Below are 112804 nucleotides of genomic sequence, written 5' to 3'. Positions count from 1 at the left end.
CTTTGGAAAGCAAGATATATAGCATCTATACTAGAAAATGGTCTTCAGGAGGCAATTTCTATATATAAATCGATCACAGAGAAAAAGCCCAAATTCTGGAGCAAATCAGACGGTCGGATCTTCTGCCAGACCGCCCTCTGGCATGGGCTCGGCGTAATGACTGCGCCGCATTTCCTGAATCTTCTGGGTCAGCAGCGTCAGTCCCGAGTAGGGCTGTTATCGACGGATTGAGATCGATGAGTATCTAGAACAATACAGGAACAGATTCAACGAGAAGCTGTGTGAGTACGGAGAAAGACTGTGGAGTTTCCGGACCTTAGTGCGGACATTTGGGTGTTGCAAAATCATGGTGTAAAATAGCTATCTAACTGATATTATGGCGTTATGAAAAAAGAAATGGAGGACATAAAAGAGGACATCCAACCGGTCGCGGATCGGGACGAAAGCGTCACTCAAATGGAGCCTCTGCTCATCTCGGAAGGGTCGCCCCACAGAGGTGTCCTGACCGATCTGGCAGTTGATCTTGCTGGCAAAGCCGCGGGCTTCCGCAGCAGCCTGGCTCCCGGCATCCGCGCGGCGCTCGCTGATCTCGTGCGATCGATGAACTGCTATTACAGCAATCTCATCGAAGGTCACGATACGCATCCTATCGATATCGAACGCGCTTTGAAAAATGATTACAGCGCGGATCGGCACAAGCGCGATCTTCAGATCGAAGCCATAGCGCACATTTCAGTGCAGCAGTGGCTCGATGCGGGCAACCTAAGCGGCCGTTCGGCTACGTCTGACGGCTTGCGTGAAATTCATCGGCGCTTCTGCGAACTGCTTCCGGATGACATGCTCTGGGTCGAGGAGCCCGATACACATGAGCGGATGCGGGTCGTTCCGGGTGAACTTCGGCGACGCGATGTCAAGGTGGGCCAGCATATCGCAATTAGCCCTGGCGCTATTTCTCGCTTCCTGACGCAGTTTGAAAACGCTTATGGCAAAGTTGGCAAGACGGATGCCATCCTAGCGTCAGCAGCAGCGCATCACCGGCTATTGTGGATTCATCCGTTTCTCGACGGCAACGGTCGCGTGACGCGATTGATGTCTCATTGCATGTTGCTGGATGCGCTCGATACCGGTGGTATTTGGTCGGCCTCGCGAGGCCTCGCGCGCAATGTGGAAGCTTACAAGGCGCACTTGGCTGCATGCGATCTCCGACGACGCAATGATCTCGACGGTCGCGGTAATCTGAGTGAAGAGACGCTGGCTGAATTCACGCGCTTCTTCCTCGAAATATGTCTCGACCAAGTGAAATTTATGGAAGGGCTTGTGCAGCCGGACCGGCTACGCACGCGCATACTGCTTTGGGCTGAAGAGGAAACCCGTCTCGACAATCTGCCCGCCAAGGCAGGGGCCGTTCTCGAGGCGGTACTCTATCGTGGTGAATTGCCGCGCGGCGACGTTGCCAGCGTTCTCAACCTTACCCCCCGGCATGCGCGCCGCATTGTGTCGACCCTCCTTGATCGCGGTGTACTCGCTTCCAAGGGCGCGCGCGATCCGCTCACGCTTGCCTTTCCGGCTAAGCTCGCCTCCCGCTGGATGCCTGGGCTATTCCCTGAGCAGATTGCCAACGTCGGACAGTAATAACCTTCTAGGGGTACTATGCCAAAGCAAGCTCGTCTCAGCGTGCATGGTGAGGGCGGCGTCGAAGTCTACGTGCCACGCAGGATGTTTTGGCAGTCTCTGGCTCTTGCAACCAACTGTTCAGCCAACACGGCGATGATAGCGTTATCCAGCCCTTCTTCCTTCGCTCTCACGCATACAGCGGTCACGTCGTCGGGAAGCTGCTCGGCCATCGAGGAAAGGCCGGCGATGACTTTATCGGCGTCGAAGCGGGTTTCGCGTGCGAACTTCTGCCAGCCGCGCAAGCTGATTTGGCTGAGCTTATACTCGCCGCCTATCTTCATCGCGAGCTTTATTTTCTGCGGCTCGATCTCGTCATAAGGAAGGATGCTGGCGATATCGTAGAGCGGTGCTAGCCGCACGGTAGGACCGCTGGCCAGCAGCAGTGAGTAGTTCTTTGCATGTGCATCCGTGCCCGCAATGAGCCAATTGAAACCAAGCGCATCGACAAATGTGTCGATGTCATCGACGCTATCCGTGGAGTAGGTGCGCAAGAGATCAACGATATCAGCGGGCGCCGGTCCACCTTCGTTTTGATATTTCTTGGTCGGCATGATGCCACGTGCCTGGCAGATATCTTCCTGATGGATGCGGATGATACTGTTTCCGCTGAACTGCCGGTCATAGCGTTCGATGACGATAGCAACTTCGTTTTCGAACCGCATGACCTTGGTTTCGGCAACGGGCAAGCCGAGACTGCGCGCGAGCCGGAGGCAGATATGCTCGTTCTCGGCATGGCCATCAAAGTGGCCGGTCGGCGGCTTCAGGATGTGGGTTGTCGGAATGCGTCCAGAAGGAATTCCCCACCGGTCCTCTTGCAGAAGGAGCGCGGTTTTCGGTTGAGCTCCGGCAAGGCTGAATTGCCCTGTATCACGCGGCAACCGCCATGCGGCATGATCCTCTCTCAACGCTTGCAAACGTTTGGCAATCGCGGCTTCGTCGAGCCATTCAACTTTGTCGTCCGTACCGCTTTGCAGTATCTCCAAACGATCGGGGGTAACGAACTGGACCGCGCCCGCGCAGTCCTCGCCGACATGGGAGATGAGGGCGAACACGTTGCGAGCCGAGACTTGGAATTTCTTGGCCCAACGATCAAGTACGCGCTCGTTGTCTGGCAGAAGTCCCCAAAGAAAAGCCTGGACAGCAGAAGGGCCATGTTCTTCAGCGGCGAGTGGCATGGAGAGCGAGAGGGGATACGCATCCTGCGCGTTGCGCCAGTAATTGTTGTAGACGAAGGTTAGTCGGCCTCGAGCATCGTTGTGGACGCGGCCAATTTCCTTCCCGTCCAAAAGAGCAACGAGTTCATTTGTCATGTTTTGCTCTTTTTGGCTTTTGCCACGATTGCATTAATGTCGACGGCAGGCTTTTCCGAACCGCGGCTTTTGGTTTGTTCGCTGCTGGCGTCTAGGCGAATGTCCAGGGCATCGAGGGCGCGGAGCACGAGGCCGAGTTCGGCACGCGCGTGACCGTGCTCGACTTCGATCACCCACTGACGGCTCACGCCGATGCGTTTGGCAAAGGTCGACTGATTGAGTTTCAGCCGCTTTCGTTTGTCGCGAATGACTGCACCGAGGTCGGCGGATGTGCGTATGAGCATGGACACTCCCAATGTCTACGTTCGCTAACATTAGCATATGTCAGCGTTCGACGACATAGAAAAAATGTTTACGAACGGCGACAATTCAAAATGTTGTCGTTCGCTTACATATTTTCAGGAAGTGGCTCGCAAGAGACTGATTTTATGTAGAAATTAGGGAGGTCGGCCCCTGTGGGTGACGATCTTTCTCTGAAGATGTTCAGTGTACAAGGCCCAAGAGCATCTTCTCTTGGCTCGCCGTTATGTCGAGCAAAAACTGCTTACCGCCATATTTGTCGTAGTAGCTGAAGGAGCACTTGTACGGTCCGGCAGCCGGACGGTCTGCTGTCGCGTAAGGCTGAGCGTCACTCAACCTGCCAAAGAATGTGCTCGATGCGCCTGCGGCAAGCTCCGGGTACTGCTTCGTCTGGCTCTTCGGATCGTAAAAATTAAATGTGAAGACCATACGGGAGTCGCCTTCCAGTTTGCCCGTACAAACAAAGTTGCTGATTAAAGTGGTGAGAGCGTGCCCCCGGTTGATCAGCAAGACCCGTAGAAGCGGCTCGTACTTCGTAACTTCGTCGACCCGTTTATCGGCGCTGCGATCGTCAAGACCAACATTGACGATGTCGGGATTGAGTAAATAGCCAAAGATGTTGGCGCCATCGAGCCTCAACCATCCCCGAACCGTCTCTGCGATAGGCGTATACAGCGCGGCGACAAGCGCGATAACGGCGGTTGGAAGGGCAACATAATCGCGCAGACCGAGCAGTTGCTGCCCGACGCTTTTCGGCTTCAGATCAGCTTGGCAATAGTGACACCTGATTGCGGAATCGGGAATGTCTTGAGCGCATTTGGGGCATTTCTTCAAAGGCCTCCTCCCTCTTGACGCAGAGCAGCGCAAGTATCTTGGGCCTTAGTCGAGCGCCTATCGGAGCCTATGGGACCACAAACGGATCTCGATCATCTCAGCCCCACAGCCGCCAGCGCTGGTGTTTCTTTGGCAAACATTTCAAGTGGCATCGGTCAGTCTAAGCTCGCAGCTTCGACAAGACCGTCCCGAAGAACGCTCGCAATACAGTTGTAACTCCAGTCATTCTGATGGAGCCAATTGCCGTCGAAATTGCTGATCATTTGGTCGAAGGGAATGCCTCGTTCAACATGCCAGTAGCGCATGATTTCAAATCGTCGAAATAAGGCGACACCCGAGTCCTTCGCGATAGACGCAATAATATCCAGCATCTGCTTCGTATCAGCCGTTGGTGTTGCCTGCGGATCGAGTAACGCGGGCGCGAACTGAAGATCCATCAGCACGACGTCGGTACCGATAGTCGAGAGATCGTTGAGACCCTTAACAATCGCGGCACGAACGTCGTCCAGCACATAGTGCTTCCACGCTGCATTAGTGCCCACTTGCCAGATCACGAGAGCGGGCTTGTTAGCCAGAACGTCCCTATCAAAACGTGCGACCTCATCCGCGGCCTCCTCGCCGCCGGTGCCGCGATTCAGGACGTGTATCGTTGGGGTAGGAAATCGATCCGCGAGGGCGACCTCTAGCCGTTTCGGATACGACGCATCGGGGCTGCCGGCGCCGTCGCCTTCGGTAGAGGAAGAACCGATTGCAACAATCGTCACAGCATCTTGACCGCGCAACGCCCTGGCAAAATTCGGCAGCGAACGCCCCAGTGCGACCAGATTGCTCGGTGTTTCACAGGTGAGCATGGCCATCGCCTCCGGGCTGCCTATTGGAGGGCCATATTGAGCAGATTGGCCAGTCGCGCCGCACCGAGCGCTGCTTGGTTGCGCGCGATGGTCCGGGCGTTGGTCTCGTAGTCTCTGGTTAGCTCCACCGCAGTCTTATCCGTACGAATGGGCGCCGCATACGCGTTCTGTTTTGCGAGTTCAAAGCTCTCCTGAGCCCAGACGTCAGGATCGAGGATCTTGGCCTCTGCGTCGTCCGGAGTGATACTGGAGATACCGCCGTGGGTCGCATCATAGATCGCACCGAACACGGATGAGTAACCTCCAAAAATGCGGTCCCAATACGCATGCAGTGCGATGGTCTCTCCCGTCGCAGGGATGACATGCTCTTCATTGCCGCCCCTGTCGCCAGTTGCGCCAGAGATCTGGGCCGTGTAGCGCGCAACGGCATGGAGCGGCTGATGGAGATCGCCAACGAGGTGCAGCATCCAGACAAGATCGTAGGATCGCAGATCATCCGTCGCACCTGACGTGGACGGCAGTACGTCGATCATCTTCTTGAGCTGTGTCACCGCGTCGACCGGCGGCGGCGGGGGCATGCGCGTGCCGTCGGGAGAGAAAAGAATATCCTTGAAGTGCCAGTAGTCGTGCTTCGAAAAGTCGGTGTATCCGACATTCTGCCCGGCATCGGCATCCGTGACATTGCCGTTGGTGTAGTTCGGCTTTTCCTTGATGTCGTCCGCCCAAGTTGCGGCATGCACGAATGCGTAAGTTTTCTCCATGCCCGCAGGCGCGCCCGCGGTCCACTGCCCATAGTCGGAATTGAGCTTGAGGAGGGTATCCACCCGGTCTTTCACGGCTGGTGTGAGCTTGCTGTAGGCAATATAGGCAATTTGCATGTGGCCTTCGTCCCACCAGGCGTGAGCAGGACCACAGAATGTCATCAAAGAAATAACCCCAGCGATAATGGCTCGCATCGCAACAATTCCCAAAATGGTCAAATCAATGGTCGCATGTTAGCGAACTCGACTTGAGAGTGCAATTTTTGCGCGCTACACTTTGTTCATGGTTCATCGCTGGATGTCATAATTCCTTTATTTTGTGGATCGGAGGGCACCCATGTCGGCCGACGGCAAACCTGATCGGCTTTATACGAGTGACGATCTCCTCCAGGGATATGAGCGAGATGAGCCGTCATCATGGGAAGTGCGCTTCTGGCATGCGGTCGAAATCATCCTTGAGACGCATGGCGATTCCATCGACACGTGGATTGGCGCGAACAACGTAAAGGCACCGAAGGAACTTTTGCCCGAATACAAGCACGCCGTCGAGCAAGCAGCGAAGGTTCGCGTCATCACTGCCGCCCAAGGGTTCAGAAGTCTGCCGAAGAAGGAACGCGAAGCGGCCCATGCAACGGCGAAGAGGCTGCGGCCATATGATGTTTATCGAGCGTTCAAAGTCTTGTCGCCCAACATTTGGGATTTGGAATGTCCCGCGTGCAAATCGAAATCGTTCCTTGCTGGAGTGCAATACAATGAAGAAATGGCAGACGACCAGGGTGACGCGGGGTTTCCGGATGAGGCGGTAGACGTCTACTACATCGCCGAAGATTCCATTGCCCCTCTTGCCTTCTTCACCTTGATGGCCGGGAGGCCATCGAAGCGGCCGACATCGAAGTCGAGCATATAGAGACTGAGATCCGCCAACGTGACTATGAGCCAGACTATGGGAACGACTAGGTAACGATGGCTGCCGTTAAAGGTGACATCGTCGCTGGACCAGAGTGAGATGACGCGAACGCCGTTGAAAGTCTTAGGACAGTTCAATCGAACCGTCATGGTTCGCAATATATAGTACCCACACCCTCCATAGACCGTCGGGCTGTGTTTCATGATCTTCATCATCGACATAATGAGCGAGCCCGAAAGCGGCGGTGAGTCCCACGTAATCGAGCGCCGGACGCATTCAGGGGCGACCGTCGAAGAGGCACTTCAAACCGCGCGAAGAAACCTTCGCGGACCTGCGGGCGCCTATAGCTTTGCCATGAGGACTTATAAGTATGGCAAGGAAGTCGGCAGATGGCGGGCATCAGACATCGTGCCTTTGAGTTAGGTCAGACTCGCGGTTTGAGCGGCCGGGCTTACGCGCAGGGAATAGCCGGCATTCTGCATTCATGGCAATTGACGCGAGCAAGCCGGTGCCCAGCTATGGCCTATGGCCGACCTCCTGGGCTTCCGGCTCTAGAAGGATATTGGCGGCGGCGTCGAGGTTTACTTGGCCGTTGCGGCGAACATGTCTAATGCTCGACATCTCGTTTGAGCCGCAAGCGGTCGCCGTTAATCTCGGCTTGACCTGCTGCTATGAGCCTCGCAACCACCTGATCAGCGACAATCTTCGTGCCGAACCGCCAGCCACCTCGCGAACGCCGAACAAAGTCGCCGAGCTGCAACAAACGTAGATAAGGAGCGTCATTGATAGCGACATTCCGGGTGCGTGAAAGATCATTCATTTCGACCATCGAAAAAATAACATGGCGGACAGCTCCATGCCGATAGCTGCTGAGCGTCATAACTTCAATGTTTAAGCGCACTGCATGACAACTTGCGTACACGAAGAAAGTTTTGATGACGAGGTCTTGCGCAAAACGCAACCGATGTGCCATCCATGACGCTTCAAGCGAGCGGCATTCGCGGGCTCATAGTTGGCGCTGTGAAGTGGTGCGGCAGATCCAAGCGGAAGCTTGGCAGAGCACTGCGTTACACTGCGCTCGACGCTCGAGCGAGTGACGGCTCCTTCAAAATCTCGCGGAGACGAAGCGCAAGATCTGCCTTGCGATATGGCTTGGTGAGAACGACGGATCCTTCGCGGTGGCTCCCGTGCTTGACAAGGGTCTCGAGCGCGTAACCCGAGGTCAGCAGCACCGGTAGTCCCGGCCGCATCTGCTGCGCGAGTTCGGCAAGGTTCCAGCCACTGATCCCGCCCGGCATCACGATATCGGTGAACAGGACGTCGACGCGAATACCGGTTCGGAGCTTTTCCAGCGCATCTCTGCCATCGACGGCGGCCAGGACCGAATATCCGAGGCTCTGCAATCTCGTAACTGCGTAGGATCGAACGAACGGGTCGTCTTCTACAACCAGTACCGTTTCAGTTCCCTTCGGAAGCGAGGTCTCTTCCGTCAGGATCGGCTCGGATGTCTTTGGCGCTTTCGACGATGCCTGCGGCAGGTACATCCGAACGGTGGTTCCAAGTCCGGGCTCGCTATAGATGGAAATGTGGCCGCTCGACTGCTTTACGAACCCGTAGACCATACTGAGACCCAATCCGCTGCCCTTACCTACCTCCTTGGTCGTAAAGAACGGCTCGAACACTCGCTCGATCACATTCTTTGGCATGCCCTCGCCGTCATCGGTGATGGCAACCAGGATATACTCGCCCGGAAGCACTTCCGGATGAAGGGACCTATAGTGATCGTCCAGCGACGCGTTACCCGTCGTGATCGTGAGACGTCCGCCGGCGGCCATCGCATCCTGTGCGTTGACAGCGAGATTCAAGACTGCAGATTCGAGTTGGGCAGGATCTGCATAGGCAAGCGCGACACCAGGATCGAAACTGGTGTTGATTTCAATGTCTTCACGCAATGTCCGCCGCAGCATCTTTTGCACGCCATCGAGCAGCTTGTTGCAATCGATCTCGACGGGGCAAAGGATTTGCCGGCGGCTGAAAGCGAGCAGCCGCTGCGTCAGTTCTGCGCCGCGGTCGCCGGCTCGGCCGATGTCTTCGGCGAGCTGCAGCAAATCCAGCCGTGACTTGAGCTGTTCGCTGAGAAATTCAGCGTTGCCGACGATGACGGTCAGGAGATTGTTGAAATCATGGGCGATCCCACCCGAGAGCTGCCCGACCATTTCCATCTTCTGCGCCTGCACCAACTGTTCTTCGGTGCGCTTGCGCTCGGTTAGATCGTGGATGATGCCGACGAAGATCGATCTGCCGTCTTGTTTAGCTTCGCCGACCGACAAATCCATCGGGAACGTCGAGCCATCCTTGCGCCGGCCAACCACCTCACGACCGATGCCAATGATCTTCTTCTGACCGGTGCCGTGAAAGTTGTCCAGATAACGATCATGCTCGTCACGATAGGGGGCGGGCATCAGTATTTTGACGTTCTGCCCGAACACTTCTTCGGCCGAATAGCCGAAGAGCTTCTCGCATGCCGGGTTGAACATTTGAACGAGCCCGTCTGCATCGATCCAGATCACGCCGTCGACGGCGGTCTGGACCACTGTATTGATGCGCATTCCCGCGTCGCGAATGGCCTGCTCGGCGCGGCGTCGCTCGCTGATGTCACGCGTGATCTTCGCGTATCCGAGCAGCAGCCCTTGCTCGTTCTTGATGGCATCGATCACAACACTCGCCCAGAACTTGCTGCCGTCCTTGCGAACGCGCCAGGCCTCGGCCTCATACCTGCCTTCCCGTCGTACCTTTTCCAGATTGCGCTCGGGCTCGCCGTTCAGACGTTCGTCCTCGATGTAAAACTCGCGAACGTGCCTGCCGAGAATTTCCGCAGTGGTAAACCCCTTGATTCGCTCGGCACCGCTGTTCCAGCTCGTCACCCGTCCCTCGATATCGAGCGTGTAAATCGCGTAATCCGTGACGCCCTCGACCAACAAGCGGAAGCTCCGCTCGCTGTCATGAACGGACTGCTCGGCCCGCGCGCGCTCGGTCAGATCGTGAATGATGCCGACAAAGATCGATTCACCGTCCTGCTTTGCCTCGCCAACGGAAAGATTCATCGGAAACGTCGACCCGTCCTTGCGCTGGCCGACCACCTCCCGGCCAATCCCGATGATTTTTCGTTCGCCGCTATCCAGGAAGTTCTTGATGTAGCTGTCGTGTTCAACACGGTACGATGACGGCATCAGCAGCTTGACGTTTTCATGCATGACTTCGTCGACGCTGTATTGGAATAGCCTTTCGCAGGCGGGATTGAACATGATGATGCGCCCCCGGGCATCGATCAGAATGACCCCGTCCACGGCGGTATCCACGACCGCCCTGAGCCGCGCAGCGCTCTCGCGCAGCGCTTGCTCGGCCCTTTCACGTTCGGTAAGATCGTGGATGATACCGACGAAAATTGATCCATCGTCCTCCTTGGCTTCGCCGACCGACAGGTCCATCGGAAACGTCGATCCGTCCTTGCGTTGGCCGAGCACCTCACGGCCAATTCCGATGATCTTGCGCTTGCCGGTTCTGGCAAAATTATCGAGGTACCGATCATGCTCCTCACGATAGTGCCCCGGCATGAGCATCTTGACGTTCTGCCCGACGACCTCATCAGACCGGTACTTGAACAGCTTCTCGCAGGCCGGGTTGAACATCAGCACCGTGCCTCCCGCGTCAATCAGGATCACGCCGTCGACGGCCGTCTCGACGACGGCGCGCAGCCACCGTGCGTTGGTCCCCTCGGGAATTGGGGCGTCGGTTTGAAAGTCCTTAGCCAAAGGCTTCGGTCCTGCGGCCGCCCGACTCCAGCAGACAGGCGGTGATGACGGCAAAGAGCTCGGTTGGCCCGAAGGGCTTGCGCAGACAGCGTGTGGCCCCAAGTTCGAGTGCCATGCGCAGAAAGTCCGGAGCCGGTGTTCGTTGCTCAGCGAAGACATAACCGGAAATGGCAATCAGCGGGACAGTTGGCGCGCGCTGCCGGAACAGCCGGATCGATTCAAAGCCGCGCATTTGCGGCATGAAGATATCGACGATCATCAAATCAATCGTCGGATCATCGAGAGCATCGAGGCCAGTTTCTGCGCCGTAAGCGACAATGACCTCAAAATCCCGCCTCTCAAGCCAAGCGCGGATGCCTGTACAAATCAGAGGATCATCATCGACAACGAGAATGCGTGGCATGACCGTAACCTCCTGCCCAACCACCTCCTCGACCGGCACCATCGTCAGGCTCTCGACGAGATGATGCACTTTCGAAGAAGTGATTCGGCACACGTCACTTTACACCAACACGCATCGTGTATTCCATAATGAAACTCAAGGTAGAGTATCGTCTGTACGGTAACGTGCTTAGTCTGTGGAATTGCTCAGGATTTCTTGGGCCACGCGGGCTACGAGGTGGAACGAAGCGCTCGATAGTCGAGCAGATTGGAACAGTAAGCGAGCAACATCCTCGCCCGCGTCACCCGGCTCCCTCGTTCCGTTCGGGATCGAGAAATCACCGTCAGCTTGGCCATGTCTTCGTCGCTCAAGGCCAATTCAACCGCCTGTCGCCATCTACCCATCGCAACATTCCTCGTTTCGACCAGCCCAAACGAAGCATCCGCCAACATATTCATCGTTCCATGAAGGCTGGTTTCATGGAATCGGTCGTCTAGATTCACAGAGGGGGCGGTGCTCTGGCAGCACCACGTGATGCATAAAACGGGACTATGCGTCACGGCCTCAGCCCGGCAAAATGCCGGAGGACGATCAGCCAGCCTCGGAGGATGAATGCGAAAGACCCTGCTTGATCCCGATGTCGCCGACAGAGCACCGTCAGATCCGGGTGCCCTTACCCCGTACGACCATGTGCACGCCATCACCTATTTGCGCATGTTGGATGCGGATGCCGAAGGCGCCGACTGGCGGGAGGTGACGCAAATCGTGTTGCACATCGATCCCGAGCGCGAGCCAGCCCGCGCCCGGCAAGCCTACGAAAGTCACCTCGCCCGCGCCAGATGGATGACCGAGATTGGGTACAAGCTGCTGTTAGGGTACGGCTGGCCACCATCGAATTGAGCCACAGCGCCCCCTAAACGGCGGTGCGCCCGAGGCGCATCGCCAATAGGCTGATCAAAGCCCGAAGTCACTCAGCGACGATCATCTGGCAGCACTGTCTCTCATCCGAGAGATCCTTGCGCAGAGCTACTTGGATGCCCTGCGGCCCTCCGGCCACGGGTAGATGCCGGCATGTTGGGGGGTAACGTCGATGACGTAGTCGGGCGGGTTGAAGGCGAAGAAGCCCGCCTTCTTGATCTGCACATCGAGATCGTCGACCGTACGGCCGGTATAGTCGAATATGAAGGTGAGAACCTTGAGCCCTGCTAGATTCTCGCGCATTGCGGTGTCGGACTTCTGAAGAAAATGTTTCGTGCCGCGAATGACGAAGACATGGCCGACCGAGATAACGGCCCTAATGACTTTCGCAGCGCGCCGTTCGTCGAGGCGCACGGCGTCGAATTGTTTCCGAAGGGTCGGGTCCTGGGTGTTGGCGAACTGCTCTTGTAACGCGTCGGACGCGCCGCCCGTGTAGTCGGACGCCCGATAGGCCATGTCATGGGCGGCGAGCCGTTTGGCTATTGTGACGTCGGCAACCGCACGAGCGCGCGTGACACCGGGCGGGCAATCGACGGCCACGGAGTTCACCTCGGCTTTGATCATTTTCTCGTCGAGTGCCTCAGCGGCCCGCCGCTGCTCGGGCGTCGGGTCTTTGACCAGGCTGTTGGCGATGATGCGGTCGTACCAGGGCTGAGTCTCCGCAGGCTCCTCGACGAAAGCGCCGACAAAATGCGCTTCGGCATGCATGGCGATCGTGGTTTCCGCAGCTAGAAATTCATACGGCTGCATCTGGCAGTGATTTTCGCCGAACAGCACGACGTCGGGCTGGCGTTCGTCGTAGATGGTCTTGAGCTGGGCGACGAGTTTTTCGAACTGCACCGGCGTCAAGCCGGAAACCGGGGACTGCGCCAGAGCGGTCGACGCAATCGGGGCCCACAGCCATACAGCAAGTATGAATGGCCCCACCACTCGGCAAAAATTGCAACGGAATGACCGATACTGTTGCAAACAACGCAGTAATTCTTGAATCTGGCAGAAAGATTGCGTAAAAAGCAGCATCCTATTCTGCCAAACATGAACTAACCCGCTGAAGACTCGGAGCGTTCCCGTGCTGAAACAGAATCGGTCATTCTGTTTCAGCCGAGGTAGTGATGCATGAGCAGCTTTGTTTTGGCGGCAGCCTTTTCGGTCCATCCGGCAACCGCAAATATCTGAACGCCGCCGAGCGGCGGCGCTTCTTCGAGTCGGCGGAGGGGCTTCCTCCGGCTGCGCGTTTGTTCTGCCTCGTTCTCGCCTTCAGCGGTGGCCGCGTCTCCGAGGTGCTCGCGCTGACACCGGCCGCGATCGACATCGAAAGTGGAGTCGCTGGCATTCAGACCCTGAAACGCCGTAAGCGTGGCGTCGTGCGACAAGTGCCGCTTCCGCCCGACTTGCTCGGCGACCTTGATCGCTTCTTCGGCCTGGCCGAGATGCAGCGCGATCCCGACCTGTCATGCATGCGTTTCTGGACGTTTAGCCGCACCACCGCGTGGAGGCTCGTCAAGGCGGTGATGGCAACGGCTGGGATCGTTGGCATGCCCGCAATGCCCAAAGGGTTGCGGCATGGCTTCGGTGTGAACGCCTTTCAGTCCAACGTGCCGCCGCATCTCGTGCAGCGTTGGCTCGGCCATGCCTCGCTCCGCACCACCGCGATCTATGCCGATGTGATCGGCTCCGAAGAACGCGCCTTCGCGGCCAGGATGTGGTCGTCGGCGTCGGGAGATGGTGCGAGCCAGATGCGAGCGTGCCCGACAGCGCCGCCGTTCGCGTCGCATCGGTCATCGTCTCGTAAACCTCATAGTCATCGCAACGAATGAATGCCGCGGAGCTTCGCGTACGCGTTCAGCATCATGCAGAATCCCCATTCTGCATACGCTAGCAACCGGATATTAATTTCTATTAACCAAAGTCGATGTCGACACGCAAATTCATCAAGTCTTAAGTATACGATGGTAAAAAGAAGATATTTTATACAACTGTACTTTCTCGTGAAATTGCCATGAAAGACTTTATCGGGGGCAGCAACGACCATAGTGAGAATGAACTCCAACGCCTTTCGGAGTTCATGCGCACGGCCGCCTATCTCGACAAACGCCAACAACAGATCCTTCAGTCCCAACAGGCGATCATCGGCCTCCAGCGCAGCATACGCAATGTGACGATCGATATCGCGCATTTGCTCGTCGCAGCGCCGTCCGCCGGCAATCAGGCGATGCTGGAACGGAGTCTCGGCGAGCTCAACGGCCTCGCGAACGCCGTCGCTCAAAACGCCGCCGCCGTTCCAGCCGGCGGCGATAGCGGAGCGAGCCGAGGCGCAGGCGTCGATCTGAACGGAATGAAAGCCGCGATTGAGACGCACGCAAATTCGCCGGGCGGAAACGCGTTGAAGGACATGGATGACAAAATTCGAAACAAAGCCGCGGAGATAAAAGAGCTCTCCGCCGCCGACCCCGCGGCGGTTCCGGGCACCGATCAAGCCGCGCCCGGTGACGCCAAACCGGCCGGCGATACGCCCGCCAGCAATCTCGATCGGGTCAACAAGCTGGCGCAGGCGGAGAGTCGCACCCAAGACAATCCGGCGGCGTCCGCGTCCCCCGACCCATCTCCGCTCCCGAATAAACCCGGATCGCGGTCGAACGTAGCAGCGCTGAAGCTTGACCATGCGGAGGTTGCAGCCAAGTCGGACGCGGCTGGCCAACATCGGGCGCAAGGCGTAGAGCCGACGGCGCAACTCGCGCCGACGCCCGCAAAAGTGGAGCCGACCGCCGCGGCCGCTGTCCGCAAACCGCCAAGTCCGGGCAGCATGTAAACGACCAGAGGAAAGCGGGCACGGCTTCCATCATCACGTCCTGGAAGTTGGAGCCTGGTCCGGCATTCCTAGGCGCGCCCTCGAAATGAAAGTTCATTTCAAAGTCGGAAGCAGAAATTCTGGTTTGACCAAGCGGGGGTGAACCCAACCTCGTTGCGGCTGTTGGGCAGATACTCTCGCCTCCCCACCGATTTCGGTCGTTCCCGAAATCACGGCATAACCCCGTATGACTGCGCATCCGTAAATTGCTGCCTCGCCCAGTATGCGAGCATACCCATGGACTCGTGACTGATCCACGACCCTTGCTTGGCCGAGCACCCGCGCATAACCGCCGACCATTGCTTGGTCCCAGATGCGTGCATCTTCGGACACACGCGCATTCCCGAGCACGGCCGCACCCATGGAAACCCAGCAATTGCCCTCATGCGATAGATTTTGGTCGTGTTGAAGGTAGCCGCCGAGATCGCCAATTCTGACATTCGGAATATCGCGAAGAGCGCGAATACGTCGAAGTCGAAGGCCGAAATAAAATATTTGGTCGTCTTCTACAAATTCATACTTTTTTGTTCTCATTCATTTGCCGAAACCAGAATTGCGAAAGTTCCTCGAACTTAATCCTTCTCCGTGGAGGTATCATTATACGGCCTCCTAATCGCAGTTTCAAGCCGATAATCGTCCGGCATGAAACTATCCATGTTCTCGGCAAATAATAGGAAAGGGGTCGAAGGCCCGGTCTGCCGTGTGATTCCGATAGCTCGACGCTGAAGTTCGAAGAGTAATTCGTATTGTCGAAGCCAGTTATTATCGAGCTCATCAGGTTTGCCGCGGATCGTCGTAAAGCTTGCATTCCAAATTAAACATTGCAGCTGGGTGAACCATGGAATCTCAGGTGCTTCTCCATCGAAATTAAACTCCTGATCAAAGTTGTTTTTTGTGACCTTCTGCTCGATCATCTTTTTTACGATATCGCGCCGATCGGCATCTGATATTTCTGGCTTCATCGTTTTGAACGTCTTGTGTTGTTCTGCCGGAATCACAACGACGCGCGCCGCGATCGGATTCTGACTGTCGTACGTTGATGTCACCGTGCCCACGAACCATCCGTAGCTTTCAAAATTCAGCAGTGCATAGGATCGCAAGCCTAGGCCTTTGTTCGGGTCGGTCTCCGCGACTGCATGCCCAAACAAATAGGTGATGGCCTCCACGACGATTCCAAATCCTCTAACGATCCAGTTCTTGCCACCGCGGCGATGCCAGTTTTCAAATCGCAAAATTCCTTCATCTAATAAATTTTCAACGTGCAGATGAGTTCGTACTATCTCCCCGTCGTTTGCACTTAGCCGGTAGCAAAAATAATCGCCATCCAAACCCGTTACGAGCGAGTAATGTCGATTAGTGATGCCGAAAAGATGCTGGAGGGCTACCCGAGTTATCTCTGAGGGAGGTATTGGCCGATCGAGTTGTGCAGCGATCACACGTGGACTTCCGCGGGTCGTCAGGTCGATTTTGGGGAGAGGAACATCCGCTTCATCGGCCCCGGATAAAGCGTCACGAACTCTACCGAGTAGATCGCGAGACGCCTTCGCTTTCTCCAGGAATGGGATCAGGTGCTTCTCATCATATGTAAGCATAAGCGCACAATGGGGCCCGTTCTTTGGAGGATGTTTCGCGTAACGAGTTTTCGAAGAGGGCGTTAGCGCGTGACCATTATTTTGAAAGAAACTCTCGATGTCGTTGGCCATGCTCCTTCGTAGATCATCGTTCTCGGCCACCAGGTCATGCGCATGCGAACAGCGTCTATAGCGCTCCGAATCCGGCGGGCCAGATTTGACTTTCTGCATCGATGTTTGTCCTGATGACGGGGTCGGAATGGACCGAGTGCGGAAGACCAATGTCGCGACAATAGGTTGCAGCAATATTTCAGGCAATCGCATGAGACGGCGAAATTTTCAGGGAAACGTGAAATTTGCATGTTCGCGCCCATCACATTGGCGATGCCTGTTGGGGCATGAAAATTACGGTAGGAGTATTTGCATCTTTATTCAGTTAACCAATTGATCTTTATATTGTTTTTTCAGCTTTGCAGGGTTAGCGTTGGTCAGGTTTGGTTCGATTCTGATCGGTTCTGAAACGGAGGAAGCTCATGACAAAATCTTCTTGGGGTTGGTTGCTGGCTTTGACTTTGGCCGCAACGTTCATCGCTGCGGTGGCGCCACTGGATCGTGATTGGCGGGTTGAGGAAGTCATTCGGCAAACCGACTTGGCGACGACGAAGGTGCGAAACTGGATCGAGAACATAGAAATCGCGATGACGGATGTGCGAAACGGAATCGAAAATATGGCCTTCATGAAGGCCAGGGTGCACAGTTGGATCGGGAATATGGCATTCACATTCCTGATCCTTTACGCGCTTTTCGGTCTTGGAGAGGTGGCGAGGCATTTCCCAAGCGCTTGGAGGCGCCTTGTCGCAAGATGGCGAAACCGCGAGTTTGGCCAAATGCCCAAGAGCGCGTACGGGATGTTGGTCGCGATTGGCCCTCTCTATATTGCTATTGAGGTGTTTCGCGACACGACTCGCTCGCTTTGATTGAGCAGAGCCAAGCATGATGGTTGAAACGGCCGTGGCAATTACCCGGCCGTTTCTCTTCATAACGATGCCAGCACCTTCGATGCTCGGTCTTCTGACAAGAATTCGGCGTGACGACTGGTCCCTTCAGGAAACGGACGGCAAGGCCCACGATACGTAGAAAATCGAGCAGGTTCTGCTGAATTCTTCAGACTCGCTTCCTCCATCTCACACCACGCCCAACTCCGTCCTTTTGTGGACTTTTCGCACCGTTCGTCGGCTAAGGCTGCAAGCGCTAAAGCGCTCGTCCTCTTCGTTTCCGTCGCAAGCGATGCAGCCGCCTCCTTCGTCGCAACGGCCTCCGCCAGAAGGCCGCGATTGGCGCGGTCGAAAAACGATGGAGGAATTCATGCATATCCTGACAATCAACGAACTGATGCGCCTGACGCGTACCGAGCTTTGCGGACTCCTGGCGCAGATCACAGTCGAGCTGTCGCTTCTTTCCAAAGGCTCACCCGAGCACGATGCGGCGCTGACGACCTTGCGCAACATCCGCTGGGCGCTAGCGCGTTGCGACCTCTCGCCCTGACACGGCGAAACCGGCTACGCTTCCGAGGAAGCGGAGCCGCTGGCTCGCGGACAGCCCTGCGCGGGAGCGCTCTTGGCGGCTCGGATCACGAGCTTGCCCGAGATCATGATGCCGGGCGGAATCACGATGTTCATGCCATCGCTGTCCTTGTGCTTCCAAGCCGCGTCGATCTGGGTCCAGTTGGCGTTATCGCCGTCGCCATCGACGACAAGAACGAGGTGGATGGGACGTTTTCGAAAGAAGACGCTACCCAACATCAAGGGATAGAACACGTCAGCTAGGATGGCTGACGCCCGTTGCGAGCGATCGGGAGAGGCACCGGGCGTTAAGCCAAGGCGCAGCCGCCGGCGGTCGCGCCGCGCGAAGGTCTCTCGGTCCTGCGCGGAATTGGCAAGGTGGACGGACGCGAATGCTCGATATAGGTGATACCGCGATCGAGTTGTTCAACAGTGAACTGCCGACAAATGAGCCACATCAAATAAAGCGAGTCCTTGCCGGCGATCTCGTCGGCCTCCCGCTCGGAGAAGAGAGGCAGGTCCCGCTTATCCGATTTGAAGATCTTGACCTTTACGGCAAAAGACGGATTTGAGGAACGTAGTATGACCTCTTCGCCATCGGCAATGTCGTGCTTGCCTATCATGAACGAGGAGTTGGTAGAGTTGATCCGTAAGTTGTGGTGATACGGCTCAATCATCGTGAATTCTTTCATCCTGGCCTCCTTAAAGTAGTTCCGGAAAGATGGTGTCGGTTGTGACTTTCCGAAATCTAAGCGTGTAAGGGAGGATAAGGAAGGACATTTTAAAGGCGGCCTCCTTGGTGATTCGGGCGCCTTTTGACTTCAGTTTCTCGGCCACATAGTAGGCATTTGGGATTTCGGCGTCGTTCATGAGCTCGAACGTAATGTCTCGGACGGCATTGAGATCGAATCCCTCCGGCAAGACGTGATCCTCGATCGCTCGAAGAAGTGCCTTATTGTACTGGTCGGGGCGCGCCGCGTTACGCCCTTGCGGCGAAATCTTGAGATGGCGAACTTGCCTTTCGTGGGTCGATTCCACGAGTCCGAGCTGCGTGAGAAAATCAACAAGTTCGCCGACGCGCGTAGGAGACACAATTTCCGGTTTTCCGTTAGGGCCAGCCTCGCGAGTCCAAAACAAGCGTTGCTTCTTGAGTGCGCCATACGCCTGACTGAACGTTTGACCACCCGGCACCGCGGCGCACTGAACCAAGATGGCGTGAAGTTTGCGGTAAATGGAACGGGCCGGGCTGAGCGCATTGAGCTCGTCGGGGACCGTCGGTTCGTACGGATAGATTACGTTCTCGTCGCCGATCTTACCAACCGTAACCGGAGGAGTTAGCATTTCATCCGCACCTGAGACATTGCGTATCGCCTCCATGAAGCACCGCGCAACGGTCATTCCGCGCTTGCGACGGTCGATCCGCTTGTCTGTGTTGTGCAGCCTCGAAACATCGAGTCGGGAAAGGACTGCTTCGGAAAGCAAACCCATATCGGAACCGCTTACCGCAGGTGCTCCATCGCTCGATGCGAAAATCCCGTAGACATGATTTTCGTAGTTGGAGAGAACGTTGACTTGCCGACCGGCGTGGCATGTGTCGAGGACGAAGTAGATCTTGCGAAAACCCGCGTTGACGAACTCCTCAACCAAATGTCGAAACGTGTGCCGTTTGTCTCGAAGGCGCGCGCCTTCGAGACTCAGGATAATGTCATCGCGATCGAAGATGTAGGCGTGACCATAGTAATAGAAGAATAGCTCATCGTCCGGCGTTGGATTGAGCCCGTCAAGACTCTTGAAGAGAGTTCCGCGCGTCGCAGGCAGCGCGCGATCCTCGTAAGGCCCTTCTTTGGATTCGCTGCTGATACGACTGCGAAACAACAGAGGAGATGACTGGTCTTTCCATCCAAATCCGAATTTTCCCAACGGGCCATCTCTGCCGATAGCGAGCGACCAGCGAGCGGTTAGGCGCTTGAGAGCTTCGGGACGAATCTGCATGCCGCCATCGGCGAGCCGTTCGTTCGAGCACAAAATCATGCCAAAACGCATGAGGGATCAACTGCGCTTGTTTGCTGCGCCTGCCTTGTCCAAGGCAGCAGCAATCTCGGTACGCAGCGTTACCATGTCTTCGTCCGACAGCGGCAGATTTCGTTCGATACGAACTTCGCCCTTCTCGGTTTTGAGTGAGAAGGCGACGCGTGGAATGTTCGGGGCCGGCTTATCTCCGATCTTACCCTGCTTCGGTAGCAAGGCCTGGACCAAGATATTGATGGTCTGCACGATCTTCACGGCCATCGCCGACGTATTCACGATCTGATCGAAATGCTGCACAACCCACGTTACGAGCGACAAGTCGCCCAGTTGGTTGTCTTTCGCGACGGTCTCGTTCTTTGTTGTTTTCGTCGGAAGACTGTCCACTTCTTTCTGTATTTGGTCGTAGAGAAGATGAATGTCGATATCGTTTGGAACGCCATGGGGGCTGGCAACTGAAATTTCGAGATTCATGTCTTGCATCCTTGCTCGCGCAACAAGCGAAAATTAAATGCCCGCAAGACTCGGGGAGACCTTTGCGGAATCACCAGTGATTGTATTGGGATACAATCACCACCAAATTGTCACAATTAGATGACGCCACGGGCGGATCGGAAGAGCGTGAAGCCGCTCTCACGATCCGCCTGGTCTAGTCCTTGCGAAGGTGCTTCTCGTGATCTCTGCGGAAGCCTGAGCAAAGGCCGCCGTTTCAAAGACAAAGCCGCAAATCGAGCAACGAGTTCACAGCTAGGCAACGCAAATGACAAGCGGCGCGCAAAATGATTCCCGTCATCAATTTGTATTCCACCGGTGATTGTATGAGAGCGCTTATCAAATAATCGGAGAAATTTGCTATGCGCTTAGATTTGGCGACAATCTGCACGTTTGGCGTTCCGAAGCTCAGGGCCAGCGTTCTTGTTACTGTCTCGCTTCTAGTATGCGATCCGCTATTAGCGTTTGCTCAGTCAACGAGCGGCGGGCAGGGCGACATCACTCTTAACGCGCAGACGGTATCGCTTTCCGATTTGCCGACTGCAGCATTCAATCGCCCTCCAGCAGATACCCAGATCGGCACATGGCTTGCGTCGCAGCCCGCGCTAATTTTGGATGGGGGAACGCTGGTCATCGGGCAACCCGGCTCGGCACCGGACGTGACATTGAGGCTCAAGCGCATCGAACTTCGAAACGGCGCAAAGATCATCACCAACGGCTCTCAGCTTGAGATTGATGCACTGCAAATCGTTTCGGAGAGAGGACAAATTCTTTCCTTCACCACTCCGGATATGCAGACCGCACCGGCGGTAACCGGAATAACTGGAAGAGCGGGAAATAGCGCGGGCCGAGTTCTTCTCGACGGAGGCCTCGTGGGCAACGGTGTCCTGACGGTCAATTTGTTTGGCCAAAACGGACAACCGGGTGGCGTTGGTCGTCCTGGACCGGCCGGCGCGCCCGGCGCTCCGGGAGACCATGCGGCTGATCATTTGTTTGACTGTGCTCATGGTGGTGGAGCTGGAGGCCGCGGTGAACCCGGCCGAGACGGAGAACAAGGAGCACGTGGCGGTCGAGGCGGAAATGGTGGAACGTTAGTTCTGAAGGGCCGTTTGGCCGTCCAAGTTGACCAAGTTGGATTTACTGCGCTCGAAGGAACGGGCGGCGACGGTGGTCCCGGCGGTCCAGGCGGTGCGGGAGGCCCAGGTGGGTCGGGCGGCGGTGGGTCCACCTACTGCTCTGGTGGGCCAGCCGGGCCGGCCGGCCCGAGTGGAAACTATGGACAGCGCGGCCCTAACGGTGATCCTGGTACACGTGGCCAGCTAATCGCGACAGTCGGATAATTTTGGTTTGCTGTATCGCAGACGGGAAGCCGAGAGGCCGAGTTCCTCTCGGCAAGGAGCCGAGGCGCGGGCGTCGATCTGAATGGAATGAAAGCTGCGATTGATTCCCGCGCGAATTCACCAGGCGGGAACGCATCGAAGGACGCGGGTGACAAAAGAGGAAACAATACCACGAAGATAAAAGAACTCTCCGCCCCTGACCCCGCGGCGGTTTCAGGCACCGATCAAGCCGCGCCCGGTGACGCCAAACCGGCCGGCGATACGCCCGCCAGCAATCTCGATCGGGTCAACAAGCTGGCGCAGGCGGAGAGTCGCACCCAAAACGATCAAGCGGCGTCCGCGTCCTCCGACCCGTCTCCGCTCCCGAATAAGCCCGGCTCGCGGTCGAATGTGGCAGCGCTGAAGCTCGACCATGCGGAGGTTGTGGCCAAGTCGGACGCGGCTGACCAACATCGGGCGCAAGGCGTAGAGCCGACGGCGCAACCCGCGCCGACGCCCGCAAAAGCGGAGCCGACTGCCGCCGCCGCCGTCCACAAACCGCCAAGTCCGGGTGGCATGTAACGACCAGAGGAAAGCTGAGCGCTCCGAAGCCGTGGTTCACGCTGATGAAGGCGTCTCGGAGCAGGCTATGATCGTACGCCGCGAATTCAGGACGCGCGCGCCTTTCCCATTATCAATTGGCCTGGCTCTTCGCGGCGCTGTAGGCGTCAAGGTTTGAAAAATACTCGTCGGTTGTTTGCAAGAGCTGGCATTCGTGCGTCGATCTATAGAAGGTGAGCGCCGCGCACCAATCGGCTAGCCCGCACATCGCTTCACATTGCTCAAAGGATTGGGCCGTCCGGCTCTGCTGTGGTTGTTTCGGAAAGCCTTTGTTGCGGTATCGATCGAAATGAACCCTGTTTCGTGAAGAGATCGGTACTGGTGCATCGCCTTTCAAGGCCGTTATCGAGCGAGCGTCGAGCAACAACTCACGGAATTCCGATTTCGGGTAACAACTCTTATTCCACTTGTCGTAACTGTAGGCGATGCAGTTCGAATCGGCACGGCAGGCAGCCTCACAGTCGGACAATTCGATTTTTCGGATGACTGCAATATCACCGCCATACATGTCCACATTGTTGTAAGGCCTGAACCTGACCGGGAGGGCGGCTTGTCTCTCGGCTGCAGGTGGTGATGCCGAATCCGTTACGCCTCGCGTGGATAGACGCCCGTCGGGGTCGGGGTTGGCCGCTTCGGTCGTTGCAGGGTTGGCAGTCAACGCCGACGGTACGGCAATCGTCGCACAATCTCTCTTTATTTGTTCGTCCAAGTCGGATCGATTGGGAAATACTACGTTTTTAAGCGTGCCCACGCACACGTTGTAGACTCGTTGCGGCGAGGCATCTTTTCCCAACGGCTCCTCACCGTTGAATTTGTTGACGAGTATATCGAACTCGCCCAGTTTTAGATTTGTGTATGTTTTAATGGTATTGGTAACGGGGCATCTGGCTTTGAACGAAGACATGCTTTCGCGGAGCGAGTCGGAAAATTGCCTGATGCGGTCATCGAGTTTGGTGAAGGTAAAGAACGTGTCGATGGGGGCAAGAATGGCCTTGAGTTCCTTGACACAGACAGCTTCCGCTTCCACCGTCCGGCTGGCGAATGTCGGATCGCAATCGCGCATCAACTGCATCAGTTTTTCATTGTCCTCCGGTATACCGTTCTTCGCCATGTCCTGCAGTTGCGGGAGGGGAATAGCGTTGAAAGCCGCCTGCATTCGTGCGGTACACTCCTCGGCGCGAATTTTCTCTGCCTGAGCCTGATTGACTTTATTCGCAACAGCCGCTTCTTCCCTTAACTTCTGCGTCTGAGCATCGTTTAATTCTTTTGCGACCGCTGCCTCCGCCGCCGTTTTCGTCGCCTGTGACTCGGCAATCGTCGTCTGAAAAATGATGTGCTGGTGCCACTCCTGCCAGGCGGCAAAACCGAGCACCGCCACAACGACCACCTTCACGACCAAGGATGCCGTAGCTCCGGCTCGAACAGGAGCCGACGCTGTTCTATCGAAGATGGCGGCAACATCGTCTCGGATCGAAAAAAGCGTACCGCGTGCATAATTGCCAATAGCTAGAAGGGAGCTTGTGACGTTGGACAAGACGCCCTGGCCGGCGAGTGCCGCCGGCTGCTGTGGAGTGCCGACTGCCCGCGCAATCAAAATCTGGCTGATTTCCGCGTCGGTATAACCGGCCTTGCGGAGCTTCGCGCGCTCGGCGTCGAGGGGGCTTGCTGCGGGTTTGTCCTCTTGATCCGGCGTTTCCATGCTCTTGCCCCGACCCGATCCGCAAATCTCGCGCTCACCCCGATGTATAAATCCGAGATAGGAAGGGCTATGATTTGCACCTTCCGACCCTCATCTCCTTAAGGTTCTTCGCCGCATACGTGTTGCCCTGATCGGCGGCAAGCTTGCGAAGGCGCATGGCTTCGCAAGCATCTTTTCGTAATCCCGCATCGCCTCGCTCATAAAAATCAGCGAGGTTCGATTGGCCGGCGGCATTTCCCTGATCCGCAGCGAGGCGGTACAGTCTCGCGGCTTGGCGCAGATCTTTCGGCAAGACATTTCCGTTCTCGTACATATAGGCAAGCTGCACTTGGGCCTCTGCATACCCCTGATCGGCGGCCAGCTTATAGAAGCGCGCCGCCTCCTGCGGATCGGACGGCAGGCCACCACGGCCGGCTTCGTACATCTTCCCCAAGTCGAGTTGCGCTTCTGCATCGCCCCGGTCCGCCGCGAGCTTGTACCGGCGCGCCGCCTCAATGTCCGGATCGGGAGGAGGACTGGCGGTTATAGGAGGCAGGGGTAGTACCGCTGCCGGTGTCGAGGCCGTCAGGCGCAGTGGCGAGGCCGGTGGCGGTGCCTCGGCCTTTACGGCGGGTGTGGAAAGACGCCAGTCCGCCGCGATCTCCTCCATCAGCGGATGCGTGATTCCGGCCTTGCGAAGCTCGGCAAAATCATCCGCGATCACCTGCTCCCATACCCGGCTACTTCTAATCTTTTCGCCTTTGTGGGCTGAATAAATCGCCCTTGCTTCGGCGGTTCGCCCCAGCATCATAAGGGCATGGGCGCGGTTGGTTTCTGGCACAAGATCGTTCGGTTTCAGCTCAATAGAGCGGTTGGCGGCGGCGATTGCCTCGGCATATTTGCGGGCAAACAGCGCGTGCCATGAGAGGTTCGCCAGTGCGCCGGCGGTTGCGTCACCGGCTTTGCCCTTGTCCTTTATTTCCCGCGCTTCTTCGGCGGCGACGTTTTTTTGCGAAAGCTCGAAAGCCTCGTCGTAACGACCAGCCTTGTGCTCTTCATTGATGTTAGCGATCAATCGAAGTGAAGCGATCAGCCGGCGGAAGTCCTGGTATTTTTTAGCCGCGATCTCACCGTCCGATTCAGCGAATTTGACCGAAAGCCCCCGGCATACGGTGTTGCTTTCTTCCATGACGCTTTGCCGCGCGCGGCTGTCGCCTGTGGGAATGGCTTTCGTCGCGCCAAACGTCGCACCCGCGACACATGAACACGCAAGAAGGTCAGCGTAACTCTGCCTTCGATCCGTACATTGCTTTATGTCTGTCGCGACATCCTGGCTCGCCCAAACATTTTTCGTTTTTTCGTCGGGAGCTTTGGAAAGATCGTGCGGTGAACCAAGGGCGACGTTCGTGATCTCTTCGAGCTTGTAAGCAAGATCGGCACCGCTACATACTGGAATGCTGTCGCCCACCATCCCATCCGAGCCTGCATCGCCGAGTTGCAAGGCCGTGAAGGTCCTTACTCCCATTAAGCAAGATGCAGATATCGACGCATCCATATCAGCAACCTTGTTGGGTGACCCCAGCGAATCCTCCATCAGTATCTTCTTGATACCTTTGTATCCCTCAACTGCATCATCAAAAGCCGGCGGTTTCGCTGCGGCCACATCTGGGCTACAATCCTTATTGTACAGCTCAATCATACGGGCCGTCCTTGACCCGGCTTTCACGGTGGATCCGTCCGCACTAAAGTCGCTTGGATACATATTCTGCGCCAACTGTTCCATGCGGGTTTTGCAGGCGCGAGCGACAGCTTCGTCGGCTTCGGCTTTCTGACGGCGTAGCGCTTCCCGGGCTGTGGCCTCTTTGATTTTCGCTTCGGAGGCCGCCGCTTCCGCCGTCGCGGTTTGCAGCACGGGTGCGTTCCGGGCGGTCTCTTGTTTGATTTGTACTTCTTGCGCCGCGATTTCCGGCGCACTGACGATGTGCTGCTTCCACTCCTGCCAGGCGGCATAGCCGAGCACGGCGATCACTATCGACTTCACGACCAAAGAAGCCGAAGCTACGGCGCGAACGGGCGTCGGTGCCGTGCTATCGAAGATGGCGGCAATATCACTCCGGATCGAAAACAGCGTCCCCCGCGCATAGCCTCCGACGGCAACCATCGAGCTTATGACATTGGACAGGACACCTTGGCCGCCGGCATTCGGCTGGCTCTGGCCGGTCACGCGGGCGATCAGAATCTGGCTGACTTCGGCTTCGGTGTAGCCCTCGTTGCGAAGACGCGTGCGCTCGGCTTCGAGCGGAGTTGACGCGCTCTTTTCCTCGACCTCCGGAGGTGCCATTCCCCAGCCTCCTGCCTGCACCGTTGCCTCAAGCTCGATTACTAGTCGCGTTTCAGGTCGCGCTCAAGTAGCATGGAACCTAACATTCGCGATAACACGCCATCGATATGCCTTCATGAATCTGTCATTTTTGTCGAGGCAATGACGCCTATGATGGACCGACGCCCGTTCGCTCGAATAGGAAAGATCGACAGGATCGGTCTGGCCCTGATGGCGGTGCTCGTCGCTCTCGGAATTCTGGCGGCTTTCGCAGCGCTGCGTTTCGGGTGGTTTCGGAGCCCGTGGGAATTGATCGTTTGGTTCGGTGTCAGCACGGCCTTCATCGCCGTCGGCCTTGGCGCTTCCAGCCAGCCTCTATCACGAAACACCGGCGTCTACGGCGCGGCCAAACCGGCTTCGGAGTCCGAAGCCAAGGCCGCCGCGCGCGGCGACAAGCAGTCGGCATCGCTGCATGACCAGAGTTTTCCGGATTGAGATCAGCCATGGCAGGCGGTGACGACGACGCGAAGGGTATTGTCCTCGGGCGGCATTACGACGACACGGCACAACGTGCTGGCGACAAAATCGCTTACGGGGGCGAACGGCATCTTCTGATGTTCGGGCCGAACGGAACGGGCAAAGGAACCCGGTTTCTCATACCCAACCTTCTCAGCATCGAAGATCGATCGGTGATCGTCATCGATCCCAAGGGCGAGTTGGCTGCCGTCACCGCTGACTACCGTCGCACGATCGGCGATGTGATCCTGCTTAATCCCTTCAATGTTCTCGGTCTCGGTTCGGCAGGCTTCAACCCGCTCGCTGCCCTCGATCCGAAATCCCCGACCTTCTACGACGACGCAGCGGCGCTCGGCGAAGCCCTTATCAAGCTCGAAGGCAAGGATCCGCATTGGACGGAATCCGCGCAAGGGTTGATCGTCGCTCTCATCATGTGGGAGAAGCTGAAAAAGGGCGACGCCGCCAATCTTGAAAATGTCCGCGCGCTGTTGACCGCGCCTGACCGCTTCGAGCGCTATACCGAAGACGGCAAGCTCATGGAGCGGTTGGTCGAAGGCCTCCGCTACACGGCGACACAGATGGTTGCGGATGGCGGCTATGAAATCGCCAGCCTTGTCGGACGCTTCTCGGGCCGCGATACCAACGAAATGGCGAGCGTTCGATCAACTGCCGATACCCAGACGCGTTGGCTACTCTCAAAGCCGATGCGCGACGACCTCCGAAAGAACGGGGTGGACTTTCGCGGTTTGAAGGACAAGCCGACGACGGTTTACGTCATTCTGCCTGCCGAACGGATGCGGACCCATAGCACCTGGCTGCGTCTTGTGGTCGTATCGGCGTTACGCTCACTCTACCGGGCGGGCGGTTTGCGGACGCTGCTCATGATTGACGAGATGCCGGCGCTCGGCCATCTCGGCCCGCTTGAAGATGCCTTCGGCCTCGTGCGCGGCTACAAGGTGCAGATAGCGGGAATTTGCCAGGATCTTGCTCAGCTCAAGGCGCTCTATAAGGAACGCTGGGAGTCGTTTCTTGCCAATGCCGGTGTCGTGCAAGGATTCGCGCCGAACGATCTGACGACGGCGGATTGGATGTCGCGCCGGGCCGGGCAGACAACACTGATCGCGGCAAACACCAGCGAAAGTCTGACTCCCGAAACCGGCCGCAAGAGCGAAAGCATGAGCTGGAATCAAGTCGGCCGAGCACTCTACCTGCCGCACCAACTGATGGGATTCACGGAAGGTACGGGCCTCTTCTTCCTCGCAGGCATGGAGAACACCACCCGCTTCTTCGCCCCGCCATACTGGAAGATTGACCAATGTGCGAAGCGCGCTAAGCATAATCCCTATTACGAAGTGTAGAAACCAAGTGGAAGACGCCGTGGTCGCTACCGCTCTCGTCCGCTTCGATCACGGTCAATCTCGGCGTCGCGTTCAATCTCTTGCGGCACCTCTCGATCAAGGTTGCTGAACAGTTGCGCGCGCCGCGTAACGTGCTCATTCTCGGTTTGCCGTGTTGAATGGTCTTGCACCAAGGGCTGCTTGTCAGGGACGGGCGGTGGTCTCTCTATCTCCTTCGACAAACCTCCCGATGATCCTCCAAACAGGTCGGCCAAACCGTCGGCGAGGGCCCCGACCGCGTTGCCTGCCATATCTGCGACGCCTTCCGCAAAGCGCGCAATGCCGGCTACCGCGCTGTCCAATTCGTGCCCGTGTTCGGTAGCGGCCTCATGCTCGTTCCCGCGTTCAAGCTGACGCTCAAAGCTTAGGCTCTCGCGGATAATCGCTTCAAGAGGCCTGTCGCCAACGGCACGCTTAAGCCCTTCAATGACAAAGGAGGCTTCATACTCAGTGCGATCGTCGGTCTGCATGGCCGTTTCGGGTGTTAGATTCGGAAACGCGCGTTCAAGCACGGCGAGATCACGGGCAACGTACAGCTCGTTGCGTTCTTCGGCGCCGACGTCCAGCTTGGCCCAGTCGAGTGCAAATCCGGCTTCCGCCGCCAGTTCGCGGGTAAACTCGCGAAGCGTCCGGCTATTGCCTTCGTAGAATCCGTGCGCATAGTCGAGATCGCTGTACAGTTCGGCGATGCGCGCCGCAGCGGTGTCCTGGGCCAGTCCCTTGATGGCTTCCGGACCGCCGAATTGTTCGAGTGTCGTTGCGATCTTGTCCTCCACGTCCTGGCTCACATAGGGAACGTCATAGGCAACCGGACGACCTTCGAGTGCGCGATGCTTGACCCATGTTTCCGCCGTATCATCGCGCATTACGCCCGGTTGATGGTGCGGCAAATCCTGAAAGATATAGGCGTGAACAGCCTTCAAATGGTTAGCGTCGAAGTCGCCTTTAATAGGATCGATGCGGAGTTCTCTGATGCGATTGGCAACAAGATCAGCCTCGCGCTCCTCCCGGGCTTTCTGTTGAGCAAGCTCCGCAGCTTCGTCCCTCATTGTTTGTGGTGAGCCAGGATCGCGGCGGTCAATTCTTCGCCGCTGATCTCGCCATCGATATAGCGCTGGTTCATTTCGTCGAAAAAAGAAGACACGACAAAACCCTCAAGGCGAACGCTGCCACGCGCGTAGTCAACCGACACTTTTCGCCGCGCACGTTCTTCGGCGCTTATTCGGTCCGTTGTGTTTGGCTCGCTGTCTTTCATTGTTCCTCCTGATTCAAAGCCTCTCGATTGAAGAAGATGTTAGCACAAATCGCATAGATTTGGAACGGTAGGGTGATGACCTATGACAATGTTGGACCGCCGCCGCCCCATTTCTGAAAATATTCAGCCCAGGTGATCTTGCCTTCCGTTGCAGCGATAAGATCGACAAGCTGTGCCTGGCTCATACCACCATGCCCGACAGGACGGTGGGGCATCATCCGTTGGGCGAAAGTTTCGTCGTTCGCTGCTTTGAACCTGACGACACAGAAGGCGCGGGATAGAATTCTGCTCGTTGCGAGGCTGCGAGCAGCGAGGCGAAAACTTCCGGATAGCGACGTCTTGCCCGACTTCTTCCGGGGCTGACTTGAGTTCGGCTCCGGCGATGCCCCTGCGCCGGGCCTGTTACCCCCGCGTTCGCTCTCGCCCGCGATCATGCTCGATGATCGCGTCATGTTCGGATTCTGGTGGCACTTCGCGCGACAATTGCCGGAACAGGTCTTGCCGCCGCTTCGACGCTTCCTGTTCTTCGAGACGCGATGCCGATATTGTTGGCTTCGGCGCTGGCTTCTCGCCAAGGAGCGCGTTGAACAGGGTGTCGCCAACCCGGACCGGCGACGGCTTCATGCGCGGCCCTCGCGGCGAGGCCGGCGCTTTTGCCTTTCCTGCGGCAAAGGGCTCTGGCCGACGGCCAGCCTCACGGGATGGCGCGGGCCGTTGGCGTTCGGCCTGTGCAACCCGTCCGCGCTGAACCTGCTTGGCATCGGCAACGCCCGGAAGATCCCTTGTATTGAGATCGGCAAAACGCTGACGGATATCGGCGACCTTCACGCCTTCGATACGGCGGGCGAGGCTGTGGATGCCGCCCAAAGGGTCGATCGCAACAAAGTCCCGGCGATCGCCGCGCGCCAGTATCCAGCCTCGTTCTTCAAGCGCGGCTTTGAACTCCGAACCGTTGCGGGTGGTTTTCCAAATTCCCGTCATCAGCTCTTTGGCCTGGTCGTTGCTGATGCCGGTGCGGTCGGCCTGGAGCATTTCGGAGTGGCTGGGGGTGCGCTCGGGCCGCGCCTTGCCGTCCCGTTCGACATGCACGCCCTGAACCCGCTCATGCCCAAATTCCCGCTCAAGGCTGCGAGCAACTTCCTCATGCTTGCGGTAATTATGGCTGTCACTGATCGCGGCCATGCGTTCGAGGTCGATGCGCGACCAGACGATATGGCAGTGCTCGCGGCCTTCCTTTTCATGGACGACGACGACCCGTGGCTGGCCGATAAGTCCCAGAGCCTTCTCCAGCTTGTCGATCGCGTACATGCGCTGTTCGTCGGTCAGGCGCTCGTCGGCACGGGTGTTGATCGAGCCGTGGTAAAAGGGCTTGGTCGAGCGCGTGCCGGCGGCGGTCGCCTCTATCTCCTTCAGTGCGCCGGCGAGGTCATCGGCGGCCGTGCCCCGGATTTCTTTCAGTGTGGCGCGTTCATTGGTATCGGTACGGGTCAGGTGGGCGGCCAGCCGGGCCGCCCCGGCGCAGGATGTGCCCTTAATAATCACGGCCCAGCGCCTTCATGAGCGCATCCCGCAGCTCCATCACATGCTCACGCATGGAGGTCAGCTCGGCCAGCGCTGGGGTCCGGCCGGACTGGTTAAAGGCATGGGCCAACTGGTTAAGGTTGGAGCCGACCTTGCCGAGATGGCCCAAGAGGCGGGCCAGCTCCTTGCGCTCGATCGGAGGCCGCCGCACCGCGCGCGGGCCTGCGCTACCGAGGGCAAGCACACGAAGGTATGCGCCGATGCTGAGACCGGCCTTGGTTGCTGAAGCGTCGATATCGGCACGCTCCTTGGCGGTACAGCGTACTGAGATAAAACTGGTCTTGGGGTCCTCAGCAGCCTTTCGGCCTCGCCGCGAGGCTGCCTGTCTGCTACCACCATGTCCCACCATTTCTCTCGCCACGCCGTACGACTCCTGCGTCGGTGTGCATGTGCGGAAGGAACGCTTCCGCCTAGGGATGCAACGGGGCTACGCCCCTTGCCAAGCTAACCACCGAGCATACGGTGGTGTGATGTGACGTGGAATGCCGGAGGCAATTTCCGTGTAACATCACATGGCTTGCACACGTCCCTAACTGCCACATTCACGTAACAACCTACCAGATTTTGGTTGCAGCATCGCGAAGACAGACACACAAATGAATGCAGAATTCAGCCCGAGATGAATCCTCTCAGCCTTGGCGATTGCATACCTCAGTGTGCAACATTGGCATGACAAGCTTGCGTCACCGGACCATGACCGCCAGCACTCGGTGAAGCTCACTGCGGATGCCCCAGGAAGGTGACTACGTAGCGCGGTGCAGCCAAGCGACCTGTCGCCTGGCGGCTCAATCGGCGGTCAATCTGGGAGGCCGGCAGCGGCTGAATACCCCTGTGTTCAAATCGGGCCGGTAGGCTCGCCGAGATGGCACCGGCGGGTCCGGCTTCGCCATCTCACGCAGCCTCGGCGGAAGCGTCCACCTCGGGGGTCTTTGCAGAAAATCCGCCGCCCGCTGCGCATGGCAGCGAGCGGCGGCAGGTGGTCAATACTCGTCGGGCAACAGGAAAGTGGTGACGCTCCGGTCGGCCTCGGTGATGATCCAAAGCGTATTGTCGCCGAAGCCCCTGCACGGCTTCGCAGGATCGATCGGATGGCCGAGAGGATGCGGTCGCCGTCCTTCACGGCTTCATCGTTGGCCTGCCAGTCCGTGCCGCAAACGCAGCCCCAATCGCCAATCGAATGACGCTTGAGGCATTCGAGGCGCTGCGCGTTGGTGGTCATTTCCAGAGCGCCAGGGGTGGCGACGATCTGGCCGAGCTCGAAGCTCGGACGGCACGGAACGTAAATGGTCTTCATGGCTGAAATCTCCTTTGGTGATGAAAGAAAAGGGGCCGCCTCTTGCGAGGCGGCCCCGGAGGATCAGGCGGCTTCACCGGACTCTTCGGTCTCGGCCTTCGGCTTGCGGATGACGATGTCGGCGCCGTTGAGCGGGAGGTAGTCGAGCTTCATGCTGAAGCCCTCGCCGTCGTCGTGGGGCCAGATCGCTCCGATCGGTTGCCAGAAATTGCGCTTGCCGTTCTTGGTTACGGCGTAGACGCGGTGGCTCGGAGGGGTGGTGTTCTTGGTCATGGGATCTTCCTTTCGTCTTCAGTTTTGAAGCCATGCACCTTGCGCGGCTTCGATGGGGCACCGTGGCCCGCGCGAAACAGCGGCGCGTTCAAAGGTTGCCGCAGGCACCCCCGAAGGGGGCGCGGAGTTGGCAGGGAGCCGCAGGCGACCGAAACGAGCGGCCTTGAACGTGACGCGCGCGCGGGCATAAGCCCCATCAATTCGAAGCCGCCGGTGCTGGCTACCAAGTCGAAAGGATCGTCGAGGAAATGAGCGGCAACGCCCCCTGGCTCCTGCCGCGTCTTATGACTTGACCAACAAGGGCGAGCGGCTGGCTCCGTAAATGGAGCGCGGGACAACATTCGAAGCAAGGCGTGCAAAGCGAGGCGATACGGAAGCGATCATCCGGCTCAACGGCGCGGAGGGATGTTCGCAAACAAGGCCGGTTCGACCGAGAGGCCAGCCGCCGCACGCTGGCCGAGCGAGCGGCGACCGTCCTTCGCCTCAAGCTGCTGGCGGCACATCGGCTACCGGGCCGGTGCGCAGCAATTCCGGCAACCAGCCGGTTCCGCCGAGACGCCGCTCGGCGGCTTCGGCCATCGCCAGCTTCTTCATGTCCATCAAGTTGGCGGCGGCTTCAACCGAGACGCCTTCGCGCACGGCCTCGACGATGCGCTCCTTGGAGACGCGGCCAAAGTAGCTCTCAACGGTCGGCGTCCATGTGGCTGTCATGTCGAGACCGAGCGTCTCGGCGAGGCGCTCGGCATGCGTCGAGGCTGCTGTCTCCGTCCGGTGCTTTGGCAGGTGCATCGCGTTCAGCGTCAGCGAGGCGCAATGAGCCAGAAGCTCCAATTGCTCCGCCTGATCCAGCCGCGCCACGAATCCCCAAAGCTCGGCGGTGTCGTCCGGCATGCGCCGCTCCCATGCCGCATGCCGTTCGGCAATGACGGCCATCGCCGGACATTCGTCGATGCGGGGAGCATGGGACGCCAGCGAAGCCGAGCGCGGCGTGATCTCAAGGCACGACACCCTGTCGCTCCGCGAGAAAAACGCGGCGGCAGCAAGCGCATGCACAACAGCGGTCAGCGCCGTGGCCGGATGCAAGGCCAAGGCGTTGCGTAAGGCCACGGTGCGGTAAGCGGTCAGCTCGGCGACAAGCTTTTCCGAAAGCGGCTTGCGCGGATCGGTCGTTCCGCCTTCGCCGTCCGGCTCGGCGTTGTTCTTTGATGGCTTGGCCTTCCAGTCCTCGGCGCGGACGAAGCCGCGCTCGATGCGCGGTTCGCCGCGATGGTCGAGGCACACGAACGCGCCAGCGATGGCGATATCGTCAGGCTGATACTGTTCGGCTCCGGTCAGCGCGTCGATTTCGGCTTCAAGCTCTTGCAGCTCGGCAGCATTGTCATCGGAACCGTCATCCTCGTCAGAGAGCGCGTTGTGGCGTTGCTCAAGTTCGCCAAGCCTCGCCTGATCCTCATCGCTGAGCGGCGCGGCTTCGGGATAGACGCGGCGCATACCGGCAGTCATCTCGTGGTTAAACTCCGACTCCATGATGATCCATTTCCAGCCCTCGGCCTCGATCTTCGCCGCTTCGGTCGCGAGCTTCTCGCGAACGAGCCGGTTGAGCAACGCGGCATCGGCGAAGAATCCGCCGCCGTCCTCGTCGAACAGGTCGCGGATGATGGTGCCGCCAGCCGCCTGATAGGCTTCGGCTCCGACAAACGCCGCGCGGCGGTCGTCGGACGATACCTGTCCTTCGGAGAGCGCCCGAAGAATCGCATCGCGGCTGCGATGGTAAGGCGGCAATTCATCCCAGACCTGTTCCTGCCGTGCATGATCGTCGGTGATGGCGAAGGCGGTCAGCTCGTCGAGCGACAATTCTTCGTCGCGGTAGGCTTGCATCAGCTTGGGGCTGACCGCGCCGAGTTTGAGGCGCTGCCTCACCACGGTCGCGGTGACGCCGAACCGCGCGGCGATGTCCTCGGCCGCCATGCCGTCCTCGCGGTGCAGCTTGGCGAAAGCCTCGAACTGGTCGGCGGGGTGCATGGCGGAGCGGATCACGTTCTCGGCGAGGCTGATCTCATGCGCGTTGTGCGCGGTATCGAGGATGCAGCGCACCGGCTCGGCCTTCGTGATCTCCTTCCTTTTGGCGCGAAGCAGATGCGCGAGCCGCCGTCCTTCGCCGATGGTGACGAGGTAATAGCCGGTCGGTTTGCCGTCATCTTTCTGTTCCGGCTCGACCACGAGGTTTTGCAACAAGCCCTTGGCCGCGATGCTCGCGGCCAAGGCTTCGATGTCGGCTTTCGGATGCGGGGTCTTACGCGCGTTCTGCGGCGACTTCTTCAAACGGTGCAACGGAATGAATAATGTTGCTCCGGTTTGGGTGACGGCGGCTTCGGGGGCTTGTGTCGTGGCAGTCATGGTCTTTCTCCTTGTTGTTGGTTTTTGTTTGATGGTCTTGGCTGGTCTCTGTCGGTTGCTCATGTCGTAGCGCCATCCTTCGCCCGAACGTTGGAGACGAAAGGATCGACCTCGCGATGAATTGGCTGCGCTCGACCCATCCACGGATTGGGACGGATACAACGTACCCAGTCGGTGAAGCTCGGAATGAAGCCGAGGTCTTCGCGCACATGCTGTTCGCCGATCAACCGCACCGGCACGATACGTCCGGTCGAAACGGTTATGGTCGAGCCGAAGAACCGCTCCAACATGAATATGCCTTCGGCGTGATGACGGAGGGCGCGGTGCCGGAAGTCGGCGGTAATGGCCTTCGACTCGTCGAACCATTGATGCAGCGGGAGATAATCCTCCGCCAAACCGCCCCATTTTCTCACGGAAGAGAGGGCGTGGTGATAGCAATGTCCCATGTTCGTCCCCCTCACAATTCGTGCTGTGAAAAGACGGAATCCTCGACGCGCTGATTGTAATCGAGCGTGACGATGCGCGAGGCGACATCGAACGTGAATTCGCCATAGGCTCCTTCGTTGTTCTCCCAGCCGCCATGCGTTTCTTCCAAGCAATCGTAGGCGAGTTGCTCGATGGCATCGCGGATCGGGGTCGTGGCCCGCTCGATCTCGGAACCGCCCCACAGAACGCGCGCTAATTCGATCTGCCCTTCCGGCAGATCGGTCAGCTTGTCGCCCGTAAGTGCCGTGATGCGTTCGATCTGGCCGCTGTCGCCCGATCCGTCGAATTCGATGACCACGCGGGTGATGCCTGCGGCATCGAGTACATCGAACAGCGCAGCTTTGTTCGCGGGGCGAATGGCGGCCATAGCCACCTTTTGTTGTTGGTTGTTGTTGCGTGATGCTGGCCGCAGCGTGCTCGCACGCTGCGGCCACGCGGCGGCTCACGCGGCCACCTCGTTCGGAATGTCGTTTGAAATGCCGGACTGAAGCCCATGCAGGAAATCGGCGGCGCGTTGCGCATGCGACGCGGCGGCGAAGATCGCGCGGTTGTCGCTCTTCAGCGCCTTCAGCCACGAGTCGATGTAGGACGCGTGTTCGTCGCGAAGCGAGGGCGTCAGTTCGAGGTCGGCGGAAAGGAAGGCCGCGCCAAGCTCGGCGACAAGCTCTTCCATCGCGTAACCCTCGTCGCCCCAGCGCTTGCGCCCAAAGTCGCGGTCAAGGCGGGTCGGGTGTTTGGTCCAGTGGCAAGTTTCATGGCCGAGGGTCGCGTAATAGGCTCCGGCATCAGAGAAGCTCTCAAGCGGCGGCATCTGCACATGGTCGGTGCTGACGCTGTAATAGGCGCGGTTGCCGCCATGCCGCACGGTAACGCCGGTCGCGGCAAAGAAAGTTTCCGCCCGCGCGATGCGCTGGATGGTCGGCGTCTGCGGCGCTGGCTTGGCGTAATAGAGGTCGGACAAGCCCTCGATCTGCTCGGCATTAAAAACAACGTAGCCCTTCATGAAGGGAATGGCGCGGGTGCTTTCCTCGCCGGTCTTGGCGTCCGTCTCGGTGCGGGTGAGTTTGTCGGCATAGACGACAAGGCTGCCTTTCTCGCCCTTCTTCACATGGGCTTTTAATTCCAGCGCTTGCTTGAACGTCATCCAGACGGGCGAGGCGTAACCGCTCGCCATGGCTTGCATCCAAAGGGCAAGCACATTGACGCCGCGATAGGCCACGCCGTTATGGCGCAGCGGCAGGGCGACGCGCCCCTCCATGTGCGCGGCGTTCCATGGCTGGTGCCACGGCCTGACGCCTTGCTCTAACGCCGTAACGATCTGATTGGTGATGGTCTGATAAATATCTCGCATGGTTCGCCTCTTTCGGTGCTGGTTGCAGCTGCTGCTGCAACCCTGCCCGTCGGCGAGACCGGGGGTAGCAAGGGCAAGGAGGCTCCGAATGCGGAACGCCGAGGCTCCGCCCGAGGGGCCCCTTCTTCAGGGGATGCGGGTGGATGCGTCGTTCCGTGTTGGGATGCCTTGCGCGCGCGAGGGGCGGCCGCCCCTTAGAAAAACAAAAATGAAAAACAAAAAAAGGAAACGGCGTATCAGGCGGAGCGGAGCGACGACAACTCGCCAGTGCCGAGACCGGATTGAAAGGGCAGCCGCAGGAGCGACAGCATAGCGCCGCCGCAGGCGGAAAAGCGGGATCGACTGCCCCCGGCGAGAAGCACAATATGTCTTGCGTCAGGGATGGAAGCCCGAAGGGCGGAGACGGTTTTGGCTCCGTTCACGACAGCCCGTCCACGCTTGCGCGGGACGCCACAGGCGCACTATTTGCAAAGCAACCTCGCCGTGTGTGATGTGCGTGCCAGGTCTGTCGCTACGGTCAACGATGTCCCACAAAGCGGTCTTCCTCTTGAAGACGTCGACGACCTGGCCGACCTGTTAAATCACCTGCATTCGGAACAGATTTGCGCCGCTGCACACTAGGTTTCGTTGTCGCCGCGGTCTCGCGTTTGGTAGCGGCGCTTAGAAATGGCGGAGAAGAACCATATACCGCAGGGAGTTTCTGCGAGTCTTCGAACTAACGGCATGGTTTGGTCCAACCGTCCTCACCGCTCTAGAGGCGTATTTCCAAAGTTTTGAAAAGTCGCTGTGGGAGATTCCTCCGAAACTGAAGCAGAAGTTCAGCGATATCGACCGGGATTTGCAGGGGCTCGACGCGGAAGCGTGGGCCTTCTTGAAGGGTGAAGTTGTGCCCATTACTCGCGGCAAAAAGATCGCCGAAGCGAACCAGGTTCAACACCCGGCGGTGTTTGAACAAGGTGAGGCTTGCTTGCCGCGAGACGCGCCACTTGTTCTATCTATTTGAATCTAAAGGAATAAGAATAGTATTACATCCATAATTTCATGATATACTCTCTTCATGTCTAATCAATTTAAACTTTCGCCCGTCGCGACGTTCGGCATGGGGATCTCGGCATCTGCACTTGCTACAACTGTGGTGACAGTGTCGTATGAAGCTGCATATCGGATTCCTCATTTGGATGGTCCAATATTCCTTGGGTTCGGATTGTCTCTGGCCGGTGCTGGCATAATTCTACGTTGTGCCTACAATCTATACGTAGACGGGCGGGAGATTTTTATGCACACTCCAGACACGCCCGAAGGTAAACAAAACAGCCATCAATGCAATTTTGATCCCCGATAGGCTGGCCCTATTTTCGTATTACGACGCGGGCTCTAGAATGTCGCAGTCTCTGGAGCCGTGAGGCTGACCAGATGAGCGATAGCCAAGATCAAAGCGCAAAAACTTCCAATGAGACCGTCTCGAAAACGCCGTCAAGCATATTCGCTAGATTCAAACGACCTATCGAAATTTTTCACAAAACGATCAAAGCAAAAAGCAAGGAAGAGGATTTTCAAGCATGGGCCTTTATAGTAAATTCTTATCAGTGGATCGGAGCTATAATCATAGGTGTCTTAGTCTCCACGTTTTTTTATCGGCTCAGCATTCCTCCAGACGCGGAAAAACGACCGCCTGAACCAAGCGTTACTCACGATGCTCTTGTTATAGAGCCGACAAAACGAGAGTTTCTCGGTCATAAGGAAGATGCGCTTTCTTTCCGCATCACCGTGCTGCGCCCGGTTTGGATTTACTGCCTTTTGGAAGATATGTCGGACGGAACAGCGAGCCTGCTTTTCCCAGCCAATTCCCCAGCTTCAGACGCCGCAACTCAGCGACGGCGGATTGCCACCAAGCGATTCCAACCCGGGATCTACACTCTACCGTCATCAGAGTTTGGCTTGGATGCTCCAAATCTATTGCCCACCGAAGATCCTGGCTTCGCACAGTTATCATGCTTGAGCGCGAACAATCGCGCTCCAAATGCTCTCGAACAGCGATGGCTTGAGCTAGCCTCCTATGTTGAGCGCAAAAAGCTAATGTCGGCTGCCGAAAGCCGGCAACTGGTGGAAGATTTCCGGCAAGCGGGATTCGAGGTCGCGGCTGCAAAAGCAGCGATAGTGCCCGAACTGTCGATCACCAATAAATGACGCAACAAGCACATAGCCTGGCGGAGTCATATGATCCGGATATCTTATCTTATGTTGGCCGCCGCATTCGCGCTTGGCTGGTTCACTTGCCAAGCTGTGGCAGGGTCAAATGATGCTCTTCTAATCATAACTAACAAAAATTACGCAAATGGCGCCGATGAGGTGAAGTTTGCCGACCGCGACGGTGCTGAGTTTAAGCGCATGGCGCGCGAAGTGCTTGGTATTCCGGAGGCGAATATCACGTGGCTTTCCGACATGACCGCAGGGAAACTCCAGCTTTTATTCGGCCGCGGTGGTGCGGGAAGTAAGCAACTCAAACGACTATTTAAGCAACCCGATACCACGCTTTGGGTATTGTATAGCGGACATGGCATATCTGCAATTGCGCCCGGCGACACGCGCCCCCAACCGTTTCTTTTGCCCATCGATATACCAGCAGAAGATGCTGGCTCGCAGGGGCTACCCATTGCGGATATGGAGGATGCGCTCGTCAAGGCGCAGCGCGAGCAGTCAGCCGAAGGCCGCATTGTGCTTTTCCTCGAAGCCTGCTTCTCGGGAAAAAGCGGTGATGGCAGCGACCTAGTCAAAGGCGCAAGTGCAACTTTCAGAGTTGATCTAGACGCCCTGGGGCAAGCCGCCAAAGACAGAAGAGAGCAAATAGCCAAGGACGGAAGATTTTTAGAGTTGGCGGCAGCAGATTTTAGCGAGATTGCCTATTGGGATAAAGATCGGCGGCTCGGAGTGTTTTCTGACGCCGTGATCGAAGGTCTATACGGCCCCGCCGATGCCACCAAATATGGTGGGAACCACGACAAAATCATAACCTTTGGCGAGCTGAGTGCTTTCGTCAAACAGCGAGTCAAGCTTCGACTCGACTATCTCTATCCTGAACGAAACCGGTTGCAGACACCGGTCCCCACCGGCGATCTTGATGCGGTGTTGGTACGTTTCGGCACCAGGTATATGGTGCATGATCTTGCGGCCAACGCTCGCGAGCAAGCAATGTGCGACTCGCTCGGCAGCAATCGCGATGAGCTGGTAAAGTACCTTGCCCAGTGCAGTAGTGGCTTGAATTATTGTCTGTGCGAGGATCAAGCACGTATCAAGGTTCAGAAATTAGATAAATTGGATTACGAAGCAGAAGCCTGTCGAGCCGAGAATTTTCGGCTTGATGAGTTGTTACAACGCGAACCCAAGGATCGCGAAGCGCTTGCTAGCTTGGCGGAGCATTCCAGTTGTCCCGACGTCATAAAGCGGCTTCAAACGATTCAGAAATCAGATAAGCCTGCCGACACTGAAATACCGCGCCTGCTCCAGATCGAGCTGCACCGGGTTGGCTGCAACACAGGCGCGGTTGACGGCGACTGGAACGCAGCGGCGCAAAAGTCTCTTGGCCTGTTCAATAAGAATGCGAAAACCACCTTCGACGTAACGGTCGCCAGCCTAGACGCGCTTAAGGCAGTGAGCAATAAGCCCGCGCGGATTTGTCCCCTGATCTGCGACCATGGCTACAAGCCTGATGGTGATGCCTGCATCAAGATTACCTGCAAGGTCGGTTTCGAGGTAGGTGATGACAACGCTTGCGAAAGCATCCACCTCAAGAGAAGAGAAAAGCCGGTTGTCAGCGTAAGACCGTCGGGGGAGCCTAAGGCGACTGCGCCGCGTAGCAACCGATCAAACTCTGCAATAGATTATGGTCCAAAGGAATACGAACCGCCGGGCTCCGGAAAAGTCTCGAACGGACGGTGCAACTGTAAAGCTATTTGTGACAAATTCGCTTCGTTAGGACAGCTATCTGGTCCTAAAATTGGTCAGTGCAAGTCTGATTGCGAGCAGAAGTACGCCGGTTGCAACAAGGGTGCACTTCGTTGAGCGGGCGCCGGATGCACCGGCAAGCGGGTCGGAATTTCAAAGACCTCACCAAGAAGGCCCGCGATCTTGACCAGCGTCCAACCCGTCGAATCGGGCATGCTTTAAGAACGAATTGGAAAATGAGCCAGGAGAAACTCTCGATATTTGCAACTTAGGCGATTTGCATGGATTTGGGAATGCATCCCCAACGATATTTGACACTCAAAATGTGCGTTTCCGGAGTGGTCAGTTGGGGCCGCCGGAAATACCTTGTGCGTCGGAGCGTTATCGAATAGCCGAGACCGGCATCCCGTCTTCGGAAAGTACGCGGCTCGGTGATACCCGCGAGAGCGGGTGGAGCAGCACCCAACCGGCGCGGCCGGACGCACCTTGAACATTATGATGTGGGCGGCGTTTCTCCTGGCGTTTTCCTGCGATAGCGGGCAAGGCCCATTCGGGCAGCAGTCCACACGAGTTCGCAGCGCTCTGTCCAGAACCGCACAAATTTGGGCACGCTAGGCGGCGCACATCCCGGCGATCGAATAAACCCGCCGTTCCTCCGTCGCTTCAACCGACACCAACCGCATCCTCTTTAGGCCATCTCGCACCGTGCGTCGGCTGCATGGCTGCAAGTGCTTCCGCCTACGCCAAGGCTTCGGCGGACAGGGAAGCACTCCTCCACCTCTCCACTTCGTTTCGGTCGCGGGCGATGCACCCGCCTCCTTCGCCGCAACGGCCTCCGTCAGAAGGCCGCGATTGGCGCGGTCGAAAAACGACGGAGGAAACAATGCTAGTGCTGACAGTCAACGAACTGATGTGCCTGACAGCGAGCTCTCACCAGTATTGAACGATAGCTCTGCTTCACTTCGCTTCCGCTCGGCAGGTGGCGGCGCCAGCGCGCGGTCGACGCGATCGGAAAGTTTCTTGATTTCGACGCTCTGGGCATCGACCTTGGCGAGAAGCTTCTTTGTATCGATACTAGCTTGATCTCCTTGGTCGGTTGCACCGCTTGAAGATTTTGCTGCTGTACCATTGATGGTGAGCGTGAGCGTCTGCGCGCTGGAGAGACTTCCTGAAATAGCAGGTCCACCCCAGTGGCGAGCGAGGGCAATGATGCCTGCATTGCCGTTCTCGGTATAGGTAAACGCTGTCGTCAGAGTGAGTGTCTGAAGCTGTATTCGGGGTGTACCCTTTATGACCCTGACCTCCGACCGTGCAAACTCGGCGAGCCATTGGTGCAGTCGGAGCGTATCAACGTAGACCATGACGACGTGGCCCGGCGTATCGGGATAGGCTCCGTCTTGAGTACATAGCGTTACTGCGGCTCCTCTCTCCGTATACTGATCGATGAGAAGCTTGATGTCGCTCGTCACGCTTCCGTTGTAACCTGCGCTAAACCCCAGCGTTGCAAGAAACGGCAAAGGAGCGGTGGCTGACAGCGAACCGTTTGCCGTGCGCGTGAGCTGAGTCTTGATGTCGAGCGTGCCGCCCGCCTTCGGGTTAATGGCGAACCCCTTGTGAGCTGGGACATTTGGCTCATATTTATCGTAGAAATGATGCAGCTCGCATTTGACGGCGTCGATCAGACTGGGTAGCGCGACCGGATCGCTACTATACGGCAGTCCTCCGCACGCCGACAGCGCGCTTGTGCAAGACACAACGAAAAAAGTACGAAAGAGCACCCGCATTTCTCCGCCCCCTGGTTCATTCTGAAAACGTCATCAAGTAATGATCGTATCACGCTTACGTGAAATAAATTTTAAGGCTGCGCATCGATGTAAACGCACTTTCAGTTTCTATCGGTTTTTGCTCCATAAGGCTTGGTCGCGATTATCCGCTAGCACTTGAGCCGCATGTTCATCGCTCGAACAAGTCGGCTATCAGCCCGAGCCGAGCGATGACAAATCGCCAGCCCCGAGATCGTGTCAAAGAAGGCAGACTGCAGGAGAGCATAGCGCCGCCCGAAGGGCGGGACCGACCGCCCGGAGATCTCCACCACACCAACCCCATCCTTCTTCAGGCCATCTCGCACCGTGCGTCGGTTGCATGGCTGCAAGTGCTGAAGCACTGCTCCACTTCGTTTCGGTCGCGGGCGATGCACCCGCCACCTTCGTCGCAACGGCCTCCGTCAGAAGGCCGCGATTGGCGCGGTCAGAAAACGATGGAGGAAACAATGCAAGTACTGACAATCACCCAACTGATGCGCTTGACGCGGACAGAACTCTGCGCTCTCGCGGCGCGGATCACGACCGAGCTGGCAATATTGTCCGAAGGCTCGTCCGAACGGGAAACCGCGCTCACGACCCTGCGCAACATCCGTTTCGTCCTGGCGCGGCGCGATCTCTCGCCTTGAAAGGCGAGAACGGCCCCGCTTCTGGTGAAGCGGGGCCGTTTCGGCGCGGCTAAGCCCCGCTGGAGGCGCTCCTGGCGGGGCGGATCATGAGCTTTCCTGAGATCATGATGCCGGAGCGGGAAGGGGCGTCACCGAACGGCCAAGACCCGCCATCCCTACTCTTCCAGTATCTGCGAGACTTCGTGACGCCAGTGAAGCGGCAGAATAGAACCTAGGTCCCCCAGCCCAAAGGACTCAGACACATGCACGAGCTCACGCCGCACCTGGGCTCGTCGCTCTGTATTTCCAATTTCGCTCGACACGATCGACAATTTGAGCCAAGTCCGAGCGCTCAACCTGGTAGCGTATCGTTTCGAGCGGCTCAGACATCGTGGGGATACCAAACGTTCCCGTGCTACAAGGCGAAATACCCCAGGCGTACTTGAGGCTGTTTGATGCCAAATGCTTGCTCGGTGTGTCGAAGATAATGCGTTGCAATCCATGCGCCTCAAAGAAGCGTTCCATCGCCCGAAGGTAAGAACGATACCGATCCCGCGTCCGCGATGGTCTGCACTCCAGATGTGAGCGTGCATGATTGCGCTTACATTCGGCTCTATGTGGGTCAGTTCGTGCACGCCTATGCTTATGCCCCTTAGGCGAGTGGTGCCAGGTCCCACTCTTTCGGCTGGTCAGCTGCAATCCGTCGGAGAAGGGCGCTTGGACGAGGAATTTAGTCGTCAACTCCAGGCAAGTTGCACGCATCAAGATCTGACTTGTTGCTATCTTTAACGCTTGGTTACGGTCTTCTTTTTTTATTATTTATTATTGGGGAAGCATTTCATGTCCACGCAACTGATTGCCGTGCCGCCTGACCAGGATATTTGGACGACTAGCGTTTACTCCTATGCACCTGGAGGAGGCGGACCAGGCGGGGGACTGGCCGACGATCTGCTGAAAGTGGGCGGCTGGGGCGACTTATATTATTCGCTGTTGAAATTCGACCTCTCTGGATTACCGACAGTCGCTAGTGACGTCGAGCTTCGCTTGTATGATCTCAACGCTAACGCCGGAACACCCACACCTCTTAACCTGTATGAGATTACACAAGCTTGGAACTGGCAAACACAAGGGACTGGCTCAGATCATGATCGGCTCTGGTGGGCAGACCAGCCGAGCGCGGCCCTTGTAAGCACAAGCGTCTTACCCGCCCCGGCCGTCGGAGCTTACTATTACATAAACATCACGAGCTTATATAACCAATGGCAGAGCGGTTCACTTCCTAACTACGGGATCGAACTGCAACCCACCAGCAGTTGGGACAATTTCGACATATTTGCGAGCTCACGCAACTCGAATCCAGACTACCAGCCGGCATTGATCATTACGTCATCCAGCGTGAACCATCCGCCAGTGGTTGACCTCGCGGATTCGACCGTCGCCGCTACGATATCCCACGCAATCAAGAATGGGCCCGGCGCTTTGACGAACGCGAATGGAGTTGATCAAGCGACCGGCGTAATCATCTTCCAGGACCCAGATACGTCGGATCGGCCCACAGGCTCAATCACAACCCAAACGCTTGTCGTCAAAGACAACAATGGAAATTTGGAGAGCCTAACTCCCAGCCAAACCTTGACGCTCGATCATGCCTTCACAATTTCAGCCGAGGCCGGGAACACCAATAGCGGCAAGATCGACTGGACGTTCAGTGCGCTCAATCAATCGCTAGGATTTCTGCAGCCGGGCGATACCGTCGCGCTTACATCTAGGATCCAGATCGATGACCACCAGGGTGGCTCAGTCTCGCAAGATGTGACGGTTAATCTGGTTTTTGATCCATTTATTGCCTTCACTGACCATGTACCTGGGCATCCCACTGCTGCCGACGTGGTCGGGGCTGCGCTGCAGTATCGAGGCAGTCTGTGGAATTCTGACAACTGTACCGGATTAGTTTGGGCTGTTTCCGAGGCAGTGGCTCAGCCATTCGGCGTGAAGGCCTCGCGGATCGGATTCGATTTGAATTCGCTACACGTCCCAGACCCCGCGCTAGGCTCCCCAAAAGGCTACGTCGTTCCCCCGAATGTTCCATCGCAATACGGAGAGTGGATCACCGTCGAAACGTCAGACTGGCAATCCGTTGTCCAACCAGGAGATCTCGTACGCATTCCTGGCGGCGCAAACCTTCCGCACGATATGGCGGGTCATTCCTTTATTGTCATTTCAAAGGACAGCCACGGCCATTGGCTGGCCATCGATAACACCGACCCAAACCACCAACCAGGCGTGACGGGACCGATTATCGTTACTGAGCACACTTTCAATGACAACCCGAACAATGCATTCGAGCGGGATGTGCTCGATGCAAATGTCGCCTATGTCAGCAGACTGGAATCCGGTCCAAGCAGCTCTTTCTCAGGCGCAACAGTTACGGGAACGCCAGGGCAGCCGCTCAACTATGGAAACGCCGCCGCGTTTCTGGATGGAAGCCAACTACAGAATCAAACCATCAGGGCGGGGAACGGAAATGACTTCGTCGCAGCCGGATCGCACGATGCCATCAAATTGGGTCAAGGCAGCGACACGGTGCAGGCGGGAAACAACGACGCGATCTCTGCTGGAAATGGCAGCGATCAGATCACCGCAGGCTCCAGCAGCATCATTACACTCGGCAATGGCAACGACACCGTCGTCGCCGGGTCGAAAAGCACGGTGGTTGTCGGTAATGGTAACGACACGATCAGCGTCGGCCCACACAGCAGTGTAACAGTTGGCAACGGAAACGATCTAGTTGCAGCGGGAGCAGGCAGCAGTGTAACGCTTGGGAACGGTACCGACACGGTAAAGGCGATCAGCTCGCTGATCCACGCCGGCAATGGCAACGACACCATCGTCGCCGTGTCGAAAAGCACGGTGGTTGTCGGTAATGGTAACGACACGATCAGCGTCGGCCCACACAGCAGTGTAACAGTTGGCAACGGAAACGATCTAGTTGCAGCGGGAGCAGGCAGCAGCGTAACGCTTGGGAACGGTACCGACACGGTAAAGGCGATCAGCTCGCTGATCCACGCCGGCACCGGCTACGACACGTTCGTGTTCGTCGGTAATTTCGGCCAAAGCACCATTACGAACTTCAATGCAAAAAGGGATACGATCGAGTTCGATCACTCGAAGTTTGCAAGTATGGCAACGATCTTTGGCGATATGTCGCAGCATGGAGCGAACGTCGTTATCGACGACGGTCATGGCGACACCCTTACCCTAACCGGGCTTTCAGTTGCACAATTGCAAACGCATCAGAACGACTTTCATCTGATCTAATTGACTTCGCTCAGCCTGTACGATGGCTGCCTAAGTATTGAAACGTCCCTTGCGAAGCGTTTCTCGACGATGCGTCCTCCAAAAACAGCTGCGCGAATTACTCGTCTGAATCGCTCGAAGGAACCAAGTGGGTGGATATCGCGGTCTTCCGCGATATCTGAATCGTTCAATTCCAAGTGCGTGCGAACTGCTCGGCATATTCGTAATGAAATTGGCTCCTCTTCGTCGCAACGCGCCTCCGCCAGAAGGCCGCGATTGGCACGGTCGAAAAGCGACGGAGATCTTCCCGTGAAACGAGGCTCGCTTGAGCCAGCATAGTAGCGGGACGTCCAAGTTGATTGTGGCGACGTGTTGCGCATCGACGCTTTAATTCGTCGTTGGTGCGTCGGTTTTTCGACGGATTTCACCAAGCCCGTCGTCCGCGCGTATCAGGGGGACGCAGCCATTGGTATTTCGGATTTCAGAGAAGCCAAGTTGATCGTAAGCGCTTAGCCGTCACCCTATTGAGGCTGGCTTGACGCCTTGCGGAATCGCCACGGCATGAGGTCGTCGATCCTGCTACGGGGATGGCCGTCGATGATCGCCTCGAGTGTTTCTGCGATGTAGCCGGCCGGATTGACGTCGTTGAGCTTGCAGGTGGCCACGATGGATGCAAGCAAAGCCCAGTTTTCTGCCCCGATTTCGTGACCGGCGAAGAGAGCATTTTTCCTGGTCAAGCAAACTGGGCGGATGGCGTTCTCGACCGGGTTGGTGTCGAGCTCGAGACGTCCGTCTTCGAGGAAGCGGGTCAGCCCCTGCCAATGATTGAGCGCATAGCGGATGTCCTCGGCGAGCGTCGAACCGCTGGAGATCATCGACAGTTGTTTCTCGAACCACGACTTTAACGCGGCTACCATGGGCAGCGAGTGCTCCTTGCGCGCGGCCAACCGGATGTCCGGCGATGAGCCGCGCACTATGGCTTCGATGGCGTAAAGCTGCGCGATGTGCCGAACGGCGGCCTCGGCGATCGGAGACTTGCTGTTGCGCACCAATTTGACGAAGCGCCGGCGCAAATGGCTCCAGCAGTGCACGAGCGTCCACGGCCCTTGTGGTCGGGCGACTTCAGTTAGCCGGTCATAACCGCCATAGGCATCGCATTGCAGAAAGCGTCCGTTGAAGCCGTGCAGGAACTCCTCAGCGAAGGCACCACTGCGACTGGGGGCATATCGGAACAGCACGATCGGCGGACTTGGACCGCTGTGGCCACGGTCGTCGGAGACGATCGCCCAGAAGTAGCCTTTCTTCGTTTGGCCTCGCCCCGGATCGAGTACTGGCGCCGTGGTCTCGTCCATGAACAGACGATCCGCCATGGCCAGGCGACGGCGCATGTGGTCCGCGATGGGCTGAAGATGGAAGCAGGCGCGACCGGACCAGTTGCCCAGTGTCGCCCGATCAAGCCGGATGCCCTGGCGCGCATAGATCTCGGCCTGACGGTAAAACGGCATGTGGTCGCCAAACTTGGAGACGACCACATGCGCGATAGCCGCTTCGGTCGGCAGCCCGCCGGGCACGACGTGTTCCGGTGCGTGCGCCTGCGCGACAGGGCCCGAGCAGCGGCGACAGATGTATTTCGGGCGGCGTGTGACCAGCACGCGCCATTGCGCCGGGATCACGTCGAGGCGCTTGCTGACGTCCTCGCCGATCTTCGTCATGGCGCCGCAACCGCACGGACAGAGCGTGCTCGCAGGCTCGATGATCCGTTCCACCCGCGGCAAATGAGCAGGCAAGCAGCCGCGATTGCGATGAGAACCTTGATCCGGATCGCTCCGCGATCGGCCCTGGATGACCTTCTCGGCTCTCTCCTGCGCCGCGTCCAGAATGCCTTGCGCGATCTCCACGTCTTCGAGCGGCAAATGGTACTGATCTGGTCGTAGCTTCTCGGACTTCGAGCCGAACTTGTCGCGTCGTAATTCGCCGAGAATGACCTCCAGCCGGCGCCGAGCCTCCTCCGACGCCGCCAGCGCCCCCTGATGCTCGCTCAAGGCCGCCTGCGTTTGCGCCAAAAGCGCTTTCAGTTGTTCATTTTCGTCGCGCAGCGCCGCGATGCTCATGCGCTATTTCGAGCACATCGCCGCCGCGCGTGCCACGTTCAAAATAGCTTCCGAGTCATTCTGCCGCAGTTATCCAGCCGCCTGGGGACGCCGCGCTTCTTCCGGGCGGACTAACCTCCAATCCAGCCCCTCGAACAGGGCTGCGAACATCGCCGGCGATATGCGCATCACGCCGTCTGCGATCGTTGGCCAAACGAACTTGCAACCTTCGAGACGCTTGTGCACCAACACCAGGCCCGTTCGATCCCAGACCAAAATCTTGATCCGGTCCGCTCGTTTCGATCGGAACACGAAGGCTGCGCCGCTGAACGGGTCGAGACGAAGCATCTCCTGCACCTTCGCCGCAAGCCCATCGTGGCCACAGCGGAAGTCGATCGGCCGCGTCGCGATGTAAATCTTCAGATCGGCACCGGCCGCGATCATCGTGACGCTCGCACTGCGCGGATCACTCGGGACAGCTGCTCGCCAACTATGGCTGTGTCGGTCCGCAGCACGACATCGCCGATCGCGATCTCAAGCTTGATCGCCGGAACGTGACGCTCCTCCAACCCGCTTTCCACGACCAGCGGTGCGAATGTCGACTGCGATGCCTCGCACGGCGCCAACATGCCTCGCAGTCGAAAGCGTCGCCGCCAATCGTAAATCTGCCAGCGCGTCGCTCCGTGCTTGCGCGCCACCTCGGACACCTGGGCACCGGGGAGCAAACTCTCGGCCACGATCCGGGCTCTCTCAGCCTCCGAACGCACACGGCGCCCCGACGGTCCTTCAAGAACCTCCAGCCGGCTCACCGACCCTGCCGATGAGCCGTCCAAATGGACGTCTTTTTTGCTGTCCAATCCCATCCCAAACCTCCGTCCAAGCCGGAGGCTTCTTCGCACAGCTGTCCCGATCCCGAAGCGAGGGTTCCCGCTTAGCGCTTACAGTTGATCCGGAGCGCGCCGTGAATTCAGACTGCGCGGCAAGAAGCGGCGACCTTGAGGACGTCGGTCGATCCGTCTATGCGAACCCGTTCTTGCCAGCGTTCTTTGTGCTCAAACCCTTTATGCTGCCTGCACCGCTCTCGTACCGAAACGAAGCAATAGCTGCTCCACCTCGGTGGCCGGTTTCGCGGCGCTGAACAAGAAGCCCTGCGCCTCGTCGCAGCCCTCGGCACGCAACCAGTCGAGCTGTTCGACGGTCTCGACGCCTTCGGCGGTTGTTGTTATGTTGAGGCTGCGGCCGAGAGTTGAGATCGCACGGACAATGGCGCAGCAATCGGAGCGTTTCGCGAGATCGCTCACAAATGAACGATCAATCTTGATCTTGTCGAAGGGAAAGCTACGCAAGTAGCTGAGGCTGGAATAGCCGGTCCCAAAATCGTCCATTGAGATCAAAATCCCCAGCCCGCGCAGTTGGTGCAGGATCGCGAGATTGAGCTCGGTTTCAGCCAGGAAGACCGACTCGGTGATCTCGAGCTCCAGCCGCGTGGGCGTCAAACCCGAGTGAGCCAGTGCCGCAATCACCAGCTGAACCAGGTTGCGGCTGCGAAATTGAACCGGCGACAGGTTGACGGCGACTTTGATCTGCGTCGGCCACTTCGCTGCTTCGTTGCAGGCTTCCCTCAGCACCCACTCGCCAAGTGACACAATCAATCCAATGTCTTCCGCCACGGGAATGAACTCCGCCGGCGAGACCATACCTTTCTTGGGATGGCGCCAGCGTAGCAACGCCTCGAAACCCGATATCGTGTTGGTTGCGACATCGACGAGGGGCTGATAGTGCAGTTCGAACTCGCGATTTGCAAAGGCGCGGCGCAGGTCGAGCTCCATCTCGCGCCTCCGCTGCGCCTGCCGATCCATCTCGGGCTCGAAAAAGCGGTGCGTACCGCGCCCGTCCTGTTTGGCACGATAAAGCGCCATATCGGCGTTGCGCATCAGCTCCTCGCTGCTCGCGCCATCGCCCGGCGCGAGCGCGATCCCGATCGAGGCAGCGATCACCAATTCGTGGCCGTCGATTTCGTAAGGCGCGCTCAAGATCCGAATGAGCCGGGACGCGAAGTCGCCTGCCTCTTTCGGAGAGGGGTCGTTGGTGAGGATGACGGCAAACTCGTCGCCGCCCAGCCGCGCTGCCACATCATTTCCGCGCACCTGCTGGCGCAGCCGGTCCGCCACCTGCTTGAGGAGGCGATCACCTACGGGATGCCCGAAGGAGTCGTTGACGTTCTTGAACAGATCGAGGTCGATGCACAACACCGCGACGCGCTTGCCTGGTGAATTGCCGCCTTCAAGTTCTTCGCGTAGCCGCTCCTGGTAAAGAACGCGGTTGGCAAGGTTGGTCAATCCATCATGGTGCGCCATATGGGCGATGCGAGCCTCAGCCATGCGCCGCTCGGTGACATCGAGCACCGCAACCAAATATCCTTCGCGCCCGTCGAGGGCGAGGCGTCGTCCGAACGTCAGGACACAAATCTCGCTGCCGTCCGCTCTCAGATTGAGCCAATGCCGTTCGGGGTGGAAACTATCACCAACTCCCTGCAGCGCTTGCGCGTAGCTGATCCACTCGTCCTTGGGCCAGATCTCTTGAATTTTCATCCGCAAGAACTTCTCTCGAGTATAGCCGTAATGGCGGACAGCTGCGTCGTTGACGTTGAGAAAGTCCATCGTCTCCAAGTCGAACACCCACATCGGCATCGGATTGCTGTCGAACAGCAGCCGGAACGAGGTCTCCCGCCGTCTCAAAGATGTAACGTCGGAAATGACCAGCGAAAGGATATCGCCGAAGGCGGACACCCCCAACCGCAGGCTGCAATCATCGTTCTCGATCTCGAACTGGCTGCCCTGGCCACTCGCAAGCGCTGCGCACAGCCGCGCCGTCACCGCCGCCGAACAGAGGAGATTGTCTGAACGACTCAGACGCTTCCACTGCAGGTTTTCTCCCGCCAAGCCGAGCAGTCTCGCCGCGGCCGGATTGTGGTGCACGACTTGAAAATCGGACGGCTTGCCGGTCGGATCGCGAATGGCCGACAGCGCAACGACGCCATCATCGGTCTTGGAAACAATTGCATCGAGGAGGTTGTATTGCCCCTCGCGTTCATTGACGTAGGTGCCAACCAGAGCGTCCCCCCAGCGCGAGAGCGTCGGCAACGCCAGCACATCATAGGTCCGTACCATGCCATCCCGCACGCAATGCGCGGCGCCGAGATAGGGTCGCTTGTTGACGATCGCGTTCGAAGCTGTCTCGCTCAGGACGGTTGCGCAATCCGGAGGGAGCGCTTCCATGGGAATGTCCCAGCGTTCATCGCCCAGCCACTTCTGCGCATAACGCCCGGTGCGCGAAACGGTAAATGCGTTGCTGTCCCTCCTGAGCAGCACCATGTGATCGGCGAGCCGCCCGAGGCTGCCCAACAGAACGTCTTCATAACGGGGCAGCTTTTCGCCGGGCTTCAGCGCGGCCTGCCATTTACGCTGCAGGACCGGCACGTCTTCGAACATCCTCGCATTCGTATTGTCGGCCTGCTTCCTGGCGGCACCCATCGCACATCTCCGAGACCCAAATTGTCTGCCGGCGATATCAAACGGGTGCGAATTTAACTCGATGTGAACAAGCTGGATAACCCGCCGCAAATAGACGATTACGACAGTTCTAAGTCGACCGATGGTTAGCAGATGCGAGTCATCGCACACAAAGAGTTGTGGCCCCCGCGCGGCTTGCTTTGCCTGAATCCGCTCGAAACTCAGTATTCCGGCTGCGAAGCAGTCAGCAATTTACCGCGAGTCATCGTCGAGATGCGATCCGTCGCAGAAAAACCTCCGAAAACGCAGAGAGTACGACGCAAATCTGCGCGCGAGCGGCCAGTCGGAACGCGGCCGGTCGGAACGAAGGCTCCGAGCGCCGGCCGACGCATCTTGTCTCGCCGAACGACCAGTTCGGTCGATTGAGACCATGGTTGCTTGCTAAACCCGCCAAATGCCAGCGGCTGCTCAAGCCGAGCTCACCGTTGATTGTCAGCGCGCGCTCTCGCTAATTCGGCTCACCAACAGGGTGATGCTCTGGGAGCACCACGTGGTGCATAAAACGGGACTATGCGTCACGGCCTCAGCCCGGCAAAATGCCGGATGACGATCAACCAACCCTGGACGACGAATGCGAAAGATCCCGCTTGATCCCGATGTGGCCGACAGAGCGCCGTCAGATCCGTCTGCGCTGACCCCTTACGACCATGCGCATGGCATCACCTATTTGCGCATGCTGGATGCGGATGCCGAAGGCGCCGACTGGCGCGAGGTGACGCAAATCGTGTTGCACATCGATCCCGCGCGTGAGCCAGCCCGCGCCCGGCAAGCCTATAAAAGTCACCTCGCCCGGGCCAGATGGATGACCGAGATTGGGTACAAGCTGCTGTTAAGGTACGGCTGGCCCACATCGAACTGAGCAACAGCACTCCTAAACGGCGTGCGCCCGAGGCGCATCGCCCAGCAGAAATGGCACCCGGCACGCGTGAGCATAGCGACGGCAAAGCCGGCACGCGGGACCGAGTGTAGCGACGAGACCGGTTAAAAGGGCACCCGGGACAGGGGCAGTGATAGCGGTCGCCGAAGGCGAGCCCCTTTCCCGAGTGCCCCCGGCGACGAGCACATTATTCTTGCGCGATGGGATCGTCACCGAATGGCCAAGACCCGCCATCCCAACTCTTCCGGGATCTGCGGGGCTCGGTGAGCGTGCGCATAGAGCCAGCTCCGGCAAAGCCGGACGCGCACAAATAGTTGGACGCAAAAACGAAAAAGATACAACACCTCGCCTGAGGTTCAGCGGTCGCGCAAACCTGTACAAGCCGCGACCGTCTTGCCCGAAAGACAGGGGCACGGATCACTGCTCAAAAACTGCTTCCGATAATTCTTCACGACACCGTGCGCGAACCGGCGCGTCAGGCGCGTTGCTCGATCTGCCAGGGAAGCGATTTCATCCAAAGTTATCGGCATCCTGACGATGATATCGCAGCAAACGTCAAACAGTTTTTCCCGAATGATTTGCTGATCCGCAAGCCCCTTATAGGTCTTTGGTCCCAGTCCGATACATCGGGTCAAGTGACGCGTTCCGTGAGCGTCGATCGAGGACTCGGCCTCCAGCGTTGCTCCCCAGAGATCGCCGACATTCGGGTGCAAATACTCGCAAAGGACTTCATAGACGAGTCGCGTGCCGGCGACGGTCTTTTCAAGCCTGTCAACGGACTTGAGGATGTTGTCCGGAAGAGCGTTGGCGATGTTCGGCTTCTTGACGTATTGCACGTCCTTGACGGACGTTGTCCGAAAATCGGATTTGACCAGCTTGGCCCATTCACGCTGCGTCGCATAAAGTGCTTTGTGAATAGTCTCGCTCAGCTCCAGGATGGGCGTCAGTGGACCATCCAGTGGAGCATCGCCAATTCTTTTCAGCAGCGCGGCGGTTGCGACCGCATGCGCGATGCGCTCGATCAAGCCGCGCAAGGCTGTGTAAGTGAGGATGATGTGACCGGCCCTAAGACCAGCGAGCGTAGCTTCAGCCAATTCAACGCCAGCAACGGCGGCGACTTTCGTGAAGGCCCGTAGCTCCGAAGCGGACTCCGCCTGATTATAAACGGAAGCCCGCATTTCCGCGACGGAGGCCACAGGCTGCGGACCAACCTCGCCACCCTTGATCCACAGAGCGTAGGCTGCCGAATAAGGCAACGACTGGGCGGCGCTAACAAATCGAAACCGATGCTCTGGTTGCGCGTGCGGCACCAGTTTTGCGATGGTCGTCTCAAGGACGTCGATCAACCTATCGGTCGCGTTGGCGCTCGGTTCTGAATACAGCATTCGCAACTCGTCCCGTTCGTTTCAATTCGTCTCAGTCACGTGAAACTCCAGAGACCCAAGGTTAAACGTGTTCAAATTGTAGCATGGCAGTTGGAGCCGCACATCCACGGTCACGGGCAGCCGTGCTCAATATCAGCACCTGCTTCCTCCATCTCCACCACACCAACCCCGTCCTTCTTAGGCCATCTTGCACCGTTCGTCGGCTGCATGGCTGCAAGTGCTTCCGCCTACGCCAAGGCTTCGGCGGACGAGGAAGCACTCCTCCACTTCGTTTCGGTCGCGGGCGATGCACCCGCCTTCTTCGTCGCAACGGCCTTCGTCAGAAGGCCGCGATTGGCGCGGTCGAAAAACGACGGAGGAAACAATGCAAGTGCTGACAATCAACGAACTGATGCGACTGACACGGATCGAACTGCGCGCTCTCGCGGCGCAGGTCACGAACGCCTTGCCGGGCTATCCGGAAGGCTCGGTCGAACAACAGAATGCGCTTATGACCCTGCGCAATATCCGCTGGGTTCTCGCGCGACGCGACTTCTCACCTTGACGGGTGGGCAGCCCGACAAGGGTTCGGCCTCGCGAAAAATTATCGTCGAAGGATTCACAATCGAACCCGCACCTGCCATAGTGCGGAATCGATAGCAGAGCAGCCCCGATGACGATCAATCGCCGTACTCTTCTTGGTGGGCTTGCCGCCGTAGCGGCCATTCCGTTTGGCTTGGTGGATGCGGCTCAGCCCGTTCGCTTGTGGGGACCGGTTCGCCGTTGGGATGACGCTGCGCCTCATCCGTACCCCTATTATTGGACGCACCTTCGGCGTTGGCACAGAACGCGTTGGCACTATGACGAGACGAAGAACGGCGTACCGATCTTTCGTCACTGCGATAGCGGCCTTACCTACCTCGCGGTGGAAACCGCATGGTACGACCTGTTTTCTCCAGGCTGCACGGTCGCGACCGCCCTGCAAGAGATCCGGCCTGCCTCGGGTCTGCCATGGCGTCCCGGAGTTTCTTCCGACGAAGTCGTCGAGATCGGTTATGTCGCGGCAATGATGGTCTGGAACGTCGGAGCCTCGACCATGCGCCTGCGCCAATTGTTCGAAACGGCGGCCTATTGGGACTACAGGCTGCGCACTCCCGCGCTGGAAGCGCCGCCGCTGATCATCGAAGACGTTTAAGCGCCTTGGAGCGCGAGGAAGCCGCGCATGCATCGCATGCGCGGCTTCACGTTCGACGTGTCTAGAAGAGCGGTAGCTGGTTGCTATCGTCCTCTTTGGTCCGTCGTCTGGAGCGCATGAGCTCAAGAGCGACTTCGCGTGCAAACTCCTTCGGCGTTGGAGACGCTTTCACGTCCTCCATCGCAGCGAAGTAGTTCCGATAGCCGGTTTCGCTAACCGGTATCCGGCGAGGCGGCTTGTGCGGGCTTCGGAAGATGAGCTGGCCCATGTCGGCCATCCAGTTCGGCTTGTACTCGACGACCATTTTCTGGGCCTCGACCACGATGGTGAAGGTGGTGCGCCGGTCAGGGACCGGACCGGATTCACCTTCCTGCGCCGTGAGGGGGCGCTCATTGAGCGCTCCCGTTAGCGACCCGAAGGGGCACGCGGGACCGAGTGCAGCGACGAGACCGGTTAAAAGGGCATCCGGGATAGGGGCAGTGATAGCGGTCGCCGAATGCGAGCCCCTTTCCCGAGTGCCCCCGGCGAGGAGCGCCTTAGCTCTTGCGCGAAGGATCGTGACCGAAAGGCCGAGACGAAGACTCGGTGAGCGTAGCGAGTAGAGCTTGGCCGGCGACGCCGGACGCGCCCCTTCCCGGATCAAGACAAGAAGAGGAAGGATCGCGATCTCGAACCGAGCCACCTGGATCGCTAGCCACAACTCTAAGTACGTCTTTAAGTAATTGTCATCTCGACGTTAACATAATTCGACACAGTAACACTACAATAACGTTATGCATCATTTCTTTCCGATTTGCGCGCCCTTTGGCGATCAAAGCTCTTTTGCCCAAAGAGACCCCCTAGGCGCTTCTGCGTTATCTGGCAGTCGAACTGCACATGCGCGAGCAGCCGTAGTGAGGCAGATATCGAACGCGACACAAACCACGCCGCCTCCGAAATAGACATGATTTGATCCCTCGCTTGAATTCTTCCTACTGGAACCGGCTTGCTCACCCGATGCTCTTGGATTGCCAAATGATTAGAGGAGCTTTCTGACTACGATTTGAAGGCTTCGTCAGTGGAAGACCGGCAATCGCCCCTTCCTCATCGCTGCTTCTTCGGACGCCCGGACGAAGCGCCAACGCTAATCGCGCTAATGCACCAAACGACAAAGAACTGAGACAGACAAAACTGTCGTTAAACCGTCGTGCCGGGGCGGCTACTATGGCGCGGTTGATGCGGCGCTATCTAACACCGTTAGATAGAGTTATCTTTTTGCCAGGATTTCACGGGGGAAGCGATGTCGAAGGTATTTGGAGAGGGCATTTATAGCGCCTATCGTCAGAACGGCATTTTGCATGTCAGGGCGACGGGCTTGAAGCCGACGGCGCAGACAATCGTTACTCTCGAAGAACTGCCATTCCTGATTTACCCGCCTCGGCTGGGCCTGATGTTTGAAACGGACGGGATCACAAGCCCGGTTGTTCTTCCGTTCGACGTCGAGCGGGCGTTCCCAAACTATCCGTCCTCCGCCCAGGCGGTAAGCATTGTGGACAAGAATGGCGTCCATACGATCGATATCGTGGAGAAGCCGGCAACGGCTCCAAGCCTCTTGGTCGCTGATCCCACTGTCGCCGAGTTCGTGGTTTATCAGCAGATCGGCACCAACCACTACCTGATCGCCAAATCCGACGATGTCGTCCTCGCGATCTATTACAAGGTGTTTGGGCCAGATACCTACGCCAACTGCCAGGCGTACGTTGCCGAACATGCAAGGCCGATCATTCCTTCGGTTGAGGTCGTTCCTGGCACATTTGCGGCATGGATCAACCGGCAACCCGGCATCGACGCCGGTCCGAAGTTCGTCGCGACGGTCGATGTGATCGTCGAGATTGATTGGACGGTCACGCTGATTTCCGCCGTGCCTCAAGGGTTCAACCCGTTGATCAAGCTTTTGAGGTTTGACGTTCAGTTGCCGGCCGGATCCGTGCACAGCACTGCCATGATCAAACGGACTTTCCGCTACGAGGAAGCGCCCCCACAACATCCCTACACCGACTCCACGATCGAGAACGGGCCGGGCTCGATATCGACGCCTGTCAGGGAAGTGGTCTGAATCTACGCGGCGGGAACTGAGCAGGATCCAGGCACGCGGCTCCTGGGTGCCGCTTGGTGGTTTCCCATAGCCACCGCAGATCCACGCATACTTGCGGCCCTCGCAGGAGTTCGAGATGAATTTCAGAATTGCGTTAGCCCTTCTGGGCACGTTGATGCTGGCGCCTTCGGCTTGGGCCGATCCTGATGTGCCAATTCCGCTTCGATCGAAGCAGGCATGCAAGGATTGCCCGTTCCCCCTTACGCTGAACTGCGTTCCCTCGACCGACCCGCTTCTGGGAGGCCCGGGATCAACGAGCTTGCGGTGCCAATTTTTGCAAAAGCGCCGCCGCGCACCGGTGAGAGAGCTTCACTGCTCTGCTGCTGGGGGCTCGGATACTCCGTTTCCGTTGCGATGCAGCGTTGAACAGTGACGTGCTGAACCAGAGCCATATTGGAGGGACAAATGACGACGCTTCTTTACGATCATGTTATTGCGACGTTTGACGACAGTATTTAGCCGACGGGTACCATTCATTGGGGGCGCAGCGGCGGATTGATCCCGGTCCCGATTCCACACGTAGAGATGAAGAAGCTGCATCACGAATTGCATCTCGTCATATATGGCCCGACCGGAGCGGATGTTGGTCATTGTCTGCAAAGCGCTGCGGTCGTTGGTCTCATTGCCGGCGTCGTCGCTGCTTACGCGACGGGCGGCGCCGCGCTCCCGGCAGCGGAAGCGGCCTTCGTGGGCGCGCTGGAGGGATGTCTCGGCGCCAACTTCTCCGCGACATTCAATGACCAGTCCCACTGGATTACGTGGGACACCTAAAACCGGTCGCAAATCGGGCAAAATCTCGCACAGCGTGGCTTCGGTCTTCGCCAAAGACCGAAGCTATCGCTGCGTCGGTCAAACCCACGGCGGGAGAGACTCCGCAATCGGGCGGACCATCGGGTTGCAATGTGCGTCGTAGACGAGTTCCCCAAGGTCGATCGGGTCGCGGGCTCGAAGACGTTCAGAGAAAATGGTACGCGTTGCTATGATCGCTCCCGCACCCATCTCGTCAATCAGTGACTGGTCGTAGCCATACGGAAATCTCTGCTTCAGAAATGTCCACAGCTCCTCGTTGAGGGCGCAAATCGCTTCGAGCCCTTCTCGCTCGCTTGCGGTGCGAACCAGTTGCAGCGCCTTCGGGACCCGTAACCCGAACTCGGTCCTCGTCTCCGTCGCCTGGAAGACGATCCCGCTCATGTAGTGCCGGTAGAGCTGCGCCAATCCCCGATCATCATACTGCCAGCAGCTCACATGCCACCTCTGGATGTTCGGCCGATAAGGCGCCGGCAACTCGTCTTCATCCCGATAGACCTTCCCGTACAACCCGGTATCAGAAGCCGGAGCGGTCAAATCCGCGCTGTCGGCGAGGCTTCCGGGCAAGTGGCGGCAGTTGTCCATGAGCGCTCTATCCTCCGGCGTATATTCTCGACCTAAGCAGATTCGGATCCGACCACGAATCTCCGATGATTGGCTAGGCCGAATGCCCGATATAGCTCAGCCCACAATCTAGCGGCCGAGTTCGTAGCTAACGAGCCGCGCGCCTTGGCGGAGCTCAGGCGTGGCGAGAGGAAGCCTTGGCGGGTGGGCCGACCGGAAAAGCCCCGTGACGAAGGAGAATCGGCCACCGCAGCGCAAAACCCGCTCCTGGCAAGGGCTCTCTGTAGAGATTTGGAGCCCCATTGCGGGATGTTCTATCCGGGTTTCTTGCGCGCCGCTTGCAGGCGCGAGACGATCTCGTCGCCCGTTACGCTTTCGACATAGGGCAAGCCGAGCGCATGCAGCGCAAGTCGGTGGGCGATTTCGGCGGCAATGTTCTGCCGAAGCAGAGGGTCCGTGATGGGTTCATGTTCATCGACGATGCCATGTCTCTCGAAGACGTCGGCAACAATCCGATTGACCTCGCGTTCTCCCTGCGTTTCGACATGATGCCGCATGGTGCCTTCAAGGCGTTCGCGAGCTCGTCTAAATTCATCCGTATAGTCGGGGCTATCGAGCCACGCGAAATCGATGTCGATTTCGTCGGCAATGGTGTCGCACCATTGCCCTGGCTCAAGCGGGTTGGAAACCAGCCCGATGCGCGCGTCCGGCGTGCCGCCGGCCTCGGCCAGCACGACGTGCCAGCTCATAATATTGTAGAGCGTAAAGTGCGCGACGACACGACCTGACTCGTCGCTGCGCACATAAATCAGATTGAAGAATTTGCCGAATCTTCGAGTCAGCTCTTCGCTTTGTGGCAAATAGCGCGAATCGAGATGTGCGCGGGTCAGGTTAAAGGTCTCGTCTCCATTCACAATGAATCGTCGCACGGCTTCGTAGTGCGGCGTTTTGATCTCGTCGTTTCCGGTCAAGGTTGCCCAAAGCACAAGCGCCGATTTGGCGGCAGACCGAACCGCCAACGGCCCGCCGAACCCAAGGGAGTGATGTACGGTATCGGGCCGACGTTCGACATAAGAGCCGGTGGTTGATTTCAGGATCTGCAATACCTGTTCTTCCGAACAGCGAAGCTGTGCTGCAATGTGCGGGATGTACGGCGCGATTTCCTCGACCGATTTGGTCGTGACTTGGAGCTCGAAACGTCCGTCCTGCAGCTTGCGAACCGAGAACGGCTTCGCAACCAGTTCCGGTGTACCGTCGTTCATCAGATTAATGACATCGCCGCCTGACTGAATTTTGCGCAGCATGGGTGGCTCGTTACCTGTTCCCGAGTCCAACTGGAGCATGTTGCGCAGGACGGCGACCTGATTGCCGACCTCCTTGTCGATTGTGCTTCCGAACGTGCCATTGCACGCGGAGCAATCGACGCGCCTTGTTGTTTTGCGGCCTCCAAGCGCGTTGAGCAGAATGTGCTCAGGTTTGGTAGCCTCGGTCAGTTCATTGTCGCAGAAAATGCACTTTGCCACTTATTTTCCTGTGCCTTGTTCGCGCATGCAGTCGTTCTGAATTTGCGTCGGCCCGTGTCAGCCCGGACGCTTCTCGGGTGGGGGATCCCAATTCCTGGTATCTTGGACTAGCTAGTGGTGGGCTTGGTCACCCCTCCTTTGGGTGGACGCTTGAGCCGCAGCGTCAGACTTCCTTTTCCGCCGACCTTGGCCCCATTTCCTAAAAGACCAATTTGCCCCTCGGCCGACAACTCGAGTTCGATGTCGAGTGAATCGACGTCGAACGAGCCGATAGTATCAGGCATCTTGAGCGATCCCTCCAATGCCGCAATCACTTCCTGGAGGCTCGATCGAAGCTTGTCCACCGGGATGTCCCGAATTGAATCGCCCATCAGGCTGTCATCCCGCTTTCCCATCACGGTTTCGCCCGAAGATTTTGGCCTCCCGGCAGGCGTAGTGCCATGAGTGATGACGAGAACTGAGGTCATATTGCTCTCCTTAGATTGCCCCGATTGTGAGTATGGTCGGTTCTTGAATGAGGTCTCGTCAGCTACTTCGTCTCGCGAAGATCTGCGATAGCGGTAGCAATAGCTTGCGGAATTCCAGGCGGATGCAAACTCCTATAACGCGCCTCAAGCGCGTCGCCGAGCATCGTCGATAACGTGAACGTGCGGTCGTCACCATAGACGCCCACAGCGTACACTCGGAAGTCGCCCTCTATATCCCAAGCCTCCTCGGCAAACACCAGGCCCTGTTGCTGCGGCATGTCTCTCACGACCGTGCAGAGCGCCTGCTGAAGCGTTTGTTTGGGATTGATGCTGTCGGGATCGTCGGTAAAAAAGACTATCTGTCGAGTGCCCGATGGATATCTGAGAATCCCGAAGCGGATTTCATAGTTGTCTTCCCTGTCCCGCGTCGGATTCTTTTTCGTGAACTCCGCAACAAAGCGAGGCTCATGGTGCAGGATTGCCGTTGAAGGGTCGACGCTGGCAAGGTGGCAAATGTCCATCTCAGCAGTGCCGTCGCTGTACCCTCTCATCACCTGTTTGCACACCGCAAAAGCTCGTGCCACTGATGCACCATCAAGTATGCGCTCGTAGAATGAAACGGCGGTGGCGCGCGCGGATTTCACGTTGATTGGGGTCGTGCTTCCAATAGAAATTGGCACCCCCTGTTTCAGCTTATCGGCGATTTCCCTTGAGTTGCAGGCGTTCAGGTAAACCAGACGAGGCGGTGACACATCGCTCAAGAACGTCAGCAACATTTCGGCGTCGAGCCGGATCTCTTCATTCTTATGGTTCGCAAGGAACAGGGCTTTGTCAGATCCGTGGGCGGCGATGTGAAGTATATCGGGCTTTTGTTGGTGCAATGTGCTCGCCAAATCCTCAAACTTCAGACTTGGCATGGCAACGAATTCAACGGAGGTGGCGCCCAATACGCGTCGCTGAATTTCGGTAATCTCTGGGCTGAGGTCCAACATCTCCTGACTATCGGGGTTGGCCGCGATATAAAGAATCTTCATGGAAAAGCCTTTGAGGCCTTGAAAAGCAATATATAGCGCCTTCAAAGCGACAATCGCATGAATAGAGGTTAAATCGGCTATCTCGCAATGATTGAGCCGCAAGTTGTGCCCTTGAGAGGAATGACGGCCGATCCGACGGTAGGATGGTCGGGGTCGCAATCTCGCCGAAAGCGGCGAAGCGTAAGAGCGATGACAGGTACGATCCCAATCCGTCCCGGTATGGATCGCTATGCGAGATATCTCAAAGGCTAGTCTCTCATTTCTTTCGCAATATCGGCGGTCGGGTCGCTCGACCCGACCGCTCTCTTTTCGCCGTCAATATTCCTCGGCGAGCATGATCGTCAGGACACGCGAGGTTTGAGCGGGATCGGACGGATCGTTCGAGCCGTACTGAAGCGAAAGGTCGTAGTAGTCGATCTTCCAGAAGAGCTTGGTCTCATCGATAGTGATTGATCCGAAGTCGTGCTCGCCGTAGGGATCGTTCTCCGTCGTGAACACGTCGAAGCTTCGCACAAGAGCAAGAGTCTTGGTGGTGAAAGGTTCTCCAAGTGCCGATACTCCGGCGGTGAAGCAAGTCCGCCCCCCGGTGAGGGTCTTGCGAAAAGCGTCGTTGAGTTGCTGGACTTTGGAAGTGTAAGCGGATGTCATCATGCGGCTCCTTGGCACTGAGCCCGCGCCGATCGCGGCCTCGATGCCCGCCCCAGAGCCAAAGCGAACAAGCGGGACGGTCACAGGCTGACGAAGTCACCCGAAGGGCGTGGAGCTGCACGGAACGCAGTGGAGGAAGCGAACGGCCTTGACTGGCCCGCGCGCTTTGGCACACAGGCGGCACAAGAGAGGACGGTTGGTTGCGGTGCGCCACTGGCGCTGCATGAAGAATTTGATTTCACCCGCAAGGACTGCGGACAGTTCACGACGCTGCGCGAACGGCTTTCCAGGAGGGCATTGCATCAAGAAGAATCAAGACGGGGCTAAACCCCGGAGGAACCGCGCTCGGCAAGCGGCGCTCTCCTGACGAGCCGGTAAACGTCTCGTTGAAGATGAGCACGTACGTGCTCCCAGAACAAAGGAAGCAAATCCGTTCTTGCTTCGATTGCCTGGGCGCGGCATGATCCTCTCTCCAGATCGCGAGCCGCCAGCATAGCTTGCGTTGGCCGTTCGGATACAGAAATAGATGACAAGCCTTTTTAGCCGGGTTCGCCAGAACCCGCGCTGGGCCGAGGCCATTAAGCGGCGTTAGCGGTCAAGGTGTCAAATAGGCCATCGACAATGACCTAGATTGGCCGGGACGGTTCGAGCCAACAAAATATCGCTAGACTTGACCAAATGATGTTGATTTTGCGAACGGTTGCACGATATAAAAATTCAAGTTTTAATCGATTTCCTCCACCATATTGCGGATGTCCCCTTGCGAAAACACGTCAAAGACATTGAGGACTGGAAGCTGAACGGCGGCCTCAATCGGTTCATTGAAAAGTTGACTCAACAGTACCTCGCCCGTCGTAGTTTTTCGAAATACGACGTTCAAGTCGTCCGGAAAAAGATTGAGCTCGAGTTTAATTTACGCATCAACCGAGGCCTACTTTTCGGCCCGCCGAAAAACTGAGCGGGCCGTTTACCAGCTTAAACACGTGCGAGGTACTTATGTCGGCTGCAAGTAACGGTCATGGACCACGGCTTGTCAAATATCGTGCCAGTCGAAATAAGAAGAGCTTTCGAAAATCGCTGCGTCCTCATATCCGAGAACTAGCTGAAAGCTTCTACAAAGAAGCAGAAATTCCGATGGACTACTTTGGCCTTTTGCGGGTGGTGGACGGTATTGTTCATGACGTCTTCCGCAATGTTGAGACCGCAGACTTTAATTCCGATAACGCTGTGCCAAGTGTCGACCAAGAAAACCTTGTCGACTTCCTGCACTCGCAATTGGAAAAAACACACAAGGAAAAGCCATTCAGCTTCCTCACAGGCAGCGCGGGTTCCCAAACACCCTGAGATCGCCGCCGTGTCTAAAAACAGCTCAATAATTGGAACGTCTGCTAAGCGAATAGATGTGGCGGCGACTTGGGACAAGCTTCTCAGAATTCGTCGACTCGGCGTGGACAAATTTTCAAAGTACGCCCTGGTTTTAATCCCGATCGTCGCATCGTGCGTTTTGGTCGCTAACAAGCATGGCCTCGCGATCCAACTTCCAGTCTTTCTACTGAAGATCTACGCGGCGACTTTTTTATTTTATATCGGCTCAACGCTTGTAGACATTTTCGGTCCCGAGGAAGTGAAAGAGTATCATACTTATGAGCGATATTCGGAATCCTGCCTAAACGAAATCCTGAGGGTCAGCGACGCGATGGCCAATCGTCAAACGGAGGATGAGGCGCAAACAAAGGAGCTCAGAGGTGCGATGGGCGCTGAAGGGGCTACCGACAATGATCATTTAGTGGGAGCTTTGGAACGGCTTTCGATTGCGGAAGTCCGACGCTTCTTCGAGGACGATACTCCATCTCGTTGGAATCAAGCAATTCACTCTAACTCGTTAGCTCGTGCCTTGGCAGCCGCATCGTTCGTCGGATCGGCATGTATAGGCTTTTACGCAGCCGCTATCGAAGCGCCGTTGCACGTTATCTTGTCGGCGATTTAAGCTTCGCGACCTGAACTGGCTTTGATCGTGTTTTAGACCGAACTGCTTGTTGAATATGTTTGAGGGTGATGTCGCGCGCACACTCCGCGACGCGCGTCGCGAGTTGTGCTCTCGATTTCGCACCGGCTGACTTGAGGCGCCGAGCTATGTCTTGGGCCAGATTTCTTGTTTCCTTTTCAATATCAACACCCGATCTGCGCGCACCCATGAACACCTCCATGCAAATGAATCTGGATTCGTATCTTAAGGTCGTACTCCTGATTTGTCTAGATATGGTAAAGAAATTGCCTCAACTACCATTAGGAGCCGCTAAAGGGACACTTCATTGCAACCCAGCGGGTCTAAGTTATAAAAAAAACCGCCCGAAAGGCTCCGAACGGTCACGCTTAGACACGGCTCTTGCAGCTTTCCGTCGCATTTTCCGTCATCCCTCTTCGATAAATCGGCACTCTTCGTCCGCTATTTTTGCCGTCCTTCGCCGACGTTAGCAAGCGCCGCCATCGTCGGGGTATGATGAAAAGGTGCTCAAGCGGACATCATCATGCGGCTCCTTGTCACTGAGCCCGCGCCGATCGCGGCTTCGATGCCCGCCCCCGAGCCAAAGCGAACAAGCGGGACGGTCACAGGCTGACGAAGTCACCCGAAGGGCGTGGAGCTGCACGGAACGCAGTGGAGGAAGCGAACGGCCTCGACTGGCCTGCGCGCTTTGGCACACAGGCGGCACAAGAGAGGACGGTTGGTTGCGGCGCGCCCTTGGCGCTGCATGAAGAATTCGAATTGACCGTACAAGGACTGCGGACAGTTCACGACGCTGCGCGAACGGCTTTCCAAGCAGGAATTGCATTCACATGAATCAAGACGGGGCTAAACCCCGGAGGAACCGCGCTCGGCAAGCGGCGCTCTCCTGACGAGCCGGTAAACGTCTCGTTGAAGATGAGCACGTCCGTGCTCCCAGAATAAAGGGAAGCTAATCCGTTCTTGCTTCGACGGCCTGTCCGCGCTTGCGCGGTTTACGAACGTTGATGGACGAAGCATCGAGCATATCCTTGATATGCGCTGCGTAGAATTTCTGAATCATCTCGACACTGGTGCGGCAATTCTTTGCCAGTGCGTAGATGTCTGCCCCCTCGATAAGACGCAAGCAGATATAGGTGTGCCGTAGGCTGTATGCGGTGCGAGGCTTACCCTCGCGATCGAACTTCAGGTTCTCTTGTTCAAGAATTTTGTTGAAGAGGCCGCTGTGATCGCCGGGAAACACGAGGTCGGTTGGTTCCGGCAGCTTCAGCGGGGGCGGCCCCGGCAGGCGGGCCTTCTCTTTTTCGTTACGTGGCTTGCGGCCCTGCGGCTCCCATTTGCCGCGATTGAGCAGGCGCTGATAGGCCTTCACGGCTCCGGGCATGCTCTTGCAATAGCCAACGCCGCGCTTGCCGCGCACGTCAATCTCAAGAATGAGTTCGCCGGTCGCTTCGTCCTTCACCATCTCGATGTCGCGATGTTGAAGGTTCTTCGCTTCATCGGGCCGCAGGCCGGTGTTGGCCATGAACACCACGAAGTCATGAAGCTGCTCGGCATCCCAGCGAAAGCGATCCCTAATTGGCTGCCGCGCATATTGGCCGGTTGCCTTATAGAGCCGCTTGTATTCCTCAAGGCTGAACCAAGGCCGATGCTCGATCTTGCCCGATCCCTTATAGGGGGGCGACAGATCGGGCACATGCGCGATCCACTTTTTGCGGACCGCAGCCTTGAGCACGAGGCGCAAGGTGACGGTCTCGTCATGCAACGTGCTTCGCGCGGGAGGCTTGTGCGGCGGCGCGCTTTCGTCCGGCTTGGCGGCTTTCGCGCCAGGCTTTTTGCCCGTCATTCGAAAGACGCGATATTCCTGCGCCGTTCCCTCGTTGATTTCGGACAGACCCATGGGGCCGAAAAAGGGGAGCAAATGAAGCTTCAGGCGGATTTGATGGCCATCGACCCATTTCTTGCTGCGCTCGCCCTGGGTGATGGTCTCGTATTCGTCCGTGAAGATATCGGCTGCGTCCTGAAAGGTTTTCTCGCGCTTTTTGGAGAGGAGACCGGCGCGGGACTTGCCGCGAAGGGCCAAATACCAGTCTTCGGCGAATTGCTTCGCCTGGGGGAGATCCTCCTCCTTGGTGCTCTCACGGTATTGGCCACCCTCCATGGATGCGGAGCAGTGCCAGATACGGCCGCGCTTATAGACTTGGACTAAACCGCCGAGAATCTCATGCCTTGCCATGGCTTATGCCCCCCTGCACGAGAGAACATAGCACGAATCGGGGCGGGCGTCACGTTTGTGCTAGCTCTGTGCTAGGGCCTAAAATGAAATCAGCCGGTTAACGTTTTGCTAACTGGCTGATTTCATTGATGTTTGGTTGCGGGGATAGGATTTGAACCTATGACCTTCAGGTTATGAGCCTGACGAGCTACCGGGCTGCTCCACCCCGCGTTAAACCGTTGCGCGCCTTCAAAGAAAATGCCGGGGACGGTGGATTGAGGGCCGACGCCGTTGGCGTGGCTTGCTTCTCCCGTCCCGAAGGCTTCCCTGGAAGGCAATCCCGGGGCAAAGCCCATCGGGTGCGAGGGGTATGTACCAACCCGGACCGCCTTTGGAAAGGGCTAGGGGGACGTTTTTTTCGACTTTATGACAGAGCAGGTGCGCGGATTCCGGCCGATTTGCCACATACTTGCCAGAAGTTCCACAAACCGCCAGCTTGCGGCAACAAAACCAGCCTGCGGCAACAAAACAGAGGCGAAACGCCGATTTGGGGAGGACCGCCTTGGACAACGCATTGAACAGCCCCCTGACGAGCGCTCCGCTGGCGGCGCTCAACGAGAGCTTCCAGGCCATGGTCGCGCGGTCGCGGGCCGAGCCGGCGCCTGATTGCGCCGAGCGGCTCGACCGGCTGGCGCGGCTGCGTGCGGTGGTCGCGGACAACGAGGAGCGTTTCCGGCAGGCGATCTCGGCCGATTTCGGCCACCGCTCGGCGGTCGAGACCACCATCGCCGAGACGATGATGGTGTTCTCCGAGATCCGGCACGCCTCAAAGCACCTGAAGACCTGGATGGCGCCGCAGCGCGTGGCGACTGCGCTGCAATTCCTCCCGGCGCGCAACCGGCTGATGCCGCAGCCGCTCGGCGTCGTCGGCATCATCGCGCCCTGGAATTATCCGCTGCAGCTCACGCTCGCACCCGCGATCGGCGCTGTCGCGGCCGGCAACCGCGTCATCATCAAGCCGAGCGAGCTCGTGCCGCATTTCTCGGCGCTGTTGAAGGAGACGGTCGCGCAAAAATTCGAGGCCACTGAGCTGCTGGTCACCGGTGTCGAGGACGAAGTTGCGAAAGGTTTTGCGAGCTTGCCATTCGATCATCTCGTGTTCACCGGCTCGACCCGGGTTGGGCGGCTGGTCGCGGAAGCCGCGGGGCGCAATCTCACACCCGTTACGCTCGAGCTCGGCGGCAAGTCGCCAGCGATCATCGATGCCTCCGCCGATCTCGACGAGGCAGCCGAGCGCATCGCCTACGGAAAACTGCTCAATGCCGGGCAGACCTGCATCGCGCCGGACTATGCGCTGGTGCCGGAGGGCTCGTTGCAGGCTTTTGCCGAAAAGGTCCGCGCGCAGATGCGGCGGATGTTCGGCACCGATCCCGCCAACAAGGACTACACCTCCATCATCTCCGATCGGCACTATGCACGGCTCGAAGCGCTCGTCGCAGATGCCGCACAGCGCGGCGCAAAAATCCTGCAACCGGCCAAGGCGGATGATCCCAACTGGAAGGCGCACCGCAAATTTCCGCCGACGCTGATCGTCGGTGCGACCGAAGACATGGCGGTGATGCAGGAGGAGATCTTTGGCCCGGTGCTGCCGGTGCTCGGCACTCGCGATCCGGCGGAGGCGATCGCCTTCATCAACCGCCGCGACCGGCCGCTGGCGCTGTACTGGTTCGGCAAGGACCCCGACGCGCGCGACGAGGTGCTGGCACGCACGGTCTCCGGCGGCGTCACCATCAACGACTGCCTGTTTCACTTCGCGCAAGCCAACCAGCCGATGGGCGGCGTCGGCGCATCCGGCACCGGCGCCTATCACGGCGAATGGGGTTTTAAGACGTTCAGCAAGCTGAAGCCGGTGTTCTATCGCTCGAAGTTCAATCGCCTCGCCGATCTCTACCCGCCCTATGGCGGCAAGATCGCGCGGCTGGAGAAGATGATGCGGTTCATGTCGTAGCGACAGTCATTCCGGGGCGATGCGCAGCATCGAACCCGGAATCCATTTCGCCACGCGTATGCGGATGAATGGATTCCGGGCTCGCGCTTCGCGCGCCCCGGAATGACAAAAAGAGGGGGAAACATCAGTGATTGACACATTCGATTTCGTCGTCGTGGGCGCGGGCTCCGGCGGTTGCGCGGTGGCGGGGCGGCTGTCGGAGGACGCTGCAACATCCGTGGCGCTGCTCGATGCCGGCGGGCGGAACGACAATTGGCGGATCACCACGCCGTTCGGGCTCGCCTTGCCATACAAGGCGGCCAACTGGGCCTTCGATACCGTGCCGCAGAAGGGATTGAACGGCCGGATCGGCTATCAACCGCGCGGCAAGGGCCTCGGCGGCTCCTCGGCGATCAACGCCATGGTCTACATCCGCGGCAACAAATGGGACTACGACCACTGGGCCTCGCTTGGCAATGCCGGCTGGTCGTACGCGGACGTGCTGCCCTATTTCAAGCGCTCGGAGAACAACAGCGATTTCGACGGCGCGTATCACGGCAAGGGCGGCCCGCTGCATGTCAACAGGCTGCGCTCGAACAACCCGATCCATGACATCTTCCATCAGGCCGCGCGCGAGGCGCAGTTCCGCATCCGCGATGACTTCAATGAAGAGGACCACGAAGGGCTCGGCAGCTATCAGGTGACGCAGCACAAGGGCGAGCGCTGGAGCGCGGCACGCGCCTATCTGCAGCCTCACATCGACAAGCGCGCGAATCTGCGCGTCGAGACGGGGGCGCACGCCACGAAAATCCTGTTCGAAGGTGGGCGCGCGGTCGGCATCGAATATGTGCAGGGCAAGCAGACGAAACAGCTGCGCGCGCGCCGCGAGGTGATCCTTGCCGGCGGCGCCTTCCAGTCGCCGCAATTGCTGATGCTGTCGGGCATCGGCGATGGCGAGGCGCTTCGTGCGCACGGCATCGGCGTCGTGCATCATTTGCCGGGCGTCGGGCGCAATCTGCAGGACCATCCGGATTTCGTGTTCGTCTACGCCTCCGACTATCCGCACTTCGTTCACTCGTCGCTTGGCCGGTTGCCATCCCTGCTCCGCGCCATCCAGCGATACCGCAGGGAGCGACGCGGCCTGATGACCACCAATTTCGCCGAGTGCGGCGGCTTCCTGAAGACCCGACCCGACATCGACGTGCCTGACATCCAGCTCCACTTCATCATCGCGATGCTCGACGACCACGGCCGCAAGAAGCACAAGGAGGCAGGCTTCTCATGTCACGTCTGCCTGCTCAGGCCGACGAGCCGCGGCAGCGTGTGGCTGAAAAGCGCCGATCCGCTCGCTGCACCCATGATCGATCCGAACTTCCTGGGCGAGGCGGAGGATCTCGAGGCGATGGTCGCGGGCTTCAAGACCACGCGGCGGCTGATGGAGACGCCCGCGTTGCGCGCGTTGCAGAAGAAGGACATGTTCACATCCGATGTGCGAACGGACGACGACATCCGCGCCATCCTGCGCAATCGCGTCGACACCGTCTATCACCCGGTCGGCACCTGCAAGATGGGCACGGACGCGATGGCTGTGGTCGATCCGAAGCTGAAGGTGCAGGGCGTGGACGGCCTGCGCGTCGTCGACGCCTCGATCATGCCGACGCTGATCGGCGGCAACACCAATGCGCCGACGATCATGATCGGGGAGAAGGCGGCGGATATGATCCGGGCCGAGGTGCGATAGCTGTTTTCCCTCTCCCCGTTCGTACGGGGAGAGGGTTGGGGTGAGGGGCCTCTATCCGCAAGCAAAATGAGAGTTGGACTCGCGGAGAGTCCCCCTCACCCGGATTGCATCTTCGATGCAATCCGGCCTCTCCCCGCAAGCGGGCCGCAAGCGGGGAGAGGCGAAGAAAGGCCCGAGCGCCGGTCACGCGGATGGTTTCTTTACCGAGGTCGAATAGGCCTGATATCGCGCGGTCCCTGAACTCTCGGAGAGAAAAAATACCGACGATTTTAGCGATCTGAAACCGGAACGATCGGTTCGGCGTTCACTCGTTCCATCGACAGGGTTGCGCTCATGAATAGCTTCGATCTCGCGGTCTATGCGGCGCTCGCCATCGCGATCGGATTCGGGTTCAAGACGGGCCTGCTCCGCAGCGCCATGACCATTCTCGCCTATCTCCTCGCGGCCCCCATTGCGGTGTCGCTGATGCCGATGATCGTCCCGCAGGTCGCCGGCAATCCGAATGCGCCGCAGTTCCAGAACTGGATCTGGTTCTTCGGCATCTTCCTGGTCGTCGGCATGTTGCTCGGATATATCGGCCGCTTCGTGCTCGACGATACGATCCGCGACACCGGGATCGGCGACCGCCTCGGCGGCGCCGCGCTCGGCGCCATCCGGGTCGGGCTCGTCGCCACCACGCTGGTGCTGGTGTTCGACCAGATCGTGCCGGCCAACCGCCAGCCGCCCTTCCTCGCCGGCTCGCGTCTGCGGCCGCTGTTCTCGGCGGTCGGACAGATGGGCTTCAAGTCGCTGCCGCCGGAGGCCGCCGCCGCGATCGACCGCCTCAAGCAGGAGCGGCACATCTAGTCCGCATTTGCATCGCCCTGCCGCGCGCCATGCATTTTGACGCGGCTCCGTCTCTTATCAGCGGCACCACAGTTGGCTAGAGTGCGGCCCGTCCAAAAACCTGCCTGACATTACGGGAGTGAAACAGTGGATCTTGGGATCAAAGGTCGCCGCGCCATCGTCTGCGCATCCAGCAAGGGCTTGGGGCGCGCCTGCGCTATCTCGCTGGCCGAAGCCGGCGTTGACGTCACGCTGACCGCGCGCGGCGCCGAGGCGCTGAAGAAGACGGCCGACGACATCCGCAAGGCCTATCCGGGCGTGAAGGTCACCGAGATCGTCGGCGACATCACGACGCCTGCGGGGCGCGAAGCCGTGCTCAAGGCCTGCCCCGAGCCGGACATTCTGATCAACAATGCCGGCGGCCCGCCGCCCGGCGATTTCCGCAACTGGACCCGCGACGACTGGATCAAGGCGATCGACGCCAACATGCTCACGCCGATCGAGCTGATCAAGTCGACCGTCGACGGCATGATGGCGCGCAAGTTCGGCCGCATCGTCAACATCACCTCGGCCGCGGTGAAGGCGCCGATCGACATTCTCGGCCTTTCCAACGGCGCGCGCGCCGGCCTCACCGGCTTCATCGCCGGCCTGTCGCGCAAGACCGTGATCAACAACGTCACCATCAACGGCCTGTTGCCGGGCCCGTTCGAGACGGACCGCCTGACCGGCACGGCGAAGGCCGAGGCCGACAAGCGCGGCACGACGCCCGAGCAGATTTTGGCCGAGCGCGCAAAACTCAATCCGGCCGGCCGATTCGGCCAACCCGACGAGTTCGGCTATGCCTGCGCCTTCCTTTGCGGCGCCAAGGCCGGCTTCATCACCGGCCAGAACATTCTGCTCGACGGCGGCGCCTTCCCCGGCACGCTGTGAGGGCGATGCTGCTTTCAACCTCTCCCCAGCGGGGAGAGGTGGATTCCCGATGCCGTGCCTACTTACCCCAAACTTCAACTCGGAAAGTAGTCCAGATGAGAGCGGTCTGGTACGAGCAGACGGGACCGGCGGCGGACGTCCTCACCTATGGTGAGACGGCGACGCCGGTCGCGGGCCCGGGCGAAGTTCGCATCCGCCTGGAAGCTTCCGGCGTCAACCCGGCCGATGTCGGCCGGCGCGGCGGCAGTTATCGCGCAATGGACTATCCGCGCGTGATTCCGAACAGCGACGGCGCGGGCTTCGTCGACCAGATTGGCGACGCCGTCACACGCTTCAAGATCGGCGAGCGCGTCTGGCTGTTCAACGGCCAGCGCAACGGCCGCGCGTTCGGCACGGCGGCGGAATATATCGCGCTCGCCGAGCAGCTGGTAACGCCGCTGCCGGACAATCTCTCCTTCGCGGAAGGTGCAACGCTCGGAATCCCGGCGATGACCGCGTGGTGCAGCCTGTTTGCGGACGGGCCGATCGTCGGCAAGTCCGTGCTCGTCACCGGAGGCGCCGGCGCGGTCGGCCATTATGCCGTGCAGCTCGCGAAATGGGGCGGCGCACAGGTGATCGCAACCGTCAGCTCGGCGATGAAGGGCGAGCAGGCGCGGCGCGCCGGCGCCGATCTCGTGGTCAATTACAGGGATGAGGACGTCGTTGCGAAAGCGATGGCCTTTACCGGCGGGCGCGGTGTCGACCGCGTCGTCGATGTCGATTTCGGCGGCAACATCGCGACGACGCTGAAGCTGATGGCGATGAATTCGACGATCGCGGTCTATGCCACCAACGGCAACCGCACGCCAACGTTGCCGATGCGCGAGCTGATGGAGAAGTGCATCGCGCTGCGCGCGCTGGTGTTGTTCGCATTGCCGCCGGCGCTGCTCGCGGCAGCGCAGGCGGACATTTCAAAATGGCTGGCGGCGGGGCCGCGGATCCACACTATCGCGGCGCAGTTCGCGCTGTCGGATACGGCGCAGGCTCACCTCGCCGTCGAGAAGGGCGACAAGCTCGGCACCGTGATCGTCGACTGCGCGCGGTAGAGACTACGAGACCGGCGTCGTCCGCTCGTCGCTCCAGTCGATGCCGAGCTCGTCCATGCCGTCGGCGAGCAGATCACCCAGCATCGGCTCACCCAGCAGATATTGCACCGTCTCGCGCCGGGGTGCCTTGTACTCGGCGCGGGCCTCGACCGCGCGGCCGCGCAGATCGTCCCACTCCTCCACATCGCCGTCGCCGCGGCCGAGCCACATCAGCGTGACCAGGTCGAGCTGCTCGTCCTCGTTCAGCGCCCCGATGAAGCCAGCAAGCTCGGCTGCGACCGGATCGGAATTGGTGTCCTCGAGCACGTCAATCTCATCGTCATCGGCAGCATTCGAACCGGAATCCTGGTCCGACGCCGCGTCCTTGACGTCGAATTCGCGGGCCTTCTCGATGATGAAGGCGACCTTCTCGGCGGAAATGGCAAGCTCGGGCATGGGCTCCCCCTTTGGATCTCGATGGGTTCCCGCGATAACGCAACATCACGGCAGATGATCCATTGCGTTCGACGGCGGAAGACCGCATCTTTCGCGAAAGCAAAAAAATGAGGGGCTCGCCCGATGCAGTGGAAGGTAGGCCGGGTCAAAATCACTGAGGTGGTGGAATTGGAGACGGTCGGCTCCACCCGTTTCATCCTGCCGCTGGCCAGCAACGACGAAATCCGGAAGCTGCCCTGGCTGATCCCGCATTTCGCCACCGAAGAAGGCCGGCTGAAAATGTCGATCCATTCGCTGGTGGTGGAGACGCCGTCGCGCCGGATCGTCGTCGATACCGGGCTCGGCAACGACAAGCAGGGCCGCAACGCCCCGATCTGGAATAACCGCAACACACCGTTCCTGGAGATGATGGCGGCGGCGGGCTTCGAGCCCGACAGCATCGACACCGTGCTATGCACGCATCTTCACGTCGACCATGTCGGCTGGAATACGAAACTTGTCGGCGGCAAGTGGGTGCCGGCCTTCCCGAAGGCGCGTTACGTGTTCGGCCGAACCGAATACGAGCATTGGCGCGACCACTCGACCGAGCTGGACAAGCAAGCGGTCTTTAACGATTCCGTGAAGCCGATCGTCGATGCCGGCCGCGCCGATCTGATCGCGAGCGACCACCGGCTCAGCGAGGAGATCAGCACGATCCCGACGCCCGGCCACAGCCCCGGCCATATGAGCATTCTGATCCAGTCCGACGGCGAGCAGGGGCTGCTGACCGGCGATGTCGCCCATCACCCCTGCCAGATGGCACATCTCGGCTGGTCCTCGACTGCGGATTCCGACCAGACCCAGTCGGCCGCGACAAGGGCCGCGCTGTTCGGCCGGTTTGCCGATACGCAGACGCTGGTGATCGGCGGGCATTTCTCGGCCGGGCATATCCGGCGGGAGGGCGATGCGTTCAGGTTTGTGGCGGTGGGATCGTAGCAATCGTAGGGTGGGCAAAGCGAAGCGTGCCCACCATCGCGGGCCAACAGGAAGAAGTGGTGGGCACGGCGCTTCGCGCCTTTGCCCACCCTACGATCGCCTGAATCGGAGGTCTGCAATGCACCCCATTTTCGGCGGTTGAATTTCCCGCCGCGCTGTTCCATGAAGTTATTTAACCGATCAGTCCATCCCAAGGGAGAAACGAGAATGAAGCTTGTTCGTTACGGCGAAAAGGGTGCGGAAAAGCCCGGCCTGATCGACAAATCCGGCCAGTTGCGCGACCTGTCGGCGCATGTGAAGGACCTCACCGGCGAGGCTTATTCGCCTGATACCCTGAAGCAGCTCGCCGCCATCGACCCGGCCTCGCTGCCCACCGTCTCCGGCAAGCCGCGGTTCGGCGCGCCCGTCACCGGCATCTCGAAATTCGTCGCGATCGGCCTCAACTACAGCGACCACGCCAAGGAGACCGGCGCCGCCATTCCGACCGAGCCGATCATCTTCATGAAGGCCAACACCTCGCTGTCCGGCCCGAACGACAAGGTCGAGAAGCCGCGCGGCTCGACCAAGCTCGACTGGGAAGTCGAGATCGCCGCGATCATCGGCACCCAGGCAAAATACATCTCGGAAGCCGATGCACTGAACTACGTAGCCGGCTATTGCGTCTGCAACGATGTCTCCGAGCGCAACTTCCAGACCGAGCGCCTGGGTCAGTGGACCAAGGGCAAGTCGCACGACACCTTTGGCCCGGTCGGACCATGGCTTGCGACCAAGGACGAGATCAAGGACGTGCAGAACCTGTCGATGTGGCTCGACGTCAATGGTCAGCGCCGCCAGACCGGCTCGACCAAGACCATGATCTTCTCGATGGCCAAGTGCATCTCCTACGTCTCGCAGTTCATGACCCTACTGCCGGGCGACATCATCACCACCGGCACCCCGCCCGGCGTCGGCCTCGGCATGAAGCCGCCGACCTTCCTCAATGTCGGCGACGTCGTGACGCTCGGCATCGAAGGCCTCGGCGAGCAGCGCCAGGAGATTGTTGCGGCTTGAGGTCTCCCCTCATCCTGAGGAGCGCGCAACGCGCGCGTCTCGAAGGATGCGCCAAGAACATGGTCACCCGACGTTCGCGCCGGGTGACGAGAGAAGATCTCTCGTTGTCCATCCTTCGAGACGCGCGCCAAAGGGGCGCGCTCCTCAGGATGAGGTCTGTATGTCTGGATAGAGGTCATCCGCCATGAAACTCTCCTTCTCCCAAGCCTCGCCCTTCGCCCGCAAGGTGCGCATTGCCGCGATCGAGCTTGGGCTGATCGACAAGATCGAATTCACGCCCGCAACTGTCGCGCCCGGCACGGCCAACGAGGACTATTCGCGCATCACGCCGCTGAAGAAACTGCCGGTGCTGATCACTGATGACGGTGATGTCATCCTGGATTCCTACGTCATCGTCGAATATCTCAACGAGATGGCCGGCGGCAGCCTGATCCCGGACTACGGTCCGCGGCGCTGGAAGGCCAAGACCAATCACTCGCTGATCAACGGCATGCTCGATTCCATGCTGCTGTGCCGCTACGAAAAGATGGTGCGGCCGCAGGGTCTGCAATGGCAGGCGTGGTCGGACGACCACTGGAACCGGGCCTGGACCGGCATGGCGCGCTTCGAGAACATGCCCGAGGTGCTGAACGGTCCGTTCGACATTTCGCAGATCGGCCTTGTTTGCGTGCTCGGCTATGCCGACTTCCGCTTCGCCGATTGCGGCTGGCGCAAGGCCTATCCAAAGCTCGACGCTTTCCATCAGAAGATGCTGGAGCGGCCGTCGGTGAAGATCTCGGTGCCGCCGGCGGCGTAGGACCGGAACGGCGGGGAGAAGGACGATGCACGCTCGTTTCCTCCGCCTCAGCATTCTCGGCGCGAGCCTCGTGCTCGCGTTGACCGTCTCGGCCACTCCCGTGCAAGCCGACAGCATCGCGCCTGGACAGCGAAACCTCGCCTGCGAATCGCCATCGTCAACCGACGATGGCTGGACGACTGCGTCGCCCGACAGCGTCGGCATGGACGGCGCGCAACTCTGCGGCATCGCTGCACGGCTCGCGCAACGCGCGACCTCGGTCCATTCGGTTGTCGTCGCCCGCCACGGCAAGCTCGTGTTCGAGCAGTATTTTCCCGGCTACGACCAACCTTGGGGACAACCTGAGGGCCAGCACGAATTCACCGCGACGACGAAGCACGACATGCGTTCGGCATCGAAGAGTGTCGTTTCGCTCCTTATCGGCATCGCGATCGATCGCAAGCTGATCGAAGGAGCCGACGAGCCTGTGCTCAAATTCTTCCCCGACCATCAGGCGGTCAAGCAAGCAGGCTGGGAGACCATCACGCTGCGGCATCTGCTGACGATGTCCTCGGGGATGAAATGGGACGAGGCGCGGGCCTGGACCGATCCGAAAAATGACGAGCCGCATCTCACCTTTGAAGCCGATCCGATCGGCTATGTGCTCGCAAGGCCAGTCGCTGCGCCGCCGGATACACTATGGACCTACAATGGCGGCGGAACTGAACTGCTCGGCAACATCCTCGAACGCGTCTCGGGCAGGCCGCTGGAAGCATTTGCGAGCGAGGTACTGTTCCAGCCGCTCGGAATCACCGATTTCGAGTGGAAGGCCTACAAGAACGGCAAGATCGCGGCGGCCGCGGGCCTGCGCCTGCGGCCGCGAGATGCCGCCAAGCTCGGCCAGATCGTGCTCAGCCGCGGGCAGTGGAACGGCCAGCAGATCGTCTCGGCCGAATGGATCGCGCAATCGACCACGCCACGATTCCAGGCGATCGGCTATTTCGGCAGCACGCTGTTCTATGGCTATCAATGGTGGATGGGCCGCTCGCTCGCCGGCGGCAAGGAGATCAAATGGCTCGGCGCCTTCGGCTGGGGCGGGCAACGCATTTTCATCGTACCCGAGCTTGATCTCGTCATGATGACGACCGCCGCGCAATACGGCCAGCCGAAGGAAGGCCTGGCTGCGATCGACATCCTCTCCAACATCGTCATTCCATCCGTGCGTGACGCACGCTGAGTGCAAGTGAAGCGAACAAGGAAAGCGAGCATGAGCCTGAAATACTCGGTCGGCGATCTCACCATCCATCGCATCATCGAGCAGGAAACCTCGTTTTTGCCGGCGCTGGACATGCTGCCGGGACTGACGGCCGAGGTGCTGGCCGAGAACCGGGCGTGGATGAGCGCGGCCAGGGCACTCGACGAGCAGGACGTGCTCCTCCTGTGCTTCCAATCCTATGTTGTGAAGACGCCGCACCACACCATTTTGATCGACAGCTGCATCGGCAATGACAAGCCGCGGCCGCAGCGGCCGAATTGGAACATGAAGACCGACGACACGTACCTGCGCGGGCTCAACGCCGCCGGATTCTCGCCTGACGACATCGACTTCGTGATGTGCACGCATCTGCATGTCGATCACGTCGGCTGGAATACGCGGCTGGAGAACGGCCGCTGGGTGCCGACCTTCCCCAAGGCGCGCTATCTCTTCGCTAAGCAGGAATACGACCATTGGTTCGCAGAGAATGCGAAGGCAGAAATCCCGCCCTTCGCCGACAGCGTGCTGCCGGTGGTCGAGGCCAAGCGGCACGAACTGGTCAGCAACGATCATCAGATCGGCGATCATGTCCGCATCGTGCCGACCCCGGGCCACACGCCCGGCCACATCGCCGTCGCGATGGGACGCGGCAGAGACGACGCCGTGTTCTCCGGCGATCTCATGCACTCGCCGCTGCAGACGCTCTATCCGGAGCTGTCGATCAAGTTCGACGTCGATCCGGCCAAGGCGGCCACGACACGCCGAAGCTTTCTGGAACGCTATTGCGACACCGACACGCTGTGCTGTACCGCGCATTTTCCATCGCCGTCGGTGGGGAAGATCAAGCGCAAGGGCAACGCCTTCGTGTGTGCGGCGGTGTGATTGAGCTGAGATGCCGTAGGGTGGGCAAAGCGAAGCGTGCCCACCACGCCAAACGCGTTAAGAAATGGTGGGCACGGCGCGCGAAGCGCGCGCCTTTGCCCACCCTACGATTCCACCCGGGTGGAGAAAGCAATGACAACACTCCCCGACATCCCCCTGCCCGCCGGCATCCGCTCGCGGACCATCGACGGCATCAACGGCCTGCGCATGCATGTGCTCGAGGCGGGCTTCGAGACCAAGGGCCGTCCCTGCATCCTGCTGCTGCACGGGTTTCCCGAGCTCGCGTTCTCCTGGCGCAAGGTGATGCCGGCGCTCGGCTCGGCCGGCTATCACGTGCTCGCACCCGATCAGCGCGGCTATGGCCGCACCACCGGCTGGACCGCTGATTACGACGGCGATCTCACCCCGTTCTCTCTTCTCAACCTCGCGCGCGATGCGCTCGCCCTGGTGTCGGCGTTCGGCTACAAGCAGGTCGATCTCGCCGGACATGATTTCGGCAGCCCGGTCGCGGCCTGGTGCGCGCTGATCCGGCCCGACGTGTTTCGTTCGGTGACGTTGATGAGCGCGCCGTTCGGCGGAGCGCCGCCGTTGCCCTTCAACACGGTCGATAGTCCCGCGAAGCCGCCGGTCGAAGATCCCGTGCATCGCGACCTTGCCGCGCTGCCGCGCCCGCGCATCCACTATCAATGGTACTATGCGACGCGTGCGGCCAACGCCGACATGCAGCACGCGCCGCAAGGCGTGCATGATTTCCTGCGCGCCTATTATCATCACAAGAGCGCGGACTGGATCGACAACGACCCTTATCCGCTGAAATCGTGGTCGGCGGGCGAGCTCGCAAGGCTGCCGACCTATTACGTGATGGACCTCGGTGAGACCATGGCCGAGACAGTCGCAAAGGAGATGCCCTCGCCGGCCGCGATCGCCGCCAATCGATGGCTGCCGGACAGCGACCTCGCCTATTACAGCGCCGAATATGGCCGCACCGGATTCCAGGGCGGTCTGCAATGGTATCGCTACGGCACATCAGGCATGCTCAACAACGAAATGCAGTTGTTTGCGGGCCGCAGCATCGACGTGCCCTCCTGCTTCATCTCGAGCAGGCAGGACTGGGGCACTTATCAACGCCCCGGCGTGTTCGAGGCGATGCAGACGAGCGCATGCACGAACATGCTCGGTTGCCATCTCGTCGATGGCGCCGGCCATTGGGTGCAGCAGGAGCAGCCGGCCGAAGTGAGCCGCCTGTTGCTGCAATTTCTGCACCGCACTGCCGCGGACCGCACCTCCTGAAGCAGCGCCATGGTGCCGCCATAGGGCGTTCATCCGCAATTCAGGGAACACCCGGCAATATATGGCGTTACGGGATACCGGAGCTGCGTCCGGCGACCATGGAGAACGACGATGGACAAGAAGATCGCTGGACTGTTGGGAGCGGTGGCCGCGCTCGGCACGTTCGGCTCAGCCCAAGCCACGCCCCAAACCACGCCTGCACCGAGTGACGTCCTGCAAGCGAACTCATACGCCGACCTGCTGGAGCCGATTCCGAACGCCGGCGCCCTGCTCCAGGCCATCGACGAAGCGGCCCCGGCGAAAGCGGCCGACAACGTTCAGCTCGCTCAATTTTACCACCATCACCACCATCATCACCACCATCACAGCTTCTATCGCCGCTATCGCTACTATGACGAGGCGCCGGTCGTGGTGGTGCCGCGGTATCGGCGGTACTATCACCACCATCATCACCATCACCACCATCACAGTTTCTATCGCCGCGACTATTGACGTCGCCGACATCCCGGCAGTGAAACGGGCAGGACCTTCAGGTCCTGCCCGTTTTTGCGATCATGACGATCGGGAAAAATCGGCAGAATCACCTACTGCAATCCCCGCGCACAACGGAGGCGGAGATGCAGACGCGGTATCCGCCCTATTCGTTGCGCGCCTTCTCCTTCGCTGCACGGTGCAGGTGCCGGTAAGTGCCGTCAAACACCGTATCCGATGACGACGTCCACTCGGTGCCGGCTGCCAGTTTGGGGCGGCTGTTGTAGATCCGGCGGGCCTGAAGCTCGCGCTCCGCCGCTTCCTCCTCCTCCATCGGCTCAAGCTCGAAGTTGGCCTCCTCGGGAATAACGATGATTTGCGCGAAGGGCTCGTTCGGCCGGAAAATATGGGTTCGCCCCTCGGCCGGCGCCTTGAACACACAGAAGAACATCATCGGCCACCAGTTGCGGATCAGCGCAGGGACCGCGATCGGCACCGTGTCGGTGCGATCGGTATAGAACCGCGGATGCGGCTCCGTGCGGATCGCCATGCCTTTGTCGACCTTGAGATCGAGCAGGATCTGATAGGTGTAGAATGCATCACCAAATTTGCGAAACGGCGGCCATTCCGCTCCGCCTTCCGGCGGCTCACCCCAATCCGCCTCCAGAATCAGGCGGCCGTCCCTCGTCGTGACGTGAAGCTCGAAATCATAGGGGTAGAACAGTTCGATGCCGTATTGCGCGCCTTCGGAAAATGGCACGCAATGCCAGACCTGCTCACCCGAACCATTCGCGCGCGGCTCGCGCTTGCCGGCCCATCCGGGAATTTCGAGCTTGGTGCGGCGCGGCGCCAGCCGCGGATCGTTGAGCCGAAACTTGACCTTGTTCATCATTCACTCCCGCCCACCCTGCCAAGCCGAACCGCTCGGTCGCACCACGGTTCCATGCATTTGTGCGTAGCCAAGAGGTTTGGACTTCGCGGGGTGAATTGACCCTGAATGGATTGCAGCCTATACCAGTTTAGAACTGTTCTAAACTCAAGACAGGCGTTGATCCGTGAAGAATTTTGCCGATTTGACCGAGCGCGAGGTGCTTGCGGTCGCGATCTCCTCCGAGGAGGAGGACAGCCGCATCTATATGAGCTTCGCCGAAGACCTCAAAGAGCGCTATCCGGATTCGGCAAAGCTGTTCGAGCAGATGGCTGAGGAAGAGCGCGGACATCGCCACATGCTGCTGGAAATGTACGAGCAGCGCTTCGGTCCGCACCTGCCGCCCATCCGTCGCGAGGACGTCAAAGGCTTCCTGCGCCGCCGCCCGGTCTGGCTCACCAAGAACCTGCCGCTCGACACCATTCGCAGCGAGGTCGAGACCATGGAGATGCAGGCCGAGCGCTTCTATGTGAAGGCTGCCGAACAGGCGCAGGATGTCGGGGTGCGCCGCCTGCTCGGTGACCTCGCCGAAGCCGAGAAAGGCCACGAGCACACCGCCGCAAAGTTGACGGACCAGATTCTGAACTCCGATGTGCGCGCGGAGGAAGACCGCACCAACCGCCGCCTGTTCGTCCTGCAATACGTCCAGCCCGGCCTCGCAGGCCTGATGGACGGCTCGGTCTCGACACTGGCGCCGCTGTTCGCGGCCGCCTTTGCCACCCACCACAATTGGCAGACGTTTCTGGTCGGCCTCGCCGCCTCGATCGGCGCCGGCATCAGCATGGGCTTTGCCGAGGCGCTGTCGGACGACGGCTCGCTCACAGGGCGCGGCTCGCCATGGCTGCGCGGCGTCACCTGCGGCGCGATGACGACGCTCGGCGGGCTCGGCCATACGATGCCCTATCTCGTGCCGGACGCATGGCCCAACGCATTCTGGATCGCGACCGCAATTGCCGGAATCGTCGTGTTCTTCGAATTGTGGGCGATCGCCTTCATCCGCGCGCGCTACATGGACACGCCGTTCCTTCAGGCGGTGTTCCAGATCGTACTCGGCGGCGCGATCGTGCTGGCGGTCGGGATATTGATCGGGGCGGCCTAGGCGATGGCAAGGCAGCGTTCATCCACCGTCGCGGCCGCAAGCCTGACATGCGCATTGCTCCTGATCGCCTCGAGCGAGGCCGCGCACGCCACCGACGAGATCCAGGTCTATAACGCCGGGATTGCCAATGTCGGCCAGTTCACGATCCAGCAGCACCTCAACTATGTCGCGCTCGGACAGAAGGACCCGCCGTTCCCTGGAGGCTTCCCGTCCAACCACAGCCTCAACGGCACGCCGGAATTTGCCTATGGCATGACCGACTGGTGGGAGCTCGGGCTCTATCTGCCGTTCGCCGTGCAGGACCGGCAATTCCTGTCTGACGCCTTCAAGCTGCGCACGCTGTTCGTCTCGCCGCATGCGGAGCAGCGGAATTTCTTCTATGGCGTGAATTTCGAGCTGAGCTATGAGATGCCCAAATTCGCGCAGACACGATGGGGATTGGAGATCCGCCCGATCATCGGCGTACGCAATTCGCAATATGAGTTCATCGTCAACCCGATCGTCGATATCGGCTTCGGCAGCAAAGGCGAGGCCGTTTTCGCGCCCGCCGCCCGGCTGGCACGCAACTTCGGCAACGATGTGTTCGCCGGCTTCGAATATTACGCCGACTTCGGCGAGATCGGGAATTTCAGCAAGCTTCCCGACCAGCAGCACACGCTGTTTGCCGTCACCGATTTCAAGGCCGGCGTGTTCGATGTGAACTTCGGTGTCGGCTACGGGTTGACGCCGGCGTCTGACCGGTTCGTGGTCAAGACAATCATCGGCTACGCTTTCCCCGTGCCGGGACAGAAACCGGACGCCAACACGCGCATGAGCAGCGGGCCTGTCAATCCGTTCATCCATGCTGCAGCGCGCGGCTTCCAGCCCTGACCGGCGCGGGCACTCAACGCCAGGATCCTCATGACCATCCGCCTTCAATACGGCACTCCCGCCAAATTATTGCACTGGATCATCGTCGCCCTGCTCGCCGTGCAATATCCGATCGGCTGGTTCATGCCGGATATTCATCCGGGCATGAGCCCTGGCGCCGGCATGACGTTTCACCTGTCGATTGGAATGGTAATCCTGGCGCTGACGGCTCTCCGCCTGCTCTGGCGTCTCACCCATCCCGTCGCGCCCGAGAGCTCTCTCCCCGCCTGGAAGCGCTTGTCTTCGGAGGCCGTACACTGGCTGCTATACGCGTTGGTGCTGGCGACAACGATCTCGGGCTGGCTGTTTGCGTCCTTTCGCGGATGGTCTGTTTCATTCTTCTATCTCGTGCCGCTGCCGATGCTCGCGTCCGGCAACGCAGCCGCCGGCCGCACCATCGACGGCCTCCACCAGGCGATGGAATGGGCACTGCTCATCGCCATCGGAATTCACATCGCAGCCGCGCTCGTGCATATCTTCATCTATCGCGACCGCGTGATGCAGCGAATGTTGCCTGGGTAGCACTCTGGACAGATCAACCGCGATCAAACGCCGGTTGCGGCATTCCGCCAAACTGCGCATCATCCCTCCAGTGAAGCGCAGGAGCATGTCGTGGCCAAATCGGAATGGAGTTTCAAGAGCGCGGTCGAGCTGTCGGCCGCTTTGACGGCGAAGAAGGTCTCCGCCGTCGAGCTCACGCAGGACGCGATCGACCGCATCGAACGGCACGACGGCAAGGTCAACGCGATCTGCGCCAGGGACTTCGACCGCGCGCTCGACGCGGCGCGTGCAGCTGACGCGGCCCTTGCCCGCGGCGAGCGCAAGCCGCTGCTTGGCCTGCCGATGACAGTGAAGGAATCCTACAATATCGCCGGCCTGCCGACGACCTGGGGCATTCCCGCGCAGAAGGACTTTATTGCCAAGGAAGACTCGTTGCCGGTCACGCGCGTGAAGGACGCCGGCACCGTCGTTCTCGGCAAGACCAACGTGCCGCTCGGGCTCGGCGACTGGCAGAGCTACAACGATATCTACGGCACCACCAACAACCCCTACGATCTCGGCCGCACGCCGGGCGGCTCCTCCGGCGGCTCCTCGGCGGCGCTCGCCGCGGGCTATGGCCCGCTGTCGATCGGCTCGGATATCGGCGGTTCCTTGCGCGTGCCGGCGTTCCATTGCGGCGTCTACGCGCACAAGCCGACCTTCGACCTCGTCGCCATGCGCGGGCATACCCCGCCGCCGCTGCCGCCCTTGCCTTTCGAGCGCGACCTCTCGGTGATCGGCCCGATGGCGCGCAGCGCCGCCGATCTTTCGCTGGTGCTCGACGTGATGGCCGGGCCAGATCCGATCGATGCCGGCATCGCCTACAAGCTCGAGCTCCCCGCCGCGCGCCACACCGCGTTCAGGGATTTTCGCGTGCTGGTGATCGACACCGATCCGGTGCTGCCAACCGACACCGCCGTGCGCGGCACTATCAACACCCTCGCCGACAACCTCGCCAAATCAGGCGTCAAGATTGAACGCAGCAGTCCGCTACTGCCCGATTTTGCGGCCTCGTCACGGCTCTACATGCGCATGCTGATGTCGTTCCTCGCCGCAAGTTTTGCACCTGACGTCTATGCCGGTGCAAAGGCAGCCGCAGCGGCGCTCCCCGAGGGCGACAACAGTCTCGCCGCGGAACGGCTGCGCGGCATCGCGCTCAGCCACCGCGACTGGCAGATGGCGAACGGCGGGCGCACACGCCTGCGCGCGCAATGGCGCGAGCTGTTCAAGACATATGACGCCGTGATTTGCCCGATCATGCCGACGGCGGCCTATCCGCACGACCATTCGCCTGACCAGGAAACACGGCGCGTCACAATCGACGGCAAGGAGCACGTTTATCCCGACCAGCTCGCCTGGCCCGGCATCGCCACGCTCCCCGGCCTGCCGTCGACCGCGATCCCGACCGGGTTCGCGCCGGATGGCCTGCCGGTCGGCGTTCAGATCGTCGGCCCGTGGCTTGAGGACCGCACGCCGCTGAAACTGGCCGAGCTGATCGAGCGCGAGTTCGGCGGGTTCGTGCGGCCGAAGATGTTTGGCGATTAAGCTTCGTCATTGCGAGCGAAGCGAAGCAATCCAGAGATCGTCCGGCGGACACAGTCTGGATTGCTTCGTCGCAAGAGCTCCTCGCAATGACGGAGTAAATAGCTTGGCTCAGCTGTCAAACACGATCACGCTGCGCAGCGTCTTGCCGGCTTTCATGTTGGCGAAACCCTCGTTGATCTCGTTCAGCTTCAGCTTGGCCGAGATCCAGTCTTCCAAATGCAGGCGGCCGCGCAGGTAGAAGTCGACCAGGCGCGGCATGTCGACGCGGAAATGGTTCGAGCCCATCGAGGAGCCCTGGATCCGGCGCTCGCGCAGGAAGTCAAAACCGTGCAGCTCGATCTTCTGGCCGAACGGGATCATGCCCACAATGGTGGCGGTGCCGCCGGAGGCGAGCATGCCAAAGGCCTGCTCCGCGGTTTCCTTGCGGCCGAGCACCTCGAAGGAATGATGCACACCGCCATTGGTGAGATCGCGGACCTGCTTCACCACGTCGCCATCGGCGGGGTTGATGATGTCGGTCGCGCCCAGCTTGGTTGCGAGCTGGAGCTTGGCCGGATTGGTGTCGATGGCGATGATGCGGCCGGCGCCGGCGATCTGCGCGCCGTTGATCGCGGCCATGCCGACGCCGCCGCAGCCGATCACCGCGACGGTCTCGCCCGCCGTCACTTTCGCCGTGTTCACCACCGCGCCGTAGCCGGTGATGACGCCGCAACCGATCAGCGCGGCGAGATCGAGCGGCATCTCGTTGCGGATTTTGACGATGGCGTTCTCGTGCACCAGCATCTGCTCGGCAAAGGACGAGAGATTGAGAAACTGGTTCAGCTTCTCCGGCCTATTCCACTGCATCCGGTTCGAAGCGCCCGGCAGCATCTTCACCGTTGTGTCGGTGCAGAGCACGGTGCGGCCGGTGGTGCAATTGTCACAGGTGCCGCAGAACACGGAGAGGCAGGTGACAACATGATCACCCGGCTTCACGTAGGTGACGTCCGAGCCGACCTGCTCGACGATGCCGGCGGACTCGTGGCCGAGCACCGCGGGCAGTGGATGCGGGTAGAGGCCTTCCATGAAGTGCAGGTCGGAATGGCAGAGCCCGGCGACTGACGTGCGGATCAAGACCTCGCGCGGGCCGGGCTTCGGCAGGCTGACATCCTCGACGACCAGCGGCGTGTTGACTTCATAGAGGACGGCGGCCTTCATCGGGCACTCCCTATCGCTTTTCTTGGTTTGAGCGTGGAGCGCAGCCTACGCTGCCAGAACCAGTTCGCCAACCTCGCTCATGGAGGCCACGCGATCGCCGAGCAGCAGTGCGGCGATCTTCGCCTGCACAGCATTTTCCGTCAGCCGGAACGGATCGCTGGGCGCCACGCGATGGTCGACCACCAGCCGGGACAGCAGCAGCCGGCGCGCATCGCCGCGCATGTCATGGATACGGTGCGCTTCCCAGGCGAGCGCAACGGCGCTGGCGACATGATAGAGCAGGCTCGTTGCGCGCCGCGCGTCGGCTTCGTTCTCGGCCTTGCTCGCGACCTCGCGCGCAAAGCCGACGGCGCGATCGACGAGGCCGCGCAGATTGTCGCGCCAGGCCTGCGGCACCGAGGCGCTGTCGTCGAGGCGGGCATGCAGATCGGCTGATAGCGCGGATTCTGCGCCGTGGCGGCCAACGGCGCGCCTCAGCGCGTCGATGGCGACGATGTTGCCGGTGCCCTCCCAGACGGAGCCGAGATGCGCATCGCGCAGCAGACGCGGCGTGGCAAACTCCTCGACATAGCCGATGCCGCCGCGCATCTCGAGCGCATCGCCACAGACTTTTCGCGCGTCGCGCGTGGCACGGAATTTCAAGGTCGGCGTCAGAATGCGCAGCAGCGCCGCCGCATCCTGGCTGCCGGCTTCCGCACGATCGAGCGCATCGGCGGTGAGAAAGCTCATCGACAGCGCCTGCTCGACCGGCAGCATGATTTTTAGCATCTGCCGTCGCCCGAGCGGCAGGTCGATGATGCGGTTACCGAACACGACGCGGTTCTTCGCCACCGTCATCGCATCATGATAGGCGCGGCGCATCAGCGCGGTGGATTTGACGCCGTTGGAGAGCCGCGACGAGTTCACCATCTCGGCCATCTGCACAAAGCCGCGGTCGAGCTTGCCGACGGCATAAGCAATCGCGCCTTCGAGCTTGATCTCGCCCGAGGCCATCGAGCGGGTGCCGAGCTTGTCCTTGAGACGCACGATCCGGTAGTGGTTCTGCGACCCGTCGTCGAGGAAGCGCGGCATCAGGAACAGGCCGACGCCGCGCGTGCCGGGGCCGGCGCCCTCGGGGCGCGCCAGCAGCATCACAACTTTCGCATCGGCATTCGAGCAGAACCATTTGTCGCCAGTGAGCCGCCAATGGTCGCCCTCCTGCACCGCGCGCGTGGTCAACGTGCCGACGTCGGATCCGCCCTCCTTCTCGGTCATGAACTGGCCGCCCTGGGTCAGCTTGCTCATGTCGGTCTGGGTCAGGCCGTCCAGATACTTTGCCTTCAGCGCGTCGCTGCCGAAATTCGCCAAGAGCTTTGCGCAACCGTCGGTAACGTTGATCGGGCAGCCCATGCCGAATTCGGTCTGGTTGAACAGGAAGGTGAAGGCGTGTTTTGCCACCACCGGATATTTGTCCGGCCAGCCCATGATGCCCTTGCGGATCGAGAGCGCGTGAATACCGAACTCACCGAACGCGGCGTTCTCCAACTCGCGATAGGCCGGGTGATATTCGATCCACTGCACGTCGCGGCCGAACTTGTCGCGCTGGTGCAGCACCGGCGTGTGCCGGTCGGCAAGCCGCGCGCATTCGTCGAGATGGCCGCCGGCCAGTTCGCCGAGGCGGTCGAGATGCGGCTCGATGTGACGGAATAGCGTGTCCGGCAGATGGATGTGCAGGAGATCCGTCAGCGCCTGATCGGCGCGATAGAGGTTCATGCCCGTAGTATCAGGGGCCAGCAGGCCGGATGGTGCGGCCGCGACATGTTCTGGCTGCGCTGTGGCCGGCTTGTGCATGATCGTCCTCTTCGTTTCCGCCCGGCGGCATTCTTAACGCTTGCCGCTTGGGATGATGTCGATCATGCTCCCATCGCGAGAGGCGATAAAGCCGCAAATTGTCAGGGAGGCATGATCACCGTGAAGGAGCAATTCGCTCTGCGGAATTGTAATCGACCCGACTGGTCGTCCGCTCGGGCGATGCATAGATCAGCGGCGTCCCGTCCCCGAGAGATCACGCCATGGAACATCCGACATACAAGATCACCCTCATCGTCGGCGCCGGCGAAGGCCTGAGCGCCTCGCTGGCGCGGCTGCTGTCTGCGCAAGGCATTCGCGTCGCGCTGGCCGCGCGCAAGATCGAGAAATTAGGCGCACTCTGCAGCCAGACCGGCGCCAAGGCCTATGCCTGCAACGCCACCGAGCCTGAGGAGGTCGAGCGCCTGTTCGGCCTGGTCGAGCGCGAGATCGGCACGCCGGACCTCGTGGTTTACAACGCCAGCGGCCGCGCGCGTGGCCCGTTCGTCGATCTCGTGCCGGCCGACGTCGCGAATGCGATCGCGGTCAGCGCCTATGGCGGCTTCCTGGTGGCGCAGCAGGCGGCAAAGCGCATGGTGCCGAACAAGCATGGCGCGATCCTGTTCACCGGCGCGTCCGCAAGCGTCAAGGGCTATGCGCAGTCGGCGCCATTCGCGATGGGCAAGTTCGCGCTGCGCGGGCTGGCGCAGAGCATGGCGCGCGAATTGTCACCGCAAGGCATCCATGTCGCGCATTTCGTCATCGACGGCGGCATCCGCAGCGCGGCGCGCACGGAAGCAGAGGACAAGCCGGATTCCATGCTCGATCCCGATGCGATCGCAGAGAGCTATTGGAGCGTGCTGCAGCAGCCGCGCAGCGCCTGGAGCTGGGAGATCGAGCTGCGGCCCTGGGTAGAAAAGTTTTGAGTTGAGCTGCCGTAGGGTGGGCAAAGGCGCAACGCGCCGTGCCCACCATCGATGACGAGGAAACAAATGGTGGGCACGCTTCCGCTTTGCCCACCCTACAAGAGTAGGGAGCGACAATGATCACCACCATCGACACCGGCACCAATGAACTGCTCTGCGTCATCCGCGACCGCGTCGCGGTCATCACGCTGAACCGGCCGGAGGCGCGCAACTCGCTGTCGGACACGCTGACGCCGGCGCTGCGCACGATGATCCGGAGCTGCGGCGAGAATCCCGATGTTGGCGCGCTGCTCATCACCGGCGCCGGCGAGGCGTTCTGTGCCGGTGGCAACGTCAAGGGCATGGGCGCGCATCGTGATCCCAAAAAGCTGGAGATGTCGCTGGAAGACCGCGTCGCCGATCTGCAGGAGCGGCAGCGGCTGCTCACCGGCGCGCTGGTGTCGGTGCGCAAGCCGACCATCGCGGCGCTGCCCGGCCCTGCGGTCGGCGCCGGCCTTGCCCTCGCCATGGCCTGCGACATCCGCATCGCCGCACAATCGGCCTTCGTCGCCACCGGCTATGCGCGCATCGCGCTCAGCGGAGACTACGGCATCGCCTGGCTGCTCACCCGGCTCGTCGGTACCGCGCGGGCACGCGAGCTGCTGTTCACTGGCGAGCGCGTCGATGCGACGCGAGCGGAGGCCATCGGCCTTGTCAACCGCGTGGTGCCCGACGACAAATTGCAGGCTGAGGCCTTCGCCCTCGCAAAATCGCTCGCCGAAGGCCCGCGCATCGCGCTGCGCTACATGAAGGACAATCTCGACGAGGCCCTGCTGTTCGATTTCGAAACCGCCCGCGACCACGAGGCCGAACGCCTGATTCGCCTGACCACCACCGCCGATCACAAGGAGGCGGTGCAGGCGTTCATCGAGAAGAGGAAAGCTGTGTTCACGGGGAAGTAGGGGCGAGGCGAGCGGAGACAAAAAAAATGCCCGGCTCAGATTTGACCTGAGCCGGGCCTCAGTGATGTCAGGCCGAGGCTGAGGGGCTATCGGCCTGACGGGAAAGTGCTGCGAGACGCCAGCTGGCGCAGGGAATGTCCTTCGGCGCGACGTGGACCTCCTTGTCGAAACGCACCAGCTTCCAGTCGTCAGGATGATTGACGAAGGCGAAGCCGGATTTGCGCGCGAGCGAAATCATCGTCTGGTTGGAGCGCAACGTGTCGCCGAAGATGTGCTCGGCGCCGAGCGCGGCGGCGCGGCATTCGAGGTTCTTCAGAAGCGCGGTGGCGATGCCATGCCCCTGCCAGCGGTCGTCGACCGAAAGGCCGAACTCCAGCGTCGAGGTCTCGGCATGGAAGGCGTAGCGCGCCTCGGCGACGATGGTCTCGAAACCATCGACCATCTTGGTCGCAACCACCGTGAAGCGCTCGCGCTCGCCGACCTGCAGAAACTCGTGCAACAACCCCTTCGGCAACTCGCTGAGCGCGCCGAAGAAGCGGTTGTAGCGCGACCGGGTCGTGAGCGATCGGAAATAGTGCTGAAGCTCCTCGGTGTCGCGCGGCTCGACGAAGCGAACGTAGAGCGCCTCACCCTCACGGGTGCGCAGCGTGTCCGAATATTGCTTCAAATCTTCCAGGCGATAGCTGCTCATGACACGAGCCTCAAGAAAAAGGGACCGCCGGCGCCCCTGTGATCAGGCGACGCCGGCCTGGCGGCCAATCAGGCCCGCCAGAAAGGTTTGTCGGCCTCGTAGGCGATGTCGGTCCAGGACAGGCCGACGTCGTGGAGATCGCGGGCGGTCCAGTTGGTCAGCTCGCGACGGGTCCGGTAGCGCTCGTGCCAGACATGGAGAGTCTCGCCGATCTGCTGGATCAGGCCCGGTGCATGATGATTTGTCATCGAATTGTCGGTCAAAGTAGACATTTTCAGCTCCTTGAGCTAACTTGCCTGCTAATATCTGTTTCTAAGTGCACTGCGACAAACGACAATTTGTACCTCTTCGCATGAATTAAGCTCATGCATCCTGCTGCCAGATGACTGCCAGATTGCCCTCCCTGAACGGATTGCGAGCCTTTGAGGCCGCCGCGCGCCATCTCAGCTTCACGCTGGCGGCGAGCGAGCTGAACGTGACGCAGACCGCGATCAGCCATCAGATCCGCCGGCTCGAGGAGGAGCTCGGCATCCGCCTGTTCATCCGGCAGAACCGCGCGCTGGCGCTGACGCCGGAGGCGCGCGACTACCTCCCCGGCGTCCGCGCCGCCTTCAACGATCTTCGCCTTGCCACTGACCGGCTGCTGCGCAAGGACGACGACAAGGTGCTGACGGTTTCGACGCTGGCCTCGCTGGCCGCAAAATGGCTGCTGCCGCGACTGACCGATTTCCAGGAGGCCCATCCCGGCATCGACGTCCGCATCACCACCTCGACCAGCCTGGTCGACTTCCAGCGCGACAATGTCGACGCCGCAATCCGCTATGGCAGAGGCCAGTGGGCCGGCCTGCGCGCCGACTGGCTGATGGCGGACGAGCTATTTCCAGTGTGCAGCCCGTCGTTGTTGCGCTGCGACGAGCCTCTGCGTACGCCTGCGGATCTCAAGGACCACGTGCTGCTTCACACCAACAGCACCGAGGACTGGCGGCTCTGGCTGACGGCGGCAGGCCTGCCGACCGACATTTCCCGACAGCCCGGCGTCACCTTCGACATGACTTTCGTGACCGTCCAGGCGGCGATCGACGGCATGGGCGTGGCGATGGGGCGTACCTCCTATGTGCGGGACGACATCGCCAAGGGCCGGCTCGTGGTTCCCTTCAAGATCGCGCTGCCGGCCGATGCCGGCTTTTACCTGGTCTCGCCAGAGGGGCGCCGCGAAGCGCCGAAGCTTGCAGCGTTCCGCCAATGGATGATCGCGGCAACGCAGAATAAAGCCTGAAAAATCATCAGCTTCCGCAGCAAAATGGGTTGACTCACAGGGCCCCGCGCGAGAGGGGTTAGACAGATTGTCGCACCAACAATCTGTCGCTTTGCCGTGAAAATGAGTTCCGGTCTGGCCACGTCTTCCAGGGGAGTAAACGTCAATGGCTGGACCAGCAGCATCAACCAATCCGCCCGCCATCAAGTCGCGCGTCGGCGCGATCCTGCGCGCAACGAGCGGCAATTTCCTCGAACAGTTCGACTTCTTCCTGTTCGGCTTCTATGCTGCGGCGATCGGTAAGGCGTTCTTCCCCTCGACCAACGAGACAGCATCGCTGCTCAACACCTTTGGCGTGTTCTGGCTCGGCGCGTTAATGCGCCCCGTCGGTGCCATCGTGCTGGGCGCTTACATCGATCGCATCGGCCGCCGTCAGGGCCTGATCGTCACGCTCGGCATCATGGCCATCGGCACGGTCGTGATCGCGTTCTGCCCGAGCTACGCCACGATCGGCATCGCCGCGCCTGTGATCGTCCTGATCGGTCGCCTGCTGCAGGGCTTCTCCGCCGGCGTCGAGCTCGGTGGCGTGTCGGTCTATCTCGCGGAGATCTCGACGCCCGGCAATCGCGGCTTCTATACCTCGTTCCAATCGTCGAGCCAGCAGGTCGCGATCTTCGTGGCCTCGATCCTCGGCTACATCCTCTCCGAGGTGATGCCGGCCGAGACGGTCGCCGCCTGGGGCTGGCGCATTCCCTTCTTCGTCGGCTGCCTGATCATTCCCTTGATCTTCTTCCTGCGGCGGACGCTCGAGGAAACGCCGGCCTTCCTCGCCATGAAGAAGCATCCGACCGCAAGCGAGGTGTTCGCCTCCGCGCTCGGCAACTGGCGCATCGTCATCCTCGGCATGATGATCGCGATCCTGACTACGACGACGTTCTACTTCGTCACCGTCTACACGCCGACCTTCGGCAAGACCGTGCTGAAGCTGTCGACGCAGGATGCGCTGCTGGTCACGCTGCTCGTCGCTGTCACGAACTTCATCTGGAATCCGGTCGGCGGCGCGCTGTCCGACCGCATCGGCCGCAAGCCGGTGCTGCTCGGCATCGCCACGTTGTCGCTGCTCACCGCCTATCCGGCGCTTAGCTGGCTGGTGGCGGCGCCGACCTTCGGCAAACTGCTCGCGGTCGAGATGATGTTCTCGTTCTATTTCGGCATGTACAGCGGCACCATGCTCGGTGCGCTGGTCGAGATCGTGCCGGCACATGTGCGCACGACCTGCTTCTCGCTGGCCTTTGCGCTCGCGGCCGCATTGTTCGGCACCTTCACGCCGTTCGCCTCGACCCTGCTGATCGAGCATACCGGCAATAAGGCCGCACCGGGTGCCTGGCTGATGTTCGCAGCCTTCCTCGGCATCATCGCGGCGTTGATCGTCTATCGCGGCGGCGGCAAGGCCGTGCCGACCTATGATGCGGTAGCGGAGCCGGTCGCGGGGCACTGATCGACGCGGGCTCTTTCTTTCACCTCTCCCCGCTTGCGGGGAGAGGTCGGATCGCCTCGGCGATGCGAAGCATCGTCCGGTGCGATCCGGGTGAGGGGGTACAGGTTTCTCGTCGATCTCGCGTGGGGAGCCCTCTCCCCGTAAGAACGGGGCGAGGGAGCGCACCGCCTGAGCAGCTACAACTCCACCACCACGTAGTCGCTCTCGACCTTCACCGTGACGGTCTCGGCGACATACGGCCCCTTCACCACGGTCGCGCCCGGCTCGACATGGGCCGGATAGGCCTTCACGCGGAAGCGGCGGGGGTCGCAATAGGACTGGCCGGTGCGGATATCGAACTCCCAGCCGTGCCAGGGACAGCGGATGATCTCGCCGAGTTTCGTGTATTCGATCTCACCGGGATCCTTTGACTGCGCGAGCCCGATCAGCGGGCCCTCGCACAGCGCCGCGCCCTGATGCGGGCAGCGGTTCATCAGGCCGAAATATTCGCCTTTGATGTTAAAGACGGCGATCGGCCGTCCGTCGATCTCCAGGAATTTTCGCGTGCCGGGCGGCAACTCATCGACCGCGGCAATCACATGCCGCGCCATCAATTGATCCCGTACAGCTTCTTGGCATTGCCGAGATAAAACGCCTCGCGGTTGGCGTCGCTGACGCCCGCCGGCAGCACGCGTGACGGCTCGTCGTAGTCCCAATGCGGATAGTCGGTTGCGAACAGCAGACGGTCCCAGCCGATCCAGTTGATGACGTCGAACAGGTCCTCGCGCCGCTCCGGGTCCTCCATTGGCTGAGTGGTCCACCACACCTGCTCGCGGATATATTCCGACGGCGGCCGCTTCACATGCGGCACTTCGCTACGCAGCCGCTGCCAGACCTTGTCGAGCCGCCACGCCAGCGACGGCGCCCAGCCGAAGCCGGCCTCGATCATCACCATTTTCAGTTTCGGGAAGCGCTCGAACACACCTTCCAAAACAAGGCTCGCCAGCGCGGATTGCTGGCACTGCGAGTGTCCCACCATCTCCTCGATGTAATAGGACGGCCAGCCCGACGGCGTGATCGGGTTGCCGCCGAAACCGAAAGCGTGCACGCCGACGGGAAGGCCAGCCTCTTCCGCGGCCTGATAGATCGGCCAATAACGGCGCTGACCGAGCGGCTCGACATTGCGGCTGAGCAGCAGCACCTGCACAAAGTTCTTGTCGCCGGCACGCTCGCGGATCTCGGCGGCCGCCGACAACCCATCCTCATTGGCGACGACGATCGAGCCCTTCAGCCGTTTGTCCTTGCTCGTCCATTTGTCGATCTGCCAGTCGTTGATGGCCGAGCAGAGCGCTGCCGAAAGCTCGTGATTGCGGATGCCCTGCCCGGAGTTGAGCGGATTGAGCACGCCTAGCTGCACATTGTTGGGATCGAGCAGTTGCTGCTGCATGAACGAGAGCGAGGAGCCCTGCGGGCCGCCTTCCGGCGGATAGGCATCGCGGCGCGAGGCATTGGGCTGGGCCTTCGGATAGGGCGGCCCTTCCATCATGCCCTGATAGGCATGGACGCCGTAGATCTCGAGGTGATGCTGCCAGCGTTTGGCGAGATAGGGATAGAGCTCGGTCCGGGTCGCGCGCGCCGGATGGATGTCGCAGTCCGCAATCGCGGTTTTCGTCGTCGGGGGGGAAGCGGCCTCTAGGCTCTCGCGGAACTGGATATTCATCGCCTTGCCTCCTTTGGCAGCGGGCTAAGTCAGGCGGGGATAGGTTGCATGCGGATTGTCGATCATGATCTTGCGCACGAGATCGGGGGTGAGACCTTCGGGCAGCGCGTCCTGGCCGTCGAACTGCCAGTGCGGATAGTCCGTGGAGAATAGGACCAATTCGTCGGACTGCATATGATCAAACAGGCGAATTAATGTCGCTTCGTCCGGCGGCGCATCAAATGGCTGTAACGAGAAGCGGATGTTGCTGCGCACAATTTCGAGCGGCGCGCGATCGACCCAGGGCGTCTCCATCCGCACCCCGCGCCAGAATTTGTGCAGCCGCCAGAGATAGGGCGAGATCCAGGAGACGCCGGATTCCAGCATCACCATCTTCAGCCGCGGATATTTGGCGAACACACCCTCGACAATCAGGCTGGTAAGCTGGGTCTGGAACGCCTGGGCCTGACCGACATAGTCCTCGATATGGTAGGAACCCCACCCCACCGCGGTCGGCGGATTGTGATAGGCGGAACCGGCGTGGATGCCGACCGGTAGGTCGAGCCGTTCCGCCGCCTCGTAGATCGGCCACAGCGCGCGCTTGCCGAGCGGCGTGTCGCCCATCACCAGCATCAGCACCTGCACGAAGCGCTTGTCCTGGGCGCAGCGCTCGATCTCGGCGACGGCCTTCTCGACGCTTTGCGTCGGGATCACGATCGAGCCGCGCAGCCGGGAATCGCGGTCGAGCCATTCCTTCGCGAGCCATTGGTTCAGCGCGCGGCAGAACGCGGCCTGCAAATCTTCCGAAAATACCATCTGCACGCCGTAGAGCGGATTGCAGATGGCATGCGAGAGCTGGAAGGGGTCGAGCACATGCCGCTGCATGTCCTCCAGGCTCTCGCCCGGCTTGCCATTCTCGGGCCGCCAATTGGGCCGCGCCACGATCGGCGAGTTCTTTGGATAGGATTGTGAGATGAGATCGACCATGCCGCGCGTCGTCACCTGATCGCGCCAATAATCGTTCAGGTACGGCAGCAGGCTGGTCAGATGCGGCACGGCCGGATGCACGTCGCAATCCACCCCGCCGGCGATCAGGGACGCCATGACGTCTCCCTTCTCACGTTTCCTCGTCGTATCTTGTCACGGGCAGCACTTGGCCGCTTCTTGTCCACCATTCAAGCAGGCCTGCCCTCCGCCCGCAACTCGGCCAAGGCTTCTGTCATATGCTAGGAAGGCTGAGCTCAGTTGCGAAGGAATGAGGGGTGATAAGATGAAAGAGCTCGTCGGCATTGCGGAACAGGTCGCGGCAAAGCTGATCGCGCGCAAGCAGACCGTAGCGGTCGCGGAATCCTCGACCGGCGGCCTGATCGCGGCGAGCCTGCTCGCGGTCCCCGGTGCGTCGGCTTATTTCCTCGGCGGCGCGGTGGTCTACACCCGCGACGCTAGGCGTGTGCTGATGGATATTTCGGACGAAGGAATGAAGGGCTTTCGTTCCTCCTCTGAGCCCTACGCGAAACTTCTGGCCGAACAGATGCGCGGCCGCTTCAACTCCGACTGGGGCCTGTCCGAAACCGGCGCAGCCGGCCCGACCGGCAACCGCTACGGCGACGCCGCCGGCCATAGCTGCATGGCGGTTGCGGGGCCGGCTACGGAGGTAGTGACGCTGGAGACCGGCGGCAACGACCGGTTCGCCAATATGCAAATGTTCGCGGCGACGGCGCTGAAGCTGCTGCTGAGGAAGCTTGAGGGGTGAGCTACTGCGCCGCCGAAGTGAGTCGCGACAGTCTTGCCACCAACACGACTGTCATCGCCCGACTTGATCGGGCGATCCAGTACTCCGAGGCAGTTGTGATTGAACCGATCGGGCGCAGCGTACTGGATGCCCCGGTCAAGCCGGGGCATGACAGCGGAGGGTGGAGCGGCAGTCACCGTCCCAAATGCCGCGTAAAAATCCGCACCACGTAGCCCTTGAATCGCGGCGCCTCGTCGTAGAGGTCTGAGGCCAGCCGCTCGATCGTCTCGCGCAGGGACATGAATTGCGCCTGGCGGGCGCTGCTTTCGGTACCCTGCATACCCGCAAGCTCGTCCATCGCGGCATCGCTGATCTGGCAATGCACGACGTCCCCGTCATTCATCATGGTGAAGCGGAAAGCCAGACGTTCGAGGTCGTGGCCGATGATCCTGTCGCGCGCCAGCGGCATCCAATTGTCCCGTTCGCACCCTCGAACGGGACAATGCAAAAAATCTGGCGGCTTGTCACCTTGGCCGCAAGAAGAGCCGCAAGACGAGCCGCGGCCCCTAATAGGCGAGCGCAGTCCCAGTCGGCTTCTCCAGTGCCGCGGCCAGCGATCGATACTCCGCGCAATCCGTCCCGCAAATGGCTGCAATCCGGCCGAGATGGTAGAGCGCCTGCTCGCGGTTGCCTCGCTCGAGCTGCCACAGCCCGTAATACTGCCATGTCAGAACGTGGTTCGGATCCGCCTTCAACGCGCGCTCGTACCAGACCTGCGACTGCTCGTAGTCGCCAAGCTTGCGGTAGGAATAGCCGATGAGGTTGGCGACGTTCGGATGGTCGTCATGGCCAAGCGATTTCAACTGCACGATCGCGGCCGCGTAATCGTTGCGCTCGTAGATGGTGTCATAGGCCACGCGGTAGCCGGTCGCGAATGCGGGATCGTCGGTGCTGGACTGGTTGTTCGGCTTCTTGCCTTTCTGGGTTGCCTTGGTGCCCGGGCGCCTTGGATAAACCGGCTGTGGCTGCGCTTTCTGGTCCGAATAGGTACTGGCAAAGGGATCGGCGCCACCGCCTCCACCACCCCCGCCTCCACCACCGCCGCCCGCGGCATACGCCGGCGAGCTCAACAGGGCTGCCGCAAATGTACCCAGCGTGACGAGCCTGATCATCCTCGTGAACATCGCCATCTCCTGTGCTGTTTCAAGCGGCCCCGGACGAATGGATAACCCTGCCTCAGCAGCAATATTCCCGGGATGCCGTGCGCGCGGAGACATCAGCGTTCGTATGACAGTTCTGTTGTCCTTTACTGGAACGCGACTTCGGCAAAGCTGCGCAGCTTGCGCGAATGCAACCGCTCCGACTCCTGCTGCTTGAGCCGTTCCAGCGCCTTGAGGCCAATCTCGAGATGCTGGCCGACGCGGCGGCGGTAGAATTCGCTGGCCATGCCGGCGAGCTTGATCTCGCCATGCAGCGGCTTGTCGGAGACGCAGAGCAGCGTGCCGTAGGGCACGCGGAAGCGGTAACCGTTGGCGGCGATCGCGGCCGATTCCATGTCGAGCGCGACGGCGCGCGATTGCGACATGCGGCGAATGACCTCGGGCCCGGAGATCTCCCAATTGCGGTTGTCGACGCTGGCAACCGTGCCCGTACGCATCAGGCGCTTGAGCTCGAAACCTTCCAGGCCGGTGACGTCCTCGACCGCCTGCTCCAACGCGACCTGCATCTCGGCCAGCGCCGGGATCGGCACCCACAGCGGCAGCTCGCGATCGAGCACGTGGTCCTCGCGCACATAGCCATGCGCGAGCACGTAGTCGCCGAGCCGCTGCGTGTTGCGCAAGCCGGCGCAATGCCCGAGCATCAGCCAGGCATGCGGCCGCAGCACCGCGACGTGATCGGTGACGTTGCGCGCGTTGGACGGACCGGTGCCGATATTGATCAGGGTGATGCCACGATAGCCAGGCATGACCAGATGGAAGGCCGGCATTTGCGGCATGCGGGCGGGCGCATCTCCAGTCGTCGCACCGCCGCCGCGCGTGATCACGTTTCCCGGCGCGACGAAGGCTTCGAGGCCGGCCTCGCCCGACTCAAGCCGCTGCTGGCAGAGCTGCGCGAAGGCATCGACATAGAACTGGTAGTTGGTGAAAATGACAAAGTTCTGGAAATGCTCGGAATCGGTGCCAGTGTAGTGATAGAGCCGGCGCAGCGAGTAATCGACGCGGGCGGCGCGGAACAGCGACAGCGGCTCGGGCGCACCAGGCTGGAGCTCGAAGGTGCCGTCGGCGATGGAATCGTCCATGGTGGCGAGATCAGGCACGTCGAACGCATCACGCAGCGATCGCGTAATGAGCGAATTCTCGCCGGTGGTGATGGCGGCTTCGATATTGATGTCGCGACGATAGGCGAAGTGGATCGGGATCGGCTCGTTGGACTCGCCGATTTCGACGGGAACGCCGTGGTTCTGAATCAGGAGGCCGATCTGCTCGGTGAGATAGGCGCGGAACAGATCCGGCCGCGTCACGCTGGTCTCGTGCACGCCTGGTCCCGCGACGAAACCATAGGAGAGACGCGAGTCCAGCCGCGCATGCGTCGCGGTGGTGAGGCGGACGAAGGGATAATAGGCCCGCACCCGCGTCGTGATCGCCTCGCCGATGACATAGGCTTCGAACCGGTCGCGCAGGAACTTTGTGTTGCGCTCGTAGATCTCTTCGAGACGGGCGACGGCGAGGCCAGCATCGGAGAAGGATTTCGTGGCGATGGAGGGCGGGGTCTGCATTGTTCGAACGCCGGGTTTGATGGGACCTGAGTTCGAACTATAGCAAAGAACAAAGTGCCGTAGGGTGGGCAAAGCGAAGCGTGCCCACCATCCTCGTCGCCGTGCAAGGAATGGTGGGCACGGCGCTTTGCGCCTTTGCCCACCCTACGGGATCGAGCATGGGGATCGAGATCCCGGATGCGCGCTAAGCGCGCTCCGGGATGACACGCTTTCGCGCGTCACTTCTCGCGGAAGGCCCGCATGAACTGGTCGTGCAGCGGCTTCAGGAGGTACGACAGCATGGTGCGGTCGCCGGTCTGAACGAAGGCTTCCGCGGGCATACCCGGGATCAGCTTGGAGTCGCCGAGCCGGGCGACCTCCTCGGCGGACAGCGAGACGCGGATGGTATAGTAGCTCTGGCCCGTACGCTGATCCGTGGTGACGTCGGGCGAGACGCGGCTGACGACACCGTTGAGCTCGGGCGTGGTGCGCTGGTTGAATGCGGAGAGGCGCAGCAGCGTCTTCTGGCCGATCTGGAGCTTGTCGATGTCAACCGGATTGACCTTGGCCTCGACCTGGAGGTCGTCGGCCTGCGGCACGATCAGCATAAGCGCATCGCCGGCCGTGACGACGCCGCCGACGGTGTGCACCGTCGATTGGAGCACCATGCCGTCCTGCGGCGCGCGGATGTCGACGCGACGGAGCTGGTCTTCGGCCGCGACCTTGCGCTCGATCAGCTCGCCGCTCTTGTCGTTGGTCTCGCGCAGATCCTTGGAGTCCTCGCTCGCCATGTCCTTGTCGACCTGAATGATCTGAAGCTCGGTCTCGGTGATCTTGCCCTTGGCCTGGGCCCGCGAGGCGATGTACTGCGCGCGCTCGCCGGTGAGGCGGGCAGAGTCGCGTTCCAGCGTGGTCAGGCGCGAGATCTGCACCAGATGCTTGTCATAGAGATCGCGCACGCCGGTGAGCTCCTGCTGCACCAGCGAAATTTCCTTGTCCTTGGCTTTCTCCTGCGCGGACAGACCTTCGATCTCCTCGTTGAGCTGCTGGATGCGCTCGCGGAGTTGCGCCTTCTGGCCGGCACGGCCGTTGACGCGGACGTCAAACAACTTGGTTTCGGCAGAGAGCAGCGCCTTGACGTCGGGATCCTCGGCGCGATCGAGCAGCGATGCCGGGAATTCGATCTTGTCGAGACCGCGCTGCTCGGCCTGAAGCCGTGCCGCACGCGCCTGCGCGGCGTCGAGATTCTTGGTGACGATGGCGAGATTGGCCTTGGTGACGGTGTCGTCGAGCCGCACCACGATGTCACCGGCCTTGACCACGTCGCCGTCGTGGGCGCGCACCTCGCCGACCACGCCGCCGGTCGGGTGCTGCACCTTCTTGACGTTGGATTCGACCACGATCTGGCCCGGCGCGATCAGCGCACCGGATATCTGAACCGTCGATGCCCAGCCGCCGAGGCCGACGCCCAGGACCAGCACGATCGAGATCCCGAGGATCAGGTGAAACCGGATCGACTGCCGCACCGTCCTGGTCGCGGCGGGCTTTGTCCCGCCAACCGTCATCGTGCTCATGGTTTGGCCACTCCGCCTTCGCTGACGATCTTGATCGGCGCCGGCGGCGCGACGCGGGGCTGTAACACCTGGGCGAGCACCTGCTCCTTCGGACCGAAGGCCTGCATGCGGCCGTCACGAAGCACCAGGACCTGGTCGACCGCCTCGACGCCGATGGGCCGGTGCGCCACCACGATCACGATGGCGCCGCGCTCGCGTGCGCTGCGGATGGCGCGGGTCAGCGCCTCGTCGCCTTCGGTGTCGAGATTGGAGTTCGGCTCGTCCAGCACGATCAGGAACGGATTGCCATAGAGCGCGCGCGCCAGCGCCACGCGCTGCGCCTGGCCGGCGGAGAGCGAGGTGCCCTGCTCGCCGACTTGCGTATTGTAACCCTCGCGCATCTTGATGATCATCTCATGCACGCCGGCTTCCTTGGCCGCGGAGATGATGCCGTCGGAAGTCGCCTCCGGATCAAAACGGCTTATGTTCTGCGCGATGGTGCCGCCGAACAGTTCGACGTCCTGCGGCAGATAGCCGATGTGGCGGCCGAGCACGTCGGACGTCCATTGGTCGAGCGCCGCGCCGTCGAGCCGGACCTTGCCGCGGACCGGATACCAGACGCCGACCAGCGCACGGATCAGCGAGGATTTGCCGGAACCGCTCGGCCCGATGACGCCGAGGCCGTTGCCGGCTTCGAGCGCGAAGGTGACGTCCTGGACGATGAGGCGTTGGTCGCCCGGCGCCACCATGGCGACGCCTTCGACCGAGAGGCGGCTGACGGGTGCCTGCAACTGGGTCTGCGTCGCCTGCGCCGGCATCTGTTCCAGGAGGCGACTGAGGCGGTGCCAGCTCTGGCGCGCCGCGACGAACGATTTCCAATGCGCGATCGCGAGATCGACCGGCGCCAGCGCGCGCGCCGAGAGGATCGAGCCCGCGATGATGATGCCAGCGGTCGCCTCCTGGTGGATGACGAGATAGGCGCCGACCGCGAGCACCGCCGATTGCAGCATCATGCGCAGCACTTTTGCGATCGCGCCGAGGCCGCCGGCGACGTCGCTCGCACGCTGATTGCCGACGAGGTATTTTTCGTTGGCCTCGCTCCAGCGCTGGTTGAGCCGACCGGCCATGCCCATCGACACCAGCACTTCGGCGTTGCGGCGGCTGGACTGGGCGAGGTCATTGCGCTGGGCGGCAAGGCCCATCGCCTCCTTCGCCGGCTGGCGGGACAGGAATTCGGTGACCAGCGTCAGCCCGACCAGGATGATGGCGCCGATCAAAGCGGTCACGCCGATCATGATGTGGAAGGCGAAGCAGATGGCGAGATAGAGCGGCAGCCAGGGCAGGTCGAAGAACGCGCTCGGGCCCATGCCGCCGAGGAACGAGCGGACATTGTCGAGATCGCGCAGCGGCTGCAGCCCCTCGTTGCGGCTACCGACCAAGAGCGGCAGGCGCACGATGGTGTCGAACACGCGCTTGTTCAGCGCCTCGTCGAGCGCGGTGCCGACCCGTCCCAGGATGCGGCTGCGAATCATGTCGAGCACGCCCTGCGCCATATAGAGGCCGCCGGCGAGGACGATCAGGCCGACGAGGGTCGGAATGCTGCGGCTCGGCAGCACCCGGTCGTAGACCTCCAACATGAAGATCGACCCGGTCAGATAGAGCAGGTTGATCATGCAGCTCATGAAGCCGACGCCGACGAACGCCGTGCGGCAGGCACGAAGCGCGTCACCGAGCTCTGAACGGCGGAGGCCGGGAACGGCTGCCATCAGTCTGATCTCTTTCGGGTAAGGGGGCAAAACCCCTGAATTCAAAGGCAAATCGAGGCGTACGCGCTCCGGATTAATATCGGGTTCTCCCCCGCGTGCAGCGCAATCGAATTAATCCCGACCCCGCCACATCTACCTGGGATGGCCTGATGCGCAAGTCCGGTATCTCACAGTCTTTGCGACTTTTTATGGCAAAGACAAGCGCCTCTCCCCAAGTCGCTGGGGAGAGGCGCAAGGTTCCGATGGGTGAACCAAGAACCCGCTAGAGCCGGCCGCCGCCGCGCACCAGCCGCACCACCAGCAGCAGGATGATGGCGCCGATGGCGGAATAGATGATCTCCGAGACCAGCCCGACGCCGATATGGATGCCGAGCTTCGGGAACAGGAAGCTCGCGACAAACGCACCGGCGATGCCGATCACGATGTCGCCGATGATGCCGAACCCGCTCCCTCGCACGACCTTGCCGGCGAGCCAGCCGGCGACCAGGCCGACGAACAGGATGATGATGAGGCTTTGGCCAGAAATATACATAAGTGGAAGTCCCTCTCCGTGAACGGGCCCATGGAACCGGAACCGGGATGAATGGGGTCTGAATAGTGGTCCCGGAGAGACCCCTCAAACAAGAATCGCGAAAACAACCCCATGCACAGTAGAAATGCCTTCGCCGGGATGCGCGTGGTGGATTGTGACAACTGGGTGTTGGCGCAGAGGATTTTTGAAGAAGCGCGCATTCCGCAAAGTGAGGGACGCACTGCTCTATCATTCCCTCCCCGCAAGGTGGGAGAGAGCGCAGTGTGCTTGGGGCGATAGCTGCGCTGAATTTCGAAAGGCTACGTCGCCGACACCGGCTCCGCCAGCACACACCGCGCCGCCCGGCCCGACCCGACCTCCACATTCGGCGGCAATTGCTCCAGGCAGCGCGCCTCGGCGAGCTTGCAGCGGGGAGCGAAGGAGCAGTTGCGGGGCTTTTCGGCCAGCGATGGCGGGGTGCCGGGAATGGTCTCGAGGCGGGCGCCCCGCTTGGCGCCGTGGATGGTCGAGGCGAGCAGGCCCTTGGCATAAGGGTGGACCGGCGAGCGGACGATGTCGCGCAGACTGCCCTGCTCCACGATCTGGCCGGCATACATCACCGCAACGCGGTCGCAGATCTCGATCGCAACACCAATGTCGTGGGTGACGAAGATGACCGACATGCCGAACTCGCGTTGCAGCTCGCGCAGCAGCAGCAGGATCTGGATCTGCACGGTGGCATCGAGCGCCGTGGTCGGCTCGTCCGCGAGCAGGATTTTTGGCCGGCAGGCGAGCGCCAGCGCAATCATCGCGCGCTGACGCATGCCGCCGGACATTTCGTGCGGATAGGCATCGAGCCGCCGCCTGGCCGAGGGAATGCGCACGACCTCGAGCATCTCCAGCGCCCGCGCGCGGCCCTCCGCGTAGCTTTTGCCTTCGTGGCGCACGACGCTTTCGGCGATCTGCGCGCCGATGGTATAGACCGGGTCGAGCGCCAGTGCCGGCTCCTGAAAAATCATCGAGACGGTCTGGCCGCGGAACGACGACAGTTCCTCGTCGTTCATCGCGAGCACGTCACGCCCCATGACGTTGACCTTGCCGGAAATCTGCGTGCGCTTCTTCGGCAACAGCCGCATCAGCGCACGCAAGGTCACGCTTTTGCCCGAACCGGATTCGCCGAGCAGGCCCAGCACCTCGCCGTCGCCGAGCGAGAGGTTGAGATCGTTCACGGCATAGACCGTGCGCTCGCCGGTGAAACGGATGTTGAGGCCTGAGATATCGACGAGTTTTGTCATGACGGCAGTTTGGGTACCCGGTCGTGATAGTCGGTGACGCGCTGGAACGCGGCGCCGATGGTGAGCAGGGTCGCTTCATCGAAGGAGCGGCCGATCAGCTGCATGCCGACCGGCAGGCCGCTTTTGGTGAAGCCCGAGGGCACGGTGAGCGACGGCAGGCCGAGGAAGTTCACGGGACGGGTGAACAGCGTCAGCCGCTGCAACAGCGCCGGCGCGTTCGGCCCGCCGCCAACGTCGCTCTCCTCGATCGTCGGGGCCGGCACGGGCGAGGCCGGCGCGAAGATCGCGTCCACACCTGCGGTCGCCGCATTGTGCGCGGCGAGTGCCGGCCCGCGCCAGCGCATCGCCTCCAGATAGGTGATGGCGGGAACGGCGAGGCCGTTCTGCAGCCGCATCAAGACCTGCGAGCCGTAATCCTGTGGGCGTTCGATCATCCAGCGTTTGTGGAAGGCAGCAGCTTCGGCCGCGAGCACGAGCTGGCTCGCCGAGGACAATTGTCGCTGGTCGGGCAGCTCGACTGCGAGGATGTCGGCGCCCTCCCGCTTGAGCACCGCGATGGTCTCGTCCAGCACGCGTCCGACCTCGCTGTCGAGATCGTCGACATAGAAAGACGCAGGCACGCCGATCTTGAGGCCCTTCAGCGAGCCTTTGGTCGCGGCCACATAGTCCGACAGCGGCTCATGACTTGTGGTCGAATCTTCAGGATCGGGGCCGGCCATCAGCGCCAGCAGCAGCGCGCAGTCTTCCGCGGTGCGCGCGAGCGGGCCGACTGTGTCGAGCGATTGCGACAGCGGCATCGCGCCGGCGCGGCTGACGCGCCCAACCGTGGTCTTCAGTCCCGTGACGCCGCAGAAATGCGCGGGTATGCGGATCGAGCCGCCGGTGTCCGAGCCCAGCGCCGCATAAGTCAGCCGCGCGGCGACCGACGAGCCGGACCCCGATGAGGAGCCGCCGGTGATATGCGCGACGTTCCAGGGATTGCGGACCGGGCCGTAATGGGCGTTATGGCCCGTCGGGCCATAGGCGAACTCGGCCAGATGCAGCGTGCCGAGGCGAACCTGACCGGCGTCCTTCAGCCGCTGCAAGGCCGTGGACGTCACGGTCGGCACGAAATCGCGTCTGATTAGCGAGCCGCAGGTCGAGACCTTGCCTGCGTCGTAATACATGTCCTTGTGCGCGAGCGGCACGCCGTGCAGCGGACCGCGCACCTCGCCCCTGGCGAGCTCGGCGTCGGCGGCATCGGCCGCCTTCAGCGCAGCTTCCGACTCGATCGACATGAAGGCGTTGAGATGCGGCTGCCATTGCGCGATGCGATGCAACAGCGCGCGCGTCGCCTCATGCGAGGACAATTGCTTCATCGCGATCGCACGCGCGACCTCGGTGAGCGTCATCAATGCAGGCTCGGAGCTCATTTCGACACTTTCTGCGTCTGCGCGAGCGGATAGAGCGCGGGCTCGAGGTCGAACGGCAGCGTGCCGGCGATGGCCGCAAAACCTTCGAAGGCAGGACCGATGGAATTGGAGATGCGCGTCGCGATCTCGTCGTTCACAGGGATACCCGCGACTTGCGCGGTCGCCTGGATTTCTTTTGTCGTTGGTCTCGTCATGCGGTTTCCTCTCGGGGCGAGCGGCTATGGCCTGAACCCGGTATCGCCATGTAGCACGCGGCTTCGTGGCCCATTCTATCGACCGCGGTGAGATTTGGTGTCGCATTTGCGCAGAGCGGCTCCGCAAACGGACAACGGGTGTGGAAGCGGCAGCCCGAGGGCGGATCGATCGGATTGGGTGGATCGCCTGAGATCGGCGGCTTCTCGGTGCGGCGATCAGGATCGGAGGACGGCATCGCAGCAAGCAGCGCGCGTGTGTAGGGATGCGCGGGGCTATCCCAGACCTGATCGACCGGGCCGAGCTCCACGACCTCGCCGAGATACATCACCAGCACGCGGTCGCTGATGTAGCGCACGACGTTGAGGTCATGGCTGATGAAGAGATAGGTCAATCCGAACTCGCGCTTGAGATCGGCGAGCAGGTTCAGCACCTGCGCCTCGACGGATTTGTCGAGCGCGGAGACGGCCTCGTCGAGGATCACCAGCCGCGGCGACAGAGCCAGGGCGCGGGCGATGTTGACGCGCTGGCGCTGGCCGCCGGAGATCTCGTGCGGATAGCGGTTGGCGAAGTTTTCGGGGCGCAGGCCGACCTTGCCGAGCAGCTCGCGCGCGAGGATGCGCGCCGTGCTATCGGCCATGCCGTGCACCTTGGGGCCGAACGCGATCGATTCCTCGATGGTGAGGCGCGGATTGAGCGAGGCATAGGAGTCCTGAAACACCATCTGCATGCCGCGGCGCAATTCCCGCAACGATAGCGACTGCCCGATGGTCATGCCGTCATAGATGATGTCGCCGGTGTCGCGCGGCATCAGATGCATCAGCAGGCGCGCGGTGGTGGACTTGCCGCACCCGGACTCGCCGACGATGCCGACGGTCTCGCCCTTGGCGACGGAGAAGGAGACGTTGTCGACGGCACGCACGGTGCGCTTCGCGGCGAACAGCCCGCCACGCACCGGGAAATGTTTTGTCAGGCCGTTGACCTGGAGCAGCAGCTGCGCGACGCCGCCGACGTCCTCGACCGGCTCCAGCATGGTGACAGAGGTGTTGGTCTGGCTCATGGCCGCCTTCCTTCACCTCTCCCCATCGGGGAGAGGTCGCGCCGAAGGCGCGGGTGAGGGGGCGCGGCATTCCCGGTGGAGCGAAACCCCTCACCCGGATTGCATCTTGCGATGCAATCCGACCTCTCCCTATGGGAGAGGTGTGGCACCGGCGCCGTGGCTACCTGCGTCTCTCTCATCATCGCTAGTTCCTGATGTCCATGGCGCTGCGCAGGCCGTCCGAGAGCAGGTTGAAGCAGATCGAGACCGCAAAAATCATCGCACCCGGCAGTGCCGCAACCCAGGGATTGACGTAGATCGCTGTGCGCAGCGTGTTGAGCATCAGGCCCCATTCCGGCTCCGGCGGCTTGGTGCCGAGGCCGAGGAAGGAGAGACCGGCCGCCAGGATCATCGAGACCGAGATCAGGCTCGTCGCATAGACAAAGATCGAGCCCAGCACATTGCCGAGGATGTGCACGCGCATGATGGTGAACGGCCCCGCGCCCGAGGCACGCGCGGCCTCGACGAAATCCATGTTACGCACGCCGGTGGTGACGCTTTCGGCGACGCGGGTGATCTGCGGCACGAACACGACCGTCAACGACACGATGGAATTGAGGATGCCTGCGCCGAGCGCGCCGGAGATCGCGATCGCCAGCAGCACGGAGGGGAAGGCATAGAACACATCGATCGTGCGCATGATCGCGGTGTTGAGCTTGCCGCCGACATAACCGGCGACGAGGCCAAGCGAGGTGCCGATACCAAACGCGAGAATCACCGGCAGGATACCGATAACCAGCGACAGCCGCCCGCCATAGATCAGCCGCGCCAGCATGTCACGGCCGAGCTCGTCGGTGCCGAGCGGATAGCCTGCCGTGCCGATGTGGCGGAGGCGGCGGATCATCGAGCCCTTGTAGGGATCTTCGAGACCAAGCCAGGGCGCCAGGATCGCCGAGACGAAGATCAGCAGCAGCACGATGGCGCAGGCCATGCTGACCTTGTCACGCAGGATGCGGCGGCCGACGGTCGCCCAATAGCCACGCGCTTTGGTGGCCGGCGCGGCCTGGAGCGCCGCATCGCTGGTCGCAGACAGCGGAAGCTCGCTCATCGGCTAGCCCCCGATGGGCATTGATACAATCGGTGCAAGCTCAGAACTCTGTGCACCTCGCCCGCTTGCCGGAGAGGTCGCGCCGAAGGCGCGGGTGAGGGTTCTATCCTCTGGGGGGTTCTCGATTGCGGAGAAACCCTCTCCCCGGCCCTCCCCCGCACGCGGGGGAGGGAGCGCAGCTTTTGCGTGGCAACGGCCGGGCTCATCCCGCTAGCCCCGCTTGATGCGCGGATCGATCGCGGCTTGCGCGATGTCGACCAGCAGATTGAGGAAGACAAAGAACAGCGCCAGCACCAGGATCGTGCCCTGCAACAACGGCAGGTCGCGCTGGAAGATCGCGGAGTTGAGCAGGAAGCCCGACCCCGGCCAGGAGAACACGGTCTCGATCAGGATCGAGCCGCCGAGCATGTAGCCGAGTTGAAGCCCCATCACCGCGAGCGCGGTCGGCGCGGCATTCTTGATGACGTGCCGGAACACGCCGGTTTCATGCAGGCCTTTTGCGCGCAGCGCCTCGACGAAATCCTGCGAAAGGATGTCGCCGGTCAGCGCGCGCACGGTGCGGGTGACGATGCCCATGGGAATCACCGATGTCGTGATCGCCGGCAGCACCAGATATCTCAGATGCGCCCAGTCCCAGGCCCAGGAGCTGGAGCCGTTGGGCCCAGCGCCGACCGCGGGCAGCCAGTTCAGCTCGACCGAGAAGATGATGACGAGCACCATGCCGAGCCAGTAATGCGGCACCGAGACGCCGGCGATGGCAAAGGAGGTCGCGAGCTTGTCGATCCAGGTTTCGCGGAAATAGCCGGCGATCAGGCCGAGCAGGATGCCCATGGTGAAGCCGATGATGGCCGCCGCAATCGCCAGCGTGACGGTGTTGCCGACCGCGCGCATGACTTCGGCGAGCACCGGGCGCCCGGTGGCGATGGAATTGCCGAGATCGCCATGCAGCGCACGCAACAGCCAGAGGCCGAACTGCACCGGCAGCGGCCGGTCGAAACCGTAGGCGGCACGGAGCTGCGCGGCGAGCTCCTGCGAGGCATCGGCCGGCAGCACCGCGACCAGCGGATCGCCCGGCGTGATGTGCACAAGCAGAAAGCACACCAGCGCCACGCTGATGACGATCGGGATGACATAGACGATGCGTCTGGCGATATAGGCGAGCACGTCGGATTCTTTCTTCCCTTCTCCCCTTGTGGGAGAAGGTGGCGCGCAAGCGCCGGATGAGGGGTTCTATCCGCGGGTACGATCATTCCAAAAGAGAGAGGGGCACTCGCGGAGAGAGACCCCCCGGCTTCGCTTTCGCGAAGCCACCCTCTCCCACAAGGGGAGAGGGTGCACCGAGTTCGCTGCGATCGTTACGGCGTCATCGAGATCGGCGAGAAGTCGATGAACCAGCTCTTCGGCTGGATCACGCCTGTCACCTTCGGGCTCATCGCACGCGGGCCGACGTCGTGGGCGACATAGAGGAAGGCCGCGTCGTCGACGGAGGCTGCGTGCAGTTCGGCAAGCGCAGCGTCGCGTGCGGCAGGATCAAACGTCTGGCGCGCTTTCTTCACCAGCTCGTCGAACTTGGGATTGTTGATGAAGCCCCAATTGTTCGAGACCGGCGGCGCCATGCTCGATTGCAGGAAGCGCACCAGCGCAAAGAACGGGTCCATCGCCGCATAGGTGACGTTGGTCGCGTTCGCACCGTTTGCCGAGGGATCCTTCACGCCGCGCCGCCAATTGGAGAACAGTGTGTTCCACTCGATGACGTCAAGTTGCACATCGAAATAGCATTCGGCGAGCGCCTGCTGGAGATATTCATTCATCGGCAGCGGCTGCATCTGGCCCGAGCCGGAGGTCGAGGTCTGGATCTTCACCGTCAGCTTCTTGTTCGGACCGAAGCCTGCTTCCTGCATCAGCTTCTGCGCGGCCGGCTTGTCATACTTGATCTCGAAAGTCGGCTTGCCGCGCCAGGGATGGCCGGGCTCGAAGGTGCCGGTCGCGGGCACCATCAGGCCGGCAAGCAATCCGTCCTTGAGGCCTTCGCGATCGACGCAGAGGTTTGCGGCCTTGCGCACGCGGATGTCGTTCCAGGGCGAGCCCTCGACACGTGAGAACTGCCACGGCCAGACATGCGGCTGCTCGTTGGCGTAGAGCTTGAAGCCGCGCTGCTTGAGCTCGGGCAGCGCATCGGGCGCCGGCGCCTCGACCCAATCGACCTGTCCTGACAGCAGCGCCGCGGTGCGCGCGTTGGTCTCCGGCATCGGCACGAGCACCATCTTGTCGATCTTGGGCACGCGGGCCTTGTCCCAGTAATTCGCGTTCTTGACCAGTTCGAGCCGTTCGCGCGGCGTGAAGCTCGCCATCTTCCACGGGCCGGTGCCCGCGGCGTCCTTGGCAAAGGCAGTCCACGCAGCCTGCGACTTCGCCTTGGCGTCGGCGCCCTCAGCCTTGTCGTAGAAGTGCTGCCATTTCGCCGGGCTCGCCATGAACAAATTGGTGAGGTTGATCGGCAGGAAGCTGTCGGGCTCCTTGGTGGTGAGTTCGACCGTCATGTCGTCGATCTTCTTGGCAGATACGAGCGTCGGCATGCGCGTAGCGGTGGCACCGACCTGGCTCGGATCAAATTGCGGCGCGTCTTGCTTCAACACCTTGTCGACATTCCACACCACCGCGTCGGCATTGAACGGCGTGCCGTCATGGAAGGTGACGCCGGGGCGCAGCTTGAAGGTCCATTTGGTCTTTTCGGCATCGTCGACCTTCCACTCGGTGGCGAGGCCGGGGATCACCACGCTGGCCTTCTCGGCGGAGGACAGGTCCCAACTGGTGAGCGCGTCGTACATGGTGACGCCGGTGAAGCGATTGCCTTCAAAACCCTGATCGGGCTGACCGAGCGTGCGCGGAACATCGGCAGCCGTCATGCCGACGCGCAGCACGGTTTCGGCACTGGCCGCGCGCGGCCATGCGGCCGCGGTCGTCAAGGCCAGCGCCGCAATCAGCGCCGCGCGTGTCGTTGTCTTGATAAGCATCGCCTTAGTCCCTCTTTCGGCTTTCGATGATTAATTTTGATGCAAACGTATGCAATGGCTATGCCAATGGGAAACTTATTCTGCAAATTGCCCTGCGACGACAAGTCGTTGTGATCGCGTGGGCTTAAAGGCAACGCGCTGCCTATTCTGGCATCAAGATTGCACGTTTGGCCTCGAGTTTCGCTTGAGTTTTCACTTGAGTTTTTCGCTTGAGTTTTTCTTGGGAGCTTTGGGCCATGCGTATTCGGTTATCGACTTGTCTCGCCGTGCTTGCGCTGGCGTCGTTCGCAATCTCGGCGCGCGCTGAAACGGTGGTGCGCTACGGCATCTCCATGGCGGATATTCCGCTGACGACAGGCCAGCCCGACCGCGGCGCCGGCGCCTATCAGTTCACGGCCTACACCATCTACGATCCGCTGGTGGCGTGGGACATGGACGTCGCCGATCGCCCGGGGAAGCTGGTGCCGGGCCTCGCCACCGAATGGAAGGTCGACGACACCGACAAGACCAAATGGCGCTTCAGCTTACGCAAAGGCGTGAAGTTTCACGACGGCAGCGAGTTCAACGCCGACGCGGTGATCTGGAATCTCGACAAGGTGCTCAACGACAAGGCGCCGCAATTCGACAAACGGCAAAGCGCGCAGGTGAAGACCCGCCTGCCCTCCGTCGCGAGCTACGCCAGGATCGACGACTTCACCGTGGAGATCACCACCAAGACCGTCGATTCCTTCTTCCCGT

108 protein-coding genes and 1 tRNA gene (1 of these 109 cut by a window edge) are annotated in these 112804 nt (G+C 60.2%); 45 read left to right on the top strand and 64 right to left on the bottom strand.

What is annotated here, in order from left to right; genetic code table 11:
* Positions 1-384 precede the first annotated feature (384 nt).
* The gene (locus tag ACP2YP_RS04655) at positions 385-1632 is read left to right on the top strand and encodes a Fic family protein (RefSeq protein ID WP_426422600.1); all 1248 of its coding nucleotides are present in this window, start codon (positions 385-387) and stop codon (positions 1630-1632) included.
* Between the two features lie 68 nt (positions 1633-1700).
* On the opposite strand, the gene ACP2YP_RS04650 is transcribed toward ACP2YP_RS04655, so the two are convergent.
* The 5 genes from ACP2YP_RS04650 to ACP2YP_RS04630 all read right to left on the bottom strand — a co-directional run bounded on the left by ACP2YP_RS04650 (position 1701) and on the right by ACP2YP_RS04630 (position 5925).
* Positions 1701-2984 (bottom strand): type II toxin-antitoxin system HipA family toxin, encoded by a 1284-nt coding sequence (locus ACP2YP_RS04650; RefSeq protein WP_426422598.1) that lies wholly within the window; start codon positions 2982-2984, stop codon positions 1701-1703.
* Positions 2981-3268, bottom strand: coding sequence for a helix-turn-helix domain-containing protein (locus ACP2YP_RS04645; RefSeq protein ID WP_426422597.1), 288 nt, complete (start codon positions 3266-3268; stop codon positions 2981-2983). Before ACP2YP_RS04645 ends, ACP2YP_RS04650 begins: the two co-directional genes overlap by 4 nt.
* Positions 3269-3467: 199 nt before the next feature.
* On the bottom strand, positions 3468-4118 hold the full coding sequence (locus ACP2YP_RS04640; protein WP_426422596.1) for a hypothetical protein: 651 nt from the start codon (positions 4116-4118) through the stop codon (positions 3468-3470).
* A gap of 155 nt (positions 4119-4273) precedes the next feature.
* Complete coding sequence (locus ACP2YP_RS04635; RefSeq protein WP_426422595.1) at positions 4274-4975, bottom strand: SGNH/GDSL hydrolase family protein; 702 nt, start codon at positions 4973-4975, stop codon at positions 4274-4276.
* A gap of 14 nt (positions 4976-4989) precedes the next feature.
* The gene (locus ACP2YP_RS04630) at positions 4990-5925 is read right to left on the bottom strand and encodes a S1/P1 nuclease (RefSeq protein WP_426422594.1); all 936 of its coding nucleotides are present in this window, start codon (positions 5923-5925) and stop codon (positions 4990-4992) included.
* A gap of 142 nt (positions 5926-6067) precedes the next feature.
* Here ACP2YP_RS04630 and ACP2YP_RS04625 point away from each other — a divergent pair, with 142 nt between their 5' ends.
* Positions 6068-6637: a hypothetical protein gene (locus ACP2YP_RS04625; RefSeq protein WP_426422592.1), complete on the top strand. Its 570-nt coding sequence runs from the start codon at positions 6068-6070 to the stop codon at positions 6635-6637.
* A gap of 201 nt (positions 6638-6838) precedes the next feature.
* Positions 6839-7060 carry a hypothetical protein gene (locus ACP2YP_RS04620; protein WP_426422591.1) on the top strand — a complete coding sequence of 74 codons (222 nt, stop codon included), beginning with the start codon at positions 6839-6841 and terminating at the stop codon, positions 7058-7060.
* 184 nt (positions 7061-7244) lie between these two features.
* Here the strand turns inward: ACP2YP_RS04620 and ACP2YP_RS04615 are convergent, their stop codons facing one another.
* The 3 genes from ACP2YP_RS04615 to ACP2YP_RS04605 all read right to left on the bottom strand — a co-directional run bounded on the left by ACP2YP_RS04615 (position 7245) and on the right by ACP2YP_RS04605 (position 10852).
* Entirely contained in the window at positions 7245-7610 is a 366-nt protein-coding gene (locus ACP2YP_RS04615; protein ID WP_426422589.1) for a hypothetical protein, read from the bottom strand.
* Between the two features lie 94 nt (positions 7611-7704).
* Positions 7705-10449, bottom strand: a complete 2745-nt coding sequence (locus tag ACP2YP_RS04610; RefSeq protein WP_426422588.1) for a PAS domain S-box protein — start codon at positions 10447-10449, stop codon at positions 7705-7707.
* A complete protein-coding gene (locus ACP2YP_RS04605; protein ID WP_426422586.1) occupies positions 10442-10852 on the bottom strand; it encodes a response regulator transcription factor in 411 nt (136 codons plus the stop codon). Before ACP2YP_RS04605 ends, ACP2YP_RS04610 begins: the two co-directional genes overlap by 8 nt.
* Positions 10853-11443: 591 nt before the next feature.
* Between ACP2YP_RS04605 and ACP2YP_RS04600 the strand changes: the two genes are divergently transcribed.
* Entirely contained in the window at positions 11444-11731 is a 288-nt protein-coding gene (locus ACP2YP_RS04600) for a DNA -binding domain-containing protein (protein WP_426422585.1), read from the top strand.
* Positions 11732-11857: 126 nt separating this feature from the next.
* On the opposite strand, the gene ACP2YP_RS04595 is transcribed toward ACP2YP_RS04600, so the two are convergent.
* Positions 11858-12829 carry a hypothetical protein gene (locus ACP2YP_RS04595; RefSeq protein ID WP_426422583.1) on the bottom strand — a complete coding sequence of 324 codons (972 nt, stop codon included), beginning with the start codon at positions 12827-12829 and terminating at the stop codon, positions 11858-11860.
* A gap of 92 nt (positions 12830-12921) precedes the next feature.
* Between ACP2YP_RS04595 and ACP2YP_RS04590 the strand changes: the two genes are divergently transcribed.
* Positions 12922-13626 carry a tyrosine-type recombinase/integrase gene (locus tag ACP2YP_RS04590; RefSeq protein WP_426422581.1) on the top strand — a complete coding sequence of 235 codons (705 nt, stop codon included), beginning with the start codon at positions 12922-12924 and terminating at the stop codon, positions 13624-13626.
* A gap of 182 nt (positions 13627-13808) precedes the next feature.
* A complete protein-coding gene (locus ACP2YP_RS04585; RefSeq protein WP_426422580.1) occupies positions 13809-14618 on the top strand; it encodes a hypothetical protein in 810 nt (269 codons plus the stop codon).
* 93 nt (positions 14619-14711) lie between these two features.
* Here ACP2YP_RS04585 and ACP2YP_RS04580 read toward each other — a convergent pair whose 3' ends face one another.
* Together ACP2YP_RS04580 and ACP2YP_RS04575 are read right to left on the bottom strand one after the other, a co-directional pair.
* Positions 14712-15191, bottom strand: a complete 480-nt coding sequence (locus tag ACP2YP_RS04580; protein ID WP_426422578.1) for a hypothetical protein — start codon at positions 15189-15191, stop codon at positions 14712-14714.
* A gap of 38 nt (positions 15192-15229) precedes the next feature.
* A complete protein-coding gene (locus ACP2YP_RS04575) occupies positions 15230-16360 on the bottom strand; it encodes a hypothetical protein (RefSeq protein ID WP_426422576.1) in 1131 nt (376 codons plus the stop codon).
* A 401-nt stretch (positions 16361-16761) separates the two neighbouring features.
* On the opposite strand from ACP2YP_RS04575, the gene ACP2YP_RS04570 reads away from it, so the two are divergent.
* Positions 16762-17205 carry a hypothetical protein gene (locus ACP2YP_RS04570; protein WP_426422575.1) on the top strand — a complete coding sequence of 148 codons (444 nt, stop codon included), beginning with the start codon at positions 16762-16764 and terminating at the stop codon, positions 17203-17205.
* A 388-nt stretch (positions 17206-17593) separates the two neighbouring features.
* Positions 17594-17773, top strand: a complete 180-nt coding sequence (locus ACP2YP_RS04565; RefSeq protein ID WP_426422573.1) for a hypothetical protein — start codon at positions 17594-17596, stop codon at positions 17771-17773.
* Positions 17774-17787: 14 nt separating this feature from the next.
* Here ACP2YP_RS04565 and ACP2YP_RS04560 read toward each other — a convergent pair whose 3' ends face one another.
* The 4 genes from ACP2YP_RS04560 to ACP2YP_RS04545 all read right to left on the bottom strand — a co-directional run bounded on the left by ACP2YP_RS04560 (position 17788) and on the right by ACP2YP_RS04545 (position 20289).
* Complete coding sequence (locus ACP2YP_RS04560; protein WP_426422571.1) at positions 17788-18030, bottom strand: hypothetical protein; 243 nt, start codon at positions 18028-18030, stop codon at positions 17788-17790.
* Between the two features lie 68 nt (positions 18031-18098).
* The gene (locus tag ACP2YP_RS04555; RefSeq protein ID WP_426422570.1) at positions 18099-18482 is read right to left on the bottom strand and encodes a hypothetical protein; all 384 of its coding nucleotides are present in this window, start codon (positions 18480-18482) and stop codon (positions 18099-18101) included.
* A gap of 10 nt (positions 18483-18492) precedes the next feature.
* Positions 18493-19833 carry a hypothetical protein gene (locus ACP2YP_RS04550; protein ID WP_426422569.1) on the bottom strand — a complete coding sequence of 447 codons (1341 nt, stop codon included), beginning with the start codon at positions 19831-19833 and terminating at the stop codon, positions 18493-18495.
* 6 nt (positions 19834-19839) lie between these two features.
* On the bottom strand, positions 19840-20289 hold the full coding sequence (locus tag ACP2YP_RS04545) for a hypothetical protein (RefSeq protein ID WP_426422567.1): 450 nt from the start codon (positions 20287-20289) through the stop codon (positions 19840-19842).
* Between the two features lie 942 nt (positions 20290-21231).
* Between ACP2YP_RS04545 and ACP2YP_RS04540 the strand changes: the two genes are divergently transcribed.
* Together ACP2YP_RS04540 and ACP2YP_RS04535 are read left to right on the top strand one after the other, a co-directional pair.
* Complete coding sequence (locus tag ACP2YP_RS04540; protein ID WP_426422565.1) at positions 21232-21402, top strand: hypothetical protein; 171 nt, start codon at positions 21232-21234, stop codon at positions 21400-21402.
* 332 nt (positions 21403-21734) lie between these two features.
* Positions 21735-22208 carry a hypothetical protein gene (locus ACP2YP_RS04535; protein ID WP_426422563.1) on the top strand — a complete coding sequence of 158 codons (474 nt, stop codon included), beginning with the start codon at positions 21735-21737 and terminating at the stop codon, positions 22206-22208.
* A gap of 112 nt (positions 22209-22320) precedes the next feature.
* Here ACP2YP_RS04535 and ACP2YP_RS04530 read toward each other — a convergent pair whose 3' ends face one another.
* Both ACP2YP_RS04530 and ACP2YP_RS04525 read right to left on the bottom strand, forming a co-directional pair.
* The gene (locus ACP2YP_RS04530) at positions 22321-23946 is read right to left on the bottom strand and encodes a PAN domain-containing protein (RefSeq protein WP_426422561.1); all 1626 of its coding nucleotides are present in this window, start codon (positions 23944-23946) and stop codon (positions 22321-22323) included.
* A 67-nt stretch (positions 23947-24013) separates the two neighbouring features.
* On the bottom strand, positions 24014-26266 hold the full coding sequence (locus ACP2YP_RS04525) for a hypothetical protein (protein WP_426422560.1): 2253 nt from the start codon (positions 26264-26266) through the stop codon (positions 24014-24016).
* A gap of 72 nt (positions 26267-26338) precedes the next feature.
* On the opposite strand from ACP2YP_RS04525, the gene ACP2YP_RS04520 reads away from it, so the two are divergent.
* Entirely contained in the window at positions 26339-26740 is a 402-nt protein-coding gene (locus tag ACP2YP_RS04520; RefSeq protein ID WP_426422558.1) for a hypothetical protein, read from the top strand.
* 8 nt (positions 26741-26748) lie between these two features.
* Positions 26749-28119: a type IV secretory system conjugative DNA transfer family protein gene (locus tag ACP2YP_RS04515; RefSeq protein ID WP_426422557.1), complete on the top strand. Its 1371-nt coding sequence runs from the start codon at positions 26749-26751 to the stop codon at positions 28117-28119.
* A 26-nt stretch (positions 28120-28145) separates the two neighbouring features.
* Here the strand turns inward: ACP2YP_RS04515 and ACP2YP_RS04510 are convergent, their stop codons facing one another.
* The 10 genes from ACP2YP_RS04510 to ACP2YP_RS04465 all read right to left on the bottom strand — a co-directional run bounded on the left by ACP2YP_RS04510 (position 28146) and on the right by ACP2YP_RS04465 (position 36795).
* On the bottom strand, positions 28146-29207 hold the full coding sequence (locus ACP2YP_RS04510; protein WP_426422556.1) for a Fic family protein: 1062 nt from the start codon (positions 29205-29207) through the stop codon (positions 28146-28148).
* On the bottom strand, positions 29204-29413 hold the full coding sequence (locus tag ACP2YP_RS04505) for an antitoxin VbhA family protein (protein ID WP_426422555.1): 210 nt from the start codon (positions 29411-29413) through the stop codon (positions 29204-29206). Before ACP2YP_RS04505 ends, ACP2YP_RS04510 begins: the two co-directional genes overlap by 4 nt.
* Positions 29414-29815: 402 nt before the next feature.
* On the bottom strand, positions 29816-30955 hold the full coding sequence (locus ACP2YP_RS04500) for a relaxase/mobilization nuclease domain-containing protein (protein WP_426422554.1): 1140 nt from the start codon (positions 30953-30955) through the stop codon (positions 29816-29818).
* Positions 30945-31355, bottom strand: coding sequence for a plasmid mobilization protein (locus ACP2YP_RS04495; RefSeq protein ID WP_426422553.1), 411 nt, complete (start codon positions 31353-31355; stop codon positions 30945-30947). Before ACP2YP_RS04495 ends, ACP2YP_RS04500 begins: the two co-directional genes overlap by 11 nt.
* Positions 31356-31829: 474 nt before the next feature.
* On the bottom strand, positions 31830-32288 hold the full coding sequence (locus tag ACP2YP_RS04490; protein ID WP_426422552.1) for a hypothetical protein: 459 nt from the start codon (positions 32286-32288) through the stop codon (positions 31830-31832).
* Between the two features lie 63 nt (positions 32289-32351).
* Positions 32352-32561, bottom strand: a complete 210-nt coding sequence (locus ACP2YP_RS04485) for a hypothetical protein (RefSeq protein ID WP_426422551.1) — start codon at positions 32559-32561, stop codon at positions 32352-32354.
* A 483-nt stretch (positions 32562-33044) separates the two neighbouring features.
* Entirely contained in the window at positions 33045-34958 is a 1914-nt protein-coding gene (locus ACP2YP_RS04480; RefSeq protein WP_426422550.1) for a ParB/RepB/Spo0J family partition protein, read from the bottom strand.
* A gap of 59 nt (positions 34959-35017) precedes the next feature.
* Complete coding sequence (locus tag ACP2YP_RS04475; RefSeq protein WP_426422549.1) at positions 35018-35404, bottom strand: DUF6915 family protein; 387 nt, start codon at positions 35402-35404, stop codon at positions 35018-35020.
* 11 nt (positions 35405-35415) lie between these two features.
* Positions 35416-35811, bottom strand: a complete 396-nt coding sequence (locus tag ACP2YP_RS04470) for a DUF6878 family protein (RefSeq protein ID WP_426422548.1) — start codon at positions 35809-35811, stop codon at positions 35416-35418.
* A gap of 75 nt (positions 35812-35886) precedes the next feature.
* Positions 35887-36795 (bottom strand): ArdC family protein, encoded by a 909-nt coding sequence (locus ACP2YP_RS04465; RefSeq protein WP_426422547.1) that lies wholly within the window; start codon positions 36793-36795, stop codon positions 35887-35889.
* A gap of 1413 nt (positions 36796-38208) precedes the next feature.
* On the opposite strand from ACP2YP_RS04465, the gene ACP2YP_RS04460 reads away from it, so the two are divergent.
* Entirely contained in the window at positions 38209-38982 is a 774-nt protein-coding gene (locus tag ACP2YP_RS04460; RefSeq protein WP_426422545.1) for a hypothetical protein, read from the top strand.
* Positions 38983-39033: 51 nt separating this feature from the next.
* Positions 39034-40854 carry a caspase family protein gene (locus ACP2YP_RS04455; protein ID WP_426422544.1) on the top strand — a complete coding sequence of 607 codons (1821 nt, stop codon included), beginning with the start codon at positions 39034-39036 and terminating at the stop codon, positions 40852-40854.
* Positions 40855-41636: 782 nt separating this feature from the next.
* Here the strand turns inward: ACP2YP_RS04455 and ACP2YP_RS04450 are convergent.
* Positions 41637-42521: a hypothetical protein gene (locus ACP2YP_RS04450; RefSeq protein ID WP_426422543.1), complete on the bottom strand. Its 885-nt coding sequence runs from the start codon at positions 42519-42521 to the stop codon at positions 41637-41639.
* A 485-nt stretch (positions 42522-43006) separates the two neighbouring features.
* On the opposite strand from ACP2YP_RS04450, the gene ACP2YP_RS04445 reads away from it, so the two are divergent.
* On the top strand, positions 43007-43186 hold the full coding sequence (locus ACP2YP_RS04445) for a hypothetical protein (protein ID WP_426422542.1): 180 nt from the start codon (positions 43007-43009) through the stop codon (positions 43184-43186).
* An 819-nt stretch (positions 43187-44005) separates the two neighbouring features.
* Positions 44006-46483 (top strand): DNRLRE domain-containing protein, encoded by a 2478-nt coding sequence (locus ACP2YP_RS04440; RefSeq protein WP_426422541.1) that lies wholly within the window; start codon positions 44006-44008, stop codon positions 46481-46483.
* A gap of 500 nt (positions 46484-46983) precedes the next feature.
* On the opposite strand, the gene tnpC is transcribed toward ACP2YP_RS04440, so the two are convergent.
* From tnpC to ACP2YP_RS04420, 4 genes are all read right to left on the bottom strand, one after another.
* Positions 46984-48573 (bottom strand): IS66 family transposase, encoded by a 1590-nt coding sequence (gene tnpC, locus ACP2YP_RS04435; protein WP_426419161.1) that lies wholly within the window; start codon positions 48571-48573, stop codon positions 46984-46986.
* A gap of 69 nt (positions 48574-48642) precedes the next feature.
* The gene (gene tnpB, locus ACP2YP_RS04430; protein WP_061876445.1) at positions 48643-48996 is read right to left on the bottom strand and encodes an IS66 family insertion sequence element accessory protein TnpB; all 354 of its coding nucleotides are present in this window, start codon (positions 48994-48996) and stop codon (positions 48643-48645) included.
* A complete protein-coding gene (locus ACP2YP_RS04425) occupies positions 48993-49415 on the bottom strand; it encodes a transposase (protein WP_426419162.1) in 423 nt (140 codons plus the stop codon). Before ACP2YP_RS04425 ends, tnpB begins: the two co-directional genes overlap by 4 nt.
* Positions 49416-49613: 198 nt before the next feature.
* On the bottom strand, positions 49614-52085 hold the full coding sequence (locus ACP2YP_RS04420) for a putative bifunctional diguanylate cyclase/phosphodiesterase (RefSeq protein WP_426422540.1): 2472 nt from the start codon (positions 52083-52085) through the stop codon (positions 49614-49616).
* A gap of 610 nt (positions 52086-52695) precedes the next feature.
* Between ACP2YP_RS04420 and ACP2YP_RS04415 the strand changes: the two genes are divergently transcribed.
* Positions 52696-52983: a DNA -binding domain-containing protein gene (locus ACP2YP_RS04415; protein ID WP_426422539.1), complete on the top strand. Its 288-nt coding sequence runs from the start codon at positions 52696-52698 to the stop codon at positions 52981-52983.
* A 374-nt stretch (positions 52984-53357) separates the two neighbouring features.
* On the opposite strand, the gene ACP2YP_RS04410 is transcribed toward ACP2YP_RS04415, so the two are convergent.
* The gene (locus ACP2YP_RS04410; RefSeq protein ID WP_426422538.1) at positions 53358-54386 is read right to left on the bottom strand and encodes a hypothetical protein; all 1029 of its coding nucleotides are present in this window, start codon (positions 54384-54386) and stop codon (positions 53358-53360) included.
* A gap of 364 nt (positions 54387-54750) precedes the next feature.
* Between ACP2YP_RS04410 and ACP2YP_RS04405 the strand changes: the two genes are divergently transcribed.
* Entirely contained in the window at positions 54751-54930 is a 180-nt protein-coding gene (locus ACP2YP_RS04405) for a hypothetical protein (RefSeq protein WP_426422537.1), read from the top strand.
* Positions 54931-55038: 108 nt separating this feature from the next.
* A complete protein-coding gene (locus ACP2YP_RS04400; protein ID WP_426422535.1) occupies positions 55039-55560 on the top strand; it encodes a hypothetical protein in 522 nt (173 codons plus the stop codon).
* Between the two features lie 61 nt (positions 55561-55621).
* Here ACP2YP_RS04400 and ACP2YP_RS04395 read toward each other — a convergent pair whose 3' ends face one another.
* Positions 55622-56242: a hypothetical protein gene (locus ACP2YP_RS04395; protein ID WP_426422533.1), complete on the bottom strand. Its 621-nt coding sequence runs from the start codon at positions 56240-56242 to the stop codon at positions 55622-55624.
* Between the two features lie 597 nt (positions 56243-56839).
* On the opposite strand from ACP2YP_RS04395, the gene ACP2YP_RS04390 reads away from it, so the two are divergent.
* Positions 56840-57655 (top strand): hypothetical protein, encoded by an 816-nt coding sequence (locus ACP2YP_RS04390; protein WP_426422532.1) that lies wholly within the window; start codon positions 56840-56842, stop codon positions 57653-57655.
* Between the two features lie 348 nt (positions 57656-58003).
* On the opposite strand, the gene ACP2YP_RS04385 is transcribed toward ACP2YP_RS04390, so the two are convergent.
* From ACP2YP_RS04385 to ACP2YP_RS04360, 6 genes are all read right to left on the bottom strand, one after another.
* Entirely contained in the window at positions 58004-58519 is a 516-nt protein-coding gene (locus ACP2YP_RS04385) for a hypothetical protein (protein WP_426422531.1), read from the bottom strand.
* Positions 58520-58543: 24 nt separating this feature from the next.
* The gene (locus ACP2YP_RS04380) at positions 58544-59086 is read right to left on the bottom strand and encodes a hypothetical protein (protein ID WP_426422529.1); all 543 of its coding nucleotides are present in this window, start codon (positions 59084-59086) and stop codon (positions 58544-58546) included.
* 293 nt (positions 59087-59379) lie between these two features.
* On the bottom strand, positions 59380-60588 hold the full coding sequence (locus ACP2YP_RS04375; RefSeq protein ID WP_426422528.1) for an HNH endonuclease: 1209 nt from the start codon (positions 60586-60588) through the stop codon (positions 59380-59382).
* Between the two features lie 107 nt (positions 60589-60695).
* Positions 60696-61055, bottom strand: coding sequence for a Pepco domain-containing protein (locus ACP2YP_RS04370; RefSeq protein ID WP_426422526.1), 360 nt, complete (start codon positions 61053-61055; stop codon positions 60696-60698).
* Between the two features lie 62 nt (positions 61056-61117).
* Positions 61118-62191 carry a CHAT domain-containing protein gene (locus tag ACP2YP_RS04365; RefSeq protein ID WP_426422525.1) on the bottom strand — a complete coding sequence of 358 codons (1074 nt, stop codon included), beginning with the start codon at positions 62189-62191 and terminating at the stop codon, positions 61118-61120.
* Between the two features lie 213 nt (positions 62192-62404).
* Positions 62405-62737 (bottom strand): DUF3768 domain-containing protein, encoded by a 333-nt coding sequence (locus ACP2YP_RS04360; RefSeq protein WP_426422524.1) that lies wholly within the window; start codon positions 62735-62737, stop codon positions 62405-62407.
* Positions 62738-62866: 129 nt separating this feature from the next.
* Between ACP2YP_RS04360 and ACP2YP_RS04355 the strand changes: the two genes are divergently transcribed.
* The 3 genes from ACP2YP_RS04355 to ACP2YP_RS04345 all read left to right on the top strand — a co-directional run bounded on the left by ACP2YP_RS04355 (position 62867) and on the right by ACP2YP_RS04345 (position 64724).
* Positions 62867-63064, top strand: coding sequence for a hypothetical protein (locus ACP2YP_RS04355; protein ID WP_426422523.1), 198 nt, complete (start codon positions 62867-62869; stop codon positions 63062-63064).
* Positions 63065-63733: 669 nt separating this feature from the next.
* The gene (locus ACP2YP_RS04350; protein WP_426422521.1) at positions 63734-64081 is read left to right on the top strand and encodes a hypothetical protein; all 348 of its coding nucleotides are present in this window, start codon (positions 63734-63736) and stop codon (positions 64079-64081) included.
* Between the two features lie 10 nt (positions 64082-64091).
* Positions 64092-64724 (top strand): hypothetical protein, encoded by a 633-nt coding sequence (locus ACP2YP_RS04345; RefSeq protein ID WP_426422519.1) that lies wholly within the window; start codon positions 64092-64094, stop codon positions 64722-64724.
* 967 nt (positions 64725-65691) lie between these two features.
* Here the strand turns inward: ACP2YP_RS04345 and ACP2YP_RS04340 are convergent.
* Both ACP2YP_RS04340 and ACP2YP_RS04335 read right to left on the bottom strand, forming a co-directional pair.
* Positions 65692-66975, bottom strand: coding sequence for a site-specific integrase (locus ACP2YP_RS04340; RefSeq protein ID WP_426422518.1), 1284 nt, complete (start codon positions 66973-66975; stop codon positions 65692-65694).
* Positions 66976-67108: 133 nt separating this feature from the next.
* Positions 67109-67185: transfer RNA gene (locus ACP2YP_RS04335), tRNA-Met, on the bottom strand.
* A 400-nt stretch (positions 67186-67585) separates the two neighbouring features.
* On the opposite strand from ACP2YP_RS04335, the gene ACP2YP_RS04330 reads away from it, so the two are divergent.
* From ACP2YP_RS04330 to ACP2YP_RS04310, 5 genes are all read left to right on the top strand, one after another.
* Positions 67586-68962: a coniferyl aldehyde dehydrogenase gene (locus tag ACP2YP_RS04330; protein ID WP_426426467.1), complete on the top strand. Its 1377-nt coding sequence runs from the start codon at positions 67586-67588 to the stop codon at positions 68960-68962.
* A 127-nt stretch (positions 68963-69089) separates the two neighbouring features.
* Positions 69090-70682 (top strand): GMC family oxidoreductase, encoded by a 1593-nt coding sequence (locus ACP2YP_RS04325; protein ID WP_426422517.1) that lies wholly within the window; start codon positions 69090-69092, stop codon positions 70680-70682.
* A 333-nt stretch (positions 70683-71015) separates the two neighbouring features.
* Positions 71016-71528 (top strand): CvpA family protein, encoded by a 513-nt coding sequence (locus ACP2YP_RS04320; protein WP_426422515.1) that lies wholly within the window; start codon positions 71016-71018, stop codon positions 71526-71528.
* Between the two features lie 126 nt (positions 71529-71654).
* Entirely contained in the window at positions 71655-72437 is a 783-nt protein-coding gene (locus tag ACP2YP_RS04315) for an SDR family oxidoreductase (RefSeq protein WP_014498394.1), read from the top strand.
* Between the two features lie 95 nt (positions 72438-72532).
* On the top strand, positions 72533-73522 hold the full coding sequence (locus ACP2YP_RS04310) for an NADPH:quinone reductase (RefSeq protein WP_426422513.1): 990 nt from the start codon (positions 72533-72535) through the stop codon (positions 73520-73522).
* 3 nt (positions 73523-73525) lie between these two features.
* Here the strand turns inward: ACP2YP_RS04310 and ACP2YP_RS04305 are convergent, their stop codons facing one another.
* On the bottom strand, positions 73526-73957 hold the full coding sequence (locus tag ACP2YP_RS04305; RefSeq protein ID WP_426422511.1) for a DUF3775 domain-containing protein: 432 nt from the start codon (positions 73955-73957) through the stop codon (positions 73526-73528).
* A gap of 123 nt (positions 73958-74080) precedes the next feature.
* Between ACP2YP_RS04305 and ACP2YP_RS04300 the strand changes: the two genes are divergently transcribed.
* The 7 genes from ACP2YP_RS04300 to ACP2YP_RS04270 all read left to right on the top strand — a co-directional run bounded on the left by ACP2YP_RS04300 (position 74081) and on the right by ACP2YP_RS04270 (position 80676).
* Complete coding sequence (locus ACP2YP_RS04300) at positions 74081-74932, top strand: MBL fold metallo-hydrolase (RefSeq protein ID WP_426422509.1); 852 nt, start codon at positions 74081-74083, stop codon at positions 74930-74932.
* A 207-nt stretch (positions 74933-75139) separates the two neighbouring features.
* Positions 75140-75982 carry a fumarylacetoacetate hydrolase family protein gene (locus tag ACP2YP_RS04295; RefSeq protein WP_426422507.1) on the top strand — a complete coding sequence of 281 codons (843 nt, stop codon included), beginning with the start codon at positions 75140-75142 and terminating at the stop codon, positions 75980-75982.
* 184 nt (positions 75983-76166) lie between these two features.
* On the top strand, positions 76167-76778 hold the full coding sequence (locus ACP2YP_RS04290) for a glutathione S-transferase family protein (RefSeq protein WP_426422506.1): 612 nt from the start codon (positions 76167-76169) through the stop codon (positions 76776-76778).
* Between the two features lie 25 nt (positions 76779-76803).
* Positions 76804-77994 (top strand): serine hydrolase domain-containing protein, encoded by a 1191-nt coding sequence (locus tag ACP2YP_RS04285; protein WP_426422505.1) that lies wholly within the window; start codon positions 76804-76806, stop codon positions 77992-77994.
* Between the two features lie 30 nt (positions 77995-78024).
* A complete protein-coding gene (locus ACP2YP_RS04280; RefSeq protein ID WP_426422503.1) occupies positions 78025-78894 on the top strand; it encodes an MBL fold metallo-hydrolase in 870 nt (289 codons plus the stop codon).
* 132 nt (positions 78895-79026) lie between these two features.
* Complete coding sequence (locus ACP2YP_RS04275) at positions 79027-80184, top strand: alpha/beta hydrolase (protein ID WP_426422502.1); 1158 nt, start codon at positions 79027-79029, stop codon at positions 80182-80184.
* Positions 80185-80295: 111 nt separating this feature from the next.
* Entirely contained in the window at positions 80296-80676 is a 381-nt protein-coding gene (locus ACP2YP_RS04270; RefSeq protein ID WP_426422500.1) for a hypothetical protein, read from the top strand.
* A 145-nt stretch (positions 80677-80821) separates the two neighbouring features.
* Here ACP2YP_RS04270 and ACP2YP_RS04265 read toward each other — a convergent pair whose 3' ends face one another.
* Positions 80822-81544, bottom strand: coding sequence for a hypothetical protein (locus ACP2YP_RS04265; RefSeq protein ID WP_426422498.1), 723 nt, complete (start codon positions 81542-81544; stop codon positions 80822-80824).
* A gap of 166 nt (positions 81545-81710) precedes the next feature.
* On the opposite strand from ACP2YP_RS04265, the gene mbfA reads away from it, so the two are divergent.
* The 4 genes from mbfA to ACP2YP_RS04245 all read left to right on the top strand — a co-directional run bounded on the left by mbfA (position 81711) and on the right by ACP2YP_RS04245 (position 85676).
* Entirely contained in the window at positions 81711-82682 is a 972-nt protein-coding gene (mbfA, locus tag ACP2YP_RS04260) for an iron exporter MbfA (protein ID WP_426422497.1), read from the top strand.
* A gap of 3 nt (positions 82683-82685) precedes the next feature.
* Complete coding sequence (locus ACP2YP_RS04255) at positions 82686-83552, top strand: hypothetical protein (protein WP_426422495.1); 867 nt, start codon at positions 82686-82688, stop codon at positions 83550-83552.
* Positions 83553-83582: 30 nt separating this feature from the next.
* Complete coding sequence (locus ACP2YP_RS04250) at positions 83583-84113, top strand: cytochrome b (protein WP_426422493.1); 531 nt, start codon at positions 83583-83585, stop codon at positions 84111-84113.
* A gap of 90 nt (positions 84114-84203) precedes the next feature.
* Entirely contained in the window at positions 84204-85676 is a 1473-nt protein-coding gene (locus tag ACP2YP_RS04245) for an amidase (protein WP_426422491.1), read from the top strand.
* 108 nt (positions 85677-85784) lie between these two features.
* On the opposite strand, the gene ACP2YP_RS04240 is transcribed toward ACP2YP_RS04245, so the two are convergent.
* Both ACP2YP_RS04240 and ACP2YP_RS04235 read right to left on the bottom strand, forming a co-directional pair.
* The gene (locus tag ACP2YP_RS04240; protein WP_426422490.1) at positions 85785-86873 is read right to left on the bottom strand and encodes a Zn-dependent alcohol dehydrogenase; all 1089 of its coding nucleotides are present in this window, start codon (positions 86871-86873) and stop codon (positions 85785-85787) included.
* Between the two features lie 45 nt (positions 86874-86918).
* Entirely contained in the window at positions 86919-88703 is a 1785-nt protein-coding gene (locus ACP2YP_RS04235; RefSeq protein WP_426422489.1) for an acyl-CoA dehydrogenase family protein, read from the bottom strand.
* A gap of 221 nt (positions 88704-88924) precedes the next feature.
* On the opposite strand from ACP2YP_RS04235, the gene ACP2YP_RS04230 reads away from it, so the two are divergent.
* Entirely contained in the window at positions 88925-89626 is a 702-nt protein-coding gene (locus ACP2YP_RS04230; RefSeq protein WP_426422488.1) for an SDR family NAD(P)-dependent oxidoreductase, read from the top strand.
* A gap of 116 nt (positions 89627-89742) precedes the next feature.
* A complete protein-coding gene (locus ACP2YP_RS04225) occupies positions 89743-90567 on the top strand; it encodes an enoyl-CoA hydratase (RefSeq protein WP_426422487.1) in 825 nt (274 codons plus the stop codon).
* A gap of 67 nt (positions 90568-90634) precedes the next feature.
* On the opposite strand, the gene ACP2YP_RS04220 is transcribed toward ACP2YP_RS04225, so the two are convergent.
* Positions 90635-91258, bottom strand: a complete 624-nt coding sequence (locus ACP2YP_RS04220; RefSeq protein WP_426422486.1) for an N-acetyltransferase family protein — start codon at positions 91256-91258, stop codon at positions 90635-90637.
* A 68-nt stretch (positions 91259-91326) separates the two neighbouring features.
* Positions 91327-91530 (bottom strand): DUF1127 domain-containing protein, encoded by a 204-nt coding sequence (locus ACP2YP_RS04215; RefSeq protein ID WP_061881079.1) that lies wholly within the window; start codon positions 91528-91530, stop codon positions 91327-91329.
* Positions 91531-91640: 110 nt separating this feature from the next.
* Between ACP2YP_RS04215 and ACP2YP_RS04210 the strand changes: the two genes are divergently transcribed.
* Both ACP2YP_RS04210 and ACP2YP_RS04205 read left to right on the top strand, forming a co-directional pair.
* Positions 91641-92534 carry a transcriptional regulator GcvA gene (locus ACP2YP_RS04210; protein WP_426422484.1) on the top strand — a complete coding sequence of 298 codons (894 nt, stop codon included), beginning with the start codon at positions 91641-91643 and terminating at the stop codon, positions 92532-92534.
* A gap of 145 nt (positions 92535-92679) precedes the next feature.
* Positions 92680-94011 carry an MFS transporter gene (locus ACP2YP_RS04205; RefSeq protein ID WP_426422483.1) on the top strand — a complete coding sequence of 444 codons (1332 nt, stop codon included), beginning with the start codon at positions 92680-92682 and terminating at the stop codon, positions 94009-94011.
* A 176-nt stretch (positions 94012-94187) separates the two neighbouring features.
* Here ACP2YP_RS04205 and ACP2YP_RS04200 read toward each other — a convergent pair whose 3' ends face one another.
* From ACP2YP_RS04200 to ACP2YP_RS04190, 3 genes are read right to left on the bottom strand one after another with little or no spacing between them, the layout of a single operon-like run.
* Positions 94188-94601: a Rieske (2Fe-2S) protein gene (locus tag ACP2YP_RS04200; protein ID WP_426422482.1), complete on the bottom strand. Its 414-nt coding sequence runs from the start codon at positions 94599-94601 to the stop codon at positions 94188-94190.
* A complete protein-coding gene (locus ACP2YP_RS04195; RefSeq protein WP_426422481.1) occupies positions 94601-95710 on the bottom strand; it encodes an amidohydrolase family protein in 1110 nt (369 codons plus the stop codon). Before ACP2YP_RS04195 ends, ACP2YP_RS04200 begins: the two co-directional genes overlap by 1 nt.
* A 24-nt stretch (positions 95711-95734) precedes the next feature.
* The gene (locus ACP2YP_RS04190; RefSeq protein WP_426422480.1) at positions 95735-96793 is read right to left on the bottom strand and encodes an amidohydrolase family protein; all 1059 of its coding nucleotides are present in this window, start codon (positions 96791-96793) and stop codon (positions 95735-95737) included.
* Positions 96794-96959: 166 nt separating this feature from the next.
* On the opposite strand from ACP2YP_RS04190, the gene ACP2YP_RS04185 reads away from it, so the two are divergent.
* Positions 96960-97442: a CinA family protein gene (locus ACP2YP_RS04185; protein ID WP_426422479.1), complete on the top strand. Its 483-nt coding sequence runs from the start codon at positions 96960-96962 to the stop codon at positions 97440-97442.
* A 172-nt stretch (positions 97443-97614) separates the two neighbouring features.
* Here ACP2YP_RS04185 and ACP2YP_RS04180 read toward each other — a convergent pair whose 3' ends face one another.
* The 13 genes from ACP2YP_RS04180 to ACP2YP_RS04120 all read right to left on the bottom strand — a co-directional run bounded on the left by ACP2YP_RS04180 (position 97615) and on the right by ACP2YP_RS04120 (position 112066).
* Positions 97615-97890 (bottom strand): DUF1488 family protein, encoded by a 276-nt coding sequence (locus ACP2YP_RS04180; RefSeq protein WP_426422478.1) that lies wholly within the window; start codon positions 97888-97890, stop codon positions 97615-97617.
* Positions 97891-97987: 97 nt separating this feature from the next.
* The gene (locus tag ACP2YP_RS04175; protein ID WP_426422476.1) at positions 97988-98605 is read right to left on the bottom strand and encodes a tetratricopeptide repeat protein; all 618 of its coding nucleotides are present in this window, start codon (positions 98603-98605) and stop codon (positions 97988-97990) included.
* Between the two features lie 122 nt (positions 98606-98727).
* On the bottom strand, positions 98728-100197 hold the full coding sequence (locus tag ACP2YP_RS04170; protein WP_426422475.1) for an AMP nucleosidase: 1470 nt from the start codon (positions 100195-100197) through the stop codon (positions 98728-98730).
* Positions 100198-100415: 218 nt separating this feature from the next.
* Positions 100416-101750: an HlyD family type I secretion periplasmic adaptor subunit gene (locus ACP2YP_RS04165; protein ID WP_426422474.1), complete on the bottom strand. Its 1335-nt coding sequence runs from the start codon at positions 101748-101750 to the stop codon at positions 100416-100418.
* On the bottom strand, positions 101747-103495 hold the full coding sequence (locus ACP2YP_RS04160; RefSeq protein ID WP_426422473.1) for a type I secretion system permease/ATPase: 1749 nt from the start codon (positions 103493-103495) through the stop codon (positions 101747-101749). Before ACP2YP_RS04160 ends, ACP2YP_RS04165 begins: the two co-directional genes overlap by 4 nt.
* Before the next feature lie 262 nt (positions 103496-103757).
* Complete coding sequence (locus ACP2YP_RS04155; protein WP_426422472.1) at positions 103758-104027, bottom strand: GlsB/YeaQ/YmgE family stress response membrane protein; 270 nt, start codon at positions 104025-104027, stop codon at positions 103758-103760.
* A 299-nt stretch (positions 104028-104326) separates the two neighbouring features.
* Positions 104327-105301: an ABC transporter ATP-binding protein gene (locus ACP2YP_RS04150; protein ID WP_426422471.1), complete on the bottom strand. Its 975-nt coding sequence runs from the start codon at positions 105299-105301 to the stop codon at positions 104327-104329.
* Positions 105298-106713, bottom strand: a complete 1416-nt coding sequence (locus tag ACP2YP_RS04145; RefSeq protein ID WP_426422470.1) for an amidase — start codon at positions 106711-106713, stop codon at positions 105298-105300. The genes ACP2YP_RS04150 and ACP2YP_RS04145 overlap by 4 nt, the downstream gene beginning before the upstream one ends.
* The gene (locus ACP2YP_RS04140; protein ID WP_148754995.1) at positions 106710-106907 is read right to left on the bottom strand and encodes a hypothetical protein; all 198 of its coding nucleotides are present in this window, start codon (positions 106905-106907) and stop codon (positions 106710-106712) included. Before ACP2YP_RS04140 ends, ACP2YP_RS04145 begins: the two co-directional genes overlap by 4 nt.
* Positions 106904-107965: an ABC transporter ATP-binding protein gene (locus ACP2YP_RS04135; protein WP_426422469.1), complete on the bottom strand. Its 1062-nt coding sequence runs from the start codon at positions 107963-107965 to the stop codon at positions 106904-106906. Before ACP2YP_RS04135 ends, ACP2YP_RS04140 begins: the two co-directional genes overlap by 4 nt.
* A gap of 184 nt (positions 107966-108149) precedes the next feature.
* Positions 108150-109052, bottom strand: coding sequence for an ABC transporter permease (locus ACP2YP_RS04130; protein ID WP_426422468.1), 903 nt, complete (start codon positions 109050-109052; stop codon positions 108150-108152).
* A gap of 210 nt (positions 109053-109262) precedes the next feature.
* A complete protein-coding gene (locus ACP2YP_RS04125) occupies positions 109263-110216 on the bottom strand; it encodes an ABC transporter permease (protein WP_426422466.1) in 954 nt (317 codons plus the stop codon).
* 191 nt (positions 110217-110407) lie between these two features.
* Complete coding sequence (locus ACP2YP_RS04120; protein ID WP_426422464.1) at positions 110408-112066, bottom strand: ABC transporter substrate-binding protein; 1659 nt, start codon at positions 112064-112066, stop codon at positions 110408-110410.
* A gap of 236 nt (positions 112067-112302) precedes the next feature.
* On the opposite strand from ACP2YP_RS04120, the gene ACP2YP_RS04115 reads away from it, so the two are divergent.
* Positions 112303-112804, top strand: partial view of an ABC transporter substrate-binding protein gene (locus ACP2YP_RS04115; protein ID WP_426422462.1) — the beginning only. 1094 nt of this gene lie beyond the right edge of the window; only the first 502 of its 1596 coding nucleotides appear in the window; it begins with the start codon at positions 112303-112305; its stop codon lies beyond the right edge, outside the window.

Source organism: Bradyrhizobium genosp. A, from assembly GCF_049949275.1.
GTDB lineage: Bacteria > Pseudomonadota > Alphaproteobacteria > Rhizobiales > Xanthobacteraceae > Bradyrhizobium.
Note: the sequence above shows the minus strand (reverse complement) of the source record. Positions and strands in the feature narration are given on the sequence as shown.

Coding starts and splice junctions, on each gene's coding strand:
- ACP2YP_RS04655 (WP_426422600.1), top strand. CDS start 385: ATGAAAAAAGAAATGGAGGACATAAAAGAGGACATCCAACCGGTCGCG.
- ACP2YP_RS04650 (WP_426422598.1), bottom strand. CDS start 2,984: ATGACAAATGAACTCGTTGCTCTTTTGGACGGGAAGGAAATTGGCCGC.
- ACP2YP_RS04645 (WP_426422597.1), bottom strand. CDS start 3,268: ATGCTCATACGCACATCCGCCGACCTCGGTGCAGTCATTCGCGACAAA.
- ACP2YP_RS04635 (WP_426422595.1), bottom strand. CDS start 4,975: ATGGCCATGCTCACCTGTGAAACACCGAGCAATCTGGTCGCACTGGGG.
- ACP2YP_RS04630 (WP_426422594.1), bottom strand. CDS start 5,925: ATGCGAGCCATTATCGCTGGGGTTATTTCTTTGATGACATTCTGTGGT.
- ACP2YP_RS04625 (WP_426422592.1), top strand. CDS start 6,068: ATGTCGGCCGACGGCAAACCTGATCGGCTTTATACGAGTGACGATCTC.
- ACP2YP_RS04620 (WP_426422591.1), top strand. CDS start 6,839: ATGATCTTCATCATCGACATAATGAGCGAGCCCGAAAGCGGCGGTGAG.
- ACP2YP_RS04615 (WP_426422589.1), bottom strand. CDS start 7,610: ATGGCACATCGGTTGCGTTTTGCGCAAGACCTCGTCATCAAAACTTTC.
- ACP2YP_RS04605 (WP_426422586.1), bottom strand. CDS start 10,852: ATGCCACGCATTCTCGTTGTCGATGATGATCCTCTGATTTGTACAGGC.
- ACP2YP_RS04600 (WP_426422585.1), top strand. CDS start 11,444: ATGCGAAAGACCCTGCTTGATCCCGATGTCGCCGACAGAGCACCGTCA.
- ACP2YP_RS04595 (WP_426422583.1), bottom strand. CDS start 12,829: ATGCTGCTTTTTACGCAATCTTTCTGCCAGATTCAAGAATTACTGCGT.
- ACP2YP_RS04590 (WP_426422581.1), top strand. CDS start 12,922: ATGCATGAGCAGCTTTGTTTTGGCGGCAGCCTTTTCGGTCCATCCGGC.
- ACP2YP_RS04585 (WP_426422580.1), top strand. CDS start 13,809: ATGAAAGACTTTATCGGGGGCAGCAACGACCATAGTGAGAATGAACTC.
- ACP2YP_RS04580 (WP_426422578.1), bottom strand. CDS start 15,191: ATGAGAACAAAAAAGTATGAATTTGTAGAAGACGACCAAATATTTTAT.
- ACP2YP_RS04575 (WP_426422576.1), bottom strand. CDS start 16,360: ATGGCCAACGACATCGAGAGTTTCTTTCAAAATAATGGTCACGCGCTA.
- ACP2YP_RS04570 (WP_426422575.1), top strand. CDS start 16,762: ATGACAAAATCTTCTTGGGGTTGGTTGCTGGCTTTGACTTTGGCCGCA.
- ACP2YP_RS04565 (WP_426422573.1), top strand. CDS start 17,594: ATGCATATCCTGACAATCAACGAACTGATGCGCCTGACGCGTACCGAG.
- ACP2YP_RS04560 (WP_426422571.1), bottom strand. CDS start 18,030: ATGTTGGGTAGCGTCTTCTTTCGAAAACGTCCCATCCACCTCGTTCTT.
- ACP2YP_RS04555 (WP_426422570.1), bottom strand. CDS start 18,482: ATGAAAGAATTCACGATGATTGAGCCGTATCACCACAACTTACGGATC.
- ACP2YP_RS04550 (WP_426422569.1), bottom strand. CDS start 19,833: ATGCGTTTTGGCATGATTTTGTGCTCGAACGAACGGCTCGCCGATGGC.
- ACP2YP_RS04545 (WP_426422567.1), bottom strand. CDS start 20,289: ATGAATCTCGAAATTTCAGTTGCCAGCCCCCATGGCGTTCCAAACGAT.
- ACP2YP_RS04535 (WP_426422563.1), top strand. CDS start 21,735: ATGAAAGCTGCGATTGATTCCCGCGCGAATTCACCAGGCGGGAACGCA.
- ACP2YP_RS04530 (WP_426422561.1), bottom strand. CDS start 23,946: ATGGAAACGCCGGATCAAGAGGACAAACCCGCAGCAAGCCCCCTCGAC.
- ACP2YP_RS04525 (WP_426422560.1), bottom strand. CDS start 26,266: ATGGCACCTCCGGAGGTCGAGGAAAAGAGCGCGTCAACTCCGCTCGAA.
- ACP2YP_RS04520 (WP_426422558.1), top strand. CDS start 26,339: ATGGAACCTAACATTCGCGATAACACGCCATCGATATGCCTTCATGAA.
- ACP2YP_RS04515 (WP_426422557.1), top strand. CDS start 26,749: ATGGCAGGCGGTGACGACGACGCGAAGGGTATTGTCCTCGGGCGGCAT.
- ACP2YP_RS04510 (WP_426422556.1), bottom strand. CDS start 29,207: ATGAGGGACGAAGCTGCGGAGCTTGCTCAACAGAAAGCCCGGGAGGAG.
- ACP2YP_RS04505 (WP_426422555.1), bottom strand. CDS start 29,413: ATGAAAGACAGCGAGCCAAACACAACGGACCGAATAAGCGCCGAAGAA.
- ACP2YP_RS04490 (WP_426422552.1), bottom strand. CDS start 32,288: ATGAAGACCATTTACGTTCCGTGCCGTCCGAGCTTCGAGCTCGGCCAG.
- ACP2YP_RS04485 (WP_426422551.1), bottom strand. CDS start 32,561: ATGACCAAGAACACCACCCCTCCGAGCCACCGCGTCTACGCCGTAACC.
- ACP2YP_RS04480 (WP_426422550.1), bottom strand. CDS start 34,958: ATGACTGCCACGACACAAGCCCCCGAAGCCGCCGTCACCCAAACCGGA.
- ACP2YP_RS04475 (WP_426422549.1), bottom strand. CDS start 35,404: ATGGGACATTGCTATCACCACGCCCTCTCTTCCGTGAGAAAATGGGGC.
- ACP2YP_RS04470 (WP_426422548.1), bottom strand. CDS start 35,811: ATGGCCGCCATTCGCCCCGCGAACAAAGCTGCGCTGTTCGATGTACTC.
- ACP2YP_RS04465 (WP_426422547.1), bottom strand. CDS start 36,795: ATGCGAGATATTTATCAGACCATCACCAATCAGATCGTTACGGCGTTA.
- ACP2YP_RS04460 (WP_426422545.1), top strand. CDS start 38,209: ATGAGCGATAGCCAAGATCAAAGCGCAAAAACTTCCAATGAGACCGTC.
- ACP2YP_RS04455 (WP_426422544.1), top strand. CDS start 39,034: ATGTTGGCCGCCGCATTCGCGCTTGGCTGGTTCACTTGCCAAGCTGTG.
- ACP2YP_RS04450 (WP_426422543.1), bottom strand. CDS start 42,521: ATGCGGGTGCTCTTTCGTACTTTTTTCGTTGTGTCTTGCACAAGCGCG.
- ACP2YP_RS04445 (WP_426422542.1), top strand. CDS start 43,007: ATGCAAGTACTGACAATCACCCAACTGATGCGCTTGACGCGGACAGAA.
- ACP2YP_RS04440 (WP_426422541.1), top strand. CDS start 44,006: ATGTCCACGCAACTGATTGCCGTGCCGCCTGACCAGGATATTTGGACG.
- tnpC (WP_426419161.1), bottom strand. CDS start 48,573: ATGAGCATCGCGGCGCTGCGCGACGAAAATGAACAACTGAAAGCGCTT.
- tnpB (WP_061876445.1), bottom strand. CDS start 48,996: ATGATCGCGGCCGGTGCCGATCTGAAGATTTACATCGCGACGCGGCCG.
- ACP2YP_RS04425 (WP_426419162.1), bottom strand. CDS start 49,415: ATGGGATTGGACAGCAAAAAAGACGTCCATTTGGACGGCTCATCGGCA.
- ACP2YP_RS04420 (WP_426422540.1), bottom strand. CDS start 52,085: ATGGGTGCCGCCAGGAAGCAGGCCGACAATACGAATGCGAGGATGTTC.
- ACP2YP_RS04415 (WP_426422539.1), top strand. CDS start 52,696: ATGCGAAAGATCCCGCTTGATCCCGATGTGGCCGACAGAGCGCCGTCA.
- ACP2YP_RS04410 (WP_426422538.1), bottom strand. CDS start 54,386: ATGCTGTATTCAGAACCGAGCGCCAACGCGACCGATAGGTTGATCGAC.
- ACP2YP_RS04405 (WP_426422537.1), top strand. CDS start 54,751: ATGCAAGTGCTGACAATCAACGAACTGATGCGACTGACACGGATCGAA.
- ACP2YP_RS04400 (WP_426422535.1), top strand. CDS start 55,039: ATGACGATCAATCGCCGTACTCTTCTTGGTGGGCTTGCCGCCGTAGCG.
- ACP2YP_RS04390 (WP_426422532.1), top strand. CDS start 56,840: ATGTCGAAGGTATTTGGAGAGGGCATTTATAGCGCCTATCGTCAGAAC.
- ACP2YP_RS04380 (WP_426422529.1), bottom strand. CDS start 59,086: ATGGACAACTGCCGCCACTTGCCCGGAAGCCTCGCCGACAGCGCGGAT.
- ACP2YP_RS04370 (WP_426422526.1), bottom strand. CDS start 61,055: ATGACCTCAGTTCTCGTCATCACTCATGGCACTACGCCTGCCGGGAGG.
- ACP2YP_RS04360 (WP_426422524.1), bottom strand. CDS start 62,737: ATGACATCCGCTTACACTTCCAAAGTCCAGCAACTCAACGACGCTTTT.
- ACP2YP_RS04350 (WP_426422521.1), top strand. CDS start 63,734: ATGTCGGCTGCAAGTAACGGTCATGGACCACGGCTTGTCAAATATCGT.
- ACP2YP_RS04340 (WP_426422518.1), bottom strand. CDS start 66,975: ATGGCAAGGCATGAGATTCTCGGCGGTTTAGTCCAAGTCTATAAGCGC.
- ACP2YP_RS04330 (WP_426426467.1), top strand. CDS start 67,586: ATGGTCGCGCGGTCGCGGGCCGAGCCGGCGCCTGATTGCGCCGAGCGG.
- ACP2YP_RS04320 (WP_426422515.1), top strand. CDS start 71,016: ATGAATAGCTTCGATCTCGCGGTCTATGCGGCGCTCGCCATCGCGATC.
- ACP2YP_RS04310 (WP_426422513.1), top strand. CDS start 72,533: ATGAGAGCGGTCTGGTACGAGCAGACGGGACCGGCGGCGGACGTCCTC.
- ACP2YP_RS04305 (WP_426422511.1), bottom strand. CDS start 73,957: ATGCCCGAGCTTGCCATTTCCGCCGAGAAGGTCGCCTTCATCATCGAG.
- ACP2YP_RS04300 (WP_426422509.1), top strand. CDS start 74,081: ATGCAGTGGAAGGTAGGCCGGGTCAAAATCACTGAGGTGGTGGAATTG.
- ACP2YP_RS04295 (WP_426422507.1), top strand. CDS start 75,140: ATGAAGCTTGTTCGTTACGGCGAAAAGGGTGCGGAAAAGCCCGGCCTG.
- ACP2YP_RS04290 (WP_426422506.1), top strand. CDS start 76,167: ATGAAACTCTCCTTCTCCCAAGCCTCGCCCTTCGCCCGCAAGGTGCGC.
- ACP2YP_RS04285 (WP_426422505.1), top strand. CDS start 76,804: ATGCACGCTCGTTTCCTCCGCCTCAGCATTCTCGGCGCGAGCCTCGTG.
- ACP2YP_RS04280 (WP_426422503.1), top strand. CDS start 78,025: ATGAGCCTGAAATACTCGGTCGGCGATCTCACCATCCATCGCATCATC.
- ACP2YP_RS04275 (WP_426422502.1), top strand. CDS start 79,027: ATGACAACACTCCCCGACATCCCCCTGCCCGCCGGCATCCGCTCGCGG.
- ACP2YP_RS04270 (WP_426422500.1), top strand. CDS start 80,296: ATGGACAAGAAGATCGCTGGACTGTTGGGAGCGGTGGCCGCGCTCGGC.
- ACP2YP_RS04265 (WP_426422498.1), bottom strand. CDS start 81,544: ATGAACAAGGTCAAGTTTCGGCTCAACGATCCGCGGCTGGCGCCGCGC.
- ACP2YP_RS04255 (WP_426422495.1), top strand. CDS start 82,686: ATGGCAAGGCAGCGTTCATCCACCGTCGCGGCCGCAAGCCTGACATGC.
- ACP2YP_RS04250 (WP_426422493.1), top strand. CDS start 83,583: ATGACCATCCGCCTTCAATACGGCACTCCCGCCAAATTATTGCACTGG.
- ACP2YP_RS04240 (WP_426422490.1), bottom strand. CDS start 86,873: ATGAAGGCCGCCGTCCTCTATGAAGTCAACACGCCGCTGGTCGTCGAG.
- ACP2YP_RS04235 (WP_426422489.1), bottom strand. CDS start 88,703: ATGCACAAGCCGGCCACAGCGCAGCCAGAACATGTCGCGGCCGCACCA.
- ACP2YP_RS04230 (WP_426422488.1), top strand. CDS start 88,925: ATGGAACATCCGACATACAAGATCACCCTCATCGTCGGCGCCGGCGAA.
- ACP2YP_RS04225 (WP_426422487.1), top strand. CDS start 89,743: ATGATCACCACCATCGACACCGGCACCAATGAACTGCTCTGCGTCATC.
- ACP2YP_RS04220 (WP_426422486.1), bottom strand. CDS start 91,258: ATGAGCAGCTATCGCCTGGAAGATTTGAAGCAATATTCGGACACGCTG.
- ACP2YP_RS04215 (WP_061881079.1), bottom strand. CDS start 91,530: ATGTCTACTTTGACCGACAATTCGATGACAAATCATCATGCACCGGGC.
- ACP2YP_RS04210 (WP_426422484.1), top strand. CDS start 91,641: ATGACTGCCAGATTGCCCTCCCTGAACGGATTGCGAGCCTTTGAGGCC.
- ACP2YP_RS04205 (WP_426422483.1), top strand. CDS start 92,680: ATGGCTGGACCAGCAGCATCAACCAATCCGCCCGCCATCAAGTCGCGC.
- ACP2YP_RS04200 (WP_426422482.1), bottom strand. CDS start 94,601: ATGGCGCGGCATGTGATTGCCGCGGTCGATGAGTTGCCGCCCGGCACG.
- ACP2YP_RS04195 (WP_426422481.1), bottom strand. CDS start 95,710: ATGAATATCCAGTTCCGCGAGAGCCTAGAGGCCGCTTCCCCCCCGACG.
- ACP2YP_RS04190 (WP_426422480.1), bottom strand. CDS start 96,793: ATGGCGTCCCTGATCGCCGGCGGGGTGGATTGCGACGTGCATCCGGCC.
- ACP2YP_RS04185 (WP_426422479.1), top strand. CDS start 96,960: ATGAAAGAGCTCGTCGGCATTGCGGAACAGGTCGCGGCAAAGCTGATC.
- ACP2YP_RS04180 (WP_426422478.1), bottom strand. CDS start 97,890: ATGCCGCTGGCGCGCGACAGGATCATCGGCCACGACCTCGAACGTCTG.
- ACP2YP_RS04175 (WP_426422476.1), bottom strand. CDS start 98,605: ATGTTCACGAGGATGATCAGGCTCGTCACGCTGGGTACATTTGCGGCA.
- ACP2YP_RS04170 (WP_426422475.1), bottom strand. CDS start 100,197: ATGCAGACCCCGCCCTCCATCGCCACGAAATCCTTCTCCGATGCTGGC.
- ACP2YP_RS04165 (WP_426422474.1), bottom strand. CDS start 101,750: ATGAGCACGATGACGGTTGGCGGGACAAAGCCCGCCGCGACCAGGACG.
- ACP2YP_RS04160 (WP_426422473.1), bottom strand. CDS start 103,495: ATGGCAGCCGTTCCCGGCCTCCGCCGTTCAGAGCTCGGTGACGCGCTT.
- ACP2YP_RS04155 (WP_426422472.1), bottom strand. CDS start 104,027: ATGTATATTTCTGGCCAAAGCCTCATCATCATCCTGTTCGTCGGCCTG.
- ACP2YP_RS04150 (WP_426422471.1), bottom strand. CDS start 105,301: ATGACAAAACTCGTCGATATCTCAGGCCTCAACATCCGTTTCACCGGC.
- ACP2YP_RS04145 (WP_426422470.1), bottom strand. CDS start 106,713: ATGAGCTCCGAGCCTGCATTGATGACGCTCACCGAGGTCGCGCGTGCG.
- ACP2YP_RS04140 (WP_148754995.1), bottom strand. CDS start 106,907: ATGACGAGACCAACGACAAAAGAAATCCAGGCGACCGCGCAAGTCGCG.
- ACP2YP_RS04135 (WP_426422469.1), bottom strand. CDS start 107,965: ATGAGCCAGACCAACACCTCTGTCACCATGCTGGAGCCGGTCGAGGAC.
- ACP2YP_RS04130 (WP_426422468.1), bottom strand. CDS start 109,052: ATGAGCGAGCTTCCGCTGTCTGCGACCAGCGATGCGGCGCTCCAGGCC.
- ACP2YP_RS04120 (WP_426422464.1), bottom strand. CDS start 112,066: ATGCTTATCAAGACAACGACACGCGCGGCGCTGATTGCGGCGCTGGCC.